The sequence below is a fragment of the Luteibacter sp. 1214 genome, assembly GCF_031455395.1.
GTDB classification, from domain to species: domain Bacteria; phylum Pseudomonadota; class Gammaproteobacteria; order Xanthomonadales; family Rhodanobacteraceae; genus Luteibacter; species Luteibacter mycovicinus.
The window spans coordinates 283416-392936 of sequence record NZ_JAVDSQ010000003.1 but is presented as its reverse complement, the minus strand read 5'-3'; the positions used below and the strand labels follow the sequence as shown (position 1 = coordinate 392936).

The 109521-nt window shown below is 65.2% G+C and carries 124 protein-coding genes and 1 tRNA gene (2 of these 125 running past the window's edge); 44 read left to right on the top strand and 81 right to left on the bottom strand.

Going from position 1 to position 109521, the window contains the following annotated elements; translation table 11 throughout:
- From J2X57_RS10270 to J2X57_RS10260, 3 genes are all read right to left on the bottom strand, one after another.
- Window positions 1-108, bottom strand: the beginning of a protein-coding gene (locus J2X57_RS10270; protein ID WP_309866656.1) for a glycine zipper 2TM domain-containing protein. 240 nt of this gene lie to the left of the window's left edge; the window shows 108 of its 348 coding nt (coding positions 1-108); its start codon is at window positions 106-108; the stop codon falls past the left edge of the window.
- Window positions 105-1052, bottom strand: coding sequence for a YihY/virulence factor BrkB family protein (locus J2X57_RS10265; protein WP_309866653.1), 948 nt, complete (start codon window positions 1050-1052; stop codon window positions 105-107). The genes J2X57_RS10270 and J2X57_RS10265 overlap by 4 nt, the downstream gene beginning before the upstream one ends.
- A gap of 96 nt (window positions 1053-1148) precedes the next feature.
- A complete protein-coding gene (locus tag J2X57_RS10260; protein WP_309866649.1) occupies window positions 1149-1859 on the bottom strand; it encodes an HAD family hydrolase in 711 nt (236 codons plus the stop codon).
- A 111-nt stretch (window positions 1860-1970) separates the two neighbouring features.
- On the opposite strand from J2X57_RS10260, the gene J2X57_RS10255 reads away from it, so the two are divergent.
- Window positions 1971-2162, top strand: a complete 192-nt coding sequence (locus J2X57_RS10255) for a CPXCG motif-containing cysteine-rich protein (RefSeq protein ID WP_036115984.1) — start codon at window positions 1971-1973, stop codon at window positions 2160-2162.
- Between the two features lie 97 nt (window positions 2163-2259).
- On the opposite strand, the gene J2X57_RS10250 is transcribed toward J2X57_RS10255, so the two are convergent.
- The 9 genes from J2X57_RS10250 to J2X57_RS10210 all read right to left on the bottom strand — a co-directional run bounded on the left by J2X57_RS10250 (window position 2260) and on the right by J2X57_RS10210 (window position 13865).
- Window positions 2260-3570: a carbohydrate porin gene (locus J2X57_RS10250; protein ID WP_309866646.1), complete on the bottom strand. Its 1311-nt coding sequence runs from the start codon at window positions 3568-3570 to the stop codon at window positions 2260-2262.
- 115 nt (window positions 3571-3685) lie between these two features.
- Window positions 3686-5209, bottom strand: a complete 1524-nt coding sequence (locus J2X57_RS10245) for a CoA-acylating methylmalonate-semialdehyde dehydrogenase (RefSeq protein ID WP_308846092.1) — start codon at window positions 5207-5209, stop codon at window positions 3686-3688.
- Between the two features lie 27 nt (window positions 5210-5236).
- The gene (gene iolB / locus J2X57_RS10240; RefSeq protein WP_043692272.1) at window positions 5237-6034 is read right to left on the bottom strand and encodes a 5-deoxy-glucuronate isomerase; all 798 of its coding nucleotides are present in this window, start codon (window positions 6032-6034) and stop codon (window positions 5237-5239) included.
- Window positions 6031-6939, bottom strand: coding sequence for a myo-inosose-2 dehydratase (gene iolE / locus J2X57_RS10235; protein WP_308846091.1), 909 nt, complete (start codon window positions 6937-6939; stop codon window positions 6031-6033). The genes iolB and iolE overlap by 4 nt, the downstream gene beginning before the upstream one ends.
- Entirely contained in the window at window positions 6936-8861 is a 1926-nt protein-coding gene (gene iolD, locus J2X57_RS10230; RefSeq protein ID WP_309866639.1) for a 3D-(3,5/4)-trihydroxycyclohexane-1,2-dione acylhydrolase (decyclizing), read from the bottom strand. The genes iolE and iolD overlap by 4 nt, the downstream gene beginning before the upstream one ends.
- The gene (iolC, locus tag J2X57_RS10225) at window positions 8858-10828 is read right to left on the bottom strand and encodes a 5-dehydro-2-deoxygluconokinase (protein WP_309866634.1); all 1971 of its coding nucleotides are present in this window, start codon (window positions 10826-10828) and stop codon (window positions 8858-8860) included. Before iolC ends, iolD begins: the two co-directional genes overlap by 4 nt.
- Before the next feature lie 15 nt (window positions 10829-10843).
- Window positions 10844-11632, bottom strand: a complete 789-nt coding sequence (locus J2X57_RS10220; RefSeq protein WP_036115970.1) for an ATP-binding cassette domain-containing protein — start codon at window positions 11630-11632, stop codon at window positions 10844-10846.
- An 11-nt stretch (window positions 11633-11643) separates the two neighbouring features.
- On the bottom strand, window positions 11644-12804 hold the full coding sequence (locus J2X57_RS10215) for an ABC transporter permease (protein WP_043692286.1): 1161 nt from the start codon (window positions 12802-12804) through the stop codon (window positions 11644-11646).
- A 17-nt stretch (window positions 12805-12821) separates the two neighbouring features.
- On the bottom strand, window positions 12822-13865 hold the full coding sequence (locus tag J2X57_RS10210) for a sugar ABC transporter substrate-binding protein (protein ID WP_052191485.1): 1044 nt from the start codon (window positions 13863-13865) through the stop codon (window positions 12822-12824).
- Between the two features lie 202 nt (window positions 13866-14067).
- Between J2X57_RS10210 and J2X57_RS10205 the strand changes: the two genes are divergently transcribed.
- The 5 genes from J2X57_RS10205 to J2X57_RS10185 all read left to right on the top strand — a co-directional run bounded on the left by J2X57_RS10205 (window position 14068) and on the right by J2X57_RS10185 (window position 18683).
- Window positions 14068-14934 (top strand): MurR/RpiR family transcriptional regulator, encoded by an 867-nt coding sequence (locus tag J2X57_RS10205; protein WP_036118388.1) that lies wholly within the window; start codon window positions 14068-14070, stop codon window positions 14932-14934.
- The gene (gene iolG / locus J2X57_RS10200) at window positions 14927-15919 is read left to right on the top strand and encodes an inositol 2-dehydrogenase (RefSeq protein ID WP_036115964.1); all 993 of its coding nucleotides are present in this window, start codon (window positions 14927-14929) and stop codon (window positions 15917-15919) included. Before J2X57_RS10205 ends, iolG begins: the two co-directional genes overlap by 8 nt.
- Window positions 15920-15921: 2 nt before the next feature.
- The gene (locus tag J2X57_RS10195; protein ID WP_079521730.1) at window positions 15922-16935 is read left to right on the top strand and encodes a Gfo/Idh/MocA family oxidoreductase; all 1014 of its coding nucleotides are present in this window, start codon (window positions 15922-15924) and stop codon (window positions 16933-16935) included.
- 92 nt (window positions 16936-17027) lie between these two features.
- Window positions 17028-18260 carry an MFS transporter gene (locus J2X57_RS10190; RefSeq protein WP_036115960.1) on the top strand — a complete coding sequence of 411 codons (1233 nt, stop codon included), beginning with the start codon at window positions 17028-17030 and terminating at the stop codon, window positions 18258-18260.
- A 30-nt stretch (window positions 18261-18290) separates the two neighbouring features.
- Window positions 18291-18683, top strand: a complete 393-nt coding sequence (locus J2X57_RS10185; RefSeq protein WP_308846088.1) for a hypothetical protein — start codon at window positions 18291-18293, stop codon at window positions 18681-18683.
- 59 nt (window positions 18684-18742) lie between these two features.
- Here J2X57_RS10185 and J2X57_RS10180 read toward each other — a convergent pair whose 3' ends face one another.
- Window positions 18743-19504 carry a dienelactone hydrolase family protein gene (locus J2X57_RS10180; RefSeq protein ID WP_043692292.1) on the bottom strand — a complete coding sequence of 254 codons (762 nt, stop codon included), beginning with the start codon at window positions 19502-19504 and terminating at the stop codon, window positions 18743-18745.
- A 152-nt stretch (window positions 19505-19656) separates the two neighbouring features.
- Window positions 19657-21078: a cardiolipin synthase gene (gene cls / locus J2X57_RS10175; RefSeq protein ID WP_308846087.1), complete on the bottom strand. Its 1422-nt coding sequence runs from the start codon at window positions 21076-21078 to the stop codon at window positions 19657-19659.
- A gap of 115 nt (window positions 21079-21193) precedes the next feature.
- On the opposite strand from cls, the gene J2X57_RS10170 reads away from it, so the two are divergent.
- The gene (locus tag J2X57_RS10170) at window positions 21194-22378 is read left to right on the top strand and encodes an MFS transporter (RefSeq protein WP_309866619.1); all 1185 of its coding nucleotides are present in this window, start codon (window positions 21194-21196) and stop codon (window positions 22376-22378) included.
- 22 nt (window positions 22379-22400) lie between these two features.
- Complete coding sequence (locus J2X57_RS10165) at window positions 22401-23414, top strand: zinc-binding alcohol dehydrogenase family protein (RefSeq protein ID WP_309866616.1); 1014 nt, start codon at window positions 22401-22403, stop codon at window positions 23412-23414.
- Window positions 23415-23574: 160 nt separating this feature from the next.
- Here J2X57_RS10165 and J2X57_RS10160 read toward each other — a convergent pair whose 3' ends face one another.
- Both J2X57_RS10160 and J2X57_RS10155 read right to left on the bottom strand, forming a co-directional pair.
- Window positions 23575-24942, bottom strand: coding sequence for an FAD/NAD(P)-binding protein (locus tag J2X57_RS10160; protein ID WP_036115948.1), 1368 nt, complete (start codon window positions 24940-24942; stop codon window positions 23575-23577).
- Between the two features lie 46 nt (window positions 24943-24988).
- Complete coding sequence (locus tag J2X57_RS10155) at window positions 24989-25567, bottom strand: cysteine dioxygenase family protein (protein WP_308846083.1); 579 nt, start codon at window positions 25565-25567, stop codon at window positions 24989-24991.
- A 163-nt stretch (window positions 25568-25730) separates the two neighbouring features.
- Between J2X57_RS10155 and J2X57_RS10150 the strand changes: the two genes are divergently transcribed.
- On the top strand, window positions 25731-26024 hold the full coding sequence (locus J2X57_RS10150) for a hypothetical protein (protein WP_036115944.1): 294 nt from the start codon (window positions 25731-25733) through the stop codon (window positions 26022-26024).
- Between the two features lie 42 nt (window positions 26025-26066).
- On the opposite strand, the gene J2X57_RS10145 is transcribed toward J2X57_RS10150, so the two are convergent.
- Both J2X57_RS10145 and J2X57_RS10140 read right to left on the bottom strand, forming a co-directional pair.
- The gene (locus tag J2X57_RS10145; protein WP_308846082.1) at window positions 26067-26735 is read right to left on the bottom strand and encodes a TonB family protein; all 669 of its coding nucleotides are present in this window, start codon (window positions 26733-26735) and stop codon (window positions 26067-26069) included.
- A 161-nt stretch (window positions 26736-26896) separates the two neighbouring features.
- Window positions 26897-27724: a universal stress protein gene (locus J2X57_RS10140; protein ID WP_051943977.1), complete on the bottom strand. Its 828-nt coding sequence runs from the start codon at window positions 27722-27724 to the stop codon at window positions 26897-26899.
- Between the two features lie 111 nt (window positions 27725-27835).
- Between J2X57_RS10140 and J2X57_RS10135 the strand changes: the two genes are divergently transcribed.
- Window positions 27836-28501: a hemolysin III family protein gene (locus J2X57_RS10135; RefSeq protein WP_036115938.1), complete on the top strand. Its 666-nt coding sequence runs from the start codon at window positions 27836-27838 to the stop codon at window positions 28499-28501.
- A 99-nt stretch (window positions 28502-28600) separates the two neighbouring features.
- On the opposite strand, the gene J2X57_RS10130 is transcribed toward J2X57_RS10135, so the two are convergent.
- From J2X57_RS10130 to J2X57_RS10120, 3 genes are all read right to left on the bottom strand, one after another.
- The gene (locus J2X57_RS10130; protein WP_309866606.1) at window positions 28601-30367 is read right to left on the bottom strand and encodes a DUF885 domain-containing protein; all 1767 of its coding nucleotides are present in this window, start codon (window positions 30365-30367) and stop codon (window positions 28601-28603) included.
- Between the two features lie 71 nt (window positions 30368-30438).
- A complete protein-coding gene (locus J2X57_RS10125; RefSeq protein WP_309866603.1) occupies window positions 30439-30921 on the bottom strand; it encodes a DUF456 domain-containing protein in 483 nt (160 codons plus the stop codon).
- A complete protein-coding gene (locus tag J2X57_RS10120; protein WP_309866600.1) occupies window positions 30921-31691 on the bottom strand; it encodes a DUF3298 domain-containing protein in 771 nt (256 codons plus the stop codon). The genes J2X57_RS10125 and J2X57_RS10120 overlap by 1 nt, the downstream gene beginning before the upstream one ends.
- Before the next feature lie 83 nt (window positions 31692-31774).
- Here J2X57_RS10120 and J2X57_RS10115 point away from each other — a divergent pair, with 83 nt between their 5' ends.
- Window positions 31775-32437 (top strand): serine/threonine protein kinase, encoded by a 663-nt coding sequence (locus J2X57_RS10115; RefSeq protein WP_309866597.1) that lies wholly within the window; start codon window positions 31775-31777, stop codon window positions 32435-32437.
- Window positions 32438-32508: 71 nt separating this feature from the next.
- Here J2X57_RS10115 and J2X57_RS10110 read toward each other — a convergent pair whose 3' ends face one another.
- Window positions 32509-33285 carry a ferredoxin--NADP reductase gene (locus J2X57_RS10110; RefSeq protein ID WP_036115929.1) on the bottom strand — a complete coding sequence of 259 codons (777 nt, stop codon included), beginning with the start codon at window positions 33283-33285 and terminating at the stop codon, window positions 32509-32511.
- Between the two features lie 256 nt (window positions 33286-33541).
- Between J2X57_RS10110 and J2X57_RS10105 the strand changes: the two genes are divergently transcribed.
- Window positions 33542-33934 (top strand): hypothetical protein, encoded by a 393-nt coding sequence (locus J2X57_RS10105; RefSeq protein WP_051974353.1) that lies wholly within the window; start codon window positions 33542-33544, stop codon window positions 33932-33934.
- Between the two features lie 98 nt (window positions 33935-34032).
- Here the strand turns inward: J2X57_RS10105 and J2X57_RS10100 are convergent, their stop codons facing one another.
- Window positions 34033-37059 carry a TonB-dependent receptor gene (locus J2X57_RS10100; protein WP_036115926.1) on the bottom strand — a complete coding sequence of 1009 codons (3027 nt, stop codon included), beginning with the start codon at window positions 37057-37059 and terminating at the stop codon, window positions 34033-34035.
- Between the two features lie 493 nt (window positions 37060-37552).
- Between J2X57_RS10100 and xth the strand changes: the two genes are divergently transcribed.
- The 5 genes from xth to J2X57_RS10075 all read left to right on the top strand — a co-directional run bounded on the left by xth (window position 37553) and on the right by J2X57_RS10075 (window position 45544).
- Window positions 37553-38458: an exodeoxyribonuclease III gene (gene xth / locus J2X57_RS10095; protein WP_309866593.1), complete on the top strand. Its 906-nt coding sequence runs from the start codon at window positions 37553-37555 to the stop codon at window positions 38456-38458.
- Between the two features lie 110 nt (window positions 38459-38568).
- Complete coding sequence (locus tag J2X57_RS10090; RefSeq protein ID WP_052191114.1) at window positions 38569-40731, top strand: ATP-binding protein; 2163 nt, start codon at window positions 38569-38571, stop codon at window positions 40729-40731.
- The gene (locus J2X57_RS10085) at window positions 40728-41585 is read left to right on the top strand and encodes an alpha/beta hydrolase (protein ID WP_309866585.1); all 858 of its coding nucleotides are present in this window, start codon (window positions 40728-40730) and stop codon (window positions 41583-41585) included. The genes J2X57_RS10090 and J2X57_RS10085 overlap by 4 nt, the downstream gene beginning before the upstream one ends.
- 81 nt (window positions 41586-41666) lie before the next feature.
- On the top strand, window positions 41667-44714 hold the full coding sequence (locus tag J2X57_RS10080) for a two-component regulator propeller domain-containing protein (protein WP_309866582.1): 3048 nt from the start codon (window positions 41667-41669) through the stop codon (window positions 44712-44714).
- Window positions 44711-45544, top strand: a complete 834-nt coding sequence (locus J2X57_RS10075) for a methyltransferase domain-containing protein (protein WP_309866579.1) — start codon at window positions 44711-44713, stop codon at window positions 45542-45544. The genes J2X57_RS10080 and J2X57_RS10075 overlap by 4 nt, the downstream gene beginning before the upstream one ends.
- Here the strand turns inward: J2X57_RS10075 and J2X57_RS10070 are convergent, their stop codons facing one another.
- Together J2X57_RS10070 and J2X57_RS10065 are read right to left on the bottom strand one after the other, a co-directional pair.
- Window positions 45545-46063, bottom strand: a complete 519-nt coding sequence (locus tag J2X57_RS10070) for a hypothetical protein (RefSeq protein ID WP_036115922.1) — start codon at window positions 46061-46063, stop codon at window positions 45545-45547.
- A 73-nt stretch (window positions 46064-46136) separates the two neighbouring features.
- Entirely contained in the window at window positions 46137-46961 is an 825-nt protein-coding gene (locus J2X57_RS10065) for a hypothetical protein (protein ID WP_036115920.1), read from the bottom strand.
- A 367-nt stretch (window positions 46962-47328) separates the two neighbouring features.
- On the opposite strand from J2X57_RS10065, the gene J2X57_RS10060 reads away from it, so the two are divergent.
- From J2X57_RS10060 to J2X57_RS10040, 5 genes are all read left to right on the top strand, one after another.
- The gene (locus J2X57_RS10060) at window positions 47329-48165 is read left to right on the top strand and encodes a DUF2167 domain-containing protein (protein WP_309866575.1); all 837 of its coding nucleotides are present in this window, start codon (window positions 47329-47331) and stop codon (window positions 48163-48165) included.
- 5 nt (window positions 48166-48170) lie between these two features.
- Window positions 48171-48884: a hypothetical protein gene (locus J2X57_RS10055; RefSeq protein ID WP_309866572.1), complete on the top strand. Its 714-nt coding sequence runs from the start codon at window positions 48171-48173 to the stop codon at window positions 48882-48884.
- The gene (locus tag J2X57_RS10050; protein ID WP_052191118.1) at window positions 48881-49216 is read left to right on the top strand and encodes a J domain-containing protein; all 336 of its coding nucleotides are present in this window, start codon (window positions 48881-48883) and stop codon (window positions 49214-49216) included. The genes J2X57_RS10055 and J2X57_RS10050 overlap by 4 nt, the downstream gene beginning before the upstream one ends.
- Window positions 49217-49330: 114 nt before the next feature.
- On the top strand, window positions 49331-49588 hold the full coding sequence (locus J2X57_RS10045; protein ID WP_308852016.1) for a hypothetical protein: 258 nt from the start codon (window positions 49331-49333) through the stop codon (window positions 49586-49588).
- Entirely contained in the window at window positions 49585-49971 is a 387-nt protein-coding gene (locus J2X57_RS10040) for a VOC family protein (protein ID WP_036115916.1), read from the top strand. The genes J2X57_RS10045 and J2X57_RS10040 overlap by 4 nt, the downstream gene beginning before the upstream one ends.
- Window positions 49972-50012: 41 nt before the next feature.
- Here the strand turns inward: J2X57_RS10040 and J2X57_RS10035 are convergent, their stop codons facing one another.
- Window positions 50013-50969 (bottom strand): beta-propeller fold lactonase family protein, encoded by a 957-nt coding sequence (locus tag J2X57_RS10035; protein WP_309866567.1) that lies wholly within the window; start codon window positions 50967-50969, stop codon window positions 50013-50015.
- A 189-nt stretch (window positions 50970-51158) separates the two neighbouring features.
- Between J2X57_RS10035 and J2X57_RS10030 the strand changes: the two genes are divergently transcribed.
- Window positions 51159-51539 carry a hypothetical protein gene (locus J2X57_RS10030; RefSeq protein WP_051943962.1) on the top strand — a complete coding sequence of 127 codons (381 nt, stop codon included), beginning with the start codon at window positions 51159-51161 and terminating at the stop codon, window positions 51537-51539.
- A gap of 29 nt (window positions 51540-51568) precedes the next feature.
- Window positions 51569-51865: a hypothetical protein gene (locus J2X57_RS10025; RefSeq protein ID WP_309866563.1), complete on the top strand. Its 297-nt coding sequence runs from the start codon at window positions 51569-51571 to the stop codon at window positions 51863-51865.
- Between the two features lie 26 nt (window positions 51866-51891).
- Here the strand turns inward: J2X57_RS10025 and J2X57_RS10020 are convergent, their stop codons facing one another.
- Window positions 51892-52299, bottom strand: a complete 408-nt coding sequence (locus J2X57_RS10020) for a helix-turn-helix domain-containing protein (RefSeq protein WP_309866561.1) — start codon at window positions 52297-52299, stop codon at window positions 51892-51894.
- A gap of 118 nt (window positions 52300-52417) precedes the next feature.
- Here J2X57_RS10020 and J2X57_RS10015 point away from each other — a divergent pair, with 118 nt between their 5' ends.
- Complete coding sequence (locus tag J2X57_RS10015; RefSeq protein WP_309866558.1) at window positions 52418-53299, top strand: NmrA family NAD(P)-binding protein; 882 nt, start codon at window positions 52418-52420, stop codon at window positions 53297-53299.
- Between the two features lie 270 nt (window positions 53300-53569).
- Here J2X57_RS10015 and J2X57_RS10010 read toward each other — a convergent pair whose 3' ends face one another.
- The 19 genes from J2X57_RS10010 to J2X57_RS09920 all read right to left on the bottom strand — a co-directional run bounded on the left by J2X57_RS10010 (window position 53570) and on the right by J2X57_RS09920 (window position 64367).
- Entirely contained in the window at window positions 53570-53827 is a 258-nt protein-coding gene (locus J2X57_RS10010) for a pyocin activator PrtN family protein (RefSeq protein WP_309866555.1), read from the bottom strand.
- Window positions 53824-54465 carry a J domain-containing protein gene (locus J2X57_RS10005; RefSeq protein ID WP_309866553.1) on the bottom strand — a complete coding sequence of 214 codons (642 nt, stop codon included), beginning with the start codon at window positions 54463-54465 and terminating at the stop codon, window positions 53824-53826. Before J2X57_RS10005 ends, J2X57_RS10010 begins: the two co-directional genes overlap by 4 nt.
- Window positions 54462-54746, bottom strand: coding sequence for a hypothetical protein (locus J2X57_RS10000; RefSeq protein WP_309866550.1), 285 nt, complete (start codon window positions 54744-54746; stop codon window positions 54462-54464). Before J2X57_RS10000 ends, J2X57_RS10005 begins: the two co-directional genes overlap by 4 nt.
- Window positions 54743-55663, bottom strand: coding sequence for a phosphoadenosine phosphosulfate reductase family protein (locus tag J2X57_RS09995; protein WP_309866547.1), 921 nt, complete (start codon window positions 55661-55663; stop codon window positions 54743-54745). Before J2X57_RS09995 ends, J2X57_RS10000 begins: the two co-directional genes overlap by 4 nt.
- Window positions 55656-56198: a hypothetical protein gene (locus J2X57_RS09990; RefSeq protein WP_309866544.1), complete on the bottom strand. Its 543-nt coding sequence runs from the start codon at window positions 56196-56198 to the stop codon at window positions 55656-55658. Before J2X57_RS09990 ends, J2X57_RS09995 begins: the two co-directional genes overlap by 8 nt.
- Window positions 56191-56499 (bottom strand): hypothetical protein, encoded by a 309-nt coding sequence (locus J2X57_RS09985; RefSeq protein ID WP_036129190.1) that lies wholly within the window; start codon window positions 56497-56499, stop codon window positions 56191-56193. Before J2X57_RS09985 ends, J2X57_RS09990 begins: the two co-directional genes overlap by 8 nt.
- Window positions 56499-57032 carry a hypothetical protein gene (locus J2X57_RS09980; protein ID WP_309866539.1) on the bottom strand — a complete coding sequence of 178 codons (534 nt, stop codon included), beginning with the start codon at window positions 57030-57032 and terminating at the stop codon, window positions 56499-56501. The genes J2X57_RS09985 and J2X57_RS09980 overlap by 1 nt, the downstream gene beginning before the upstream one ends.
- A 1-nt stretch (window position 57033) precedes the next feature.
- A complete protein-coding gene (locus J2X57_RS09975; RefSeq protein ID WP_309866537.1) occupies window positions 57034-57948 on the bottom strand; it encodes a recombination-associated protein RdgC in 915 nt (304 codons plus the stop codon).
- A 7-nt stretch (window positions 57949-57955) separates the two neighbouring features.
- The gene (locus tag J2X57_RS09970; RefSeq protein ID WP_309866534.1) at window positions 57956-58147 is read right to left on the bottom strand and encodes a hypothetical protein; all 192 of its coding nucleotides are present in this window, start codon (window positions 58145-58147) and stop codon (window positions 57956-57958) included.
- Window positions 58148-58233: 86 nt separating this feature from the next.
- On the bottom strand, window positions 58234-60933 hold the full coding sequence (locus J2X57_RS09965) for a toprim domain-containing protein (RefSeq protein WP_309866531.1): 2700 nt from the start codon (window positions 60931-60933) through the stop codon (window positions 58234-58236).
- The gene (locus tag J2X57_RS09960) at window positions 60930-61199 is read right to left on the bottom strand and encodes a hypothetical protein (protein WP_309866528.1); all 270 of its coding nucleotides are present in this window, start codon (window positions 61197-61199) and stop codon (window positions 60930-60932) included. Before J2X57_RS09960 ends, J2X57_RS09965 begins: the two co-directional genes overlap by 4 nt.
- Window positions 61196-61519, bottom strand: a complete 324-nt coding sequence (locus tag J2X57_RS09955) for a hypothetical protein (RefSeq protein ID WP_309866524.1) — start codon at window positions 61517-61519, stop codon at window positions 61196-61198. Before J2X57_RS09955 ends, J2X57_RS09960 begins: the two co-directional genes overlap by 4 nt.
- Window positions 61516-61779 carry a hypothetical protein gene (locus tag J2X57_RS09950; RefSeq protein ID WP_309866521.1) on the bottom strand — a complete coding sequence of 88 codons (264 nt, stop codon included), beginning with the start codon at window positions 61777-61779 and terminating at the stop codon, window positions 61516-61518. The genes J2X57_RS09955 and J2X57_RS09950 overlap by 4 nt, the downstream gene beginning before the upstream one ends.
- Complete coding sequence (locus tag J2X57_RS09945) at window positions 61779-62081, bottom strand: hypothetical protein (RefSeq protein WP_309866518.1); 303 nt, start codon at window positions 62079-62081, stop codon at window positions 61779-61781. Before J2X57_RS09945 ends, J2X57_RS09950 begins: the two co-directional genes overlap by 1 nt.
- Window positions 62078-62305: a hypothetical protein gene (locus J2X57_RS09940; RefSeq protein WP_309866515.1), complete on the bottom strand. Its 228-nt coding sequence runs from the start codon at window positions 62303-62305 to the stop codon at window positions 62078-62080. The genes J2X57_RS09945 and J2X57_RS09940 overlap by 4 nt, the downstream gene beginning before the upstream one ends.
- Before the next feature lie 375 nt (window positions 62306-62680).
- Entirely contained in the window at window positions 62681-63286 is a 606-nt protein-coding gene (locus J2X57_RS09935; RefSeq protein WP_309866512.1) for a hypothetical protein, read from the bottom strand.
- Window positions 63287-63378: 92 nt separating this feature from the next.
- Window positions 63379-63780 carry a hypothetical protein gene (locus tag J2X57_RS09930; protein WP_309866509.1) on the bottom strand — a complete coding sequence of 134 codons (402 nt, stop codon included), beginning with the start codon at window positions 63778-63780 and terminating at the stop codon, window positions 63379-63381.
- Between the two features lie 29 nt (window positions 63781-63809).
- On the bottom strand, window positions 63810-64145 hold the full coding sequence (locus J2X57_RS09925; protein ID WP_309866506.1) for an ogr/Delta-like zinc finger family protein: 336 nt from the start codon (window positions 64143-64145) through the stop codon (window positions 63810-63812).
- 3 nt (window positions 64146-64148) lie between these two features.
- Window positions 64149-64367 carry a hypothetical protein gene (locus J2X57_RS09920; RefSeq protein ID WP_309866503.1) on the bottom strand — a complete coding sequence of 73 codons (219 nt, stop codon included), beginning with the start codon at window positions 64365-64367 and terminating at the stop codon, window positions 64149-64151.
- On the opposite strand from J2X57_RS09920, the gene J2X57_RS09915 reads away from it, so the two are divergent.
- Both J2X57_RS09915 and J2X57_RS09910 read left to right on the top strand, forming a co-directional pair.
- Window positions 64366-65169: a LexA family transcriptional regulator gene (locus tag J2X57_RS09915; protein ID WP_309866500.1), complete on the top strand. Its 804-nt coding sequence runs from the start codon at window positions 64366-64368 to the stop codon at window positions 65167-65169. The two genes, J2X57_RS09920 and J2X57_RS09915, sit on opposite strands and share 2 nt — an antisense overlap.
- Window positions 65170-65218: 49 nt before the next feature.
- The gene (locus J2X57_RS09910; RefSeq protein WP_309866496.1) at window positions 65219-66853 is read left to right on the top strand and encodes an MASE1 domain-containing protein; all 1635 of its coding nucleotides are present in this window, start codon (window positions 65219-65221) and stop codon (window positions 66851-66853) included.
- A 64-nt stretch (window positions 66854-66917) separates the two neighbouring features.
- Here J2X57_RS09910 and J2X57_RS09905 read toward each other — a convergent pair whose 3' ends face one another.
- The 26 genes from J2X57_RS09905 to J2X57_RS09780 all read right to left on the bottom strand — a co-directional run bounded on the left by J2X57_RS09905 (window position 66918) and on the right by J2X57_RS09780 (window position 85668).
- The gene (locus tag J2X57_RS09905; protein WP_309866493.1) at window positions 66918-67352 is read right to left on the bottom strand and encodes a hypothetical protein; all 435 of its coding nucleotides are present in this window, start codon (window positions 67350-67352) and stop codon (window positions 66918-66920) included.
- A gap of 97 nt (window positions 67353-67449) precedes the next feature.
- Window positions 67450-68511, bottom strand: coding sequence for a contractile injection system protein, VgrG/Pvc8 family (locus J2X57_RS09900; RefSeq protein ID WP_309866490.1), 1062 nt, complete (start codon window positions 68509-68511; stop codon window positions 67450-67452).
- Window positions 68511-68936 (bottom strand): phage tail protein, encoded by a 426-nt coding sequence (locus J2X57_RS09895; RefSeq protein ID WP_309866487.1) that lies wholly within the window; start codon window positions 68934-68936, stop codon window positions 68511-68513. Before J2X57_RS09895 ends, J2X57_RS09900 begins: the two co-directional genes overlap by 1 nt.
- A 2-nt stretch (window positions 68937-68938) precedes the next feature.
- Entirely contained in the window at window positions 68939-71782 is a 2844-nt protein-coding gene (locus J2X57_RS09890; RefSeq protein WP_309866484.1) for a hypothetical protein, read from the bottom strand.
- A 1-nt stretch (window position 71783) separates the two neighbouring features.
- Complete coding sequence (locus J2X57_RS09885; RefSeq protein ID WP_081908603.1) at window positions 71784-71903, bottom strand: GpE family phage tail protein; 120 nt, start codon at window positions 71901-71903, stop codon at window positions 71784-71786.
- A gap of 8 nt (window positions 71904-71911) precedes the next feature.
- Window positions 71912-72208 carry a phage tail assembly protein gene (locus J2X57_RS09880; protein WP_036129232.1) on the bottom strand — a complete coding sequence of 99 codons (297 nt, stop codon included), beginning with the start codon at window positions 72206-72208 and terminating at the stop codon, window positions 71912-71914.
- Between the two features lie 87 nt (window positions 72209-72295).
- Window positions 72296-72814, bottom strand: coding sequence for a phage major tail tube protein (locus tag J2X57_RS09875; RefSeq protein ID WP_309866479.1), 519 nt, complete (start codon window positions 72812-72814; stop codon window positions 72296-72298).
- 56 nt (window positions 72815-72870) lie between these two features.
- A complete protein-coding gene (locus tag J2X57_RS09870; protein ID WP_309866476.1) occupies window positions 72871-74043 on the bottom strand; it encodes a phage tail sheath subtilisin-like domain-containing protein in 1173 nt (390 codons plus the stop codon).
- Between the two features lie 25 nt (window positions 74044-74068).
- On the bottom strand, window positions 74069-74722 hold the full coding sequence (locus tag J2X57_RS09865; protein WP_309866473.1) for a hypothetical protein: 654 nt from the start codon (window positions 74720-74722) through the stop codon (window positions 74069-74071).
- A gap of 5 nt (window positions 74723-74727) precedes the next feature.
- Window positions 74728-75096, bottom strand: a complete 369-nt coding sequence (locus J2X57_RS09860; RefSeq protein ID WP_309866470.1) for a hypothetical protein — start codon at window positions 75094-75096, stop codon at window positions 74728-74730.
- Window positions 75093-77027 carry a hypothetical protein gene (locus J2X57_RS09855; RefSeq protein WP_309866467.1) on the bottom strand — a complete coding sequence of 645 codons (1935 nt, stop codon included), beginning with the start codon at window positions 77025-77027 and terminating at the stop codon, window positions 75093-75095. The genes J2X57_RS09860 and J2X57_RS09855 overlap by 4 nt, the downstream gene beginning before the upstream one ends.
- 5 nt (window positions 77028-77032) lie before the next feature.
- Complete coding sequence (locus tag J2X57_RS09850; RefSeq protein WP_309866464.1) at window positions 77033-77587, bottom strand: phage tail protein I; 555 nt, start codon at window positions 77585-77587, stop codon at window positions 77033-77035.
- Window positions 77568-78455 carry a baseplate J/gp47 family protein gene (locus tag J2X57_RS09845; RefSeq protein ID WP_309866461.1) on the bottom strand — a complete coding sequence of 296 codons (888 nt, stop codon included), beginning with the start codon at window positions 78453-78455 and terminating at the stop codon, window positions 77568-77570. Before J2X57_RS09845 ends, J2X57_RS09850 begins: the two co-directional genes overlap by 20 nt.
- Window positions 78452-78808 carry a GPW/gp25 family protein gene (locus J2X57_RS09840; protein WP_309866459.1) on the bottom strand — a complete coding sequence of 119 codons (357 nt, stop codon included), beginning with the start codon at window positions 78806-78808 and terminating at the stop codon, window positions 78452-78454. Before J2X57_RS09840 ends, J2X57_RS09845 begins: the two co-directional genes overlap by 4 nt.
- On the bottom strand, window positions 78805-79395 hold the full coding sequence (locus J2X57_RS09835) for a phage baseplate assembly protein V (RefSeq protein WP_309866456.1): 591 nt from the start codon (window positions 79393-79395) through the stop codon (window positions 78805-78807). Before J2X57_RS09835 ends, J2X57_RS09840 begins: the two co-directional genes overlap by 4 nt.
- A gap of 74 nt (window positions 79396-79469) precedes the next feature.
- Entirely contained in the window at window positions 79470-79940 is a 471-nt protein-coding gene (locus J2X57_RS09830; protein WP_309866453.1) for a phage virion morphogenesis protein, read from the bottom strand.
- Window positions 79922-80350, bottom strand: a complete 429-nt coding sequence (locus tag J2X57_RS09825) for a phage tail protein (RefSeq protein ID WP_309866451.1) — start codon at window positions 80348-80350, stop codon at window positions 79922-79924. The genes J2X57_RS09830 and J2X57_RS09825 overlap by 19 nt, the downstream gene beginning before the upstream one ends.
- The gene (locus J2X57_RS09820; protein ID WP_309866448.1) at window positions 80347-80844 is read right to left on the bottom strand and encodes a hypothetical protein; all 498 of its coding nucleotides are present in this window, start codon (window positions 80842-80844) and stop codon (window positions 80347-80349) included. Before J2X57_RS09820 ends, J2X57_RS09825 begins: the two co-directional genes overlap by 4 nt.
- Window positions 80841-81410 (bottom strand): glycosyl hydrolase 108 family protein, encoded by a 570-nt coding sequence (locus J2X57_RS09815; protein WP_309866445.1) that lies wholly within the window; start codon window positions 81408-81410, stop codon window positions 80841-80843. Before J2X57_RS09815 ends, J2X57_RS09820 begins: the two co-directional genes overlap by 4 nt.
- The gene (locus J2X57_RS09810) at window positions 81407-81955 is read right to left on the bottom strand and encodes a phage holin family protein (protein ID WP_309866443.1); all 549 of its coding nucleotides are present in this window, start codon (window positions 81953-81955) and stop codon (window positions 81407-81409) included. The genes J2X57_RS09815 and J2X57_RS09810 overlap by 4 nt, the downstream gene beginning before the upstream one ends.
- Window positions 81956-81959: 4 nt before the next feature.
- Window positions 81960-82313: a putative holin gene (locus J2X57_RS09805; RefSeq protein ID WP_036129268.1), complete on the bottom strand. Its 354-nt coding sequence runs from the start codon at window positions 82311-82313 to the stop codon at window positions 81960-81962.
- Between the two features lie 2 nt (window positions 82314-82315).
- On the bottom strand, window positions 82316-82540 hold the full coding sequence (locus tag J2X57_RS09800; RefSeq protein ID WP_309866437.1) for a tail protein X: 225 nt from the start codon (window positions 82538-82540) through the stop codon (window positions 82316-82318).
- Entirely contained in the window at window positions 82540-83019 is a 480-nt protein-coding gene (locus tag J2X57_RS09795; RefSeq protein ID WP_309866432.1) for a head completion/stabilization protein, read from the bottom strand. Before J2X57_RS09795 ends, J2X57_RS09800 begins: the two co-directional genes overlap by 1 nt.
- A gap of 89 nt (window positions 83020-83108) precedes the next feature.
- Window positions 83109-83801 carry a phage terminase small subunit gene (gpM, locus tag J2X57_RS09790; RefSeq protein WP_309866429.1) on the bottom strand — a complete coding sequence of 231 codons (693 nt, stop codon included), beginning with the start codon at window positions 83799-83801 and terminating at the stop codon, window positions 83109-83111.
- A 1-nt stretch (window position 83802) separates the two neighbouring features.
- Window positions 83803-84816, bottom strand: coding sequence for a phage major capsid protein, P2 family (locus tag J2X57_RS09785; RefSeq protein ID WP_309866427.1), 1014 nt, complete (start codon window positions 84814-84816; stop codon window positions 83803-83805).
- Window positions 84817-84855: 39 nt separating this feature from the next.
- The gene (locus tag J2X57_RS09780) at window positions 84856-85668 is read right to left on the bottom strand and encodes a GPO family capsid scaffolding protein (protein ID WP_309866425.1); all 813 of its coding nucleotides are present in this window, start codon (window positions 85666-85668) and stop codon (window positions 84856-84858) included.
- Between the two features lie 148 nt (window positions 85669-85816).
- Between J2X57_RS09780 and J2X57_RS09775 the strand changes: the two genes are divergently transcribed.
- Genes J2X57_RS09775 through J2X57_RS09765 form a run of 3 tightly spaced genes read left to right on the top strand, consistent with a single transcriptional unit; the run spans window position 85817 to window position 89373 of the window.
- Window positions 85817-87595 (top strand): terminase family protein, encoded by a 1779-nt coding sequence (locus J2X57_RS09775; RefSeq protein WP_309866422.1) that lies wholly within the window; start codon window positions 85817-85819, stop codon window positions 87593-87595.
- On the top strand, window positions 87595-88632 hold the full coding sequence (locus J2X57_RS09770; RefSeq protein WP_309866419.1) for a phage portal protein: 1038 nt from the start codon (window positions 87595-87597) through the stop codon (window positions 88630-88632). The genes J2X57_RS09775 and J2X57_RS09770 overlap by 1 nt, the downstream gene beginning before the upstream one ends.
- Window positions 88633-88677: 45 nt before the next feature.
- On the top strand, window positions 88678-89373 hold the full coding sequence (locus J2X57_RS09765; RefSeq protein WP_309866416.1) for an SOS response-associated peptidase: 696 nt from the start codon (window positions 88678-88680) through the stop codon (window positions 89371-89373).
- Here the strand turns inward: J2X57_RS09765 and J2X57_RS09760 are convergent.
- The gene (locus J2X57_RS09760) at window positions 89370-89651 is read right to left on the bottom strand and encodes a hypothetical protein (RefSeq protein ID WP_309866413.1); all 282 of its coding nucleotides are present in this window, start codon (window positions 89649-89651) and stop codon (window positions 89370-89372) included. The two genes, J2X57_RS09765 and J2X57_RS09760, sit on opposite strands and share 4 nt — an antisense overlap.
- A 65-nt stretch (window positions 89652-89716) precedes the next feature.
- Between J2X57_RS09760 and J2X57_RS09755 the strand changes: the two genes are divergently transcribed.
- Both J2X57_RS09755 and J2X57_RS09750 read left to right on the top strand, forming a co-directional pair.
- A complete protein-coding gene (locus J2X57_RS09755; protein WP_309866408.1) occupies window positions 89717-89932 on the top strand; it encodes a hypothetical protein in 216 nt (71 codons plus the stop codon).
- A gap of 122 nt (window positions 89933-90054) precedes the next feature.
- Entirely contained in the window at window positions 90055-90345 is a 291-nt protein-coding gene (locus J2X57_RS09750) for a hypothetical protein (protein WP_309866405.1), read from the top strand.
- Window positions 90346-90747: 402 nt separating this feature from the next.
- On the opposite strand, the gene J2X57_RS09745 is transcribed toward J2X57_RS09750, so the two are convergent.
- From J2X57_RS09745 to J2X57_RS09735, 3 genes are all read right to left on the bottom strand, one after another.
- The gene (locus J2X57_RS09745; RefSeq protein WP_309866901.1) at window positions 90748-91614 is read right to left on the bottom strand and encodes a DUF4435 domain-containing protein; all 867 of its coding nucleotides are present in this window, start codon (window positions 91612-91614) and stop codon (window positions 90748-90750) included.
- On the bottom strand, window positions 91614-92942 hold the full coding sequence (locus J2X57_RS09740) for an AAA family ATPase (RefSeq protein ID WP_309866403.1): 1329 nt from the start codon (window positions 92940-92942) through the stop codon (window positions 91614-91616). The genes J2X57_RS09745 and J2X57_RS09740 overlap by 1 nt, the downstream gene beginning before the upstream one ends.
- Before the next feature lie 602 nt (window positions 92943-93544).
- Complete coding sequence (locus tag J2X57_RS09735; protein ID WP_309866399.1) at window positions 93545-94588, bottom strand: site-specific integrase; 1044 nt, start codon at window positions 94586-94588, stop codon at window positions 93545-93547.
- A 94-nt stretch (window positions 94589-94682) separates the two neighbouring features.
- On the opposite strand from J2X57_RS09735, the gene dusA reads away from it, so the two are divergent.
- The 4 genes from dusA to J2X57_RS09715 are packed head-to-tail and all read left to right on the top strand — an operon-like array spanning window position 94683 to window position 98194.
- Window positions 94683-95696 (top strand): tRNA dihydrouridine(20/20a) synthase DusA, encoded by a 1014-nt coding sequence (dusA, locus tag J2X57_RS09730; RefSeq protein ID WP_309866395.1) that lies wholly within the window; start codon window positions 94683-94685, stop codon window positions 95694-95696.
- A 34-nt stretch (window positions 95697-95730) separates the two neighbouring features.
- A complete protein-coding gene (locus J2X57_RS09725) occupies window positions 95731-96060 on the top strand; it encodes a hypothetical protein (protein ID WP_309866392.1) in 330 nt (109 codons plus the stop codon).
- Window positions 96060-96752 (top strand): response regulator transcription factor, encoded by a 693-nt coding sequence (locus J2X57_RS09720; RefSeq protein ID WP_036115892.1) that lies wholly within the window; start codon window positions 96060-96062, stop codon window positions 96750-96752. The genes J2X57_RS09725 and J2X57_RS09720 overlap by 1 nt, the downstream gene beginning before the upstream one ends.
- A gap of 56 nt (window positions 96753-96808) precedes the next feature.
- Complete coding sequence (locus J2X57_RS09715; RefSeq protein ID WP_308846066.1) at window positions 96809-98194, top strand: ATP-binding protein; 1386 nt, start codon at window positions 96809-96811, stop codon at window positions 98192-98194.
- 6 nt (window positions 98195-98200) lie between these two features.
- On the opposite strand, the gene J2X57_RS09710 is transcribed toward J2X57_RS09715, so the two are convergent.
- Both J2X57_RS09710 and J2X57_RS09705 read right to left on the bottom strand, forming a co-directional pair.
- Window positions 98201-98965, bottom strand: coding sequence for a zinc-dependent peptidase (locus J2X57_RS09710; protein ID WP_309866375.1), 765 nt, complete (start codon window positions 98963-98965; stop codon window positions 98201-98203).
- An 18-nt stretch (window positions 98966-98983) separates the two neighbouring features.
- On the bottom strand, window positions 98984-99331 hold the full coding sequence (locus J2X57_RS09705) for a hypothetical protein (RefSeq protein ID WP_036115884.1): 348 nt from the start codon (window positions 99329-99331) through the stop codon (window positions 98984-98986).
- A 200-nt stretch (window positions 99332-99531) separates the two neighbouring features.
- On the opposite strand from J2X57_RS09705, the gene J2X57_RS09700 reads away from it, so the two are divergent.
- From J2X57_RS09700 to J2X57_RS09685, 4 genes are all read left to right on the top strand, one after another.
- Window positions 99532-100512 carry a biotin--[acetyl-CoA-carboxylase] ligase gene (locus J2X57_RS09700; RefSeq protein WP_309866370.1) on the top strand — a complete coding sequence of 327 codons (981 nt, stop codon included), beginning with the start codon at window positions 99532-99534 and terminating at the stop codon, window positions 100510-100512.
- A complete protein-coding gene (locus tag J2X57_RS09695; RefSeq protein WP_309866367.1) occupies window positions 100509-101267 on the top strand; it encodes a type III pantothenate kinase in 759 nt (252 codons plus the stop codon). Before J2X57_RS09700 ends, J2X57_RS09695 begins: the two co-directional genes overlap by 4 nt.
- A 65-nt stretch (window positions 101268-101332) precedes the next feature.
- A complete protein-coding gene (locus J2X57_RS09690) occupies window positions 101333-102238 on the top strand; it encodes an SPOR domain-containing protein (RefSeq protein WP_309866364.1) in 906 nt (301 codons plus the stop codon).
- Between the two features lie 16 nt (window positions 102239-102254).
- Window positions 102255-102330 (top strand) — tRNA-Thr (locus J2X57_RS09685).
- Window positions 102331-102338: 8 nt separating this feature from the next.
- Here J2X57_RS09685 and J2X57_RS09680 read toward each other — a convergent pair.
- Complete coding sequence (locus tag J2X57_RS09680) at window positions 102339-103169, bottom strand: oxidoreductase (protein ID WP_309866361.1); 831 nt, start codon at window positions 103167-103169, stop codon at window positions 102339-102341.
- Between the two features lie 136 nt (window positions 103170-103305).
- Here J2X57_RS09680 and J2X57_RS09675 point away from each other — a divergent pair, with 136 nt between their 5' ends.
- The 4 genes from J2X57_RS09675 to J2X57_RS09660 all read left to right on the top strand — a co-directional run bounded on the left by J2X57_RS09675 (window position 103306) and on the right by J2X57_RS09660 (window position 107127).
- Window positions 103306-104238: an AraC family transcriptional regulator gene (locus J2X57_RS09675; protein ID WP_309866358.1), complete on the top strand. Its 933-nt coding sequence runs from the start codon at window positions 103306-103308 to the stop codon at window positions 104236-104238.
- A gap of 93 nt (window positions 104239-104331) precedes the next feature.
- Window positions 104332-105252 carry an arginase gene (gene rocF, locus J2X57_RS09670; protein WP_309866356.1) on the top strand — a complete coding sequence of 307 codons (921 nt, stop codon included), beginning with the start codon at window positions 104332-104334 and terminating at the stop codon, window positions 105250-105252.
- A gap of 90 nt (window positions 105253-105342) precedes the next feature.
- Entirely contained in the window at window positions 105343-106764 is a 1422-nt protein-coding gene (locus tag J2X57_RS09665) for a tryptophan--tRNA ligase (RefSeq protein ID WP_309866353.1), read from the top strand.
- A 42-nt stretch (window positions 106765-106806) separates the two neighbouring features.
- Window positions 106807-107127, top strand: a complete 321-nt coding sequence (locus tag J2X57_RS09660; RefSeq protein WP_036115867.1) for a hypothetical protein — start codon at window positions 106807-106809, stop codon at window positions 107125-107127.
- Between the two features lie 24 nt (window positions 107128-107151).
- On the opposite strand, the gene J2X57_RS09655 is transcribed toward J2X57_RS09660, so the two are convergent.
- A complete protein-coding gene (locus tag J2X57_RS09655; RefSeq protein WP_043692352.1) occupies window positions 107152-107616 on the bottom strand; it encodes a DUF1456 family protein in 465 nt (154 codons plus the stop codon).
- Window positions 107617-107698: 82 nt separating this feature from the next.
- Window positions 107699-109521, bottom strand: partial view of a putative Ig domain-containing protein gene (locus J2X57_RS09650; protein ID WP_309866346.1) — the end only. Its footprint extends 2629 nt past the window's final position; the window shows 1823 of its 4452 coding nt (coding positions 2630-4452); its start codon lies beyond the right edge, outside the window; its stop codon occupies window positions 107699-107701.

Here is a 109521-nt window from a genome sequence, read left to right as displayed (position 1 = left end):
GCAGACCTGATGCTGGCTGCGACGCGTCTGGGCATCGGCCGGCGGGGCGGAAACGGCGGCGCCCGTGGCGACAACGAACATGGCGGCGGCGAGCAAATGGTTCTTCATAACCTGTCCTCTCTCTGGGGCTGCGACAGGGATACCGCTGGCCTCGTGATGGAGGGGTCAATCCCGCCCTCCGGAACCGTTCTGGTGGACATCGCGTATGGCCGCGGTTTAATCGGCGTGCCCCGGGCCTCCGCGACCGCTTCGGTCAGTTCGGCCCCGAGCAACAGGATCAGCGCCGAGTAATAGACCCACACCAGCAACACGACGACGCTGCCGGCGGGCCCGTACGGGCCGCCCACATTGCTGCGCTCCAGGTAGATACCGATCGCGAACTTGCCGACGACGAAAAGCAGGGCGGTCAGGCTGGCGCCGATGACCGCGTCGCGCCATTCGATGATCGCGTCCGGCAGCACCTTATAGATGGCGCCGAAGATGACGACGAACACAGCCAGCGAGATCGCCGTCTCCAGCACATGCCAGCCGGTGGTGCCGCCACGGACGAAGACCGCGATCATCGCGCTGGCCGAGAAGGAGATCACCAGCAGGAAGGCCAGCGACAGCAGCAGGCCGAGCGCGTGCAGCCGGGCCCGCAGCCAGGTCAGAATCGCGTGCGAGGCTTTGCCGGGGCGTGGCTGCAGGCTCCAGACCCGGTTGAGCGCGCCCTGCAACTGGGCGAATACGGCGGAAGCGCCGATCAGCGTGACGCCAAGGCCGATCACCCCCGCCATGCTGCCGACATTGGGCTTCTGCTTGGCGTTCTCGATGACGAGCTTCACGGCATCCGAGGCGCGGGAGCCCACCAGACCGGTCAGGCTGTCGATCAGCTGCGCCTGCCACTCGGGGCGCAGTGAAGCGACCACCCAGAGCAACAGCACGAGCAGCGGCGCGAAGGACAACGCGGAGTAGAAGGCGAGGGCGGCGGCCCGCGTCATCAGCTCATCGTCACTGAACCCCTTTATGGTGGTTCGGACCACCCGCCATCCCATCTTCAACCTCGAATCCACGTGCCTGCCTCCCGTTTGTTTCACCGGGCAGCTTCGCGGCAACCACGCGAAATTGGCGTGGAATGTAGGAGCGCGCCTTGCGCGCGATGGACGTTCCTACAGGGCGTGGCCGTGCATCGTGGCGATGGCGGCCGGGATGCCTTCAGCGCCGGCGACCTCGATCACCCGGTCGCCCATGGCGAAATCGGCCACCATTTCGTGTGCCCAGGTGCTGTGATACGGCATGTAGACGCCCCAGCCGCCAAGTGCGACCACCGGGGCGATGTCGGATTTCAGCGAGTTGCCGACCATGGCGAAGCGGTCCGGCGTGAGCTCGAACTCCCGGAACAGGCGCGTATAGGTTGCCGTGTCCTTCTCCGAGACGATCTCGATCCGGTGGAAGATGTCGGCCAGCCCGCAGCGCGCCACCTTGGCCTCCTGGTGGAAAAGGTCGCCCTTGGTGATCAGCACCACGCGATGGTGGGCCGCCACGGCCTCCACGGCCTCACGGATACCCGGCAGCAAATCGACAGGATGGCTCAGCACGTCCTTGGCCAGCCGCACGATACGGTGGATATCCCGCGCCTCGATCCGGCCATCGGTCAGCTCGATGGCCGACTCGATCATCGAGAGGGCCATGCCCTTGGCGCCGTAGCCGAACAGCGCGATGTTACCGCGCTCGGTCGCCAGGAGCGACGCGCGCAGGCCATCGGCCGTCAGATCCACGTAACGACCGAGGATGCCTTCGAAGGCCGCCTGTGCGTCGTCGTAGAACTCCTGGCTGCGCCAGAGCGTGTCGTCGCCGTCGAAGCCGACCAGATCGATCATGACTACAGATCCTGTGGGAGCGCGCCTTGCGCGCGATAACCGTAAAGCGGAACCTACAAGGTTGGCGCGAAAGCGGTTCGCGCGCAAGGCGCGCTCCTACAGGGTCCCTATATGTACGAATTCACCGATATTGCCTGTCCCTATTGCGGGGAAACCATTGAGATCGCCGTCGATACGTCGGGCGGCAGCCAGACCTATATCGAGGATTGCCAGGTGTGCTGCCGGCCGATCGTGATGCGGCTGGTGGTCGACGAGGGGGATGACACTTTCGACCTGACCGCTTCGGCGGAAAACGATGGGTGAGGTCGTTCCGGTAGGAGCCAACCCTGCTGGCGATAGCCCGGATACGAAAAGGCCCGGGTTTCCCCAGGCCTTTCCGATCAACCACCGATGAGATCGCTTAGAACGCGACCGACATCTTCAGGCCGAGGATGAACGCGTCATCGTTCTGCTTGCTGCCGCCCGGATCCTTGATGTACTGCAGGTTGGGACGCAGTGCGATCGAGGGAATCGGCGAGTAGCTGTAGAACACTTCGGCAACCTTCTCGTAACCGTCGTTGACGACGGTGTCGGAGCCGGTGATCGAGTTGACCAGACGCTGGTTCTTGGCAGCGTAGCCGCTGGCGTGCGAACCACCGATGGCCGCGCCGATGAAGTCGTTCGGGCGATCGAAGATGCCCTTGTACTCCATGCCGAGCGAGATCTGGTTGTTCGTCGCCGAGGTGGCGTGGTCGGCCGAAGCGATGTTCAGGAACACCGTGGTGCCCTTACCGCCGGCTTCGCCGTTGACCTGCTGCTGGAAGGTGATCCACGCGCCCTTGCGGGAGTCGTGCTGCAGCGCGCGGCCACCGAACTCGGCGAGCGGCTGATGATCGGTGTTGAGGTACAGGTCGTCACCCTTGGAGGTGTTGTACCAGACGCCGGCGCGGTACGAACCCGGCAGGCCGTTGACCGACGGCTTCCAGCCGAATTCCAGAGGAATCAGCGCGCCGGTGGTGCCGCTCGGGAAGTTCGGCTTCAGACCGTTGTGCGACGCGTAGGAGTCGTCGACGTATTTCGGGTTGACCTGATACGCGGCGATCTGCACGAAGGTTTCCTTCGTGGTGTCGAACTTGATGACCGTCGCCCACTGGCTGGTCGGCCAGTTGACCCAGTAATCGCCGACGATGTTACCCGGCTGCGCGCCGCAGAACGTCAGGTTCTGGAAGTCGCACGAGAACTGGTTGATGTCTTCACCGACCGGCAGACGGCCGATCTTCCAGGTCAGGCGGTCGTCGAAGAACTTCTGCACCAGCGAGAAGACCGTCAGGTGCCAGGTCTGGCCACGGCCGTAGACTTCCTGGATCAGCTGGTTGTTGCCGATGTTGGCGTCGGCACCGATGTTGCGACCGTTACGGTCGGTAACGACGATGTTGAACGCGGCGCCGTTCCAGCCCCAGAGTTTCTGCAGATCGAACGAAGCGCCCAGCTTCCACTGGTCGGTATAGCGCGTGATGTTCTTGGTGCCGCCGGAGTAGTTGTGCGCGGCTTCGCCACCGTACCCGAGGTCGAACTTGACGCCGGCGTCTTCGAGACGCGTGCGCTCACCGTTCCAGTCGCCGAACAGATATTTGCTGGTCGAGAGGTCGTCGGCATGCGCCGCCGTAGCGCCCAGACCGAGGCATGCGAGAAGCACGCCCGCGATGGGGCCCTTTGCGAGTTTGTTGAGCATGTACCCTTCTCCCTGAAAAAATTATGCTTTTACGTTTATGGCTTTTGATTATCTTGGTTGCAATGCACAATGCTCCCCGCGCATTCAACCGCCGCATAATAATGTTTTTGTCAGACTAATGTGTGGGCATCGCGAATTCGGCTCCCGCGCTTTCATCGTGGTTCAGCCAACGCTGTGTAACGGCTTTCTGCCTCGTGTAGAACCGCACCGACTCGGGGCCATGCGCGTGATGATCGCCCATGAGGCTCTTTTTCCAGCCCCCGAAGCTGTGAAAAGCCATCGGTACGGGGATCGGTACATTAATTCCGATCATGCCGACCTGAACGCGATGGGCAAATTCGCGCGCCACCTGTCCATCCCGTGTGAAAATCGCCGTTCCGTTTCCGAATTCGTGATCGTCGACCAGTTTCAGCGCACTGGCGAAATCCGGCACGCGAACCACGCATAGCACCGGCCCGAAAATTTCTTCCTTATAAATGCGCATGGCCGGCGTCACGCGGTCGAACAGCGTGCCGCCGACGAAGAAACCCTGCTCGCAGCCCGCCACCTGATAACCACGTCCGTCGACCACGAGCTCCGCACCAGCCGCTTCGCCGTCGTCGATGTAGCTGGTGATGCGATCGCGATGCACGCCGGTCACGACAGGTCCCATCTCGATGGTCTCGTCCAGGCCGTTGCCGATGCGCAGGGCCTTCACGCGGGGGGCGAGCTTTGCCACCAGTGCGTCGGCGGTCGCTTCGCCGACAGCGACGGCGACCGAGATCGCCATGCAGCGCTCACCGGCGGCGCCGTAGCCGGCACCCATCAAGGCGTCGGCGGTCTTTTCAAGATCCGCGTCGGGCATGACGATCATGTGGTTCTTGGCGCCGCCCAGAGCCTGCACGCGCTTGCCCTTCGCCGAACCTTGCGCGTAGATGTATTCGGCGATCGGCGTCGAGCCGACGAAGCTGACCGCGCGAACCAGCGGGTGATCGAGCAACGCGTCCACGGCGGTCTTGTCGCCATGGACGACATTGAAGACGCCGTCGGGGAGTCCTGCCTCCTTGAGCAGCCTGGCCAGCTCGACGCCGAGCGACGGATCGCGCTCGGAGGGCTTCAGCACGAAGGTATTGCCGCAGGCGATGGCCATGGGGAACATCCACATGGGCACCATCGCGGGGAAGTTGAACGGCGTGATGCCCGCGCAGACGCCCAGTGCCTGGCGCATGGTCCAGGCGTCGATGCCATTGGCGATCTGCTCGGTGTACTCGCCCTTGAGCAATTCGGGAATGCCGCAGGCGTATTCGACGACCTCGAGGCCGCGCACGATCTCGCCCTTCGCGTCGGACAGCACCTTGCCGTGCTCCGCGACGATCACGCGCGCCAGGCGATCCATGTCGCGCTCGATCAGGTCCTTGAAGCGGAACATCACGCGCGCGCGCTTGAGTGGCGGTGTTTCCGACCAGGCGGGGAACGCGGCGTGCGCCGCGCGCACCGCGACGTCGATATCGGCGACGGAGGCGAGCTCGACCTCGGCGGCGGTCACGCCGCGCGCGGGGTCGTACACCGGGGCGGTGCCCGCGGGCGAACCACTGTACGGCTTGCCGGCGATGAAGTGGCCGATGCGGGGGAGGGACTGGGTGGACGGCTGGGCGGACATGCTCTGTTTACTCCGATGGCGGCGCGGTCAGCGCGCGATCATCCATTCGTGGGCGGGATCGTTGCGGAAATGCCATTCACGGCGCGGACCGGCCATGACGTTGAGGTAGTAGCCGCGGTAACCGTGCGGCATCACCACGGGGTGGTAGCCACGCGGCACCATCACCACATCGTGGTTGCCGACGGCCATCGACTCGTCGATGTCGCGCTCGTCGGTGTAGACGCGCTGAAACGCGAAGCCTTGCGGCGGATCGACACGGTGGTAGTAGGTTTCCTCCAGCACGCTTTCTTCAGGCAGTGCGTCCGTGTCGTGCTTGTGCGGCGGATAGCTCGACGAGTGACCGGCGGGCGTCAGCACCTCGACCACGAGCAGCGACTCGGCGTCTTCGGTTTCCGGAAGAATGTCGCAGACGTAGCGGGTGTTCGCGCCCGTACCGCGCGCCGAACGCTTCATCGACGATGGCTCGATCAGGCGCGCGGCGAACTTGCCGGTGGCCGGTGCGGAAGCGAGTGCCAGCTCGGCATCGGTCCGCGCGGTGATCGTGTACACGGATGACGGCGGTGCATATACGGCATGCGGCGAGCGATCGTCGAAGACGCTGTCGCGGCCACCGAGGTCTTCCCACGCGTGGCCGGCCACCGCGATATCGACGCGCCCGACGAGCACCACGAGACACCCCTCGCGGTCGGCGGGCAGCGCGATCTCGACGGTCGAGCCCGCTTCGATACGCCTCGCCTCGAAACCCACGTGATGCCAGCGGGCGGTTTCCGGCGTGACTTTGACGATGGCTTCGCCGGTGGGCATCGCCTTGACGAGCAGACTCATGCGACCTCCCCGACCATCTCGCGGTCGAGCAACGAGCGAAGCGTGTCGTAACCCTTTTTCGCGTAACGGTAGCTGGGCGCCACCGTCGGATCCTGCTCCGCCTCGACCACCAGCCAGCCCCGGTAACCGTGGGTTTTCAGGCGATCGATGATGGCCGCGAAGTCGATCACGCCATCGCCCGGCACGGTGAACGCGCCGTTGAGCACGGATTCCAGGAACGTCCAGTGACGATTGCGCGCCAGACGCACCACGCCGGGGCGCACGTCCTTGCAGTGAACATGGCAGATGCGGGCGATATGGCGGTCGAGCACGGCCACCGGATCGCCACCGCCGAAATACGTGTGGCCGCTGTCGAACAGCAGGCCGACTTCATCGCCGGTATGCGCCATCAGCTGGTCGACATCATCCGGGGATTCGACGTAGGCGCCCATGTGATGGTGATACGCCAGGCGAACGCCACGGGACAGCGTGAATTTCGCGAACTCGGTGATGTTCTCGCCATACCGCTTCCAGTCGTCGGCGGTGCGGAAGCGGGGCCGCTTGTAGAGCGGCACCGGCTCACCCTGGATGGCATGGGCGACTTCACCGTACACCATGACCTGGCAGCCGTTCTCGGCCAGGAGGCGCAGATGCTTCTCGACGGCAATGATCTCTTCTTTCGCGGAGCGCTCGGCGACGCGCCCGGAGTACCAGCCGGACACCACGTCGAGTCCGTAGCCGGCCATCAGGTCACGCAGCTCGACGGGATCCCTGGGAAATTTATTGCCCAGCTCGAAGCCTTCGTAACCGATCGCCTTGCCTTCGGTCAGAGCGGTCGACAAGGGGATCTCGCCGCCGAGCGAGGGAAGGTCGTCGTTGCTCCACGAAATCGGGTTGATGCCGATACGGATGGGATCGTTCTTCATACGGGCGTGTTCCTGGCCTTGCGGCCCACGATGGCGGATTCGTAGCCGCTGCGCGCCTCGCGCACGGCCTCCCGCGTGGAAACTTCGGGGATCGCCACGTCCCACCATACGCCGCCCTCGTCGGTCGTACGCGTGTGGTCGGTGTCGATGCTGATCAGGTAGGTGCGGTCGGCGGCGCGGGCTCGCTCCATGGCGGCTTCGAGGCCGGCGATATCGGCGACGTGTTCCGCGATGGCGCCCAGCGAGCGGGCGTGGGCGGCGAAATCGACCGTCGGTGCACCGTGCTTTCCCTGGACGCAGTTGTCGAACATGTTGTTGAACGGCGCGCCGCCGGTGGCCTGCTGCAGGCGGTTGATGCAGCCGTAGCCGCGATTGTCCAGCAGCACGATGATGAGCTTGGCGTCCAGCATCACCGAGGTGGCGATCTCCGAGTTCATCATCAGGTAGCTGCCGTCGCCGACCATGACGATGACTTCGCGATCCGGCCTGGCCATCTTGACGCCAAGGCCGCCGGCGATCTCGTAGCCCATGCACGAGAACCCGTATTCCATGTGGTAGCCGCCGGGCGTCTCCGTGCGCCACAGTTTCTCGAGCTCGGCGGGCAGCGTCCCGGCGGCGCAGACGACGATGTCGCTACGTGCGGAAAGCGGCGACGAACGCTGCACCGCGCCGATCACTTCGCCGTCGTAGGGCAGGCGGCCTTCCGGTGGCTGGCGCGCATCGGTGATGCGGGAAACGATGTCGACCCACTCACGGGCGACGTCCCGGGCGCGCAGCGTCCACGCTTCGGGAGCGGCCCAGTCCTCCAGGCCGAAGCTGAGGTCGTCGAGCACGCGCGCCGCATCGCCGATCACCTCCAGGCCGTTGCCCTTGAGCGCGTCGAAGGTGTTGACGTTGACCGAGAGGATCGGCACATGAGCGAACAGGGCGTTGGAGCCGGTGGTGAAGTCCTGCAGTCGCGTACCCACGGCGATGATCAGGTCCGCCTCGCGGAGCAGGGCATTCGCCGCGGTGGACCCGCAGACGCCCGCGGGGCCGAGATGCAGCGGATGATTCCAGGGCAGGGCGCCCTTGCCCGCCTGCGTTTCACAGATGGGCACACCGTGCTTGTCGGCGAAGGCGAGCAGTTCCGGTGTGGCTTTCGCGTACAACGCGCCGCCGCCGGCGACGATGACCGGGCGCTCGGCCGCCTCGATGGCATCCAGCGCGTGCATCAGCTCATCGTCGGTCGGCTGCGGGGCGCGGAACACGATCTCACGCGGTTCGAAGAAGGCGAGCGGCCAGTCGTATGCCTCGGCCTGGACGTCCTGAGGTAACGCCAGCGTCACCGGGCCGCACAGCGCGGCGTCGGTCAGCGCACGGATGGCCCGGGGCAGGGCCGTCAGCAGCTGCTCCGGACGCATGATGCGATCGAAGTAGCGGGAGACGGGACGAAAACAATCGTTGACCGACACCGTGCCGTCGGAGAAGTCCTCGAGCTGCTGAAGCACCGGATCCGGCGCACGCGACACGAAAATGTCGCCCGGCAGCAGAAGCACCGGCAGACGGTTCACATGGGCCAGCGCCGCCGCGGTCACCAGATTGGTCGCGCCCGGGCCGATCGATGTCGTCACCGCCATCATGCGTCGACGCATATGCGTTTTGGCATACGCGATCGCGGCATGCGCCATCGCCTGCTCATTATGCGCACGGTACGTCGGCAGTTCATCGCGGATGCCATACAGCGCTTCGCCCAGTCCCGCCACGTTGCCATGCCCGAAGATGGCGAACACGCCGCCGAACAACGGCGCCGACTCATCGCTGTCCGCATCGCGCCCGTGCAACGCCGCGAGATACCGTACGAGTGCCTGCGCCGTCGTGAGCCGCACGGTCACACCGGCGGTGGTGGGAGCCAGCCCGGTTGACGATTCCAGCCTGTTCATGCCGCCGCACCTTCAGTGACTCGCTCCTGCGGCACCCGCCGTCCCTCGCGCCACAACGCGATCATCCGTTCGAACGCCGCGCGCGCCTGGCTCACCAGCGCCTCATCGTCGATCGTCCCGGACAGCCACGCTTTGGCCGGCTCACTGAACAGCGTGCGCCCCACGGCGAAGCCGCGGCAGGTCACGCTCTCCAGCGCGTCGGCGAATCCGTCGGCCAGCTGTTCCACCGGCGCATTCAGGCCCAGCAGCAAGACGCCGCGGCAGTGCGGATCGCGTTCGGCGATCAGGGCGTCGATCGCCGCCCACGCCCCCCGCTGCGGCGGGCAAAGCTTCCACCAGTCCGGACGGATGCCGAGGTTGTAGATACGCTTCATGGAGCGCAGCACCAGATCGTCACGCTGCGAAGGGTCCTTGCAGCCCGGAGGAATGATTTCCAGGAGCAACTCATGGCCACTGATCTTCGCCGCGTCGTAGAGCGAGCGGATCTGCGTTTCCTGCTCCACGCGATCCATCGGCGTGGCATCCGGATCGAAGGCGACCAGGCACTTGATGACGTGCTCCGCCGGCCACGAGATCAGCTGACTGCCGATGGACCGGCCACGCTCCAGTTCCAGGGGGTTGGACCCCGGCACTTCCACGGGGCGGCCGATCCACCAGCCACGCCCGGTCGCGGCGTTCAACGCATCCTGACCGTAGCGGTCGTCGGCGAGCAGGCCAATGTGTCCGTGCAGTTGTCCGGCGCGCTCGGTCGCCGCCACCGCCTCGACCAGCAGCTCTTTCAGCCGTGGCAGGCGTGCTTCGTCACCGCCGGCGGCACGCGTCAGCTCGAAGAAGGGCGTGCGATGGTCGAAAGCGAATACATACAGCTCGTTCCACGCCTTGCGCGGCACGGCCGTGCGATGCAGATGCGAGAGCTCGGCATCGAGGTCCGGGCGACGGATGCCACCGTCGCGCGACAGGAAGGCATCGAGTTCAGCGCGACCGGGCATCGCCGGCGCACAGGCGTGGCGGGACACCACGATGGCACCGCAGGCGTTGGCGTAGGCACACGAGCGCTCGATGGATTCACCATCCAGCCACCCGGTAAGGAAGCCGGAGAGGAAGGCATCGCCGGCGCCGAGCACGTTGAGTACCTCGACCCGCGAGCCCTTGTACGTCGGCGCGTCGTCGATGTCCGAAGGGATGACCCCCTCGATGACGCTGCAGCCGACGGCACCGCGCTTCACGACCAGCGTCGCGGCACTGATGCCGCGAACCGCGCGGAGTGCCGAGAGCAGGTCCTCGCTGCCACCGGCGATGTGGAACTCTTCCTCGGTGCCGACGATGAGGTCGAACCCGGGCAGACTGGCCTGCAGATGAGCGGTGACATGCTCCGCGGCGACGAACCGGCGCTCGCCTTCGCCGCGTCCTGTCAGACCCCAGAGCACCGGCCGGTAGTCGATGTCGAGCACCGTGCGTACATCGTGCTTGCGCGCCAGTTCGATCGCGCGGGTGGCGGCGGCATGCACGCCCGGTTGCGACAGGTGTGTGCCGGTGATGGCCAGCGCACGGCAGCGCGCGATGAACGACTCGTCGATATCGTCGGGCGTCAGCGCCATGTCCGCGCAGTTCTCGCGATAGAACAGCAGCGGGAACGTCTCGCGATCCTTGATGCCGAGAATCGCCAGCGCGGTTAGCCGCTCGTGATCGGTCTTCACCTGGCTGATGTCGCAGCCTTCGGCTTCCAGTGTCTCGGTGAGGAAGCGCCCCAAATGATCGTCGCCGACGCGGGCGAGCATCGCCGAGCGCAGGCCTAGCCGAGCCGTGCCGAAAGCGACGTTGGCCGACGACCCGCCCAGATACTTGGCGAAGCTGGTGACGTCCTCGAGGCGCGCGCCGATCTGCTGGGCGTAGAGATCCACCGCGAGCCGGCCGAGGCAGGCGACATCGATGGGGCGGGAGGGGGAGCGGGGAGGGAGACTACGCATGGGGGTTATCCGTGTTCAGGCCGCGCGGCCTTCCAGTTCGTCGACCAGGCTCTGGATCTCGGTACCGCCGGCCATCATGTCGAGCACCGCTTCCTTCGTTACGTCGGTTTTGGCGAAGGTGCCCATGGACTGGCCGCGGTTGAGCAGCGTGAAGCTGTCCGCGATGGGGTAGGCGTGGTGCACGTTATGGGTGATGAAGATCACCGAGATGCCGCGCTCGCGGGCTTTGTGGATGAGTTTGAGGACGTTGCACGACTGTTTGACGCCCAGCGCCGCCGTGGGCTCGTCGAGGATCAGCACCTTCGCACCGAAGTGGATGGCGCGGGCGATGGCGAGACACTGCCGTTCGCCGCCGGACATCGTGCCGACCGGCTGGCCGGCATCGCGCACGCGGATGCCCATCTCCGCGAGTTTGTCGCGTGCGGTTTCGTTGGCGTACTGCATGTCGATGACCGGAATCACGCCGAACATCTTCTTGCGCGGCTCACGTCCGGCGAAGAAATTGCGCGCCACGCTCATCAGCGGAACGAGGGCCAGGTCCTGGTAGACCGTGGCGATACCATCGTCGAGCGCTTCGCGCGGCGAGTTGTACCTCACCGCCTTGCCTTCGACGCGATATTCGCCGCTGCTGGGCTGGTGCACGCCGGCGAGTGTCTTGATCAGGGTGGACTTGCCGGCACCGTTATCGCCGAGCAGGCAATGCACCTCGCCGCGTTTCAGGCGAAGGGTCACGCCCTGCAGCGCGATGACGGTACCGAAGAACTTGCTGACGTCGTCGAGTTCGAGAATGTAATCGTCGGCCATGGTGGCGCTCCTCACTTCGTGCTCGCAGCGCGGCTGCGGATGTAGTGGTTGAACAGCACCGCCAGCAGCAACATGCCGCCAAGGAACACGCGGTACCAGTCCGAATCGATGTTGGTATACGAGATGCCGATCTGCACGACACCGAAGATCAGCGCGCCGAAGCAGGCGCCGATCACCGAGCCGAAGCCGCCGGTGAGCAAGGTGCCGCCGATGACGACCGCGATGATGGCTTCGAACTCTTTCTGCAGGCCGCGATCGGCCGCGGCGGAGCCCACGTCGGCCACCTGCAGCACGCCGAACAGGCAGGCGCAGAACGCGGTGAGCACGAACAGGGAGATCTTCACGCGACGCACCGGCACACCGACGTTCTTGGCGGCGTTGGAGTCGCCTCCGACGGTGTAGATCCAGTTGCCGAAGCGCGTGCGGGCCAGGACGAAACCCGCTGCGACACCCATGACGAGCCACCACACCAGCACCTTGGGAATGCCGCCGACGACCGGGTCGCCGCTGGGCAGCTTCTCGATGAGGTTCATGCCGGCCAGACCGGTGAACAACCAGTGCAGGGTGGTGCCCGAGAACAGCGCGTTGATGACCGGGTCTTCGGCGAACTTGTCGCCCACGCCGCTGACGATGGTGCTGTTGGCGAAGCCGGTCGACAGCACCAGGGTCAGGCCGCGGAGGATGAACATGAAAGCGAGGGTGACGATGAAGGACGGCAGCTTCGTGCGGACCACGAGGTAGCCGTTGAGAGCGCCGAGCGCCATGCATCCGGCGAAGGCGAACAGTACCGACGCCCACAGTGGCCAGCCCATGTACATGGGCGGGATGGCGACGAGAACGCCGGCGAAACCGATCATCGAACCCATCGACAGATCGAATTCGCCGGCGATCATCAGCAGGCAGGCACCTACGGCGAGGATGCCGAGGTAGCCCGCCACCTGGGCCCAGTTGATCACGCCATCGAGCGCGAACATGCCCGATCCGCCGGCGAAGATGCCGAAGAACACGAAGACGAGCACGGTACCCGCGATCGAGCCCAGTTCGGGCCGGTCGAGCAGGATGCGCCACGGCGAGATCCGCCGTACGCGTTCGTCCGTGGAGGTCGGTGCTTCCGGCGCTGTCGCGCGGTTTTCCTGGATCATGTTGGAAACGCTCTCATTGATGGCGCTCATGGTTCACTCCCCGACGGTCAGCGGTACTGGCCGGCGTACTTCTCGACGGTGGACACGTTGTCCTTCGTGACGAAGGCGGGGCCTGAACTGACGCCCGTGGCGGTGTAGACAGGCTTGAGGTCGTACTGCTTCAGGCGGGCCTGGAACTTCGGGTTGGCCTTCAGCGCCTCGATGATCTTGGCCGGGTCCTTGGTGTTCTGGTCGTGCGCGATGACCAGCGCGGCGATGCCCATATAGCCCTGCAGGTAGGGCTGCTGGTCGATCGCGTACTGGATCGTGCCGGACTTGATGCCGTTGATGATGGCGGGCGACAGGTCGAACGTGCCGAAGTCGATCTTGCCGGCCAGGTGCATGTCGTTGACCACCTTGATGGTCGGCTCCGCGGCGTTGGGGCCAAGGGCGAGGATCGCCTGCGTCTTCGGGTTGCTGCGCAGGTAGGCACTGACCTTGCTGGCGACCACGGTCGGGTCCATGCCGCTGTCGATCATCGAGGTCTTGCGCCAGTCCTTCACGCCGATGGCCTCGGCGAAGCCCTGACAACGCTGGAACGAGGCATTGTTGGTGGCGTAATGGTTGACGCAGACGAAGCTGGTGACGCCCTTGGCCTTGGCCCGCTCGCCGGCGGCTTTGCCCGCGTCGTATTCGCCCTGGCCCACGTGCATGATGGCGCCGAGCTTCTTGCTCTCGTCCGGGGTGCCCGAGTTGATCGTGACGATGGGAATGCCCTTCGCGGAGACTTTGGCCGCGGGTGCCTTCAGCACGGCGAAGCTGGCGATATCGAAGGAGACGCCCTTGTAGTTGCGGGCGGCGGCGGACTCGAGCTGGCGGGCCATTTCGGCGAGGTCGCCATTGCCCGAGCCGCGGTAGTCGACCTCGACGCCGAAATCCTCACCGGCCTGCTTGATGGAGTTCTTGATGGTGTTCCACCACGAATCCGAATCGGCGGCGTGGGTGACGAGAACGTAGCGGTCGCCGGGAGCCGCCTGGGAGGCGGGGGCGGCGAGGCCGAGACCGAGGGCAAGAGCTGCCGCCAACGAGGCGTGGAACAGTTTGGAACGCATATGGCCTCCACAGATGACCGCCGTGCGGTCGGGTGATGGATATCGAACTGCGACGACGGCCGGGCGGCCGCTGTTTTTGCCGAAAGCGGACCGAGCATGGACCTGCTTTTCCACGGTTGCAATTTGCATTGCAGCAAAAAAATAAATGGAAAATCTGTTCCATATCGTGGTTGAATGCCGCCGGTCCCCCGTGGAGCGCCTGATGGCCAAACGCAGCGAAGCCGATGCCCTCATGCAGCGCATCGCCGATGAATTCGAGGCCCTGCCGCGCCAGCTGCAGGGTGTCGCCCGTTACCTTGAGGAACATCGCAGTTCCATCATGGTCCAGCGCGTCGGTGAGATCGCCGAAGGCTGTGGCGTGCACGCCTCGGCGGTCGTCCGCTTCGCCCAGCGCTTCGGCTACTCGGGCTTCACCGAGATGCAGGCGGTGTTCCGCAACGCGTTCACCGCGCAGACGGCGCCGCAGCGCAGCTACAAGCAGCGCATCCGCAGCGTCATCAAGGGCGGCACCGGCAGCATGCCGGCGGCGGAGATCGCCTCGCGCTTCATCGACGCCAGCCGCGCCGGTCTCGACGAACTCGCCGCCGGAATCGACGAGGTGCGTTTCCAGAAAGCGGTGGACATGCTTGCCGCTGCGGAGAATATCTACGTGATCGGCGTGCGCCGCTCATTCGCGATCGCCACATACATTGCCTACGCACTTCAGCACACGCAGAAGCGCGTGCACCTGGTCAACGGGCTGGGTGGCATGTTCCGCGAGCAGTTGCGCAGCATCGGAAAGGGTGATGCACTGATCGCGATCAGCTTTCCACCGTTCGGCAAGGAAACCCTTTACGCCATGCGCGTGGCGCAACAGCACAAGGCCGGCGTGCTCGGCATCACCGAGAGCGATCTCGGTCCGCTGGCGCGTCACTCGGATGTCCTGCTCAAGGTGAAGGAGGGCAGCGCATTCGCCTTCCGCGGTCTCACCAGCACCATGTGCCTGTGCCAGGCGCTGTTCGTCGCGCTGGCCTACAAGCTCGAACTGACTGTCGAAGAAACACTTCCCCGAGGAGAATACGATGATTGAAGTTGCCGTTTTCGGTGCCGGTCGCATTGGCAAGATCCACGCGGGCAACGTTGCCCGCCATCCCGAAGCGCGCCTGCGCTATGTGATCGACGTGCACGCGCCCTCCGCTCAGGAACTCGCCGACAAACACGGTGCGAAGGTCGCCAGCGTCGATGAAGCGCTGAACGATCCGGCGGTCGGTGCCGTGGTCATCGGCTCCAGCACGGACACGCACTCGGACCTGATTCATCGCGCGGCCGCCGCGGGCAAGGCGATCTTCTGCGAGAAGCCGGTGGACCTCGACGTGGAGCGTGCGCGTTCGTGCCAGGCCGCCGTCGAGAAAGCGGGCGTCACCTGCATGATCGCGTTCCAGCGCCGCTTCGATCCCACGTTTGCGTCACTGAAGAAGCGCCTCGATGCCGGTGAAGTGGGTACGCCTGAACTGCTGATCGTCACCAGCCGCGATCCGGGCGCGCCGCCGGTCAGCTACATCAAGAGCTCCGGTGGCATCTTCAAGGACATGCTGATCCACGATTTCGACATCTTCCGCTGGATCCTGGCCGACGAGGCCGTGAGCGTGCACGCGATGGGCAGCTGTCTGACCGACCCGGCGATCGAGGAAGCCGGCGATATCGACACCACCGCCGTCACCATCCGGACGAAGAGCGGCAAGCTCTGCCAGATCAACACGTCGCGGCGCGCCGCGTACGGCTACGATCAGCGTTTCGAAGTGCTCGGCAGCAAAGGCATGTTGCAGGCGGGCAATGTCGCGCCGACCCAGGTCGTCTCGCACACGTCGACCAGCATCGCGCATGACCTGCCGGAGCACTTCTTCCTCGAGCGCTATCGCGAAGCCTACGCGGCCGAGATTGCGCACTTCTTCGACGCGCTGGCCGCGGGCACGCCCGTTCGTACCACCATTGCCGATGGCATCAAGTCGCTGGAACTGGCGGAAGCCGCCGCGCGCTCATGGCGCGAAGGCAAGGTCGTCGAGGTGAGCATCTGACGATGGCCAACCTCCGTATCGGTCTGGCCGGCCTCGGTCGCCTGGGTCAGCGCTATGCAGAAAACCTCGCGCGCGCCGTGCCTCGCGCCGAGCTCGCGGCGGTGTGCAGCCCGGTCGAGGCGGAGCGCGCGTGGGCGCGCGACACGCTGGGCGTCGGGACCATCCACACCTCGTATGAGGAGATGCTGGCCGACCCTTCGCTGGACGCCGTGTTCCTCGTCACGCCCACCTCGCTGCACGCAACGCAGATCGAGCAGGCGCTGGACGCCGGCAAGCACGTGTTCTGCGAGAAGCCGCTGTCCCTGGAACTGGAAGACTGCCGCCGGGCTGCCGCCCACGCGGCGAAGGCCGGCAAGCGGGCGATGGTCGGCTTCGTCCGCCGCTTCGACGAAAGCTACCGCCATGCCTTCATGCACATCGAAGGCGGCGGCATCGGTCGTCCGTTTCTGGTGTACTCGCAGACGACGGATCTCGCCGACCCGAGCGGCGCCTTCCTGAAGTTCGCCCCGACCAGCGGCGGCATCTTCCTCGATTGCAGTGTGCACGATGTCGATCTGGCTCGCTGGCTGCTGGGCCGGCCGAAGGCGACCAAGGTCTATTCGACCGGTACGGTGGCGATGTATCCGCCGCTGGAGGACATCGGCGACGTGGACAACGGCATCGCCATCGTCGAGTTCGAAGGCGGCAGGATGGCCATGTTCTATGCGTCGCGTACGCAGGCCCACGGGCATGACACGCATACCGACGTGACGGGGACGGCCGGACGGGTCAGCGTCGGGCGTAACCCGCGGGCGGACCGTGTGGAGATTGCGGATGCCAATGGCGTGCGCAATACCGTGGTCCCGTCGTTCTATGAGCGTTTCGCGCCGGCGTTCGTGACTCAGGCGAAGCACTTCGTCGATGCGGTGCTCGACGACACCCCGTTCGACCTGACGATGGACGATGCGGTGGAGGCAACGCGGATCGCTGTGGCGTTGCGCGAGTCGCTGCAAAGCGGACAGCCGGTCCTCCTGTGACCGGCGACCATCGACCGCCGGCGTGACCATGAAAAACGCTTCACCCGGCGCCGTGCCGCAGTGCAGCATCGAGGCGCTATAATCGGCCCATCATGTCTCTCCCATCCCTGGTTCCCCAACGCGGGCGGCGTTTCGCCGTGACGGCGCGGATTCTTTCCGCCGTCGTCTTCACCTTCATCTGCTACCTCTGCATCGGCATTCCGCTGGCCGTGCTGCCGGGTTTTGCACACCTGACGCTGGGGTACTCCACGGTTCTCGCCGGTCTGGCGGTCAGCGCGCAGTACCTTGCGACGCTGCTGAGCCGGCCGCATGCGGGACGGATGGCGGATGCGATGGGGCCGAAGCGAACGGTGCTCGCCGGTCTGGTGGTGCTTGCCCTTGCGGGCCTGTTCCTCGCTCTGGCCGCGCTGGTGCCGAAGATTCCCGCGTTGTCGCTGGTGCTGATCCTGCTCAGTCGTCTGGGCCTGGGGTTCGCCGAGAGCTGGGTCGGCACGGGCTCCATCACCTGGGGTATCGGCGGCATCGGCGGCGAGCACACTGCGCGCGTGATCTCGTGGAACGGCATCGCTACCTACGGCGGGATCGCCCTGGGCGCGCCGCTTGGCGTGATCCTGGCCCGTGACTACGGCTTCATCGCGCTGGGCGTCATCTCCTTCGCGCTCGGTCTGGTGGCTCTCCCCATCGCCCTGGCCAAGGCGGCGGTGGCACCCAGCCACGGCGAGCGCCTGCCTTTCCGGAGCGTGCTCTCGCGGGTCATGCCTTATGGCGCCGGCCTGGCGCTGGGGTCGATCGGCTTCGGCTCGCTGTCGACCTTCGTGGCGCTTTACTACGCCAGCCGGGGCTGGGAGGGCGCCGCGGTGTCGCTGTCGGTCTTCGGCAGCTGCTTCATCGGCGTGCGCCTGGTGTTCGGCAATGCGGTGGATCGCTTCGGCGGCTACCGCGTTGCGATGGTCTCGCTGGCGGTGGAGGCGCTGGGCCTGATGGTGCTGTGGCTGGGCGTGACCCCGCACGCGGCCATGATCGGTGCGGCATTGACCGGCTCGGGCTTCGCCCTGCTGTTCCCGGCGCTGGGTGTGGAGGCGGTCAGCCGCGTCAGCACGCACAACCGGGGCGCGGCGCTCGGTGCGTATTCCGTCTTCCTCGACGTTGCCCTGGGCCTGACCGGTCCGGTCGGTGGATGGGTCGCAGGCATCTACGATTACCCGGCGATCTTCCTGCTGGCGGGTTTTGCCTCGATCGCGGCGGTGATCCTCTCGGCCTCGCTTTATCTGCGTTTTGGCCGCGATGGGAACGCACGCGGGAAACCGGCCGACGCAAGGGCATAATGAGGTCCTGACCCCTCACGAGTTCCCTCCATGCCCTACGATCGCAGCTGGACCGGCTTCGGCATCATCGGTGCCCTCGAAACCGGCGGTATCGCGCTGCTGGTCGGCCTCATCCTCTATGCGCTGGTCCGGGCGTTCGGCAAGAGCAACGGCTGGAGCCATGGCAAGGACCTCAGCGTCGCGTTCGCCCTGTCGGTATTGCTCGCCGCCGGGCAGGACCTGTGGGACCTGTTCTACTTCAACTTCGTCCCCATCCAGTCGCCGACCCTGATCCGCCTGAAGCTGGCCGCGGTGCACGACCCCGACAGCATCGGCCTGCGCGTGTCGTTCGAACTGATGGGGGCGCTGATCGGCGTCTGCCTCGGCTGGGCGATTTTCTCCGGCGGCTTCAAACAGCTGATGCACGGCATGCGCAACAGCTGACCGTCAATGTAGGAGCGCGCCCCGCGCGCGATTCAATCCGGCGACCCGCGTGAATGCCGTCAGCGCGCATGCCCAAACATCCAGCTCCACAGCTCCGGCGTCGCATACGCTTTTTCCCATGAGCCATGATTCACCCCCGGGAACTCGCTGTACTTCACCTCGGCCTTCCGCGCGAGCAGCGCCGCATTCATCTTGCGCGACTGCTCGGTCGGCACGACGTTGTCGTCGCCACCGTGGAAAATCCACACCGGCAGCTTGCCGATCTTCTGTGCGACCCACGCCGACGGATCGGTGCCCGCCGGTACGCCGTGCACGTAAAGGCGCTGGCCTTCGCCTTCCAGCGGCGTGACGCCGCCACAGATGATCGCCGCCGCGGCGAACGTCCCGGGATGATCCACCGCCAGCTGCCATGAGCCGAAGCCGCCCATCGAAAGGCCGGTCAGGTAGAGGTGCTTACGGTCGCCATGGAACTCGCTGATGCTCTTTTCCAGCGCCGCCATCGCCATGTCGGCATCGGCCTTGTCGGTCCAGGCGGTATCGTCCGGGGCCTGGGGCATCACGACCACCGCCGGAAAATCCATGTGCTGTTTCAGCCACGGCGGCAGGCCTTGCGACATCTGCTTCTGGTTGTCGCTGCCGCGCTCGCCGCTGCCATGCAGGAACAGCACGACGGCCGGGTGGGGCTTGATGTCGGCGGGGACGAAGACCTGATAACGGTAGGTCTTGCCGGCGACGTCGACGCTGCGCTCGACGAACTGCGCGGGCGCGGCGGAGGCGCCGACGGCGGTCATGGCGGTGAGGAAGGCGAGGGTGCGGAGCATGGACTGAATCCCGTCGGGTACCAATGTAGGAGCGCGCCCTGTGCGCGACATGGTCTTGCGTTGTCTCTCAAGGCTCTCGCGAAAAGGTGTCGCGCGCAAGGCGCGCTCCTACAGGCGAAGGGACACAAGGCGGTCGGTGGCATGCGTGCCCGTCAAAGCACCGGATCGAACAACCGGGCGACATGCAAGGCCACCCGCCGCAGGTACGACAGCCGCCGGTAGTCATTGGCGTTGACCTCGTCGGACTTCGCGAAATCCGCTTCCAGCATGGCTTCGACTTCTCCCGCGAACGCCTCATCGACATTCAGCGCCGCAATCTCGAAGTTCAGCCGGAAACTGCGGTTATCCAGGTTCATGCTGCCCACCACCGCCGTGTCGTCGTCGATCAGCATCACCTTCTGATGGACGAAGCCGGGCTGGTAACGAAACATGCGAATACCGGCGACGATCGCCTCGTGCGCATACAGCGTGCTCGCCATGAACACCGTGCGGTGGTCCGGCCGGCTGGGAATCAGGATGCGCACGTCCACCCCGCGGAACACGGCAAGCCGTAACGCGGCGAATACGGACGGGTCCGGCACGAAGTAAGGCGTGGTGATCCATACGCGCCGCCGCGCCGCATGAATGACCTGGGTGAAGAACAGCGAGCAGCTCTCCTGCCGGTCCGCGGGCCCGGTCGCCACGATCATCGTCGACGCACGGCCGCACCGCTCCGGCGGCGGCAGCGAAGGAGGGCGTTCCCCGGTGACCCAGTACCAGTCTTCGGCGAACACGCGCTGCAGATCGGCCACGGCGGGCCCCTCGATCTGCATATGCGTGTCGCGCCAGGGTGATAGCGGCGGGTTCGCGCCAAGGTACTCGTCACCCGCGTTGAGCCCGCCGACGAAACCACGCTCGCCATCGACCACGAGCACCTTGCGGTGATTGCGGAAGTTGAGCTGGAAGCGGTTGCGCCAGCGTCGCGTGGCGAAGCGACGGACCTCGACACCGCCCGAGCGCAGCGATTCCACATAGCGGTCGGGCAGGGCATGGCTGCCGATGCCGTCATAAAGCAGGCAGACCTGCACGCCCGCCGCGGCGCGCTCGAGCAACGCATCGCGCAGGCGACGGCCCAGAACGTCGTCGTGAATGATGAAGAACTGCACCAGCACGTAGCGCTCGGCCCGGGCGATGGCGGCGAACATGGCGGTGAAGGCGGCTTCCCCGTCGATATGCAGGGCCAGGGCGTGCCCCCCGTGCATCGCGCTGTTGATCATCCGCCCGATCGCGTCGTAGCGGTCGTCGTGTACCGGGACCGACGGCGCGAGCAGGCCGGTGTGGCCCGGATGCGCGGCTTCTTCGTGCAGCATGAAGAAGCGCGCCTGACGCTGGCGATGCAGGTCGACGTAGCCGCCGAAGTGGCTGGCGCCGAGAAACAGATAAGGCACCAGCGTGACGTAGGGAACGAGGACCAGCCCGAGCACCCACGCGAAGGCGCCCTGCGCCGTGCGGGCGTTCATGACCGCATGCATGGCGGCGAGCACGCCCGCGGCATGCAGGCATAGCGCGGCGATGGCGATGAGCGTGGCGATCATGCGCCGGGGTCTCCACTTTCCAGTTTGCGACAACAGTGTTTGTCGCGGTTGAGTGTTTTTACACGAATGGCTCGCGAGGACAATGGACGTCATCGCTTTCCATCGAGCCTGTCCCATGCATGCCTCTTCGTCCCGCCTGCCTTTGCTGGCACTTGCGGTGGCCGCGTTCGCCATCGGTACCACCGAGTTCGTGATCATGGGCCTGCTGCCCGAAGTCGCCGCCGACCTGAAAGTAGGCATCCCGGAGGCCGGCATGCTGGTCTCCGGGTACGCCCTCGGCGTGGCGGTCGGCGCCCCCCTGCTGGCCGCGCTGACGGCGAAGCTGGAACGCAAGCGCGCTCTGCTGCTGTTGATGGGCCTGTTCATCCTCGGCAACCTGCTCTGCGCCATCGCTCCGAATTACGAGGTGCTGATGGGCGCCCGCGTGGTCGCCGCGTTCTGCCACGGCTCGTTCTTCGGAATCGGCGCCATCGTGGCCGCCCACCTCGTGCCGGCCAACCAGCGGTCGCGAGCCATCGCTTTGATGTTCGCCGGCCTGACCCTGGCGAACGTGCTCGGCGTTCCCTTCGGTACCTTTCTGGGGCAGTGGGCGGGATGGCGCTCGACCTTCTGGGCGGTGACGGTGCTCGGAGTGATCGCGACGATCGCGGTGGCCCGGCTGGTCCCGGCGCTGCCCCACCTCAAGGCCCCGCACATGGCGCGCGAGCTTCGCGTACTGCGCGAACCGCAGGTACTGATCGCCCTGGCGATGACCGTGCTCGGTTTCGGCGGCGTCTTCACCGTGTTCACCTATATCGCGCCGATCCTGCAACAGGAATCGCACGTGAGCCCGCACTGGACGGGAGCGGTGCTGGTGCTGTTCGGTCTGGGCACGACGATCGGCAACATGCTCGGCGGACGCCTTGCGGACTGGAAACTGATGCCGTCGTTGATCGGCATTCTCGTGGTCCTGTCGCTGCTGCTGGCGGTGTTCGCCTGGACGATGCATTCGACCGTGGGCGCCATCGTCACCGTATTCGTCTGGGGGATCGCCGCGTTCGCCACCGTGGCGCCGCTGCAATCCCGCGTGGTGCATGTGGCGGGCGATGCGCCCAACCTCGCCTCGACGCTCAATATCGCCGCGTTCAACCTCGGTAACGCCGGCGGCGCATGGCTTGGCGGCGCGGTGCTGGCCGCCGGGTTCCCGATGCCGACGGTAAGTCTGGCCGGCGCTGCGGTTACCGTCACGGGGCTGCCTGCTACGATGGTCAGTGTCGCCCTGGAGCGCCGCGCCTCACCGGCGGTGCCCGCAGGCACCTGATACCCGTTCCCAGGAGTAACGCATGAAAGCCGTCGTCTACCGCAAGTCGCTGCCCGTCGCCGATAAGCAGAGCCTGCTCGATGTGGAACTGCCGGACCCCTCGCCCGGCGCCCGCGACCTGCTGGTCAGGGTCGAGGCCGTCTCGGTCAATCCGGTGGATACCAAGATCCGCCGCAACGTCGACCCCGCCGGTGCCGACAAGGTCCTTGGCTGGGATGTCGCCGGTACGGTGGTGGCGGTCGGCGACGAGGTCACTCGGTTCAAGGTGGGCGACAGCGTCTGGTACGCGGGCGAGCTGGAGCGTCCCGGTGGCAACAGCGCGCTGCACGTGGTCGACGAACGCATCGTCGGCCGCAAGCCGTCGACGTTTTCTATGGCCGAGGCGGCGGCACTTCCGCTCACGGCACTGACCGCGTGGGAGCTGATGTTCGATCACATGGGCATTCCACATGGCACGACGGGCCGCCCCGCGACCCTGCTGGTCGTCGGCGCCGCCGGCGGTGTGGGCTCCATCGCGGTGCAGCTGGCCCGCCGGCTCACCGGCCTGACGGTGATCGGTACCGCATCGCGCCCCGAGACGCGTGCCTGGGTCGAGTCGATGGGTGCGCATCACGTGGTGGACCACTCGAAGCCGCTGGCCGACGAAGTGCGCGCGGTCGCTCCGGAGGGCGTCAACTACGTGCTCAGCCTGACCGCCACCGAGAAGCACTATGCCGCGCTGGTCGACGTGCTCAAGCCGCAGGGCAAACTCGGCCTGATCGACGACCCGGCCGAGGCGATCGACGTACGCCTGATGAAGCGCAAGAGCCTCTCGTTGTACTGGGAGTTCATGTACGCGCGGTCGATGTATCGCACCGACGACATGGCCGAGCAGGGTCGCATCCTCGACGAGGTGGCCAATCTGGTCGACGCGGGCGTCATCCGCACGACTGTGCGAGAGAACCTGGGCACGGTGAACGCGGACAACCTGCGTCGCGCGCACGCCTTGCTCGAGAGCGGCAAGGCGATCGGAAAAATTGTCCTGGAAGGATTCTGACAACCGGCAGGAGCGCGCCCCCTCGAGCGCGCATGAGCGTGCCCCGCGCGCGCGTAGGAGCGCGCCCTGCGCGCGAAAAGCCAACAAGGCGGCGACGCAGAACACCCCCTGTTGCGCGCAGGGCACCCCCCCCTGTCGCGCGCAAGGCGCGCTCCTACATTTAGTCGATCAGCATGGTGGCGACGTTCTGCGCCTGCTTGCGGATTTCCGGGATGGCGGTGGACTCCCACAGCGTCCCGCGCAGCATGCTCCCGATGGCGAACAGGTTGGCGCGCGCCTTGCCGTTGCCATCGAGCAGGTGGCCGTCAGGTACGGCGCGGAGGCCCATGCCCAGCGGATCGGGCTGGACGAGCCCGTCGACCACCAGCTGGCGCACGAGACGATGCTCCGTGCGCTGGGTGTCGGTATTCAGGCCGACGGTCTGGATGACCAGATCGTAGGACTCCGTGGATTCGCCACCGCCTGGCAGGGCGCGCACGACATCCAGGTTGCCTTCCTGCGACAACCTCACCGCGCGCATGCGACCGCGGCCGCGCTCGAAACGGCCCTCGGCTTCGAGCTTCGCCACCGACGCGGCCACCTGCGGCGGCATGCGATGGCGTGCACGTTCCCATGCCCAGCGCGCATGACGCAGGAAGCGGGCACGCTCGGCGGCAGGTAGCTCGCGCCACAAACCCTGGGTATGCGGACGCATGCCGTCGACGACCGTGCGCCAGTCTTCCGCGCCGGCCGTGGCCTCGCGCAGGCGGCGCAGCCAGGCACGGACGTTGGGATCGTCCCGCATGGCCTCGATGAGTTCGGTGCCGTCATCCGTGGGCGCCGACGCGGCAGCCAGGTGCGGCTCGGGCAGCTTGCCGTGGCGCGACAGAGCGGTGAAGTGCGCCTTCGGCCAATGCGCCGACAGCTCCAGCAGGACGTCCACCGCGGTCAGGCCGAGGCCGATCACCAGCACGCGCAACGGACGGTCGTCGTCCTGCGCCGCGGCCATGAACGGCCAGGGATCCGTCACGTAACGACCGCTGGCGATCGCGGCGTCTTCCACGCCCGCGAGGGGGCGCGGGGGCAGGGAGCCGATCGCCAGCACCGCCGCGTCCGCGCGAGACGTTTCATCGCCGAAGCCGATGGTGACGCCTTCGGACGAGGGCACCAGTGAGTCGGCTTCGAACGGATGCACGTTGATATCGTGCCCGAACGAACGGGCATTCATGACCGCCTGCTCGACGCGCGAGCGCAGGAAATCGCCGTACAGCCTGCGCGGCAGGAAGTCGGAGCCTTTCACCTTCGGGTCGAGACCCTGGGCGTACTCGAGAAAACCGCCGGGTTTGCTGACGAACATGCCCATGGACGCCGCGCGGACGTTGAGCAGATGACGCCCGGAGGGCGTGCCGTAGGCGACACCGCGCCCGGCATCCGGCGCGCCGGCATACCAGTCCAGATGCAAGGGCTGGGGCGTACGCCGCTCCAGCAACTCACTTACCAGCGTCGCCGCTGCAGCGCCACCGCCGATGATGGCGACTTTATGAAACATGCTTTTGGTCCTTCGCCCGATGGCTGGGGTGGAGGGCCGTAGACCGTCAGGCCGTCAGGCGTCCCGCGATGATCGATTGCCTCGGTCGTGCGATCCAGTGTCCCGAAGGACCGGGCTGCTCATACGCGAGGTACTGTGCCAGATCGCCACCGTACACGTGAAGCGTGAGCGCCGTGTCATGCCGCGACAAATTGCGGCAGCGATGGGCATGGATGTCCGTCGAGTCGAACCAGGTCGCGTCGCCCGGGCCCAGCCAGGTGCGGCCGATACTGCGAAGCGAATGCCGGTCCTCGCCCTTTTCAAACGATTCGACCTCGAGTGCGCCCGAGATGGTGGCCTCGAGGCCCCACAGCCCGCCGTGATCGTGCACGGGCGTGGCGTAGCCGGGCGGCCAGACCATGATCATCACGCTAACCGCCGGCTTCGACCGCTCGGCCAGGATCCACCGCTCGAAGCCCTTCCGGCGTTCGCGCAGCGGGCCGAGCAGATCGGTCAGCGCATTACTGTGTGCGTGGAGCGCACGACCGACCTCCCGCCCCATGGAGGCGAGATCCGGGTGCCCCACATCCGACAGGTCGAACGCGATGTCGCGCAAGGCCCTGACGATGGAAAAACGCTTACCCATGTGCTGGGCCGTCCCAAGAATCGACTGGCGGGAAGTGGAGCATGGCGTCCGTTAAACCCTCGTAACCCCGCGCTTTCGACTGACGCTTTAAACCTTCGATTCCGTACGTGCATCCAAGGCCATGAACCCGCCCACCGGGCGGCCTTCCACGGAGTGCAACGCCATGATCGTCCTGACCTCGCTTGTCGTAATGGCCGCCGGCTTCTGGCTGGTATTCGCCCTCATCGGCGCGGTGCTGAAGCTGGTCTTCGGCATCATCGGCGGCGTTTTCAGCGTGTTCGCCAGTCTGATCGGTGCCGCCATCGGTGGGCTGGCCTTGCTCCTTGTCGCTCCGATGGTCGCCCTGGCCCTGATCCCGGTGCTGTTGCCGGTCGCCGCGCTGGCGCTGATCGTCTGGGCCGTCGCACGCGCCACCCGCCGTCGCCCGGACGTGGTGGTGATGCCCGCCTCGCGTTGAGCATGAAGGGGAGCGACGGGCGTCGCTCCCCTCGCCTTGACCTCAGAGATTCCTGAGGTCGAAGCTGATCGGGATGCGCGCCCAGGCCTGAACCTTCTGGCCGTTCTGCTGAGCCGGCTGGAAGCGCCACTTCGCCAGCACCTGATCGCGTGCCGCCTTGTCGAGCACGGGATGGCCGCTGCTGCTCTCGATCACCACGTCCAGCGGCTTACCGCTTTCGTCCACCAGTACGCGCAGGGTCACCGTGCCGTGCATGCGGCCTTGAATAGCGGCGCGCGGGTAGGTCGGCGCGGGCGCCGAGACATAAGCCAGCGTGGCCTCGACGGGCGCCGGCTGGACAGCGGGTGGTGAGACGGGAGCGACCTGAACGGGCGCCGGAGGCACCATGGGCGCCGTTCCCTCATCCGTCGGCACCGCCGTCTGCACGGGCGGGCTTTCGACATGCCGGGTCACGGTCGTCACCGGATGGGGCGGTCTGACCGGCAACGGCTTGAGATCGATCGGCGGCGGCGGAACCGGCGTCGGCTCCGTCAGGTGCTCGATGAGACGTATGGGTTCCTGGACGAGGGGCGCCGTGGCGATATCCGCCACCATCGGCCGCATGACGGCGATGAGCGCGGCGGCGTTGAGGGCGATCGCCGCGCTCATCGCGACGATGCGGACGGTATCCGGATGCACTCCGGCAAGGACGTGCGGACGAGCGAACGACATGAGCCACCTCCTGCGATGGGGGGAAGGAGCAGCGCGGTCGGGAACACGGCCAGCGGGGACTGGCGGGGATCGTGTTCAGGTCCGATGGCAGATTAGGCAGGCTTCGCGGGAAGTTGCAATAGCGGACGTCTGGATGGCTATACCGGTTAGCGGTGACGCAATCAGTGCGCTACCAGCATGGGCACATCCGACTGCATGAACAGATACCGGGTCGTCCCTCCCAGGACCATCTCCGACAGCCGCGACCGTCCCCAGGCCCCCATCACGATCAAATCGGCCTTTTCCGCATGCGCGGTTTCGAGCAGTGCGGGACCCGGCGATGGACGTGCACCTTCATCGAGACGCCGCACCTCGGCCTTCACCCCGTGCGTGTCGAGCCAGCCACAGATGTCGGTGTCGGGCAACGCGCAGGTCCCGAGGTCTTCATCGCGGCTGCCGTCGATGACGGTTACGCGTGCGGCCTTGCGCAGCAGGGGCAACGACGATCGCACCGCCAGTGCCGATTCGCGACTGCCGCTCCAGGCGATCAGCACGTGCTCCCCCAGCGTTTCCACCGGCGCCGCCTCGGGGACCACCAGCACGCCACGACTGGAACCGAACACCGTGCGCGAGACGATACCGAAACCCACCGGCGCATCGCCACGCATCGTCGAAGAACGCTCCATCACCAGCAGGTCGTAACCCGCCGCCGCGTGCGTAAGCAGGGTGACCGTGTCGCCGTTGCCGACGCGCCAGTTTCCCTTCAGACCGCGGGCTGCCATGAGCGTCGCCCAGTCGCCCGACACCGCTTTTGCATCGGTGGCGCGCTGGCGCACCGCGTCCAGCTGCATCGGTACGGCTTCCGGCACCGTGAAGGCGGCGGCGGGAAGGTCGACCACGTGGAGCGCGTCGAGCCGTGAACCGATTCGTGCCGCCAGACTGAGGGCCGCACGCAGGCCGGCGCCTTGCGGCGGAAGTCGGGCGATATGCACGAGCAGTTCGAGGGTCATGGCCCATGGAACAACGACGGGGGCGGTGCGGTCAATGTCCCAGTTGCGACCTTTTCTCAATAACGCCCCGGATCGGTTACCCTCGGGGTTCGACGTATTCCGGAAAAGCCCATGTCCTTCGACAGCGCAGAGCCGCGCTATCCCCTCGGTGAAGAAGTCGCCAGCAGCGTGATCCACGCGATCGGGCTCGTGCTCAGCATCGCGGGGCTTGCCGTGCTCGTGGCGTTCTCGGCCATGTACGGCGGCACGCGGGCCGTGGTGGCCAGCTCGGTATTCGGTGGCTCCCTGATCCTGCTTTACGCGGCGTCCACGCTGTATCACGCGATCCCAGGTTCGATGGCGAAGCGCGTCCTGCGCACCTGCGACCACATCGCGATTTTCCTGCTGATCGCCGGCACGTACACCCCGTTTACGTTATTGGCGCTCCCGGGTGCCTGGGGTTGGGGGCTGTTGGTGACGATCTGGAGCGTCGCGATCATCGGCAGTCTCGCCGAGCTCGGTCTGCTGAAACGCTATCGGAAGGCGGCCGTCGCGATGTACGTGGCGATGGGCTGGGTGGCCGTGGTGGCGATCGAACCCCTGCGTGCCAATGTGCCGACAGGCGGCCTTCTGCTGCTTCTGGCCGGCGGCCTCTGCTACACCGGCGGCGTGCCGTTCTACATGGCGCGGAAGATGCCGTACCACCATGCGATCTGGCATGTGTTCGTGCTCGCTGGCAGTGTGCTGCACTACCTGGCGATCCTGCTTTATGTGATTCCGGATGCCCCGGGGCATTGAACGGTCCCGGCCGCCGATCTGTAGGAGCGCGCCTCGCGCGCGACACCAAAACATCGCGCGCAAGGCGCGCTCCTACAGGTAGTTACCGCCTCGCGGCGGTCATTTTCGATTCAATACGGCCGGCACGAACCGCGTACGCACGGCGTCAGCCAGCAGGTCCGGCGGCAACAGCCCCTGCGCGATCAGGAAATCATTGAAGGCCTTGCGGTCGAACTTGTCGCCCAGCTTCGTCTGCGTCTCCGCGCGCAACTGCAGGATGCGCGTATAGCCGTAGAAATAAGCCGTCGCCTGCCCCGGTGAATTGAGCGTGTAACGATCCAGCTCCTGCCGGGCCATCGGTTCGGACAAGCCGACGTCGTGCACGAGGATGTCGTGCGCACGATCGCGCGACACCAGGCCCAGGTTGAGCATCGGATCCAGGAACGCCCGCGCCGCACGCAACAGGCGGAACTGCAGCGCGATGAACTGACCCGCCGGCGGCTCGTACGGCATCATCTCCGCTTCGGAATACAGCGCCCAGCCCTCGACGTTGACGCTGTTGAAGGCGAACATGCTGCGCGTCAGCGATACACCCTGTTCCACCATCGCGGCGAACTGCAGCTCGTGGCCTGGCCGTCCTTCATGCGCGGTGAGCGTCCATGCCGCCGCCTCGAAGGTGAAGTCGTCGTAGGTCTGCGTCGCGTCGCCGTCGGCCGGTGGGTTGCCGGTGGTCAGCACGAAGGTCCCACGCTGGCCGGTATTGCCGACAAAGGGCGGCGGATCCATGTGCGGTGCGGGCGTGCGCGCATTCTCCGCTTCGGAGGCGACGCGCATCGCCATCTGGCGCTTCGGCAATTCGACGATGCGCTGCGTGCGGATGGTGTTTTCGATCTTGCCCAGTACCTCGTGATACACCGGCTCGACCTTGTCCTTCGCCAGCTGCTTTTTCTTCAGCGCTTTCAGTACGTCGCGGTAGTCGCCATCGGGAAGACCCTCGGCTTTGGCGACGACGGGCGCCAGCATCTGCAGCGCATACGTGGTCTCCATGAATTCCAGCTGCGCGCGGCCGATCAGGTCGCGCGGGGCGATGTCGAGCCCGACCTGCCTGAGGTTGTACGCATACAGCGGCTCGGGCAGGCGGAAGTCGGTACGCGCGCGGGGCAGCACCGTCTTCTTCACCCACGCGTTGTACTGCTTCAGCTGCGCGTCGAGCTTGTTCATCGCCTCGTCGCTGCCGGCGACTTTCTTCTCCGCGAACAGCTTGCGGATGCCGTCGACATAGCGCTGCGTGTTGCCCAGCTTCTGTTCGACATCGGCCTTGACCGGACCGAGCAGGCCCTTTTCGCCCAGGCGCTCCGTGGTGCGTGCCCTGGCCTGGTCGACCAGTGGCGTGCAACCGGCCGCCATGCCGACATAGCACTTCAGCCGCCCCAGCGCGGCCTGATTCTGCTCCGGGGTGCTCTGCGCGTTCAGCAGAGAGAACTCACCGCTGAAGATCATCTGCCCGGCGTCGAACCAGGGCAGCAGATACTTGTCGTTGAGATCGATACCCTCGATATTGCCGTCGATCTGCTTGGCCAGGATCTGCAGGTCCTGGCTGACGTTGGGGTCCTTCTCCTCGGCGAGGCGTCTGGCAACCTGCTGACGCACCTCGACCAGCGCGGCACGCTGGCGCTTGTCCACGTCGGGCCCGAGATCGGCGGTCTTCTCGTCGTAGCCTTTCAGGCCGATGTCCGTGGCGGACTCGGGGCTGAAGCGGGCGGTGAGGTCCAGCAGCGGTTGGGCATCGGCGTTGCTGCGCGCGATCCAGGCCGGCGGCGCGGTTTCGGCGTGAAGGGTGCCGACCGCGAACGTGATCGCGGCCGCTAGGGTCAGTCGTCTGAACATGCGTGTCTCCCCGGTGAAGTCCGGCGAGACTAGCCTTTGCGGGTCGGGGCCGCCAATGTGCCTTTCGGCGGTCAGCTGAAGAGCAGGGCGAGGGCAGCCATTCCCAGCATCAGAAACGACAGCACGGCCTTGGCGATGATGCCCAGCAACATGCCGAACCAGGTGCTGATACCCACATGGGCCGAGCGCAGCACGCTCTTGCCCGACCACAACTCGCCCGCCACGGCGCCCAGAAAGGGGCCAAGCAGCAAGCCGGGCAGGCCGAAAAACATCCCGACGGTCGTGCCGATGCCCGCGCCCCACAAGGCGCGCGGACTGGCGCCGATTTTCTTTGCCCCCAGCGAGGCGGAGACGAAGTCCAGCGCGACCCCCACAGCGCCGACGATGCCGATCACCACCAGCCAGCCCCCGCCCAGGTGCTGGTAATCGTCCACGGCGGCGGCGAGCCAGATGCCGCCGAAGATCATGGGGATGCCAGGCAGGATCGGCAGTACCGCGCCCGCCACGCCCCCAACGATCAGGGCGGCGGCGAGCAGGTAGAGGAACAGGTCCATCAGCGGAAAGCCTCTCTGTATTCGGGTTTCAGATAGGCCGAAAACGCGTCGCTGGATACATCGATCGCCTGTGGCCCTGCCGAATACGGCGCGACCTGATACGGCGGGAAGATGAAGGTCAGCCCGTGCACCTTGTCGTCGGGCCCCGTGAGGAGGGTGAACACGCGGTAGTGATCCTTGTCCGGCGCCGTACCCGCGTCGATCTGCTGGCTGTCCGAAGACAGCGGGTCGTCCTGATCGTCCAGCGCGGTCAGCAGCTGGCGCCGGGCCTCGGTGGCGAATGCGCCCTCCGCCGCGTGCGCATCGTCGAACAGCTCGCGAATGCCCACGACGCGCCGCTTCCGCAGGTCGTAGGTGAAGCTGTCGACGATGGGCGCGGGGTGAGCGCCGCCGGTGAAGGCGGAGCCGTCGACCTGCACGTTGATGAAGCGATCGGTGCGAGCCGCGACCGCGATGTCCAGGTTGAGGTCCCAGGGCAGCTCTTTCGCCTGCTCGCGGGCACCCGGGGCATCCAGGCTGTCGAGGAAGGCGCGCTTCTGCCGCTCCACGTAGCGCTCGATCGTGGCGCGCAAGGGCGCGGCCGACGTAGGCAGCTGGGGAAGTTTCACTTCCATCGTGTAGAGGCCTTCCTGGCTGGATTGGGTATCCTTGTGCGCGGTCGCTCTGGATGGCGATGGCATCTTCCCGACGTTCGAACGGTCCGCGCCATCCTGGCAGGCGGCGAGTCCGACGGCGACAAAACACAGCGACAGGATGTGTCGCGACAACATTCGGCATTCTCTCCCTGCGAGAATCGTCATCTTAGCGTAGCTGCCGCGCAGCGCAGAGCGCGTCAACGAATCGAAGGAAGGGCGTGCATAGCGCAACGACGGAAACTGTCACCCTGCTCAAGGCTGACGAACTCGGCCGCATCGAGCGCGTGGAACGCGACGGTGTCGTTCTTATCCGCCGCGACATCGCTGCCGCACGCTGGTGGGCGCGCTGGTTCGCACGCCGCGCCGCGGCGCGCGAGGCGCGGGCGCTGCTGCGCCTGGACGGTATCGACGGGGTGCCACGGCTGCTCGCGTGGAATGGCCGGATGCTCGAGCGCAGCTACATGGCGGGACAGCCGATGCAGCTGGGCCGGCCGCTGGACCCTGCCTATTACACACGGGCCCTTCGCCTGCTGGCCGTACTGCACCGTCGCGGCATCGTCCACAACGATCTCGCCAAGGAGCCGAACTGGCTGGTGCGCGAGGACGGCACGCCCGGTCTGGTGGATTTCCAGATTGCCTGGACGCGTGGCCGGCGTGGTTCGCTGTTCCGCCTGCTGGCGCGGGAAGACCTGCGCCACCTGCTCAAACACAAGCGAACCTATGCCCCGGACCGCCTGTCAGCGCGCCAGCAGGCCATCCTGGCCCAGCCGGCACCGCATTCACGCCTGTGGCGGGCCACCGGCAAACGTCTCTACAAACTCATCGCCCGCCGCATCTTCGGCTACTGGGACAACGAAGGCCAGGGCCGTATACGCAAGTAGGAGCGCGCCCCGCGCGCGAAAAGCCAACGCAGCGAAGACGCCGCCCCCCCCCCACTCCTCGAAACGCTCCGTTACTTCTCCACAAACGCCCGCTCGATCACGTAATCCCCCGGCTCCCGCGTCCGCGGCGACGCCTGAAAGCCCTCGCCATCCAGCAACACGCAGATGTCTTCCAGCATCGAGGGACTACCGCAAAGCATCACGCGGTCTTCGGCCGGATTGATCTGCGGCAAGCCGGTCGTCCGGGCCATCTCACCATCGGCGATCGCGTCGGTGATGCGTCCCCGGTTCCGGAATGCTTCACGGGTCACCGTCGGGTAGTAGATGAGCTTCTCGCGCACCAGGTCGCCCAGGTACTCGTGCTTCGGCAGCTCGTTCTCGATGTAGTCGGAGTAGGCCAGGTCGTTGACGTGACGCACGCCGTGGGCCAGCACGATCGTGTCGAAGCGCTCGTAGGTCTCCGGATCCCGGATGATCGACATGAACGGCGCCAGGCCCGTGCCGGTGCCCAGCAGGTAGAGACGCTTGCCCGGCTTCAGATCGTTCAGCACCAGCGTGCCCGTGGGCTTGCGGCTCACGATGACCGGATCGCCGGGCTTCAGGTGCTGCAGCCGTGAGGTCAGCGGGCCGTCCTGCACCTTGATGCTGAAGAACTCCAGATGCTCTTCGTAATGCGCGCTGGCGATGGAATAGGCGCGCATCAGCGGCCGCCCGTCCACTTCCAGGCCGATCATCACGAAGTGACCGCTTTCGAAGCGGAAACCCGGGTCCCGCGTGGTGCGGAAGCTGAAAAGGGTGTCGTTCCAGTGATGCACGTCGATCACGTGCTCGGTCGCCAGTGCCACCATGGTGCGTTGAACCTCGGTAAAGACAAGAAGGGACGGAGCCTCCGCGCCGTGCGCGGGAGCCCTTGGGGGTTCTTGGCTGGGGAAGCGGCCCGCCGGGCCGCGCTGCCTCGCGCGACGCGTCGCACCCTGCATCGGCTGCGCGCTCATGGACGTAAGGATACGGCATTCCGCCACAGGCCGCTTCGGGCCGGGCCGGGCGCTGGCCTTTAAGCTTCCGCTAAGATGCTCAGTCCGTAGGCGCCCCAAGGAAACCATCGTGACGAAACCCGCCTATGCCCCCGGCCAGGCCTGGACCTACCGGACCCGTCCCGGCGAGGAAGATTCCCGTGTAGCGATTCGCAAGATCGACCACGAGCCGGAAGACGGCGAGGTTTTCCATGTTTCCATCCTCGGCGTGAAGCTGCGCAACCATCGCGTACCCGGCGGCCTGCAGCCGGCGATGAACCACGCCGCCGTGTCCCGCGCCACGCTGGACGCCAGTCTGCTCACCACCGACGGTCCCGCCGACGCCGATGAAGGCTGGCGAGACGGCTACGCCGTGTGGCGCCAGGCCTATGACAACGGCGACGCGGGCATATTCGACCTGCCGGTTCCCGAGATTCTGGGCTACATCGAGATGGTGGTGGCGGCCTCGGGCGAGGCCCGCTGAGCAAAAAAAGAGCGCCCGATCCCCGGACATCGGCCGGGGAGGTGCCGGTGTCCGGGAAGGGGCGCAAGAGTTGCACAGGGATCTGGGTTTACGCTTTCTTAGAAGTCGTAAGTGACGGCGAGACGGCCGTAACGCGGATCCTGCGTGTAGAGCGGTACGCGGTAGATCGTATTGAGCGTGTTGGCCGGGCCTTCGCTTGCCGGATAACGGAACGTCGCCCGCTGCTGGTTTAGGACATTGAACACGTTCGCAGAGAACGCGAGCTTCTGGTCGCCCCACGACGGACGGTAGGTCACGCCGAGGTCGAGCTGGAACGTCCAGGGCAAGCGGCCATGGCTACCCGGGGGAGACGGTTCCCCGTTGCAATAGCGATAGGAGCTGCCGTAGGACACCGGATCGGTGTGCCCCGCCCCGTAGTAGCCCGTGCAAACTTCCGGTGCGCCGGAAATCGCCTGGACGTTGCCCGACAGCTGCCATTCCGGTGCGAACTGCCAGTAGCCATACGCCTTGAAGACGTGGGTATGGTCATTGCCCTGCGGGCCGTTGGCGTTCTCCATGACATAGCGGTTATCCCAGTCGACGCTGCCGGCCGCACCATCCTGGCGAGTGTCGGTACGAGCCTGACCCTCGGTATTGCCGTAGCTGCGTGAGAACACGTAGTCGAACTTGCCGTACCAGACACCGTCGAAGTTGTGTTCGGTGAACAGTTCGAGGCTGTAATAGCGACGCTTCAACGCGGGGAAGCCCATTTCTTCGCGGCTGAGCGGCACCTTGACGGCGTTCCCGCCGGTATCGATCAGTGTGAAGGTGTTGGAATGACCACCGTTGATCAGGTAGCAGCTGTTCGTCGATGCGATGTCATAGCCGAGAGCCGCCGCCTTATCCGTAACGAGGCCGACATCGCAGAAGTCGTCGATCGCGGAGTTGAGCACGCGCTTGGTCAGCTTGGCACCGTAAACCCAATGGTCGCCGAAGGTTTTGTCAAAGCCGAGGATGTACTCATCCTGGTTCTCAGCCTTCAGGCCCTTGCCCGCAACCGTACGGGGATCGGGTGGGATGCCGTACGAATTGTTTGCCGAGACTGGCTGGCTGATCTGAGTCAGGCCCGTCGGCGCACCGGTCGCATCGATTCCGCTGTAGGTGTAGTACTGCTGTGTCGCCGTATAGCCTGCGGCGGCGCCAGTGGCCGGATTCAGAGGAAGGCCAAGGTAGTAACGCCCGGCGTTGCCGAAGACCTTGAAGCTGCCATCTCCATTAACGTCCCATGATGCGCCGAGTCGAGGCGCCCACTGCGGCTTCGTTTGCGTGATGAATGCCTGGCCGAACTGGTTGTAGTCGGTAAACTGGTCATTGCGGACGCCCAGCGACAGCAGCACGGTGTCCGTGACCTGCCACTTATCCTCGATGTATTGAGCCCGCTGATCCGAGCGCACATTGACCAGGTTGTTTACGACGTTGCGGCTGACGTAGTAGCCGCCCGCCCCGTTGGCATAACCGGCCGTACCCGGTACGAAGTTGATGCCCGGAGCATCGGAAATCGGCTGCGTGGGGTCCGCCTGCTGGCCGTAGTTCCAGGCGTATCCAGGACCCGGGCTAGCCGTGCCGAAGTCGTCTGCCCGCGACTTGACGTTATCGATGCCGACAGCAATCGTGTGGTCACCGAGCGTATAGGTGACATCGAAACGGAAGTTCGTCGCCTTATTGCTACGGCCCGGCTGACTGATGTCATCGACCTGATTATTGCGAATGGCGGTGCCGCCGTTCAGTGCGGGATTCTGGAATTGTGAGCTATCGACCCGGGCCAACGTCGGGTCATAGTCGCCCGGCTGGTCGTAGTTCTTCGAGCGCATCTGGCCGTACATGGCACTGAGGGTCAGGTTGTCCGTGATGTAGCTCGTGTACTTGGCGACATACAGGTCGCCGCCGGTCTTCGTGTTATCGACGGGACCGATCTTGCTGGTCCGGTTAAGATTGGCGTAGTCGTAGTTGTATCGCGTACCCGAACCTTCGCGCTTGTCGGACGCGCCGGTCAGTTCGAGGATGTTGCTATCGGTGATGTTCCAGTCGAGCTTGCTGTACCACCGCGGTGATCTATAGTCGTTGGTCGATGCCGGGGTGTTATTGCCCACGGCGTTCACGTTACGGCGGCCGGATTTTTCAAACTCACCCGCGACGAAGAAGAACAGCTTGTCCTTGATCAGCGGGCCGCCTGCATAAGCGCTGACCGTGGTCGTCCACTGGTCATTCTGGCTCTTTGGCTGGTAAAGATTGCCCGCGGGTGCGGTAGCGGGGACGCGCGCATAGTGCAGGTCGTCAGCGCTTGCGCGAGCAAAGGCGGGCTCCCAAAGGACCTGAGCACCAAAGTGCCATTCGTTCGTGCCGCGCTTACCGACCTGGCTGATGACGCCGCCGTCGGAACGCCCGTACTGTGCGCTGTAGCCGCCGGTATAGACTTCCTGCTGGTCGATGGCGCCATAGGGCAACTGCAAGCCGCCCACCGCGTTGAGTGGATCGGTCGTATTGAAGCCGTTGACGTAGTAAGCGTTTTCATTGGCCGCGGCGCCGCCGAAACTGGCGACCGAGCGGCCGGTGTCGCTCGCGAATCCGCCGCCGTTGTTGACCACGCCAGGTGCAAGGCGGGCGATCGCTTCCGCACTGCGACCCAACGGCAGCTTGGCAAGCTGCTCGGATGTGATCACGGTACGTGAATCGACCGACGTGACGTCGATATTCGGAAGGGCTGTGCCGGTGACCGTGACGCCGCTGAGTGATGTCGCATCGGACGCAGGTGCGGCGCTCGCTGCATTGAACGAGATATCGGTGCTCGCACCCACGCGCAGGCTCACGTCCTTGCGTGTATCGACCGCTGCGCCATCGCGCATGAGGGTCACGGTATACGTGCCGAGCGGAATCTGGTTAACGGCATAACGGCCGCGTGCGTCCACCGGAACTTCGCGACGGAAGCCGGTGCCGCTCTCGACCACGACGGTCTCATTGGCGCCTGCGGGCACGCTGCCGTTGATGCTACCCGTCGTCGACTGTGCGTAAACGCTCGAAACGCCACCCAGGCAGGTACAGACCGCCAGTGCGAGTGCGCTCCTGCGAGTGAGAAAATGGTTCTTCATGCCTTCCCCGGAAAGTGATGCCATTAATTGACGGCAACACGGGGCCGTAACGACAGGCCCCCGCCTGTCGCTTTGCACGGAGCCGAAAGACCCCTCCCCGCGCTCCGTCGCGACACGCCCATTTGCCTCGATCCAAATGGACTTAACGCAAGGTGTACATGAGGCGATTCGGGTTGTCCAGAGCACGCACCGCCCGGGCGGATGGCCGTCCAGCCGTCTAAACGTCTTGCTGCGCCGCAGCAAAATTAAGTGTAACTATGGGTATTTGGGGGCTTTTATGCCGGCGCGACGTCTTGCCGCAAAGGTGCCCAATGGCATATCCGCAAGGGGTGTAAATTTTTTCGAAACGCGGATTTTCAGAGTTCTCAAACCTTCACGCACCGTCTACATTTGGATCGTGGCAAAAGGCGTGCCAAAGGTCGGGCAGGCCAGAGGTGCATCAACGTGCCGCCGTCACCGGCTGTCCACCCCGGGTCGGGAAAAGTCCTGCGTCATGAAGATCGCCACTTTCAACGTCAACGGCATCCGCTCCCGGCTTCCGCACTTGCTGGAGTGGCTCGGGCGCGAGGCGCCGGACATCGTCTGCCTGCAGGAACTCAAGGCGGTGGACAAGGCGTTTCCCGTCGCGGAGATCCATGACGCAGGCTACGGTGCCCTCTGGGCCGGGCAGGCCTCCTGGAATGGCGTGGCCATCCTCGCGAAGGGTGCCGATCCCGTGGAGAGCCGCCGCGGCCTGCCGGGCGACAGAAAGGACCTCCAGAGCCGCTACCTCGAAGCGGCGGCCCATGGCGTTCTCGTCGGTTGCCTTTATCTGCCCAACGGCAATCCGTGGCCAGGTCCGAAGTTCGATTACAAGCTGGCCTGGTTCGAGCGTTTTATCCAGCATGCCGGGCAATTGCTGGATTCCGGTCATCCGGTGGTACTGGCCGGCGACTACAACGTCGTGCCGACGGACGGCGACATCTACGACCCCAAAAACTGGCGACGTGACGCCTTGCTCCAGCCCGAAAGCCGTCATGCTTACGAGCGTCTGCTGGCCCAGGGCTGGACCGACGCCCTGCGCCAGATGCATCCGGACGAAACCATCTACACCTTCTGGGACTACTTCCGGCAGCACTGGCCACGCAACCGGGGGCTGCGGATCGACCACCTGCTGTTGTCGCCGGATCTGGCGACCCGGCTAAAGAAGTCCGATGTCGACCGATGGGTACGCGATCTGCCCAAGGCCAGCGATCACGCGCCGGTGTGGGTCGAGATGGGCAAGCCGGCCCGGGCAGCGGCGACGAAAAAGACGGCGACGAAAAAGACGGCGGCAACAAAGACGGCCGCGAAAAAGACGGCCACGAAAAAGACCGCCGCAAAAAAGACCGTCCTCAGGAAATCCGGGCGGACTGCGTAAGTTCCGACGTAAACGAATTTACCAATATGAATGCGCTACCCGCACTTGCCAGCGGCGCGCAAGATCATAGACTAGGAGGTTATCGGGGGAAGTCGCGGGTTCAGGCTGGCATGAAGATCGATGGCGGTAGCGGTAAACGCGCCGAGCCAGTGATGCTCAGCGAGGTCGCGAAGCGTCTGCGCAATCCGCGCATCGACCGCATCGTGGCCAGCTTCAGCGAGTACCACGTCTCGCTGATGCGTGCGGTGATCCTCGGGTTCGTCGTCGTCTGGAGTGCCGCGTGGCTGCATGGCCCGGTGCCCATGGCCACCGAATCGCATCACGTCGTGCCGGTCGCCGTCCTGATGTTCGTCCTCAGCACCTTCTGGATGCTGTTCGTCCGTGCAGGTGCGCCGCGCGAGACGCCGGTGATCGACGCCATCGGCAACGTCACCAATTTCGTCATCGTGGCCGTGCTGCTCAAGGCCGCGTTCATGCTGGTGATCACGGTGACGGCCGTCCTTCCGTTCCTGTCCGTGGCCGTCGGGGTGAGGTACAGCCGCCGCGCGTTCGCCGCCAGCGTAGTGGCCTCGGTCGCGATCCTCGCGGTCGTGGCGCCCGATGGCTACTGGCTGGGTCGTCCCGCCTACGCCTTATACGCACTGGCTCTGGTCATCGTGTTGCCGGTGATGCTTTACCGGATGATGTATGCCTTGCGCGAAGTGTCCGCCGAGGCGATCGCGTCGCGTGAAGCACAGCACCGGTTCATCTCGATGATGAGTCACGAGATGCGTACGCCTCTGAGTACGGTCATTCATGCGGCGTCTCTGATCGACACCTCGGTGATGTCGGAAGACCAGCGCGGCCTGGTCGCGCTGCTGGCGACCAATGCCAATGCTTTGCTCCACCGGGTCAACGCCGTCCTTGATGTAGCGTCGTTTGCCGGCGGCAGTTTCAACCTGCGCCACCAGACGTTCGCGTTCGACGAAGTCCTGAGTACGGTGGGCGCGGTGTGCCGTCCTTACGCGGCCGAGAAGCGTGTCACCTTCAGCGTCTCCCGCGACGCATCGGTGGAAGGCGTCTTCAGCGGCGACCCGGGCCGTATCGAGCAGGTGCTGTCGAACCTGGCTTCCAACGCGGTGAAATTCACGCCGCCCGGCGGCTCGGTGGACGTGCGCATCGAGTTGCGCGAAAGCGTCGGCGGCCATGATCCGACCATCGCCTGTACGGTGAGCGACACCGGTATCGGCATCGCTGACGCCGACAAGCAGCGCGTGTTCGATCCCTTTCATCAGCTCAGCGGTGGCGAGAGCCGGCGCCAGGAAGGCGTCGGCCTGGGTCTCTACATCGTTCGGAACGTGTCCGAGCAGATGAGTGGCTCGCTCGAGGTGATGGACAATCCGATGGGCGGCACCATCTTTGTCTGGCGTTTTCCCTTGCGCCGCGCGGCCGCCGGTTCGCGAAGCGTGGCGGAGACGCCGCTGGTCGACCTGCTCGACGAGCATCGCGGTCGCGTCGCCCCGCAGCACTGCCTGGTGGTGGACGATAACGCGGCCAACCGCGAGATCGTCGGTCGTATCCTCGAGCGTGCGGGGCATGTGCCGACCTTCAGTGCCAGCGGTGACGAGGCGCTGGCGCGTCTGTCGACCGAGACGTTCGATCTGATCTTCATGGACCTGCACATGCCGGGCAGCTCCGGCTGGGATGTGCTGGGACGGATCGAAGTGGCGCGTCGTACCGAGGCGGTGCCGCCTATCGTCATGCTGAGCGCGGACTCCAGTCACGACGCCGTACGGATCGCATTCAAGGCCGGTGCACGCGCGTACCTTACCAAGCCGATCGCGGCGCAGCGGCTGCTCGACGTGATCGAGTCCATCGCCGACGAGCGTCGTCTCGACGACGCGGCGCGCCACTGGCATCCCGCCATTGGCCTGCCCACCGGCCGGCAGGAGAGTTCGCCGCTGGACGAAATGCGCGCGCTCAGTACGCGGGAAGACTTCAAGGCCTTCGTCGACCTGTGCTCGCGTACGGCGGACGACCATTGCGTTTCCCTTCGCTCGGCGATCCATTCGCACGATATCGCAGCCGCCTCCGAGGCCATCCATGCATTGCGCAACGTCCTGGGCAATCTGGGGGTACCAGGAGCCGACCACGTCTGCGGCGACATTGCCTTGCTGATCGATGCCGGTGCGGATGTACAGCGCGTCACCGAAGAGCTGGACACGCTCTCCCGGTCGGTACACCGTTTCGTCGACGTGCAACGGCGTTACGCCGAGGCGGCCGCCAGCGCGTGAACGATCTGGAGGCACTGGCCGAGGACGTCGCCGGGCGCGAGCGCTCGACGCCCGGCCTCAAGCCGGACAACGAGGCACGCATCGTGTTTCACCCGCAGAAACCCCGTAGCCGGCTGCCGCTCGCGGTGGTTTATCTGCACGGATTCACCGCCAGTCAGGCGGAGGGGGATCCCGCGCACCGGGCCATCGCCGAGGCGTGTGGCGCCCATCTGTTCCTCAACCGACTCAGTGACCACGGCAGCGACCAGCCCTCCGCGATGGCCGGCGCTTCGGCGGAGCGCTGGCGCGCGGACGCCGACGAGGCCCTGCGCATCGGTCTGGAACTCGGTGAGCGGGTGTTGCTCGTCGGCACCTCCATGGGCGCGTCGCTGGCGCTCGACCTCGCTGCGCGACACGCGTCTCAGATCGCGGGCGTGGTGGCCTGGTCTCCCGGCATCCGCGTTTACGATCCCGTACAACTCAACGCCGCGGTGCTCCTGCGCGGGGCGGTGGACGTGCCGGGTGAGCGCACGCCGTTTCAACGGCGGTACTGGTCGTCCGTGATTCACTCCGACGGATACCGCGCCGTCGCCGAACTCTTCCTCGGCACGATGCAGCCCGGGCACCTGCGCGATGTCGTCTGCCCGGTCCTGTTCGGTGTGTGGGACGGCGGTGCCGATGACCATGACACGCTGACGTCGGTCGCCGCCATGCGCGAGGCGTTCGACTGGCTGGGCTCGCCCGAGCCAGGCCGCCGCCTGATCGCCTACGATCACGCGGCGCACGTGCTTGCTTCCCCGCAGCGTTCCCCCGCGGCGGCCCGGGTGCTGGCCGACGCCGTCGCTTTTGTCGGCGAGCTGGGATTCGCCAGCTAAGACGTCTCACCTCCGGCCCGGGCGACGCGGGTACCTCTTAAGAGGTATCGTTGCCACCGGGTCGGAGGGGGGTGATCAGGGGTGGTTTCCGGACGCGCGCTCGCCGCGTGCATATCGCTGTTGCTCGGCGTCATGGTTGGGTGGTGGCCCACCTCGGACGCCGTCGCGAGGGACAGCCGCGACCGTCGTATCGAGCAGTTCTATCACACCGCCTGGACGGTGCGCGAAGGTGCGCCCGGACAGGTCACGGCGCTGGCGCAGACGGCCGACGGCTACCTGTGGCTGGGCACGCAGACGGGGCTGTACCGGTTCGATGGCGTGCGCTTCGAACGCTACCGCCCCCGCGAAGGCGGTGACTTCCTTGCGTCCAGTGTGGCCTCTTTGTACGCACCCCCGTCAGGCGGCTTGTGGGTGGGCTTCCGTTACGGGGTGGCCAGCTTCATCGATCACGACCGTGCCACGCACTACGCCGCGGGCTCCGGCCTGCCGACCGCGACGATCTACGCGATGGCCAGCACGCCCGATGGGCGGGTCTGGGCGGCGACCTTCAACGGGCTGGTTACGCTCGCGGGCAATCGGTGGCGGGTGATCGGTCCCGCCATGGGGCTGCCCGGGGTGCGCGCGCGTAACCTCGCGGTCGATCGCGCGGGTCGCCTCTGGGTCGCGACGGAGCAGGCGCTGGCGTGGCTGGCACCGGGTGCTCAGCGTTTCGAGGTCGCCACGCGATCGGTCGGCCGGATCAACCGCATCGCCGAGGCCCCCGACGGCAGCATCTGGGTCGCCGAGGCCGACGATGGCGTACGGCCGGCATGGAACGACGGACGCGACCCGGCGCTGTCAGGACCGAAGCTGCACATGTCGTCGGCGGGCCTCCTGTTCGATCGCGACGGCGCGCTCTGGGTGCCGACGCTCGGCGAAGGTATCCGTCGCGTTCCGCACATCGACTGGCTCGCCAGCCAGACGATCGAAGCGGACAGCGCGGCGGCCGAGCGTTTCGTTGAACGTAACGGTCTCAGCTCCGATTATTTCAGCGCGGTGATCCAGGATCGCGAGGGCAACATCTGGATGGGCGGGAGCCGCGGCCTCGACCGCTTCCGCCGTGGACGCCTGCTTCCCGCGCCGCTGTCACCCGGCGCCACCGACTTCGCGCTGGTCCCAGCGCCCGGGCATGGCGTGTGGGTAGGCACGAAGAACCGTCCGCTGACGCATGTCGACGCGACCAACATAACCGGCACGGCCTTCCCGGAAGCGATCACCGCGGCGGCCCGCGACGGCGACGCGACCTGGCTCGGTGGACCGCGCGGTCTGTGGCATATGGTGGATGGCGTCCCGCGGCCGTTCGCATCGCTCCCCGCGGACGATTACACGGGCGTCCAGGCCATCGTCGGCGACGGCCACGGCGGCGCCTGGTTGTCGATCAATCGCCCCGGCATCTACCACTACACGGGCGAGGGCTGGATTCACGACACACTGCCCAGCGTGTCCAACGACCCCTCGCCGCTGGTGTTGCTCCGTGACGCCCGGCAGCGGCTGTGGATGGGTTTCGCGCGCAACGTGCTCATCGTCCGCGACGGGGGCCGGGACAAGGTGATCGGCGCGGCCGATGGTCTGCAGGTGGGCAACGTCACCGCGCTGCTGGACGACGACGACACCGTATGGGTGGGCGGCGAGCTGGGTATCGCCGCCATTCGCGGCGGCAGCGTCCGCAGCATTCCGACGGCTGGCGAGCCGCTGCGCGGCGTGTCCGGACTGGTGCGCGACCGTCGCGGGGATTTCTGGATGAACGCCGCGCAAGGCGTCGCGCGGATCGCCTCGGCCGACATGCGCCAGGCCCTCGACGAGCCGGGCTACCGTCCGCCGGTCATGCTGTTCGATTCGCTCGATGGATTGCCAGGTACGCCGGCGCAGTTTCGTCCCTTGCCCACCGCGGTGGTGGCCGACGATGGACGGTTGTGGTTCGCGACGACCAGCGGCGTCGTGTCGATCGATCCGTCGGCCATACGGCGCAACCCGGTCGCGCCGCCGGTGATGGTCCGGGAAATTTCCACGGATGCGGGAACCTGGCCGGCCTCGTCCAGCGTCACGCTTCCGGCGAACACCGAGCGTCTGCGCATCGCCTATACCGCGACCAGCCTGTCGATGCCCGAGCGCGTGCGCTTCCGCTACCGGATGGATGGTCTGGATACGCGCTGGCGTGAAGCGGGTACGGATCGCGAAGCCGTGTACACCGATCCGCCGCCAGGCCATTACGTGTTTCGAGTGACCGCGTCCAACGAGGACGGTGTCTGGAACGAGCAGGGCACCTCGATCGCGGTCACGGTGTCGCCGGCGTTCTATCAGACGCTGTGGTTCGCGCTGGTCTGTACCGCCGCCTTGCTCCTCGCCATCTGGATCGCACTGCTGCTCAGGGGCCGGCGCGTCGCGGCGCTCGTGCGGGGGCGCCTGGACGAGCGCCATGCGGAGCGCGAACGCATCGCACGGGAACTACACGACACGCTGCTGCAGAGCATTCACGGTCTGACCATGCGCTTCCAGGCGATCGCCAATCGTGTCGCGCCGGACGATCCGGTACGCACAGCGATGGAAGGCGCGCTCGACCGGGCGGAGGAAGCGCTTGTCGAAGCGCGTGACCGCGTCCGCGACCTGCGTGCGCACGGCACGGACGACATGCCGCTGAATGACGTTCTGGAAGCGATGGCGCGCTTGTACGCGTCCGATCACACGGTGCCGGTCATCGTCAGTGTGCGGCTCGACGTGCTCGATCTGGATCCGCTGGCGCGCGACGAACTGCACGGCATCGCACGCGAAGCCGTGCACAACGCGGTGACGCATGCCGGGGCCAGTCGCATCGACGTCGTCCTCGAGGAAGATGACGGTATGCTGCTCTTTTACGTGCGCGACGACGGACGCGGTATCGAGGATGCCGTTTCCCGCGACGGTCGTGCGGGTCACTGGGGGCTGCGCGGGATACGCGAGCGCGCGCATGCGATGGGTGGCATCGCCACCATTGCGGCCTGTCTCCAGGGAGGTACCGAAGTAGCCGTGCGCGTGCCGATGGATCGGGCCTTTCCGTCGCGCATGAGCTGGCTGCGTCGATGGTGGCGCCGTTTTCCGGAGAGACATTATTGAACGAGCGACTGGTGGCCTACCTCGATGAACTCGATAAACGCACGGACTGGCACCGGCCCGATGCCTTCCTCGTAAGAGCCGATGCGGCGGACCGGCTCGACCTCGGGCAGGTCGGTCTGCGCGATGCGACGCTGACTCGTCGGGTGGTGCGTCTCCTCGACGCGCTCGATGCCGTGGATCGTCAGTTGTACGACGCGCTGCGCGAACGAATCCGCGCGGGTGAAGGCAGGCAGGCGCTCGCGCCCTGGCTCGACGTCGGAATCCCCTCGGGTCAGCATTACGATCCGCTCGACGCGCTCCTGGCCGGCGTGCTGGCCCTGGACGAGCCGCTTCCGGATGCCAGGCCGCTGCCGCCCGAGATGGTCTTCTACCAGCCCACACCCGCCCGGCATATCGTCGACGGCCTGGCCAGAGGCGGAATCACGGCAGGCGACGTCGTACTGGATCTTGGCTCGGGACTGGGTCACGTCCCCTTGCTGGTACACATCCTGACGGGCGCGCGATGCATCGGCATCGAGCGCGACGGGGGCTATGTCGATGTCGCGACGCGTGCGGCGACGTCACTTGGGCTGACGGGAGTGCGGTTCGTCGAAGGCGATGCACGCGAGGCGGATTTTTCCGGCGTCGACGTCTTCTATCTGTTCACACCGTTCATCGGCACCGTCCTGCGCGACGTCGTCGCCAGGATCGAAGCCGAGGCGGCCCGGCGTGCCGTGCGTGTGGTGGCTCTGGGCCCGTGTACGCGTACATTCGCGCGGCAGCCCTGGCTGGTCAGTAACGACCCGGACCCTGAGGCAGCGGAGCGGATCGTGCTGTTCCGCTCGGTCTGATCAGCGGATGCGGCCGCCGCCGAAGTGGCCCTGGCCGGCACCGACGGAGATGCTGACGCCGCCGGTGGGATGCTCACAGCTGCCGAAGGCCTGGCTGAGGTTGACCGCCCCGGCCTGGTAGTTGCCGCTGCCGCCATGGCTGGCGCTGACGACGCCGGTGGTGACGCTGCCATGCACCTGGGGCTTGTTGTAGGTGGCGTCGTCGCAGCGCGGCGTGCCATCGTCGGCTTCCACACCGTCCATACGGCCAGTGGTGTCGCCGTAGTAGGTACCGGGAGGATCCAGCGGGCGGGACTTCGTGACCGCGATGTTCTCGCCGCCGTTTTTGGGCGCCACCGTGGGGGCCTTGGGATCGGCGGAGACCCTGGCGTCGGCGGCCGGGGCAGGCGCGGGGGCGCTGCTGGCGGGAGCCGGCGTGTAGTCGGCGGGCAAACGCAGGTTCAGCGGCTTCGTAGCGTCCTGCGCCATCGCGGTCGAGGCGGCGAGGAACAGGGTGGCGAGGACGACGATCGGTTTCATGCGGGGCAAACTCCGGGGACTACGCCTTGGATCGCTGAGGGGCCATGCTAGTTCCCGACCCCTTGCAGCTACCTTACTCCGCCATGGCCTCATCGGCGTCCTCGGGTACGCTCTCGCCCAGACGGACCCGCAATGTCTCGATTTCGCGGCGCAGGTTCCGGTTTTCCGCTTCCAGGTCGGCGATCTGTTCGCGCAAGGCCAGCACGTCGTCACTCGGTTTCTCGCGCGGCTTGCGCTTCGACTCGCGCACCCGTTTGGCGGCCTGCTTCAGCTCGGCATCGCCGCCGGTCGCGGCCGCGCGTTGTTCTTCTTCGGGCAAGGTGGCGACCGCCGCGGCGGCGCTGATCGACAGCGTGCCCGACTTGACCGCCGCGACCACCTCCGGCGCGGCCTCCTTGCGGATCTTCTCGATCATGCCGACCTGATTGCTGCTGATCCTTGCCTCGCGGGCGATTTCCTTGCGGCTCTCGTTCGGGTTGACGCGGGCGGGCTTCGCGGCCGCTGGCTGAGCGCCTTCGGTGTCGAAGGGCACCTCGGACCTCTCTTCACCGCCGTTCGCCTCGATGCGTGCGCGTCGCTCGGCGAGGATTTCGCGCTTGCGCAGAGCCAGCACGCCGCGCTGAAAATCGGACACGCTGCGCCGGCCCAGATGCTGCTCGATCATCCACAGGTGCACGTCGTCGATCGACTGAAAGCGCTCGTTCTGCACGGTGTTGAAAGGAATATCGTGCTTACGGCAGATGCCGTAGCGGTTGTGCCCGTCCACCAGCGTGTCGCCCCAGAGCACCAGCGCATCGCGGCAACCCTCGGCGAGCAAGCTGCGCTCCAGTGCCTCGTATTCGTCCGCCGACAGCGGGTCGATGTAAGCCTTGAGTTCTTCGTTGACGACGATATGCATGGGGAGGGCAGGGCGGTGAAGGCGAGGGGGCGCATTCTAGTGGGTGCGGGGCCTCGCTGCTCGTCCCGTCGTTCACATGCGCAAAGCCGTTGATCCGGTTGACTTTGCTGGAGCGTCCGGCTGCACAGGCCGGAGGACGGTCGGAATCCGGCAAAAGGCCGGTTCCGGAACATCGCCTTGACGCTCCCGTTGCCCTGGTCGCAAACTCTCGCACGTCGTGCCGGGGGCTCGCACGACTTTCACTGGAATCATGAATTCGCGCCGGGGGCGCGAGTTTCGTCGCGCTTGCGCCTGCTCACCGGAAGGAGCTTCTCGTGGTCCGCCTCTATCTTTTACCTCGGCATTCTGAGCTCGCTGGAGAGCCCGCATGACTGGATTTGCAAGGAAGTTGGCAGTCGCGCTCGCGCTGTCCCTCGTCACCGCGCTCGCCAGCGCCGACGAATTGTCCGACCTGCCGTGGAAAGTCGGCCCGACCAAGGTGCAGCTCGGCGCGCAGGCCACGCTCGATGTACCCGACGGCTATGCCTTCCTCGATCCCGCGGGTACCAGGCGCCTGAACGAACTGATGGAAAATCCACCGGACGAGGCGGACACGTACACGCTTGCGCCGACGGATATGAAGTGGACCGCGTTCTTCGACTACGACGATGTCGGCTACGTCAAGGATGACGAGAAACTCGATCCCGACGACATTCTGGCGTCCGTGAAGCAGGGCACCGAGGAAAGCAACAAGGAGCGTCGTTCACGAGGCTGGGAAACGCTCACCCTCGTGGGCTGGCAGAACAAGCCGCAGTACGACACCCAGTTCAAGTCGCTGACCTGGTCGTTCCTCGCGCGCAGCGATAAATCGCACAGCGACGTGGTGAACTACAACGCGCGCATCCTCGGGCGCAGCGGCGTCATGAACGTCGTGCTGGTGTCCGACCCCCAGGTCCTCAACCAGGCGGTGACCGACTTCAAGGGCACGCTGGGTGGCTTCGCATTCGCGCCGGGTCAGTCGTACAGCGATTTCCACACGGGCGACCGCGTCGCCGAATACGGTCTTGCCGCACTGATTACCGGCGGTGTCGCCGCCGTCGCCGCGAAGAAAGGTTTCTTCGCCATCATCGGTACGTTCCTGGCGGCGGCGTGGAAGTTCATCCTCATCGGCTTCGCGGCGGTGGGCGGAGCGATCAAGCGTCTGTTCACGCGCAAGAGCTCCTGATCGCGATGTTGCCGAACACGGAGTGGCTTTTGCTGGGCGTCGTGGGCATGTACGTCTACGACGCCACGCTGCTGCTCTATCACAACGAAGTGGTGTTCTTCGAACGCCGCGACGGACGCTGGTCGTTTTCCGTCGGCACGGAGTTCGAACTGGCGGGGCGGCATGTTTACGTGCCGCCCCTTTTCGCACCGACCCGTGCGTTGCTCCGTCTGCGCTGGTCGTCGCAGAAGGAGCCTGGCAATCCGGCGCCGCTGCACGGACTGCGAGCGTGGCGAGCCGGTGTGACCGCCACCGCGCTTCCCTTGCTTGTCGTCGCGCTGCTGTTCGCCGCGATGCCCGCGGTACTTGCGGGCAACGTCTATGGCCTGCTCGGCTGGATGTTCGCCCTGTACGCGGCGATCGGCGCGGCGGTGTGGCGTGTCTGGCGCATGCGCAGGATCACCGGCCTCGCCGGGAAGACGTTCTCGGGTATGGCGTCCGACGCGCTGCTCTGCGCACCGTACGCACTCAACCTCGTTCGTAAACAGGGCGCGCGTGCCGCCGAGCGGTTCGACCTTTTTGCCGTCGCCCATGCGCTGCTGGACGCCGATGAGCGGAGGCGTCTCGGCGATGCCATCCGCACGCGACTGCAACGCCAGCTCGACATCGAAGAGGCGGGCAGCGATCGACAGCAACAGCTTCAGACTTACCTACAACAGATCGAAGGCGCTCTGGCATGAACGTGATGGAGATCGTCGTCGTCGGGATCTGCCTGGCGATCGGCTACAAATTCGTCTCCGCGATGATGGCGACGCCCAAAGGTGATACGCCGAATGCGCCGGATACGAAGCCGCCGCTGCAGCTCGATACCCGCCGCCCGTGGTACGACGTGCTCGGCGTGTCGCCCGAGGCCACGCGCGCGGAGATCAATGCGGCCTACCAGGCCCTGATCATCCAGTACCACCCGGACAAGTTCACCCAACACGGTGATGAGATCCGGGAGATCGCACAGAAGCGCGCCAAAGAACTGAACGCGGCGTATTACCTGGGTTGCTCGCTGCGACCGGACTGAAGAGGCACCGCGAGCCGGGGTTGAGTCGAGCGCCTGGTTGCGTGGCGCCCGATGCCTCCTTAGGCTATCTTCCGCCGACAGACATCGGATGACTGATAAGGAAGGGGTTAGGTTATGACGCCACGGCAATGGTTCGCGCTGGTTCTTCGCTACCTGGGTGCAAGCAGCATTTTGACGGCCATCAGCTATCTGCTGACGGCCTACAACGTGCATAAGGGGCTCTACGCGGGCGCCGTCTCGGAACTGGGTTCGATCAACCACACGGTGGTGGACGCTCTTCTGGGACTCGGCTTGCTGATCTGGGCCGATCGTATCTCGGCTTTCTTCGTTCCCGCGCAACGGCCTGCGGAGCCGGTCAAGGCTGAGTCGTGACGCTGGATACGGTGGAGATCAAGGCCTTCGTCCCCGCGAAGGATTTCGAGTTATCGCTGCGTTTTTACCGGGACCTGGGTTTCACCGTTGCATCGTCATCCGACGGCCTTGCGTATCTCCATGCGGGTAACTGCAGCTTTCTTCTGCAAGGCTTCTACGTCGAGGAACATGCCACGAATTTCGTGATGCACTTGCTCGTGGCCGATGTGGATACGTGGTGGCAGCATGTGGAGGCGCAGGATCTCGTCGGTCGCTACGGCGTCCGGTCAGAGCCGCCCGCGGATCGCCCATGGCGGATGCGAGACTTCACGCTGACCGATCCCAGCGGTGTCCTGTGGCGGATCGCGCAGAACATCGGAAATCCTCTCGGCCACGAGGCCTGATTCGACGATTTCTATGGCTGCAATGTGCGTCGCGCGATGGCTTACGGCTGAACCGCCACGAACGAGGGATGGTGGGCCGTGCCAACGGTTGCTATGACCGTGTTAGTCCGTGCGTCGATCACCGTGACGGTGTCGGAACCGAAGTCGCTGGTGTAGATACGACCCGTGCGGCGGTTGAAAGCGATCGCCGCGGGTGACGTGCCGACGGGTATCGTGCTGATGACGGTCTTCGTAACGGGATTGATCACGGATACGGTGTTGTCATCCGCGTTGGCGACATACAGCGGAATGCCGATCGGGCTCGTTGCCACGGCATCGGGGCCTTTACCGGCCTTCAGTACGCCTGTCACCGTATTCTTGAATGTATCGATGACGGATACGACGCTCTCGTTGTAGCTGGCGACGTATACCCTGGCTCCCAGCGGACCTACGACCAGAGAGTCCGGACTTGCCGTTACCGGCATGTTCTCCGTCACCGTGTGAGTGGCGGTGTCGATGACCGACACCGTAAGGTCACCCACGTTGCCGGTGTAGACACGCGTGCCGCTGGCATTGGCGCCGATCGTCAGGGGCAGGCTTCCTACGGCCACCGTCGCCACCGTGGTGTGGGTGGCCGTGTCGACGATCGACACGCTGCTTTCATTCGCGTTGGCAACATACAGCTCCGCGCCGTTGGGGCTGACCGCGAGCGCGTTCGGCGTGTTCCCGACGTGTATGGTCGCGGTCACCGTATTGGTCGCGGAGTCGATGACGCTTACGCTGTCGCTATTGGCGTTGGCGACGTAAACCGTCGACCCATCCGGGCTGACGGCGAGGCTGATCGGGGCTTTGCCGACGGGAATCGTGGCGGTAACCGTATGGGATGCCGCATCGATCACGGAAACCGTATCCGACGATTGACTGGCGACGTACGAGAGACGCAGCGTACGTCCCAGGGCGGTGACGCGTCGAATGAGACGTAGGTCTCGTTTGCTTGTAGGGGAAATCCTACACGGCACGTTTGCCGTGCCAATCTTTGCCTTTGCCGCCCCGACAACTTACCATCGCGTCGAAGAACGAAGCGGCCTCAGGGGGCTTTTTTTCGTTCTTCCTAAAGGGGGAGCCACTCACAGGTCAGGCACGTCGCCGACGGCCGTCTTCCCCTTTTGTCTGTCGCTTTGTCAAGACTCAAGGAGAGGTCGTTCGTCATGAAATTCAAATCACTCGTCGCGATGGTTTCGCTCGCCGTGCTCGCTGTATACGCCCCCATCTCGCTCAGCGCGGGCCGTTCCGACGACGCGGTCGAACGCATCGGCACGCCGGCGCCGGACAGCAAGTTCGCCAAGGTCCACGATGGCATGTACTCGAAAGAGATCATGGACCTGATCGGACCGCCGACCGATCAGAAGTCGTACCAGACGGGTAAGGCGTTCATTCCTTTCCATTTCGGCAGCGACAACTACCGCACCGAATTCCACTACAAGGGCGAAGGCGTGCTGACCTTCTCCGGCGGTGGCATGGGTGAGATGGGCTCGCTGAAGCTGATTCGCATCGAAGCGAATCCGGCGGAAAGCGGCTACATCCACTAACAGGGCTTGATCGGCCGCCCGGAGGACGAATGTCTCGTATCGAGCTTGTCCGCCGGGCAGCTGCATGGTTGACGGCGGCGCTGTGTCTTCTGCGTGTCGGCCTGTTCGGGATGTACAGGTATGCGCGACGGTTTGCTGCTGCCCTTTGTTTACTGGCTGCTTTCGTGCTTCCCGTGGGTTATATCAATCCCTTCAACGCGATGGATCACGGGGTCGATGCGCCCGTTAGCCATATCCTGCTGTGGATGGTGCCGGCTGAGATCGGACTGTTGGGGCTGGCCTGGGCGCTCGATCCGCCGCTAACCGGACCCACCGGCCGCCGCTAAAGCGCGGGGTATCAAACCGTTGCAAATCACGCCGCATGCTCGCCGTCGAATGAACGTCGCGCGTCACGTACCGCCCCATGATTCTTGTCGGCCCACTCGATCAGCTGGCTGATGGGCTCGAATATCGACCTTCCCAAGTCGGTCATGCTGTACTCCACCGCAGGCGGCCGTGTGGGGAACACCTCACGATGGACGTAGCCCTCGCGCTGAAGCTCTTGGAGCGTCTGCGTGAGCATGCGCTGAGAGATGTCGGGTACCAAGCGGCGTAACTCGCCGAACCGGTAGGGCCGCTCGGCAAGCGCTACAAGCAGAAGTGTGCTCCACCGTCCGTTGACGGCGTCCAGGACATCCCTGACCGGGCAGTTATGGATGTTCCCGTCGTTCTTCAGTCGCTCGTGAGTGAGTCGTTCGGTGAGCGTGCCTGTCGTCGACATGGTGGTTACCTTTTTGTGCCTATGTGCCGCGAAACTGCCTCCTTTACGGAAGCGGCTGCTACCTTGATCTTAGAGATGCTCTCAAAAAGAGAGTATCACTCGAAAGGAATAGCGGGACATGTCCGAAACCATCTTCATCACCGGTGCGTCCGGGCACCTGGGCGGCGCGGTGATCAAGCATTTGCTGGCACGCGGCGTGGCAGCTGAACGCATCGTGGCGGGAAGTCGCAACCCGGAGAAGCTGCAGCATCTGACGGAAAGTGGCGTTGCTGTCCAGCGCGCAGACTTTGACGATGCGCAGGGGCTTGTCTCGACCTTCAAGGGTGCCGATACAGTCCTGATTATTTCGACCGATGAATTGACGGCCGACGGGCGCCGGCTCCGACAGCACCGCAACGCGGTAGAGGCAGCTGTCGTCGCGGGTGTTCAGCGCATCGCCTACACCTCGCTGCCGAATCCGACGGCATCTCCGCTGAGCTTCGCACCCGATCACGCCCTGACCGAGCAGGCTATCGCCGAAACGGGATTGCCGTCGCTGGTTTTCCGGAACGGCTGGTATCACGAAAACTTGCTCATGGGACTTCCTTCCGCTTTGCAGAGCGGGCACTGGTATACGGCGTCCGAAGGGGCGAAAACGGCCTATGCCGCGCGCGATGAGATGGCCGAGGCCATCGCGGCCGCCCTTGCCAATCCACCTGCCGGCAGTAAGACCTACACGCTGACGGGATCGGAGGCACTTTCCGTGGATGCGATCGCATCGTTGGTCCGCGATGCCACCGGGCGCCCGCTGGAAGTCGTCAACCTGACCGACGAGCAGCTCGCGCAGCGCCTTGCCGCCGCCAACGTGCCGCAAGCGATCGTCAAACTGCTCGTGTCAGTCGAAGCGGCCGCGCGGTCGGGCAGTCTGGCTACGGTTACGGGCGATCTGGAGTTTCTGATCGGTCGACCGGGCAAGTCTCTCGCAGCATTTATCGAAGAAAGTGCGGCGCTGCTGAGCTAAGCGGCGTGCCAGCGCAAGGATCATCGGATGACTCCGACGGGGAGCATCGGCCGAAGCACGAAGGCGTTTGCCCGTCATGTGACATTGGCGGGCAAGCGCACTCCACCTGCGATTGCTAAAATGGCCGTATGCAACGCATTGATCCCTCAGCCTTCCGCCTCACCGTCGCTCCCATGATGGATAGGCGGCATGCTCCCTCAGAACCGTTGGGGCGCAAGGCTAAAAGCCGTGCGCCCTAACTTTCTGTTGCACTATCGTGACACTGCCTCGCTAATTTGGTCTTCCCTGTACTCGCTTCCAGTCGTCTGCCGCTTTGGCTTTGAGGCCGTCCAAGTACTCAGCTAGGTGGTTCGCATCCACGATCCACGGCGCTTTCTGTGTGCCCGCTCGATAGGCCGGCACGGGCAGCTTATGTCGATTAGCGCGCTTCGCTGCCTCGTCGGCACCTAGGCCGAAGATGTGACACACGCGCTCGAGCGGAATGTTGACCGTCTCGTATTCGGCCATGAGAGCGAACAGCGTCTTCATGTGCCCTCTCCCTGACCGGTATCGTGGCAGTACGCCAACCACGCGGCCTGCACGCCTTCGAATGAATCACGGTCGCCACCGCGGTCGGGATGGTGCTCGGCGCGCAGTCGCCGGTAGGCAGCACGTACTTCGTGATCAGGCGCTCCTGCGGCCACGCCGAGAACGGCTGGCCATGATGGCGATGTCGGTCTCGGCAGCGCGACGAAGCCGGTGAAGGCGCGATCGAGGATCGCCGCACCGCCGTGACGTTCGATCGCGCGCATGGCGTCCAGCGTCGCTGCCACGGCCGCGAGGTTGTCAGCTACGCGGTCGTATAGGTCGATGGCCATGCAGCGCATCGTCTCGTCGGAATTGCGTCTGGGACGCCAGTAAACCGCAACACCCGGATCGGCTGGCTCTGCCTGGTCTGACCGAGGAAAACCGTCGACGCGTAGCCGAAGGTTGGTGCTGATAACCAGGTCATCGTCGCCGGCGCCCATCAGCGCGAGTACGTGACGCACCCGCGCAACAGCCTCGGCGATCGTCAACCGTCGCTTTGCACCGGTGCGCTTCGTCCCAAAACTGGACGTGGCTCGACTTCCGCCGCTCGTTCGCTTCCAACCAGTTGGCCATGCGAGCGGGTGGGCCGGGATGGTCATGGTGTCGCCTCCGTGGTGGCCGCGGACAGCATGTGCTCGTACGCGGGCTTGATGGTGATGGTAATCGGGCCATGGCGCATGTCGCCCTGCATGGTTCCATGCAGCTGTTTGCGCTCCACCGCGTTCATACCGCGCCATTTGGATATGAGGTAATCACCGAAGAGAAGGCCGCGGGGCGACGGTCCCTGCATCTGGCCCACGGAAATGCCACGCTGGCGGCACCATGTCTCCGCACCCTTGCAGGCCTCGAAATCGGTTTCGCTGGCAAAGGCGATTTTCATGCTGCGCTCCTTTCGCAAAGGCCGAGGTCGGACGTGCAGCCGCCACCGGCCTGCTGTTGCATGAAGATGTCGAACTGGCGGCCGCCGCGGCCCGTGCGCGCCCACTCGATGACGTTGCGGATCGGCAAGATGTCGCCATTGATGGGTGCGAAGAACGTTGCCATGCGGTGCTTGTTCGCTGCCGCTACAACAGCCTCCCAACGCTCGAGGCGTTCGATATGTTCCGGCGTCACATCGGCGATGAGGCGCAGCTCATCTTTGCGGCAGTTCACACATGGCCAGCAACCGACACGGCCCGCGCCCATGGCGTACAACGGGTTAGGCCGGAGTGCATGGCGACGGTGTATGGCCCACACATCCTCGACCGTCCAGCTGAAAATCGGACGCCAGAGCGTGGATCCAGCTTCGTGATGATTCCACAGCGGCTGTTCGGCGCGTTTTGCACTCTCTTCGGCCCGGATGCCGAGCCACTGAAGAACGGGGCCCTGCGCAAGCATAGGCAACACCACCTGATCGATGATCGGCGTCGTCTTTAGATCGTCAGTGCAAAACTGCCCCTTACGGGATGGGAATCGTCCTTTGCTAACGCAGAGGTCAAGGAAAGGGTTTCCTGTTGGCTCGTTCAACCTTGCCGCCTCGTCAACTACGTGCTGGGGAATACCCTGAGTTGGCCATACGCGAAGGATGTACGCCCGGTGCGTGGCCAGCTGCCGCGAGAAGTCAGCCCGCACCACTTCAACCTGCGGTCCGCCAGTGCGCTCATGGAGCCTGGCCACGTATTCGTGCGTGGCCTCGTGCTCGTTGCCGGTGTCGGCCATGACGGCACGAAAGGGGCGCCCCGACTCGATCGCCCGAAGGTATACGGCCGTGCTGTCCTTTCCGCCGGACACGTTGACGACATGCTGAATGTCAGCCATGGCGCACCGCCTTGAATGCCGCGTCGAACTCGCTGCCGGTGATTTCCTCGCACGGCGCGCCAAGGGTCAATGCCGTGGCGATGTAGAGGGCGCCGTTGCTCTCGATGAGGCGATAGCCGTACAGCAGGAGGATGCCCCAATCGGTGCCGAGCGATTCCAGCACTGGGTCCAGGCTGGCCCGAGCCGTCGGCCGGTTTGCCTTGTATATCTCCTGGATGCGCCGAAGCTCAGCCATGCGCTCCGTGCGATCGCTTACGCCCTTAGCGACCAGGCGCGCGCGCGGCGATTGGGTACGACCCTCGTTTCTCATCGGCTTCGTCCAGATATCGAACGGCATTAGTGGATCGAACGAGAGACCGAAGAACGAGCGCCCACTGGTACCGCCTGAATAGACCGCCTTCGCACCCGGGAAGAGCGCGGCGAATGCCCGCGAGGCCGCCACGATGGCATCGCACTGCTCGCTATACGTCTTCCAGGCCGCCTGCGTCGCTGGCGTGCTGGCACGGTAGTAGTGCATGGTCATGTCGTTAGCCACGGGCTTTCTCCTTGTGCGCCGCGCGGCGGCGGGCAGTGGGCGGGAAGGGGATCGGTGCCGGCAGCACCATGGGGATCTGGCCGTACAACACGCCCCAATCGGCCTCGGCCTGGGTCAGGGTCGCGTGCAGGCCCGTGGATCGGCCGCACTGGCATTCCAGGGAATGCCGGATCGCCGGCACATCCGCCTGCATGGTTTCGCGCAGCGTGCGGCCGTGGTGCTCGATGTGGCGCGGCGCGTGGCCGCCCTGGCGGCAGACGGCGAAGCGGCCGGCTGGGTGGGTGATCTGAACCTGGCGCATCAGCAATCCCCCTTCGTCGCGCGGTGAAAACCCGTTACATCGCCGCCGTCGACCACGCCCGAGGCGATGAGCCGCGCGATCATGTGAGCGGCCTTGGACGGCGGCAGGTCGGCCAAGGGCAGCGGCTCGTTCATGCTCGCCCCGCCATTTCGGCGGACCGTGGCCACCAGCGCGGCGAACGCCGGATCAGCCGCGCCGGCGCGAACGCTCCCCGACCGCGGCGCCCCATCGAACAGGTCCACGGCAGCCTGTCGTACGGCGACGGCGCGCGCATCGGTCAGCGCGCCCAGTGCGACGGCCAGATGCAGTGCCCCGGTGACGTACGCCAGGTGCTTGGCCCGCACCTGGGGGTGCCCGGCCATGTCGGCGCTCAGCACGCCGGCCATGCGCAGGATCACGCCTTCGGTCTGCCCGGGCGTCAGCAGCGCCTGAGGATGCGCGGCGGGATGAGCCTGGCCCTTGTGTCGCGTCCGAACCTCCGCGCTGCGTGCAGGACCGCGGGCGGCGTTGTTGCGCTCTTGGACGTTGCCCATGTCAGACGACCTCCGGGCGCGGGATGCGGAAGAGGGTGGACAGGCGATCGAACAGGGCGCGCACCTCGAGGACGGCAAGGGCGAACCTGCTGTCGATTTCGGCGTCGACCGACTCGTGCTCGGTGATGGCCTGGTCAAGGACGACGTCCGTGGCACGCACCGATCGCATCGAGAGGTCTTCGGAAAGCACCAGGCTCATGCGGTCGTCCACCGTCAGGCCGACGGCGAAGCACTGTTTGCCGCAGCGCAGGTGCTCGCGGATTTCGTCGGTGTCCAGGTCCTGCCGGCGCACGCGCACCAGGGCACCGGCCGCCGTCGCCGGATCGCGCAGTTCGGCCTCGTCGCCCAGGGTGATGCCTTGGGGAAGCTCGAGCGTGTTCAGCCAGTGCGTCATGAGCAGCCGCGGGCTTTCTTCCGGGGACAGTCGCACGGCGGGGAACGAGCCCAGCGCGGAGCGCAATTCAGACAACACGTCTTCCGCACGCCGGCGGGTGCGGGTGTCGACCACCACCCAGCCGTTGTCCAGGTCGATCCAGCCGGTCGTGTTGCTCACCGTGACCATGGCCCGCGGCAGGAGCTCGTTCAGCACGTCCTCGCGAATCGCTTTACGTTCGCGGCCGCCGACATTGCGCCCTTCGTCCTGGGCAATCTTCTCCACGCGCTTTGCGATTTCCTCGTTCAGGGCGCTGGCCTTCAAGTCCCGCGCGCGCACCTGATAAACGAAGCCCAGCACGTTTTCGTGGCAGATGCCCAGGCGGTCGTCGGTGCGGCCGTAGGGCGAGACGAAGCCGCTGGCGGCGAACTCCATCGGACCCGGTTCGCGCACCCGGTAGTTGGCCAGCGCCTCGAGGATCTCACGCACATGCGCGCGAGGCGGAGCGCCGAAGCGGAAAGCAGTCAGATTTCTGGGAAACATGGTGGCCTCAGCGGTGGACGATGTAGGGCGCGGCAGCAAGGAAGACCACGCTGGTGAGGATCACGCCGGCGATGAAGCCGACCAGGACGGACGGGTCTTGCGTGGGTCGAGGGATGGCCAGCCCTGCGGCCAGGTGGCCGGTTGCCGTAGACTTGCGGCGGGGTTCGAGCGTTGCCGCCATGCCGATCTGCTCTTTCATGGGTACTCCTGGGTGGGTAGGGCGGCGGCGCGTGGGGAGTGTTACGAGCACTCCCCCGGGCCCCGCGGTGATGTCGGTCGCCCGACTCATTCGGTGCTGGGCTTCTTAAAAATCCAGCAGCGGACGTTTGAGGATTTCTTGCCTTCGGTGGCCGTTGTCTCGCCCTTCGCGCGGATTGGGCTGTAGACGCTCCTGTTGGCTTCCACGAACTTGTGAACCTTGCTGGTGGGCAGGTGCTCGTGGAGCTCGCTCAGCGTGGGCAAGTCGCGCCATCGCTCGCCGGCACGCTCCAGCCACTCGTTGAGGTTTACGGCGATCTGGCCTTTGTCCGCGCTGTGGTTGAGATACGGCATCAGGGCATTGGTGCCGTTGAGCTCGTAGAAGCGGTCCCAGAAGTTGCGCACGATGGGGTGGTCCGATCCGATCACCGCTTCACGCTCAACGATCATTCGTTTGATCTGCGCGTAGGTTTCTTCGCGAAACTCGGCCATGGCCGGAACGACGATTTCCATCGCTTCGGCCATCGCCATCAGCTGGCCGTGGTTCTTGGCCAGGCGGATCGACTTCACTTGCTCGATCGCCATGAGCTCGGCTTCGTAAACGGGCATGCGAGCTTCAAAGCGCTCTAGCACTTGTGCTTCGGCTTTGGCCGCGGCGACGACGAAGTAGCTCAAAACGTCCGCGCCCATAGCATTCAGCTGGTCAGACTTTTTCTTGCCATCGGGCGTGTGCCCCTCTCGGGTCATAAAGACGTGGCAGATGCGCTGCATGACCGCATCGTCGGCCTTCACCGGACGGTTCTGCTCGATGACGATCGACCCGCGGAACGGCGGCTCATGCGTTTCGTTGCCGGCGTTCTTGACGCCCGTCGTGCGAGTGGAGCGACCGTTGTAGAGCGATTTCAGTTCGTTGTAGTCGAACTTGAGTGCCTTGGCGCCTTCATCGCCGCGGTCGCCTTCCATCAGCACAACAGGCAGATTGGCGACCTGCACGAAGGTGCGTGCACGGCCAGCGGCCGTCGACTTGGACGGGTCGAAGCCTTCGTACGTCGGGCGCCCCGTGAGGCGGTTAAGGAAGGTCACCAGCGAGGTTTTGCCGGATCCGGCCTCGCCGACCATTTCGAAGAACGGAAAGCTTTCCTGCGAGGCGCGTACCTGCTCGGCGTACAGCGAGCCGAACCAGAACGCCAAGGCGACCAGCCCTTTGCCGCCATACACGTCGCGCACCAGGCGAGGCCAGTCTTGATTGAAGCTGTTGGCGTCCAGACTGATCGTGTGCGGGACGCTGCTGGTGGTTTTGACGTTGGTCTTCTTGTCGAGCTCGAAATATTCCTCGTCGTTGACCTCGAACACGCGACCATCGCGAATCGCGACATTGCCGAACACGTAGGCACGGAACTCGCGGGTGTACCCGATGAAGTCGATGGTGTCGACCTCTTTCAGTCGCTCCAGGCGGTCATCGAACGTGCGCGACAGCTTTTCCTTGCTGCCCTTCCAGCGGGCGCCTGACAGCAGCGACAGCAGTCGAATGTCGAACTGCGCCGGCGTGGCGACCTGCTCGGCGGTGAAGGCCGATTTGACCGGGCGCTTGCGCGCCATTTTGATGTTGAAGAAGTACTGTGAGTCGTCCGTGATCGCGCTGCGCTGGAAGTACAACGGCTCGGGCAAGCACGTCGCAATTTTGGCGACCGTGCATGCCTGCTTGAGCACATCCTCCGGTACGTCGTCGTCGCTATCCTCTTCGGCCTCCTTGTCGCGGAACGCCTGCTTTGCCTTTTCCAGGCGCTGCTCGTTCAGTTCGAACCAGTAAACGCAATCGCCGAAGTCGAGCGGGAACGTGTTCTGCGGGTCGCGCTTGTACATGCGGCACGCCTTATCCATCGCCGTGGGCGCGACGGCGATACGACCCTCATGCCGGTAGTCCGTGATGTGCGTGTCGGTGAGCCGCCCGCGCTGGTGAGCGTCGTTCCAGTCGACCTTCTTGGCGCCGGGCAGCTGCGGAATGATCGCGGCTGTGGCGTGCCAGCCGTCTGCATGCGACAAGCGCAGGTGCTCGTCCAGATACTCGCGGCCGCCGCGGTCGCCGTCGGGTGCCCACACCAGCTTGGGCCGCTTTGCACCCTCCGGGAACAGCTGCGCGAGCGTGTGGCGCGGGTAGTTGTGGTTCGAAATGGCGGAGATGGCTGCGATGCCGTTGAGGCACAGGGCGATGGCGTCGAAAATGCCCTCGGTGATCCAGATTTCGGCCGCCTGCAGCACGTCGATGAGCGCGGCCGGCGGAACCCAGGCATACCCGCGGTAGGACTTGCCGTACTGGAAATGCGCTTTCTGCTTGCCGAAGCGATGCGGCCGGTCGATGATCCGTTCCCAATAGCCGCGCCCGGGCAGGTCGAAGCGCACCGTTGCCGACCCAATTCCCAAGTCACGGTTGTGGTAGTAGTCCTGCGTGTAGCAGCCGTTGAGACGACCGATTTCGAACCCGCGCATGTTGACCAGGTACGCGTCAGCCGCTGCCTGCGGCGATTCGAGGGTTTGCGGATAGCGGTCCGACCACGACTGAAACAGGTCGTCGTAGAGCTCTTTGACGTAGCCTTCCCAGCCGCACTTCGACTTGCGGCCGCACCACAGCTTCCAGGGCGATTCCGCACTGGCCCACACTTCCTTCTTGCCGCACGCGGGGCACTTGCCCTCCTGCAGCCATTTCGAGCCCGGCCGCGCCTTAAAGCCAAACTCCTGCTCCAGGCGGGCGGTGATATCGCGGTGGAGCGACGCGTCCATCTCGCTCATGCGGTGCGCGTCCCCAGGTATGCGGCGGCCTGCTGGGCGCTCTCTGCCGTGAGCACGATGGCCAGGCGATCGGCGCGCAGGACGGCCATGTCGGGCTCCCACGGCCCGATCGACACTTGGTCCGGACGGCACGTGAAAATCAGCGACGGTTCTTCATCGGCGGCGAAGCGGCCGAGCAGGATGCCGACCCAGTCGCCCACGAAACCGTTGCGCAGTTCCAAGGCCTGGCCGCCTTTGGTGGTGATGATGCAGGCGTCGTTCGTCATGGGGCCTCCCCCGGCAGGTCAATGCCGAGGAACGCGGCGATCCTCTTGGCACTGGCTTCGGGCAGGTCAACGAAAAAGCCATCCAATACAAACTCGCGACCGCCGTGGTAGTCGAAACGGATGTAGGGCTTGGACTGCTTATCGGCTACGAAGGTGACGACGTTTGTGTTGTACCCAACAACCATGCCCCGACGGAGGGGACGGACCTTGAATAGCGAGATGACCAGAGCGTCGCGCCGGGTCGTATACGAGATACGCAGGGACAGGCCTGCGGCAACCTTGACCGTGAGGCTGTCACTCGGCGTCGTGGCAGCGTTCATGCGACCACCTTGGCGAGCGCCACGAAAGCGAGGATCGACGTGGCCTCGGCCGGGGTGACCGGCACAAACGCGTTGCTCGTGCCCATCATCAAGCAGTTGCCGTGCACCACGCGCACGCTGTCCGCCGCGACGATGGCGCCGAACACAATGCGCTGTTGCAGATGCTTCCGGTCGAACGCGGTCACGTCGATGCCGTTGGGCACCGCGCGCATGTGCAGGATGCCGCCGGCGGCAAGGTACAGGGTGATTTCGTGCGCCATTAGCCCACCTCGCCTGCAGTGATGTTTCGCAGGAACGCTTCGATGGATGCCGCTTCCGCGGGTGTCAGCACGATCGAGGTGTCGCCGAGCCAAAGCACCGTTTGCGTGGCACGAGAGCGGCGGAAGATGACGGCGCTCAAAGGGCACGATGTAACGATGGAACTGGTGATCTGGTCGCCGTCGAGCGAGGCGACGATAACGTTGTCGTCGGCCCGCACGTTGAGTCCGAGGTTAAGACCCATGGCCAGCGGCATGGCGAAGTCACAGGCGAGGCGCAGCATGCGCAAGGCGTCCGCGGTCATGCCTTGTCCTCCAGCCCGAGCGCGTGGCGCACGTCATACAACGCTGCGGCCAGGCGCACGTCCACCGTGTGCAGCAACTCGTAGGCATCGGCGTGGGTGATGGTGCCGTTGGCCCAGGCGGAGACGATGCCGGTGTGTGCGGCATAGGTGGCCTGAACGGCATTGGCCAGTTCTTCGTCGGCGCGAGCACGCGCGGCCAAGCTGTCGCTTTCGCGATCGCTCATGGTGGGATTCCTTTGTGCTGTGGAATCCGCCACGCCGCTGCTAAACGGGGTGGCGGACGACGCGGGGTTAGCAGACCGGGCACAAAGGAAACCGGCGAGCCGCAAGGCTCCCCCGCGTCGCCCGCCATAAACGGGGTGTCGCGGTACGCGCTGGCCCTGACGATGCGGACATGAAAAAAGCGCCGGCATCGGTCGATGGGCGCTTGCGCGCCTCTGTGCTGTCAGGCTGCTAAACCCGATCGCCGATTGTGCGGCGATGGATGGAGCATCGCGCCGTTGTGGGGCGGTTGTCAAGAATGTGATCAACATTTCGATGGGCATCGTCAGGAAGGGATGACAGGCCCCCGTGTGAGGCCGGTGCGTTCGATGGGTGGCTCAGTGGCGCGTCGGCGCCGCGGTGGGCTGGGACGCCCCCAGCACCGCGCCCAGCGTCTTGATGAGCGCCTCGCCGATGACTTCGTTGGGCGGCAGGTCGATACCACCGTCCAGTTCGATCTGGAGCATCAGGACGCGCTTCTCAGGCGTGCCGCTCGCGTCGGGCGGTGAAGTCGGTGCCGCGGGAACGCCGCGCGGGTCATCGGGGTACAGGCTGATTGCCTTGCGGACCACGTTGGCGAACTCGCGGGCGAGCTCGCGGGCGAGCTCAGTGCTGTCGCAAAGCGGAAACACGTGGATCGTCATCAGGAACACCAGGAGGCGATCCAGCGGAATGGCGGCAACGACCGCGCTTTCACTCAATGCGAAAAGCTTTCCGTTGACCTCATAGGGCGCGACGGTCAGGTTAGCGATGCCGAAAGCGTCGGTATGTCCAGACATGCGCTGCATGAGCAACGCCGGATCCGCGTGCAGTTCGGTGGCAATGGCGGCGCAGGGAAGGTAGTGCGCGCCGGCATGCTTGATGATGGCGCGTCCGCCATGGCGGGTGCGCATGTGGGCAACGACGCGGGCGACGGGGGCGCTACTGGATGAGCAGGTATGCATGGCAATCTCCGATCGACAGGCAAGGGGAGTCCGTTCCGGCCTCCTGTCGAAAGGCCGGTGGATGCAGAGCGATGGATCACGCCGCTAAGGCGTCAGTGGAGGGGGTGGCACCTTCGACGCCCCTCGTCGGGCGGCGTGGCACCGGCGCGTGTATTGGCGCGCTCCTCGGCAATACGGATGAGCTCGGCAGCGGTAAAACAGGCCACCTGGTTCGATACCGGGTTGACCACACGCACGACGTCCGACGTCGAGCAATCGATATCGATCCACGCCGGCTGCGTGCGCGACTGGTACGTTGCAAGGGCCGTGACGGCGTAGGCGTGCGCCTTATAGGTGCACTCCACCTTTTGCTCAGCCATGAGGTGAGCGGCGCACGCGGTGATGAGCTGGTCCTCGTCCAGGTGCTCGTTGTCGTGCTGCTCGATATAGCGCAGCGCGGCGTAGCGCCTGCCGGCGCTGATTACTCGTTCGTCGCGTGGATCGACGGGAATCATGGTGGACACGTTACCCCCTGTGGTCTCGGTCAGCGGTAGATGACGGGCACGGTTTTGCCGTCGATGACGGTTACGGCCGGCATGCGCGGGCTCACCTTGCGCGGAGTCGGTTTCCGAGGCGCGATGAGGATGTCGTTATCGCGGCGCGCGACGAGCGGAAGGTTGATCTCCGCGTTTGGTGTAGCGCTGGGCATCGTCATGCGCACGATCCCCAGCTGCATGACGAACTGGCATCCGCACGCCAGGTTCGTGCACTGTGCATATTGCTCGGTGACTAAGGGGCTCAACCGGCGCGACGAGTAGATCGTGGCGCGCGATTGGCAATGGGGGCAGCTATGTCCGGGTCGCTGACGGCGAGCGGTCATCGTTCAAGCCTCGTTCGGCGTGTTCGCCGGATGCTGTGCGCGGTAAAGGGGAATGCCCAACAGGTAGACTTCACGCAGCAACGCGCCACGGGTGATGCCTGCCGCCTCGGCCAGGTGCTCCGCTTCGGCCCGCTCCTGCGGATCGAGGCTGAACGCGACGCGCACGAATTTACTGTCGCCGCGTGGGGCATAACGTTTCGTACTGGATGAGGAATTGGACATGCTGGGTTACGATGTGAATGTGGCTAACAACTGCCATGCTATCCCTCAGGGGGAGGGATTGCAACATGTTACCCGTGGAAATTCCTCAATGCGCGGATCACATTCCTCGAAGAGCGGCTTTTTCGCTCCTGTCGAGTCCGGCTCGCGGCCGGCGCCGGACGCCGGCGACATCATCGACCGGATGCAGCAGGTCTTCGGTGTGGCCACCGACGTGGCTCTGGCTGAGAAGCTCGGTCTGGGTCGGAAATCGACCAACAACTGGCGCGCCCGCGACTACAAGCCGCTAGACGCCTGCCTTGAGCTTGCTGTCGAACGCGGCGTATCACTGGACTGGTTGGTCTTCGGCGAGGGTGAACCGCTGCGCGGTGCGACCGCCACGGTCTTGGACGACGGCGCCGTGGTACCGAGCGGGCACGTCACTGTCCCGCGCCTGCTCGGCTTCGATGCTTCGGGCGGCCCTGACCAGCTCGTGCTCCCTGAACTCGTCGTGCGGCGTCGCGCGATCGTTGCCGACATCGGTGCGCTGCGCTGGATGGTCAATCCCACCGACGCTCTCGCGCCGCGGCTGCCTCAAGGAAGCGTGCTGCTGGTCGATACATCAGTCACGCGTCACGAAGACCTCGTGGATGGCGAGACCTATGTGGTGCAGCTGTGGGGTCGTGTCAACGTGCGCCGCATCTTCATCATCGGGCACAACGAGTACCGCTTGCGCGGTGACAGCGAGCTTGAGCAACGTCGCGACGTCACCGGTCCCGAGTATAAGAACCTCACGATTGGCGGCCGTGTCGTAGACGCAATCTGAGGGACGTGGGTGTATATTTCCGCTTGGGGAATCTAAGCAGAAACTATCCATGATCGACCGTGCAAGGGACGCTTGGGGGACTTGGTGCGAACGCATCGGGTGGCCAGCCAAGGTCATGATCAATATCGCTGCTGCTTTTGCATACATGGCAGCGTACCTGTGCCTCCGCGAGGCATCGAACGACCAATGGTATCTGCCGGCCGGGTTGCGCTTCGCCACCCTGCTCGCGATGCCATACCGGCTGTGGCCCGCGCTCTTTGTTGGCGAGGTGGCGGCGCTGTCTACGTTCCGCGTCCGCATGGCTGCCGAGTACGGTTGGTTGTACTACGCGGCGAGCACCGTCCTGGCGTGGCCCATCGTGGCGGTGATCGTCCGCCAGGTGCGTCGCGCCACATCGTTGCCGACACTGAGCTCCGCAACTGACGCTGTGGCGCTCGTCGTCGCTGGCATCCTTTCCGCGGAATTGGTGAGCGTGGCGAACAAGGCGGTGTCGGCCTACCTGCGGGCGGGCGGCGGCGAAATGGTCTACGGCGACCTCATTGTCTACTCGCTGGGTCACCTGCAGGGCATTCTGCTCGCCGCGCTCGGCCTGCCTGTCGTCGCACGATGCATCGCAGTACGGCACCTCGCGCGTCCTTTCGCGGTGGAGTCGGCCTGCGCCGTTCTGGTGTGCGTAGCGCTGGCCAGCGCTGTGTATGTTGCTTCGCCCGATGACGTCACCGCGTTGATGGCGCTTCGCCTGTGCATGCTGCTGCCGTCAGTGGCTCTGACGTTTCGCCACGGCTGGCAGGGCGCAGCGGTCAGTTCGATCGCAGCCAACGTGGCGCTCTTCGCGACGATCCCTCATCAGGACGCCGGTCAGGTCGATGGCCCGGCGCTATTGATGCAGGAAGCCTTCGCATTCGTAGCCGCGTCGTTGTTCGTGCTGGGCGCCCGGCTTCATCCTATGTCCGTCACCATGGGTTCCATCGTTGCGGATGCGGCCGACGAGAGGCGTCTCGTCCGCGAGCACCTCGAGGCGCAGGAGCGTCGGCAGCGTGATTCGGCTCTCCGCGCGGAGGCCCTGCAGCGCCAAACGCGCGAAAGCATGCGTCCGGTGTTGAACTTGCTTCGCAAGCACGGTCAGGCCGAGGCGGCCATGAACCTGGTCGGCATGGCTCACACGCAGTCATCGCAGTTTGAGCGACAGGTCATCGACAGCATCTACCCGCTGACCTTGGAGCGCTTCGGTTTTTTTGCCGCGTTAGAGTCGGAGGCGTTTGTCGCCCATTTCGGCGCCGTGCCCTTTCACCTTGATCTGACCGGCTCGCCGTTCACCGTGGCCATGGAAACGAACCTGGCCGCGTACCGTGTCCTGGGCGAGGCGATCGATCATCTGGCATCGCTGGACCCGACGTCGGTCAGTGTACGGATTCACTGCGGGCGCAAGGCCGACGGCCGTGGTGCGGTGAGCATGGCCATTCGCGCGATCGAACCGGCTGTTACCGGCCGGTCCTCGTCACAGCGCGCTCGCCTGGCTCAGTTGCGCAACCGCGTCGCCGCATACGGCGGCTCTGTGCACACCCGTGGTTATCGCATGCGCCTCATCGTTCTGGACGAAGCGCCCGCGCCGTCGGCGGCTCTTGAGGATGTGTCGCTGCCCTCGAACGTTCGGCTCCTGCGCGAGGTCGCGACGGTGCACTGACACTGATGCGTAGTCACAAAACAGGGCCCGCAATGCGGGCCCTTTTCATTTGGACGCGCAGGCGCTATTTCACGAAGACCTGCCAGACGAGCGCGCCATCGCTCGCCACGCGACGAGCCACCGTGATTGTGCCGTCGTCGTACACAACGTCCGTCCAGGCGGGCGCGATCGCGACCTGCTGTACCGCATCCGTGCCCACCGGCAGGGCCAGTACCGAGCCACTGACGATCGTGAAGGCTGCACGCGGCACGCCAGCCGCATCGGCGACCTCGACGTAGCGCAGACCCTCGCGGGTGAACTCGAACACCTGGTACTCCGGCGACAGGCTCAGGTTGCTGCTGGCCGGGCTGGTCTTGCCCAGCTCGCTCGAGCTGGCTACGGCGGCGCGGCCCTTGGGCTTGCCGTTGTCGCCCGAAGCGCAGCAAACCGGCTCCGCGGCCCAGCTGGCGGCGACGGGTGCGAGCAATAGCAGTGCCGCGAGTGTGTGAATCGATTTCATGAACTCTCATCTCCTGGTAGTGACACGTGGTGCGCCGGCACTGTCGTTCCTGGCTCGGGTGCGGGCGAAGTCTGCCACGCCGACGCGCTTGAATTGTTTAGGTCGGGGCCTCGGTGTCGTCGGCTGCTTCGTCGTCTTCATCCTGCGCCGGGTGGTCGCTGGCCGCGGCCTTATTCTCCAGCTCGACGTGCGTGGTGTAGCCGCCTGAACCGGTTAGCCGGTGGGTTGCCTTGGCCACGATCCACTCGAACGCGCCAATGACGTCGCCCCATCCCTGCAGCGTCACGGGCATTTCCGGCACGAGGTCCGGGCGGCCGACAGCCATCTCCAGTTCGAACGTGGCCGCGCCCCTCTTAATGCGTGCCATTTCTGCGGCCGCCGCGCGCTTGGCCTCGGCCGGGCTCGCGTATTTCCCGCGCAGCACCTTGATATGTCCTTTCTCGCCCGACAGCGCGGTTTTGCCGCGTGCGGCGTCGACGTCATGCCAGCCCGCGCGTACGCCCGTGTATGCATCACGCTTGGCTTGGTGAAAGCGGTGACGGTCGCCGGTCGCGCGGGTGAGGGTGAGCGTCGGAAGCGTCGTACCGCTGACGGTGGTGGCCTTGCCGACCGGTCCGAAGATCAGATAGCCGTTCTTCACTGTCGCCACGGCATCCCACATCTCGCCCAGACGGCGCAGCATGGCGATGTCGCTCTCGGTCTGGTCGATCTGCTCGACGGTGACGCTGGCCAGCGCCGGAGACACGCGAGGCGTGAGCCCGTTCTCGCCGGCGATCACCTTCACCACGTGACCGATCGTCGTGTTGGAGAAGCTGCGTTCCTTGCGGGTGTTGATACCGCTGGCCAGCTTCGCGCTGCGACCACGTACGGTGATCATGTCGGGCGTGCCAGCGTGCTCGATCTCATCAACCACGTACGTGCCCTGCAGCTGCACGCCGGTGCCGTCGAAGCCCAGCATCACAGCCACCGTGACGCCGGTCCTGGGCAGCGCCAGGCGCCCGTCGGTGGCATCGAACGAGAGGTCCAGCTGGTCGGCATGGCCGGCGCGGCTGGTCGTGATGGTGAGCTCGGACAGCCGCGGGCGCAGGCGGTCGGTGAGGTCGGTACCGTCGATGGTGACGCGGTAGTTCGCCCGGGTGAGCGCATTGGCGTCGGCCATTACTTCGCCGCCTGCTGGCTGGTTTCGGGCTTCTCGTTCGCGGGCATGCTGTCGTCGCGCGTGAGCGTCAGGGAGAACTCGACCAGGCGCGGCGTACCGTCGGCGAAATGGCCGCGCTGCGTCGTCTGGAGGCTGTCGATGTGGTAGGTGCCGTAGACGTAGCCGGCGCCATCCACGAGCAGGTACGCCTCGCCGCCGCGACCCATGTCCTCCAGGCGTGTGATCGAGGCCAGCGTGCCGGTGACGCTCGGCGCGACGATGCCGGCAAGGTTGATCTGTTCCTCGCCGGGCCCGAGCTTCTGGTAGGCGTCGCGGTCGCCGACACGCACCGCCGCCGCGTGCTTGAACTGCATGGAGCGTTGCAGCTTGTCGTAGCCGGCCGTGGAGGTGCCGAACGGGAAGGGCCCCAGTGCAAGCATGTACATGGTCAATCCTTGTCGTGGTAACTGGAGCGCGACTCGGCGGCGCGTTTCCGGCGTTCATTGGCGAACGCGTCGTTCATGGCGCGCGTGGTTTCTTCGCGAGACAGGCCGCGCGCGTCGACGTGCACCTGGTAGGTGTCGCCGCCATTGCCGCGCGTCGGGATCGCCTGGGGTTTGACGATGTTGCCGCCGACGGCGCCGGCGCTGCCGACTGGGTTGCGGGCGATCGCATCGGTGATCTGCCGCGCGCGATCGCTGTCTCCGGGCATGATCCACTGGAGCGGCTCCGGGCTCGTGGTGGATCCACCGTTGATCTTCTGCCACATCGCATACAGCCGCTCGATCACGCCACGCACCGCCTGGATCTTCGATTCGATCCAGCCCAGCGCCGCGGCCGCGGCATCGCGCACGGACGACCACAGGCCGGCGAAGAAATCCCGCACCGGCCCCCAGCTGGTGACCACGAAGCCCGCGGCGGTACCGATCGCCTGGCCCAGCAGGACGAAGAGGCGGACGCCGAAGGTGATCGCCTGAATGACACCACCCATCACGGCGCCGATGACCTGGCCGAAACCCGCGCCATTGGCGCGCGCGGCGTCCAGCTGCTGCGTCGTGGCCTGCACGGGCTGGATCAGCTGGGTAAACCACTGCCAGGCCGATTGCAGCCAGCCGGCCAGCACGCCGAACGCATCCGCCAGCGGTGCGAGGGCGACCTTGACGCTGGCCAGCGCCGGCGACACGCCTTGAGCGATACCCTGGCCGACGCCTTCGAACCAGGCGGTAATCGGACCCCAGTATTTACGGATGGCCAGCGCCACGGCTGCCACGACGACGATCAGACCGCCGACAGTGGCGACGGTCGTCATCGAGGCGCCCGCGATGCCCATCAGCACGCCGCGCGCGGCAACACCCACCCGCGACAGCAGTCCGGCTTGTGCCGCCCCGCCTGTGGCCGTGGAGGCGGCCGCGGCGCCGGACTCCGTAGCCGCGGCCGCGCCACCCAGGATGCGGGAGAGCGCCAGGCGGATGCCGGCAGCCTTGAAGGCGAAGCGAAGCATGGCCAGCTGACTGAGCAAACCGCCCAGGGCGATCATCAGTCCGCCGGCGGCGGTCATCAGCACGCCAAAGCCGCCGGCGGTGACGGTAAAGGCCTTGGCGATGCGCGGGTGGGCCTCGGCGAACCGGTTCAGGCCCCGCACGATGGCCACGAGCTTGCTCAGGCCGGCCACGTACATGGGCAGCACCTGCGTGCCGAGCTCGCGGTAGAGATCCCGCTTCTTCGCCTCGAGGTCGATTTCCATCCCGCCGGCGGTGCCGCGTGCTTCGTCGTACAGTGCATTGACGCCGTAGGCCTTGGGCACGGCCGCCAGGTGCTTGGCGATGTTGGCCCGCTCCAGATACAGCGAGGCGAACAGGTCACCACCCTTGCGGCCGGAGAAGAGCGCATTGATCTTGCTGACGACCTGCTGGTCGGACAGCGCGCCGTGCGGATTGATCTTGGGGATGACGCGCGTCATCAGGTATTCGAACGGGTTGCTGCGGTAGAGCTCGCCTTCCTTGAGCGCGTCGGGCAAAACCTTCTTCACGTGGCCCGTGGTGCCGTAGAGCACCGAATCCTTTTTCAACAGGCCGAGCTTGTAGAGCTCTTCGGCCGACTGCTGGGTGGAGCGGCCCGCGGCCCAGTTCTGGTAGCCGGTGGCCAGACCGGTACCGGCGCGGTGACCGCCCATTTCCTGCATCGTGTGCAGCAGGCCGAAGAAGAACGAAGTGTCGTCCAGCTGCTTGGCCGCGACACCGCCGGTCTTGATCATGTTGAGCAGGTCTTCGGGCTTCACCAGGCCGCCCGAACCGACGTACGCCTGCGTGGCGAAGTCCAGCACGCGTTTCAGGCTTTCCGGGTTCTTCGCCGCGCCGCGCAGCTCGGCAACCTTGAGCAGGTCCATGAACATGGTCTCGGCGTTCTGCCCATGGCCCTCGCCATGGCCGCCCTGTGCCATCACGGCCTCGATGCCGAACTTCATGCGGGCAAGGTAGGGGGAGACCTGCTCGGCCTCGTGCATGTCGCGCAGGACGCTGTTGGCTTCCTTCACCAGCTTGAGGTTGTCCGTGGCGCTGGAGCCGATCACGTCCATGCCGCGGGCGAACTTCACCGCGTCCGCCACGGCGGCATCGCCGATACCCTGCGCGCGCAGCTGGGAGACCTGCACCTGGAAGGCCTTGGCCTCATCGATCGTCGGGCGTACGGCCGCGATGACGCCCTGGCCGGTGGCCAGTGCCGCGGCACCGCCGACGGCCAGATGGGCGCCCGTGGCCTGTCCCTGCTGCATTTGCGATCGCGCGGCGCCCATCCGGCGCTGCTGCTCGCTGATGGCGCCCAGTTTCGTTTTCTGCGTGGTAAGCGCGGCGTTGGTGCCCTCGATATCGGCGCGCAGCTGCTTCTCGAAGCTGGCCAGCTTCTTCGTGTTGATCCCGGCCGATGCCATCTGCGTGTGTACTTCGCGCAGTTTCACCGCGTGCGCGCTGTACGCGCGTTCCGCACCTTGCACCGCGGCCTTGGCCTGAACCAATGCTGCCGTCTGCTTCTTCGTCGGGTTCACGGCGGCGTTGTGAGCCGCCGTGACCGCCTTGAGATTGTCGCGCGCCGTCTTCAGCTCGCGCTGGAGCTCGGCCGTGCCGCGTTTGAGGTTCTTGAACGCGTTGACCGTGCCTTGCGTTTTCTCCAGCTCGCGCAGGCGATCGCGGGTTTCCTTGAGCGCCTTGGCCGTCTTGCCCGACTCGCCGCTGATGGATCGCAGCGGCGCGGTGACCTTCTCGACCATCGACAGCAGCACTTTGAGGCTAAGGTCCATATCACTCCTGTTTCGCACCGCTGCGTTCGACGGCGCGTTCGTGCCACACCATGAGTTCGGCAGGCCCCATGCTGTCCATGTCGCGGGGCGCCCAGTGGAAGACGACGGCGAGATCCGCCATCACGTCCTCTACGCGGTCAGGAATGAGTCCTTCGCCTGCTTCGTCAACAAAAAACCGGAGACCTCCGTGGCGATCTGTACCAGGTCGGCCGGATCCAGCGCGGCGACCTCGGGCTTGGTCAGCGTGGGCACGGTGATGCGCGGCAGGACGGTTTCCAGGGCGGCCACGTCCATGTTGAGCAGGTTGATGAGCGAGGTGCCACGCAGCTCGCCGGCAGTGGGCTTGCGGACCATGATCTGGGTCAGCTGGCCGTCGCCGCGGGCGATCGGGGTTTCGAGGGTGACGGTCTTCTGCACGATTTCCATGGGTGTTCCTTGCGAAAGGTGTGGCGCCCGGGTGCGGGCGCCGTGGAGTAGGGAGGCGCGCTATCGCTGCCGGGGCAGCGAGTCGGTTTAGACGATCCAGGAACCCATAGCCGCGCGCTGGGCAGCGAGCACGTCGATGCCGTCAACGATGAGGATGTTATTCAGCGCGTCGTACTCGATCATGACCTTGCCGTTGATGGTCTCGCGGTAGTACGCGCACGGCATGATGTATTTGAATTCGCCGACGGTCTGGGTCTTTGCATCGCCCGGATCGATTTCCTTGTAGCGACCGCGCACGTATACCTCGACCGAAGCGTATGCACCGGTGGCGTCGTTCTGGTACGCGCCGACGAAGCGCAGACCCACGGCATCGACCGTGGTGGCGGCGTACGCGCGCAGGGCGGAAATCAGGAAGCCATTGCCCGAGAACGAGCACTCCACCTTGTCCTGGCCCATGTCGATCTCGACCGGGCCGGCCATACCGCCGTTGTTCACATCCTCGGTCTTGCGGGTGAGCTTGGGGCGGGTGAACGACGAGATGAGGCCGGCCCAGTTATCGCTGTCCTGGAACACGTTGTAGTTCTTGAGCACTTGGGGGAGGCTCATGGGTGTATCTCCAATGCGAGGAAGGTGCCGGCAGGGTCAGCTGCCGGCGAGGGGGATCAGCCGACCGACACCGCGGCCGAGAGCGTGGCGAAGTAGGTGTCGGTGAAGCTCTGCTTGTTGGTGACCTGCTCGAACGGCGGCACCGGCGTGTATTCGTAGGAGATGGCGAACCGGCCGTTTTTCATGTCGTCGGTCGAATTGAGCGACGGATCGAACCAGGCCTTGCCACCCAGGAGCTGACCCGCGCGGACCATCTGGCGAATCTTGCGGTTGAAACCGTCGATGACCTCGCGGATGAGGATCGCCGAGGCCGGCTGGTCGATGTACGGGAACAGGGCCTCGGCCATCGAGTCGGCCAGGACCTGCGCGGTGCGGGTGTAGGACTCGAAGATATACGTCGCCGAATCGCACGTGCGCGAGCCCCAGAAGCGGAAGCCCTCACGGCCGATGAGCGTGGTGATGCCCTGGGCGTTCAGCAGGTCTGCGTCGGTACCGGTCTGCTGCAGGGCGAAGTACACGTCCCGGTCGATCCCCGTGACGCCGTTGACCGGCACGTTGGAGAGCGTCTTGTGGAAGCCGATGTCCTGGTCGATCTGCGCGCGCAGGCCCAGAGCGATGGCAATGGTCATGGCCTTGGCGGCCGCGGCCTTCGCCGAGTCGAAGTAGGTGAAATCCGGCCAGATGAGCGTCAGCTCGCGGGCGGCGAAACCCTTGCGGTAGAGCAGGGCATTGGCCACGCTCTCCGAGGCGCCACAGCTGGCATAGACGAAGGCGCGGAGCTTTTGCGCCACGATGACGAGCGCCGTAGTCACCTCGAGCAGGTCGTGGCCGGGCACGCCAAGAATGCGCGGGCGCACACCCAGCTTGGCTTCGGCCGTCAGCAGCGCCTGCATGCCCGTGTAGGCGCCGGACGCATCGACGCCGCCGATGATCTTGGCGCTGGTCGCCGCCTCGTCGGCGCCTTCCTCCACGCGCACCACGATCACCGGACAGGTCACCTGGTCCGCGATCGCCGACAGCGACTTGGCCAGGGTGCCGGCAACGCCGGCCTTGGCAAGCGCGGTCTTCGGCTGGGTGATGAGCACCGCTTGATTCAGCGGGAACGCGGCCGCATCGGCGTCGGACGCGGTGCACACCATGCCGATGACGGCGGTGGAGATAGTGGTGACGGAGAGCGGTGCGGCCGAGGATTCGTCGGTGCGCGAGCCGTGGTGGTATTCGGTGGCCATGAGGGGTCCTCGCTTCGTGGGGCGGTCAGTTGCCGTTGACGTTCTGGTTGGTGTAGATCGTGGTGTCCGAGCGCTTCACCCCGTCCTTGAAGAGGTGCAGGACGATGGTTGCGCTCGATGAGGCGGTGGTGCCGGTCAGCTGTGCCTGTGCGTAGGCGCGGCAGTAATGGTCTGCCGTCATCGCATAGCGATTGCCGTTGTTGGGCGAGTCACAGTCGATGCCGTTCGAGGCGTTGCCGACGGTCGATTGGTTCTGCAGCGTGTAATCGAAGCTGCAAGACCACTGCGATGCGGATGACCCGTCAGTGAGCCAGGTGCCTGATGCGACTGTCGTGATGTCGGAGGTGCTGCGCCACCGCTGCACTTGCCACGTCCCGTTCGCGGAGACCAGGAACCTGAACCCGGCTCCGCCACGCGACTGGTTGTTGTCGTTGAAGGTCTGGCCGTTGCATGACAGCGCGTAGACAGCCGTTCCCTTGGCCGCCCACTGTTTGCCGACGTCGCCGACGCCCGCGGCGTTGAAACCGCTGTAGGGACCGGGTGTGCCATACGCTGCCGACGCATACTTCGTGCCGGCGTTGCCCCCCACCTTCAGACCTGCGGCGAGATAGCCGTTGCCGACAACGTCGGGGTCATACAGGTTTTCGAGGTCGTTGCCAGCAGCCTTGTAGCCAGGCATATCGGTCAGCCCTCGCTGCCCGAGACGGCCGGCGTGGATGCCGCTACGATCGCGTAGGCTTCGTCGTAGAGCGCGGCATACGCGGCTTTGATAAGCAGCACAATGCCACCAACCGATACGTTACTGAGATCGGCGTCGGTCACCGGGTCGACAAGGCCTTCGCCAAACTTGCGCGGGGCGATCTCGTAGACCGTCTTGTCCAGGTTGTACCAGTCGCCGCCGATCGACAGCCACTTTTCGTTCTGGAACAGATGCGGGCGCGACTGAAAACGCACCGTAGCGGCCTGCGATTCCGGGTTGTAGAACAGGTAGGTGTTCTCGGCGATCATTTCGCGGACGATGCCTTCCGCAATGGTTTCAGAGCGGGGATTCATTTGAGGGCCTCCAGTGTGTCGATGCGCTTGGCGAGCTTCGCGATGTAGCTCTCCAGTTCCTTGATATGGAGCGCGTTGTCGGCGCCCATTTCCACGGCCATGCCGAGGTTGTTGACGGTCAAGCGCTTCTTGGATCGCGCGCCCTTCTTGCTCGATTTCGTTTCGGCTTCATCGACGTGGTGCGGCGCCTTCTTCTGCACCCACTGCGCGATCGCGCCTTCGCCGTACGAGCCATCGGCTTTCATCTGCCAGGATGAATAGCCCTTGGCGATGTGCAGGGACAGGCCGCGTGTGACGGCCTTGCGCTTGATGTTGAATTTCAGGCGGCGGTCGGAGTAGTTGAACCACTGCGTTACATTGATGAGGCCGTTCCAGTTGAGCACGTAGGAGCTGTTCGCGTTCTGGCGCTGAATGCTGCACAAGTCGTCGCCGGATCCGTTGTAGCCGTGCCAATACATGGCACCGTTCGTACCCATGCCCGTGAAACGAAACGGTGCCCCGTTGGTAAAGGTGTTGTCCGCCGCGTAGAACGCGGCTGCGCCTACATGATTTGTCGGGGTCTGGAAGAACCAGTTGGTACCGATATCGACGTATCCAAACGAGCTGCCGCCGTAGCCAAAGCGCATCAAGAAGCCGACGCTGTTAGTGCTCGCGCCGAAGTCAAGCCACGCCTGCGAGGACGAATCCACAAGGCGCTCCATTCGCCAAAAAACCGAGTCCCATCCGTTTGTGGGGCTCGACGTCCGCCATGCAACGGTGCGCAATGCATCGGAGTTACTGTCACTTACGGCAGTGCGCCACGTGGCAAGCCCAGAGTTAGCGGACTGCGAGAGCGATCCAGCGGTGTTCTGCACCAGGCCGGTGAAGGTGGGGTTGGCAATAGGCGCTTTCGTGTCGAGCGTCGATTGAAGATTGGTGACGTCGCCGATAACGTGCGTGTGCACTTTCGCCGCTTTGCCATCCAGCGCATCGTTCAGGCCGATCACGTCGGTCATTGCGTGCGAATGCACTTTGGCCGCCGCGCCGATATCGGCGAGCACCTGGGCCGCGGTGCGCGGCACGAGCGGATCGCCTGCTTTGGCGGGACCGGTCAGGAAGCTCCCCGCCGCCACGGCGCCCAGGCCCGTGCCGCCACGGACGAGCGGCAGGATGCCCGTGGTGATGTCGGCCGCGTCGTGGGGATGGGGCGCGGGCGGGAACGCCGCAGGCACGCCGGTGAGGTTGGCGTACGATCGGTAGTACGCGCCTTCCTTGCCGTCGAGCAGGTCGGCGTCAAGGCCGTTCCCGCTCCCGGTATCGAAGGTGGCGGCCGCCTTGAGGCCCAAGGCCAGCCGGAAGGCGTCGACCTTGGCAATCGTCAGCAGCGACTTCACAAAGTCAGTCGGGGCGCCCAGGCCAAGACGCGCGTTGAGCGCGGCCAAGAGACTCTTCGGTGTCACGGTGCGCGTGCTGTCGGCGCCGACGACGGTTTCGTCGTCGGTGGCCAGCTCGCTTACGCCCAGGCGCTCGGTGGTGGCTTGCGGATTACTGAAATTGGCGTCGCCGAAGATGATCTGCGTCGCGTTGACGTCGGCGAACTGCACGTCGACGGCCAGCAGCATGGCCGCCTGAGCCGACTTCTGGACGATCACGTCCGCCTGGCCGTACGAGGCGAACAGCGTGCCGTCGGTCAGGTAGATGCCGAAGCCACGCACGCTGTACGAGGCGCCGTCCGTGGTGTCGCTGATGGTGACGTGCATGGTATCGGCGGCGGTGGCGCCGCCGGCAATGGTGGCGATGCGTTTGATTTCGTCGGGTAGCGGGCTGCCCGGGGCGAACGCGGTCGACGTGATGCCGGCGGTGGCCACCAGCACGGCGTTGGTGCCGTTGCCGGCGGCGTTACGCAGGGCAGCGCGACCGGCCGCGGTGATTGTCAGCACGAGGGCGGCCATCAGGACTAGACTCCGTTGAACGAAAGGCGGCGATAGGACAGCGGACGCGCGGCGGCGATCAGGCCGACGCCGCCCATGGCCTGCATGCCCTGGGTAAAGGTGAAATGCGAACGCGCAGGCTTGGCACGCCTGACCTCGGCGATGATGTCGTCCACGAACTCGGCCGACGCCTGCTGGCCGCCTTGGGTCGGGACGGTGAGGATCAGCGAGAAGGTGTGCGGCACGCCCATCGGCGTGGTCTGCCACCACTCGGTGATTTCGACGTGGCCACCGAACGATTCCACGACATCGCGTACCGCCTTAGCCGTGCCCTTGCGGCGTGCAATGTCGATCGCGCTCTTGACCCGGTTGCGCTTGACGACCTCGGACCAGTAGGGCTTCCACGAGTCCACCGAAAGCGACCAGGCGAGCCACGGCAGCAGGTCGGCCGAGATGGTGTCCGGGTTCCACAAGGTGTCGATGGCCACCGGCAAATCGAGCAGTGAGAGCCCCACCTGTTCGAGGGCGCGCTCGAGCTCGGTCGCGTTGGCGGGCAGGAGGCTATTCACCGATGCCCTCATAGGTCAGCTGCTTGCCGGTGCAATACGCGGCCTGCGTATCCGAGACCACGATGGTGGCTGCCGGCGAATCGATGATGACGTTCTGGATGCCGGGCACTTGCAGGGCGGCATACAGCGCCGAAAGGGTGATATCGCGGCCCAGTCGGCGCGAAGCGGCGAGGTAGGCATCGAGGTTGGCCTCGGCCGCGGCGAGCGCCACGGCAGGATCCGGGCCGGCGAACGACCACAGTCGAGCCGCCACGGCAAAAGGCACGATTTCTGCGGACTGCGTGGTTGTGAAATCGGTCAGCGGGCGCACGTTTTCGGCGCTCACCGCGGCATTGACGGTGTTGAGCAAGGCGACGCTTGCCGTGCCGTCGCCGGTCCGGGAAAGCACCGACACGACCACATAGCCCGGCTGTGGGCTGGTCGCGCTGGCATCAAGCACGTCGCCTGACGCACTGCGCGCATGGAATTCGTATGCGGCCTCGGGACCGGCGACGGAAAACGATGCCGGCGCGAGCGTTGCGCGTTCGCGTAAGTCATCGTCTTCCTCCATCACCGGATCGGGGATGCCGTGCTCGGGATCTGCGGGCGTAATGACCAGGCGCTTGACGCCCAGGAGCGCGCATAGGTTGTCCAGGTCGCCTTTCTTTGCCTGGCCCAGCATGTTCGCCCGGGAGGCGTCGTTGACGTGCTGACGCAGGTTCATCGCCATGTAGGCGACCACCTGGAGCACCTTCGCCGGCGTGGAGGATTCGAGGTCGATGTTGAAGTCGGGCTTGAGCTCCTTGAACTTCGCCTTGGCGATGGCGTAGATGGCCTCGAAGTCCAGGCTCTCCACCACGTCCGGCGGCGGCAGCTTGCTAAGCTGGATGGCGTCGGTCATGCGTTCGCGCCCTTAGCGATCGCCAGGCGAAAGCTCTGCGCGGCGCCGGAGTCGGTCAGCACCGAATCGATGACCAGCTCGAACGCGCCCTGGAACGCGTCAGCGGCGACCAGCGCGACGCGCTTGACGGCGATGCGCGGTTCCCAGCGGCGAAGCGCCGTGGCGACGGCGGAATAGAACAGCGTGCGGTTGGCGGCGTTGGCCGGCGCGTCGATCATCGCCGGTGCCCATGAGCCGTAATCACGCCGTGCGATGCGCGTGCCGATCAGGGTCCAGACGATATCGTTGATCGACTGGCGCACGTCTTCGTACTCGGCGGTGTCCTCGCCGGTGAAGTGGTCCATACCCGTCATTGCGGCGGCGCCGTGGTGGAGCCACCGGCCTGCACGCCGGGATGCTTGTGGCCCTTGCCGCTGATACCGGCCGCGATAACGTCCGTGTCGCCTGTGACGGTCTGCTTCGAATGCACGTCGCCGTCGACGCTGACGTTCTTCGTCACCGCAAGGTTGCCGTCCAGCGTCGCGTCGCCGGTGAAGAGGAAACCGCCAGGCGCGGTGACTTCGACGCGGCCGCCGCCGGGTAGCACGCCCTGGAGCAGGTGCTTCACCTGGTCGTACAGCAGCACGGCGCCGTCGCCGAAAGCCATGACGACGTTGTCCGCCGTGGCGCCCTCGGGCGCGGGAAATGCGTCGGAGAAGATGCCGCAGAGGGCTACGCCGCTGGCCGGGTCACCGAAGGGGGAGAGAACCAGCACCTGCTCGCCAACGGCTGGGGGAGACCAGTGGCGAAGGGATTTGCCGGCGCGCGGCGCGAGCCACGGCAGCGGCGCAGTAAGGAGTCCTCCGACCTGCACGCGCACGCGTGCGGGCTTGATGGTCACGGATTGAACCGTACCGTACCGGATGAGGTTGGCCTGGGTGCGGGCGAGGTCGGAGGACATGCCCGGCAGCTTCGCCAATGGCATTTGCCCACGCACGCGGCGCGTGTTCTAAAGCGGTGTTTTAGAACAACGGATCAGGACTTGAAGTGGTCGAGGATATGGTTGCGCACCATTTCGCGGTCGGCCGACGAGAAGCCTAGCAGCTGGCGGCGTGCGTAGCGGACCTCGCGCGCACCCGAAGAGGGCTTGTCTTCGAGGCCTTCCTGGTGGACACGGGCGATGCGCGCGGCGCGACCGCCAAAGCCGACTTCGACGCCGTTGATATCTGCGTTGATCTTGAGCCAGCGCGCGGTGCGAATCTTCGCGAACATGGTGGTCTTGCCGCGGCGGATCGAGCCCCGCTTGCCACGCAGATTTTTCGACCGCGCCTTCCGCGCCGTGTAAGGCGTTCCGTCGGGTTCCTTCTGCGCCGCGATGCGTTGCGCCTGCGACTGGCGCAGGTCGCGGCCGATCAGACGGGTGAGCGCCTTGCGCCCGGAGGCCGACAGCTTGGCGAGCAGCGAGGCTGCCCAAAGCTCCAGCTGGTTCAGGTCGCCGTTTGCCACAGGACATTCTCCATCAGGTCATCAGGTGGCTCTGGCGGGTGGGTGATCGTGCCGGCGGCGTCGACGGCGATCGCTTCCTGTACGTCGAGCTCGAGCTTGAGGTCCACCAGCTCGCTCGTGATCATTTCGACCTCGAAGCGAAGGGCTTTCTCGGCGAGCTCCGGGTTGGCCAGCAGACCGGGCATCTCGGCGCGGATCCATTGGAGGGCCGCATCGGCTACCCGGTCCACGTCGCCGGCGAAGTCCTGGATGACCGCGGTCAGCTGGTAGTGGTACGCAAACCCGCGCCCGGGCGATCCGCCGGATACCACGCGGCCGCGCTCGGCGAAGATCGCCACGTTTTCCGGGTTGGTGGCAAGGTCGGGCCACGACGCCAGGAGCGCTTCGCGGAACCGCTGCATCTTCTTCATCGCGCGGGCGCCATGTCAGGATCGACGTGGCCGCGTACCCAGTCCTGCAGGGCGCTCAACTGCTCGGCCGTTTCGTGGCAGCTGCCGTAGTTGCCGACGATGATGTCGAGGGCTTGAGAGGCTGCAACGGCTTCGCTGGCCGCATCAGGATCTCCGGTGGCGTCCACCTCGGGCACACCAGCGGCCGCGGCGTCGTGCAGCCAGACAAAGCCATCAGGGAGCAGGTAACGGCGATCAGCAGTCGGCGTGACATAGCGGGGAATCTCCTGGCGAAGGGTGGCGGTGGTGTCGTGCACGACGCGCACGCGATCGACAAAGGCGGTGATGCGCACCACATCGGCACGCGCGGCGGAGGCCTCGAAGTCCGCCGCGATCGCGGCCGTCGACGCGGCGGCGAGCTGGGCCGACAGCGATGTGTTGTCGTGATGCTGCCACCACATCAGTGCGCAGCAACCGGCGAGCAGTGCGGCAAGGGCAATGGTCAGGGTCTTCATGCCGCGGGCGCTCCACGATTGATCCAGCCGTATAGGAACTGGCGCTGCGCGGGGTCCGACTCGGCCAGCGCAAGGTAAGCGGTGTCCCTGACGCCCTTGATGGCGCGCAGAAGTGCCGCGGCCCCGAGCGGGCCACGCCAGCGCAGGAAGGCGCGCAGCGCGTCGCGTGTGACGGCGCCGGCGTTCCCGTCCACTTTGAGAAGCGCGTAGCGCGTGCCGCCGACGTTGAAGCCGTTCAACCAACGCTGCAGGAAGTTCGCCGCGCGCGCCGGGCCCATGTTGACGCCGATATCCACCAGCAACGCGCCGATGTCGGGATCGATGGCGACGATCTGGTCGAAGCCGGGCACGGTGACGTACTGCTGCCGGTAGATCGCTCGTGCGGTCGCTTCCGGTAATGCCTGCATGGGGCCGGTGTAGCCGGCCAGGCGGGCCGTCCGCTCGGTGATGCCGTAACGCGTCGGCCCGCCGCGGTCGGTCGGATTATTGGTGTACGTGCCGCCGCCTTCCGCGACAAGCACGCCGTCGATGATGCGTGCGATGCGCTGCTCGGCCAGGTCGATCACGGCAGCCGCCCATGGATCAGGCGCGAGAGGCCCATCAGGGCAAGGGCGATCGAGGCGAGCACCTCACGGGCGTAGTGGGCGAGGTTGCCCTTGTGCCGATGCATCCGCCAGGCAAACCACGCGACCGCGAGGCTTTCGACCGGCCCCGGGGGCGGCTTGATGCCGAACATGAGCTTGGCCGAGGTAGCGGACAGGGCAAGGACCAGGAGCCACGACAGCCAGGCATACGCCTGCCGATGCCGAGAGTCGCCGCGGCGAAAGGTAAGCAGTCGCCCCGTAGCAAAGAGCGCGGATAGCAGCATGACGATCGACCAGACGCTGACACCCCGAAGGTGCATCCACGCCGCCGCCAGGGTCTCCAGAATCGCGTTCTGGTATGTGCTTCCCGCGGCGACAAGGCACTGCGCGCCGACGTAGCCGAGCGATGCCACACCGACCCACAGTGTGCGCCAGGGAGGCGAGCGACCGGCGAAGAGGCCGAGGTTCCAGAACAGGGTGAAGGTGGCGGCCAGGGCGAAAGCGGCCAGGAGGATCAGGATATCCATGGGATCAGGCTCCGCGCTTGAGGATGCTGGTGAAATCGAACGCCTTGACGCGATCGATGATCTGGGTGGTCACGGTGATGGCGAGCGTGGCGGCCAGGAAAGCCGCCACGCCGGTGCTATGCAGCGGTAGACGCTGGATGACCTCGGGGGCGGCGACATAGCCGGCGGCGATGCTGACCAGCAAGTAGGTCGCGCGGACTGGCAGCGACAGGTCACGGGCGCTGGTGACGAACAGCGCGCCGCCGGCGATGGCGCCGATGAGCGCATTGGCGTCCACACCAGGCACCAGGGCCGACGCCGCGGTGGCGGTGGCGGCGGTAGCCGTGAGCGCGAGGGCGGTGGTGGCGGGTTCGGTCATGGTCAATCCCACAGGTTGATAAGAGGGAGCACCGCCGGCGCGACGGTTGCGCGTGCCGGCAGCTTGACGAGGGTGCCTTCGGGAAGGATCGGGCCCAGCTGGGCAAGGCCGCGGTTGAGTTCCAGCACCTGCTCGGTGACGCCGCGTGTGGCGCCCAACTCGCGCCAACAGATGGCGTCCACGGTGTCACCCTGGCGGGCACGCACCACGTCCGCCTCGGCGGTCATCAGATGAGCTCCACGGTGCAGCGGCCCACACCCAGGATGTCGGAGATGGCCCAGCGCGCATTGCGCCGGAAATCGTCCGCCGCCACCGACTCGAAGTCGGCACGGAAGTCGCCGGCGCGGGTGTTGTCCCAGTCGCGGTAACTCTCGGCAAGGCTCGCCTGCACGGTGCTGGTCACCGCACGCTGGTACCGATGCACCAGGGCCCTGGCACCGGCGATGGTCTCGCCGATATCGGCGGCGTGCTCCCAGCCCTCGGCACGCATGCGCGCACGATAGACGGCCAGTTCCTGGTTGACGCTCAATACCGCGTCGATCGTGGCGGCACGAAGCCGTTCCGGGGTGACGTTGCCGGTCAGGCGTGATGCCGCACGCAGTTGGGCCACGTCGATATCCGGCCAGAAGCCGTCATTGCCGACGGGCGGCTCAGGTGCGGGGTTGCTGCCGGGGGCGGCGCCACCGTTGGCGATAAGGCTGGACATGCGAGGTTCCTAAAACGGCGGTGGACGGGTGGGTCACCGGGGCCTGAAAGGCTGGATCGCCACCCGTGCCGCCGTGCGCCGGGGGGAGCTCAGGTGCCGTCGGACGACGGCGGTTCGTTGGAGCCTTCGCGGCGCAGGCGCGCGGCGAGTTGCTCGATATCTTTCTTGGCGCCGACCGCCTCGTGCAGGTCGACCGCCTTGCGCAGCAGCGCAATGGCCCGCGAAGGATCGTGTTCGATCAGATGGCGGCCGGTGGCGAAGAGCAGCTTGGCGCGCACCTGGTCCGGCATGTCGCAGGTTTCGGTGAGCTCGTGGGCCGCCTCGAGTGTGGCCACCGGGAACGTCTCCTGGCGGGCGTAGGCACGCAGGGCGGCGATGGCGGTTTCCTCGGCAACGAAGGTGCCAGGGGTGCGCTTGAAGCGCTCCGCCGTGGAAAGCTTGTGCTCGATGATGTACTTCGCGATCACGAAGGCGCCGTCGAAATCACCCACATCGATGCGCCAGGTCATGATGTAGGACAGCACCTCGTCCTGCACGCCGACGCCTGAGCCGATCACTGCGTTGGCGTAATCGTCGTAGTCCGGCAGCAGTTCGCGCTTCAAAGCGATCTTCGCTTCCCGGGACTGGATGGCTTTCAATCGCCGGCGATCCTCATCCAGCTTGGCGCGGATGAGGCGGTGGGCGTCGGAGGTATGGCGGTCCACCACCTGCCCGGGCACCGCGTTAGCGGTAGCCCGGGCAGCGAGGACGCGCATCTTGTGAGCCAGCGCGGGCGAGGTCATGTCAGGCCCACTTGCCGATGACGATGTTTTCCACCAGGGCGGCGGCGCCCAGGTCCTCGACCACGTACGCGTCGTTGCTCGACTCGTAGTTGGCGATGCGATCGCGCTTGGGCTCGTCCATCACCTGGCGACGGCGGGCGCCATCCTGGTAATAGAGCGACAGGTTCTTCGGGATCGTCACCAGCACGGCGTTGTCCGGGAAGAACGGCACGACGAGGCCCGGCAGGCCACCGATCGACTTCTGGCTGACGAGCAGCTGGGAGGCGAGCTCGTCCTGAGCGCCCTGCTGACGGTTCACCACCGGGAAATACTTGTCGTGGAGCAGCTTGCGGCCCACGTGGGCGCGCAGGCCGGTGTTCTGCTGATGCCAGGGGTCGAGCATGACGATGATGTCGTACACGAGTGCGTCCAGCGTCTCGTAGTCGCCACCAGGGCCCACGCGCACTTCACCGGCCTGCTTCTTGCCCGTGGCCATGACGTTTTCGGGAGCGCCATCGCGAAGATTCTGGAGCCAACCCTTGTTGACGTCCTGCAGGAGGGGATTGGCGGCCAGGTCCGTGGCCGGGGCAATACTCTTGCCGTTCCAGCCGATCGTCAGGCGATCGAGCGCCTGGCGCTGGATGATGGCGTCGCGCAGGCGGTTCTGGAAGTCCGGGAATTTCGCCCAGGCATCGAGCAGCGCGTACGGAAAGGCCGTGTCGAAATCGGTCTTGACGCAGTTGTACAGCTGCTCGGTCAGCGAGGACACGTCACGCGGGTTGCGATCCTTCTGCGTGGTGTCGGTGCGGCTGGCGACCGGACCGGTGACGCCCAGGCCGAGTTTCGCACCCGACTTCTCGGTCACGCCGATCATGTTGATGAGGCTCAGGTAGTCGCTCGACTCCTGGATGCGGGTTTCCAGGCGCTGCTGGATCGTGGGCGATACGGCGAACTTCTCCGTTGCATGCGCCACGCTGTTGAGCGTGGCCAGCTGCGCGCAGAAGGCGGCGAAGGCAAGGCGGGTCGGATTGAGCATGGAATCCTCAGGGGGCGGGGGAGGGTGGGTGAAGCGCGATCAGCAGTCGGTGACAACCGTTGCGGGACCATCGGCACGCGGGCGCTCGACCGTCTTGCCCGGGGCGGCGTCAAACTTGGATTCGAGATCCTGGATTCGCTTGGTCAGCGCCTCGGTCTTCTCATCGACGGTCTGGAACTGCTTGGCCGTCTGCGTGCTCTGGGCCGTGCCGTGCTCGGCCACTTCGGTCACAGCCTGTTCCAGGGCGCTGAAACGCCCTTCGTCCGTGGCCGCCTTCCTCGCGAACAGATTGCGGATGCCGGCAAGGAAGCCGCTGCCATCGTTCACCACCGTCGCTTCTTCCTCGAACTCGATGATCGCTTCGACCGCGGCGCTGAAATGATTCTCGGCCTGCTGCTTGCGCTTGGTCAGGGGGCTGACGGCCGGATTGCTGGCCGAGAAGGCCAGCATCTCGGTACCGAGGCTGGCCGGGTTGTCGGTGACGGCCAGGCCCATCAGGTAAGCCTTGCCGGTCTGCGCGAACTTCGGGTTGACCTCGATCGAGGTGAAGACCTTCTGGCCCTTGGCGGTCATCGCCACCAGGTCGTCCGTCGGACTGATGACGGCGAAGAGCTCGGCCTTGCCCTCGGCGTTGTCGGCCTGGGTGAGAGCGGTGACCTGGCCGTACGCGCGGAACGGGCTGTCGGGGAGGATGCCGCGGATGTGTTCGAGGTTGACCGACGCGGTGTATTTGGCCGGGTCGTAGCTGGCCGCCATCTGCTGGATCCAGTCGCGCTCGATGGTGCGGCCGTCGACGGTTGCGCCCTCGGTAGCGATGCGGAACTTCTTCGACTTCTTGGTCTTGTCGGCCATGCTGCGGTGCCTCGAATCGTGATGGGTGTGAGTAGGCCGTCAGCATCGACACGCCCCTTTCGCGCGGCAACGAGCGCTTGTTCTAGGACCGGGCTTTAAGAACATCTCGCGCGGGATTAGGGCGTGGCCGCTGCCTACGCTGTCGGCCATGCTGCCCACCGTTCCCGACATCGATCCGCGCCGCCTGGCACGCCACCTGTTCTTCGCCGGTCACGGCGTGACGGCGATCGCCGATCGCCTGGGCGAGCCACGTTCGACGGTGGAGTCATGGAAACAACGGGAGGGTTGGGCATCGGCGACACCGCTACAGCGGACGGAGGATTGCCTCGACGCCCGCCTGTGCATGCTCATTCTGAAAGAGGACAAGTCGCCCCACGACTTCAAGGAAATCGACCTGCTCGGGCGGCAGATGGAACGTCTGGCTCGCGTGCGGCGCTATGAGGCACCTGGCGGGCACGAGGGCGACCTCAACCCTGCCGTCGCCAATCGAAACAAGGATCCGAAGCGGAAAGCCGAGCCAAACGCGTTCACGCCCGAACAGATTGCCAAGCTGCGCGAGGCTTTTTTCGAGGCCAGCTACGACTATCAGCGGCACTGGTACGAAGCCGGGCAAAACGAGCGGACGCGGATCATCCTGAAATCGCGTCAGATTGGCGCGACGTACTACTTTGCCCGCGAGGCGTTGATCGACGCGCTGGAGACGGGTCGAAACCAGATTTTCCTCTCCGCCAGCCGATCACAGGCCAACGTCTTCCGCGGTTACCAGCAGGACTTCGTGCGCGAAGTGCTGGACATGAACCTTGCCGGCGGCCGCGATCGGCCCATCAAGCTCGGCAATGGCGCGGAGCTGTACTACCTGGGCACCAACTCCCGCACCGCGCAGGGCTACCACGGCAATCTGTACTTCGATGAATTCTTCTGGGTGCACTCGTTCGAACAGCTGGAGAAGCTGGCCTCGGGCATGGCGATGCACAAGAAGTGGCGAGAAACCTACTTCTCGACGCCCTCGGCGCTCAGCCATGATGCATACCCGTTTTGGAGTGGCGCGCAATACAACGCCAGCCGCGCGAAGGCCGATCGCATCGATATCGACGTCAGCCATCGGGCCTTATCGAAGGGCATGCGCTGCGCCGATGGCATGTACCGCCAAATCGTCACGATCGAAGACGCCGTGGCCGGAGGCTGCGATCTTTTCGACCTGGACCAGCTGCGCCGCCGCTACAGCGACGAGAAGTTTCGCCAGTTGCTCATGTGCGAGTTCATTGACGACGCGGCGGCGGCATTCACCTTCGCGCTCATCAAGCGATGCATGGTGGACACCTGGGACGTCTGGGACGACGTTCGCTTTGAGGCACCCCGGATCATTGGCGACGCCCCCGTGGGCATCGGTTTCGATCCTTCCAAAGGCACCGCCGGCGGTGACCCGTCGGGATGCACGGTAACGGCGCTTCCGACGCCGGGTGATGATCGATTCCGGGTTCTGGAAAAATTTCAGTGGGCCGGGCAGGACTTCGACGCGCAGGCGACATCCATCAAGGCGCTGACCGAGCGGTACAACGTCGCCGATATCGCGATCGACACCACCGGCATGGGCATCGGCGTGTACCAGCTCGTCCGCCAATTCTTCCCCGCAGCACGAGCGATCCAGTACTCGCCTGAGGTCAAGGCGCGCATGGTCATGAAGGCGACCGATGTGATGAACAAGGGGCGCCTGGAGTGGGATGCCGGCTGGACCGACCTCGCCGCGGCGTTCATGGCGATCCGTAAAACCATGACGGCCAGCGGCCGTCACGTGACGTTTGAAGCGGGCCGCTCCGAAGCCGTCGGCCACGCCGACCTCGCCTGGGCGGTCATGCACACCCTTATCCACGAGCCGCTCGAAGGTCGATCGGCGTCCAACCAGAGCTTTATGGAGATTTACGACTGATGGCCAAGCGCAAGCGTCCCAATCCGCGATTTACGTCCGCGCTGCCATCGACCGCGCCGGCGGCCGATGGCGGCCGCTTCGAGACGTTCACCTTCGGCGAGCCGGAGATGATCGACCGGGCCAGCCTGATGGAGTACTCCGACCTGGTGAACAACGGTCGCTGGTACGAGCCGCCGATCAACCCGCGCGGGTTGGCGAACATGATGGGCGTGGCGCCACACCATGCGTCGGCGATCTACGTCAAGCGCAATCTGCTGGTGGCCTCGTACCAGGAGACCTCGTTCCTGTCGACGCACGAATTTGCGGCATTCGCGACCGATTACATGGCTTTTGCCAACGCCTACCTCGAGGAGGTGCCGGCACTGTCAGGCCGACTGCTCAAGCTCAAGCGCAGCCCGGCCATGCAGACGCGCGTGGGCGTCGATCCAGGCGCCTTCTACTTCGTGCCCGAGTCAGGCATCGAGCATGCGTTCGACGTTGGCAAGGTCGTGCACCTGCACGACACCGACGTGAAACAGGAAATCTATGGCGTGCCCGAGTACATCAGCGCGCTCCACTCGGCCCAGCTTAACCGCTCGGCGACGCTGTTCCGTCGCAAGTACTACGACAACGGGTCGCACGCCGGATTCATCCTGTATCTGACCGACGCAGCAGCAAACACACAGGATATCGACGGCCTACGCGAGGCGCTGCGCAACTCGAAGGGTCCGGGCAATTTCCGCAACCTGTTCTTCTACGCGCCAGGCGGCAAGAAGGATGGCATGCAGATGATTCCGGTGAGCGAGGTCGCGGCCAAGGACGATTTCGCCGCCATCAAGAACGTCAGCCGCGACGACATTCTGGCGGCCCACCGCGTCCCGCCCCAGCTGCTCGGCGTGGTGCCAACCAATGCGGGCGGCTTCGGCGACGTGGAGAAAGCCACGAAGGTTTTCTATGCCAATGAAATCGTGCCGATCCAGAAGCGCATGCTCGCGTTGAACGCCCAGCTGGGCGTGGAGGCCTTCAAGTTCCAGCAGCCGGTGGCGAATGTCGCCTGAGCGCCGTGGACATTCAAAACACAGGGCGGGCGCGATGCTCGCCTCATGTGCGGACGATACGCCACCTTCGGACCTGTCTCCCTGAGCCGCGAGGCCAAGGACGTGCTCGACCAGCTCGAGATCGACATCGTCAGCGAGATCAACCAGCGGGACGACCAGTTCAACATCGCGCCGACCCAGAAGGCACTGGTGGTGTCGCGCGGTGAGAAGGGCTACGAGGCCAAGGCCTTCCGCTGGGGGCTGGTCCCAAGCTGGGCGAAGGATCTGGCGATCGGTTCGAAGATGATCAATGCCCGGGCGGACTCGATCGTGCCGGCGCCGAAACCGTCGTTCCGCAACGCCTTCAAGAAACGCCGCTGCCTGGTGCCAGCGTCCGGCTACTTCGAGTGGAAGGGCGAGAAAGGCAACAAGCAGCCGTACTTCATCCACGACCCCGCCGGCGACCTGCTCATGTTCGCGGGGCTGTGGGAGGGCTGGCGGGCGTCCCAGGACGACCCGTGGACCCACACCTTCACCATCATTACCGGCGAGCCTGGCAAGGTCTCCGGAGACATCCATGACCGGCAGCCCGTGATCCTCCCGCCAGACCTATGGCAAGTCTGGGTCGAGGGCTCGCCCGACGAGGCCAGCGCAACGCTGGTGGCGGTCCCCGAGGCCGAACTCGTCTACTACCCGGTAACGAAGGCAGTCGGAAAGCCGACCAACCATGGAGCGGAGCTGGTCGAGCCCATCGCGCTTTAGGGTGACTCGTAGGTAACGGCGTCCAGCGCTTCCGCAACGCGGAGCATGCCTGCTGCGAAACCGCTACGTGGGACGCTCCCTACCGGGCCGAGCCGATCCACCACAAAGGCTCCAGCCAGCATCACGTCTCGATGCCCGGCGGCGTCTGCCTTGGCGACGACCAGCTGGGCCCGAAACCGAGCCTCGTCGTAGTCGCCGGCAAGGAATGCTTCGTTCATAGCGGCCGAGTCGCGAGCGATTTCTGCTACGGCCAAGACGGATTCTTCGACGGGGTTCATGTTCGCTTATCTTCCGATCGCGCAAGATAGGGAGTCTATCCTGCCGTCGCTGAGAGGAGACGAATATGGCGCAGCGTGGTTACACGGCCAATATCGACGTCCACGCGGTGTCAGATGGCGGCTTCAGGTCAGCGTTTGAGATCGTGGATGTAAGCGGAGCCGTTGTCGAAAGCGAGACAGCTGGGCCGATCCATAAGACCGCCGCTCTCGCATTCTCCCACGCCCGCAGCCGGGCTGATGCGGCTATCAAGGTGGTGATTGAGTCAGTGCCGGTCGTTTGAGTGCGGTGGTTTGCCGTCAACTCCTAAGAAACCACTGCAAGCCCGTCCACAAATCTGAGATTCGGCCCGCGTATCTTCCGCGGCCTATGACCACCGTGATATGGCTCGAACGAGACAATGTGATGGGCGCGCCACTGCCGCAGCAGTACGGCGCGACCGAGCACGGTCAGCGGTTCGTGTTAGTGCGGGAGCACGCCAACTGGAAGGGCACCTGGCGGGTCAGTCTGTTCCCGCATGGCGATCCCGATACGGCGATCGAGGCAGTAGCAGGGTCGGAGCGGCAGGCGAAGCGGTGGGTCGAGCGGTGGGCGGCGAAGCGGACGATCAGTTATCCGGTCCCTGAGCGAAAGCGCATGCCCCACGAGGGCGAGCTCAAGCCTCGGAAGCCGAAGGGGGCTGAGGATCGCTCGTGAGCGAGGGGTCGCGGGCCCACCGCAGGACGGTGTATTGCCCCAACGAACGTCTGACCCGACCGGAAGCGCATCCATAGCCCCACAGGGCGACCTCAGTTCGACGCTGGCCTGAGGCCCTCGCCGGCGCTCGGCGGGCCGCGACGCGACGCCTGGGGGCCGCTGCGCGCGTGGCGGCGGGCGGGCGGCGCAGGGGGCCGGCAGGCCCAGGTCGAGGCGTGTGTGACCCCAGCGCGCGCGGTCGTCCCCCCTCCTCGCCTGCGCGCTTCTCCCTCTGGTTTTGATGCGGCAGATGCAAGCAGGCGATGCAGCCTGTGCCAACGCTCTCAATGGCATTACGGCACTCGCAAAGCTGATGCATTTTGATGCACCCGCTGTTGTTTTCATCGCCCTGGATGACGAGGGCTAGGCGGAAACTGAGGCAAACGCGACATCGAGGGCGTCGAGCAGGTCTCGAGCTTCAACCTGCTCCGCCAGATTGATCTTCATGAGGTCATTCCCCCTCGTGTACCGCGCTACGCTCCCCATGCGCGTGCGCAGGAGTCGAAGCAGATAGTGCTTTGCCGACACGAACTGGAGTAAGAAATCCCTATTGCTCTTCGCAGCGTGGCGCTGCTCGATATCCGCAAAAACGCGGTCGAAATAGCCGGCTCCGAATTCAGCGTCGCAAGCCTGCCGCAGTTCCGTGATCCGGTTTTCCGTCAAAAGAGGGTCAACCACTCCACTGCTTCCCGGTCGGACGAGCCGATCTACAGGGTAGGAGATCGTGCGCTCGGCGCAAGCTAATTGGTGGCAAGTCGCATACGCCGTGAAGAGTCGACGTAAAGGCAGAGAATTTTCTTGCATCCAGGCATCAAATTGAATAGCAAGAGACACGGCAGCCTCGTCCATTTCGGCTGATTCATATGCGAGTACTTTGGCGACTGCGCGTTCATCGAGCAAGTAATTTTCGATGCAATAGCGTGGCAAGCGATATAAGCGCTTGAGACCTGATGCGGGACGTTGAAGGCAAAGGTCAATGTCGCCATCGATGATATAGACGCGCGGGCGCCCACCGGGGGCTTGGTCTTCAGCGCACTTTTTCTCCACCACGGTTCGCGAGCCCAAGGGAAATACTGTATCGATTCGGACATTGTCGGGCGATATCCCAGACAACAATCGGGCGAAAAGTTTTCTCGTTCCTTTGGTATCGTCCTCAACGAAGATGTCGATATCGTTGAAAGCGCGGTACATTGCAGCTTTCGCTTTCTTTGCGGCCGGTGCACGCTCCATCACGGGTTGATCTCCACACAGTTGTCGTCGTTAGCTCCGACGATGTCAGGGGAGTGGGTCGCAAAGATTAGCTGCGTATTTGGTGATGCCGCCCGCACCTTCTCGACAAGATTTTCCTGCCAGCGGACATGCAGAGAAAGTTCCGGTTCGTCAATCACGATAATTCGACTGCGCGAGCCATACTTGTTGAAAAAGATATGGGAAAACATGACGATTATCTGTTTTTCGCCGGACGATAACTTTGGGAGAGCGACAGGCTTAGAATCTGGTCTTGCAATGCCGATGCGCCCAACCTGGTCTATCGCGATTTTCTTACGGGAATCAGCAAAAAACCAATTAAGCGATTCCTGGAACTGGTCAAGTCGCCCAAAAATTCGCTTAGATCTGTCGTTGAAATCTTGAACTACGTCAATGACGTTTTTCATGCGCGAGAGAGTCGCGCGATTCATTAAAAACTCGATCACCGGCGGGTTTTTGCTATCGGCAGCCATGCGGCCAAATAGGTCTTGAACGTTATCTGTGAATTCCTGTCGCTTTTCCTCAACTCGCCTGGAAGGGAGGCCGATGTCAATGAGCGCTTTTGATATAGCGTCGGCCGATACGCGCAATGCATCGGCTTCGCCGAAGGTCGCGATGCTGCTTTCAGCGATCCCCGCGTCGATGTATTCGAAAATGGATAGCAGCACCTCTGTGCGGAGCTGCTCCTGGGCGCTATCGAGCTTCCTCCGAGCGTCGCGATACGCGTCTCGGATGAGGAGGTGAGACTCACGCAGTCCGTCAATGATTTGACCCCGCGTGTAACGGTGCTGGACGGAGTAATCACGAACACCGCGAGTAGTCAGGTCGTCCATAGTGCTCGAATCAATGTCGGGTCTTGTACGTAGCTGACGATCAATGCCCAAGAAAACGGGCGCCGGGATATCAGCGATCGCTTTAAGTACTGCTCCACCCTCGCCGCTATCCAGCGCGAAAGTGGTTAGATAATCAGCCGCAGAGCGCGGGTCGTCGGCTGAGAAATCTCGGATCTGCGACACGTTAGGTATATGGAAGCGAGCATCGACCCAGCTCGCGCTGATCGACAGTGATTCTCCAGACCGGTAAACGTCGATTCGCTTGTCGCCCGAGTGCTCAAATTCCAACGTGGCACCCTCTAATGACGTTGAAATTATGTCCTGTAGTGAGGGCGTGATCAGAGCCTCTATCAAACGAAGGGCGCTGGATTTTCCGCACCCGTTTGGTCCGACCAGAAAGCTCAGCGAGTCATTGAATTTGATGTCGAAGTGCAGGTATCCGTGCACGCCGCGAGCGCGCAGAGCTTTCAGTTTCATTCCATTCCCCTAGTCCATGAAAACGGTGTCGACCATGCAAGAGGCCGACGGTGCCAAGTTGCGACGATAGCCGTGAACAACCCAGGCGAGCTGGCCCAAACTTGGCGGCATCCTAGTGCAGCGTGTCGGCAGCACGAAAATTTTATTGAGAAAGACTCTCAACAAAATTCTGCCGAAAGCTTACCAAGCGCGCACTTGAGCGGCCACAACGGTGATCGTAGATCCGCGCTAATGGGCGGTGCAAAGTCCTGGGGTTCGGCTGAAGTGATTTCGGTTATGCCCGGCATACGAACCAAGGAAAAGAGCTATGGAACAATTGGTTACGATAGATCGTCCAAAGTTATTTCCAAGTGATGTCGAGAGTGATGTTTCTCTAACGCGCTGATTTAAAACAACAATATTTGATAGCTACATAACTTCAAGAAAAGTTATCCAATCACCTTAAAATAACTCGTAAATAACTTTCGAAATATGCGAAAAAAACGAGTCTAAGCAATAGGTTGCGAGTCAAACGATTGTTACATAACTTAAATAACTTTGTTCCGAGGGCCACGACTTTGAAAGGCCCTATTTAGCGCGCGGAAGTGGGATGGTGAATGTCATCACCGCTCAGGCAGGTCTTCCGGCCGCAGTTGGGCGTACCGCCGGAGTGTCTGCCACGACTGATGCAGCGTGAACTGCGCCACCTCGTGGATCTGGTACCCGCGTTCGAACAGGCGGCTGGTCGCCTCGTGCCGGAGGTCGTGGAAATGCAGGTTCTCGATTCCGAGGACCTTGCACGCGCGCCTGAACGCGGCGCCGATCGACCGACCGTCATAGGGGAACACCAACTCGCCGCGCGGTTGACGCTCAACAATCGCCCAAGCGCCCTGCAGCATGCGGAACGCCTTTCGGTTGCCCTTTTTGCGCGTGGGATGCTTTACGTCATTAAGCCAGCCGATGCCCTTCTCGCGCTCCAGGTCGTCCCAGCGCAGGCGGGTGATTTCTTCCTGCCGGCGAGCGGTGGCTAGCGCGAACTGGTATATGTCGAGCATTGGGATGGACGCCCGCACGTCGGGCGTACTGAAATGCGCGATCAGCTTCTTGTCCTCGTCAGCGGTCAGCCGTCGATCGCGCCAGGCGCTCTTGACGACAACCTTGCGCGCACTGAGCTCGTGCCGCGCCGCAGAGAGCGGCTCGAGGCTGATTGGAATGTTTCGTGAGTGGCCAGCTGACCGCAACACCTGGCCAAACCAGACTAGATCATTGCCGGCGGTGGCCGCGGCCGCACCCTCGACGCGCCGAGACATCACATGGTCTACGAAGTCCTGAGACGTCAGCGCGACGGCGGGGCGATTGGCGATCGGGTAGCGCTGGATGCGCTCCAGGTCTGCTGCCTTGGTGCGTCCCCAGCCGGCCGTGGGTCCGATCGTGTCGCGGTACCACCGTACCAGGTCGCCCAGCGTATCCTTCGCACTGCCCAGCTGGCCTCGGGCGCGCATCTTGTCCAGTTCGGCTTCGCGTCGACGCATCCATTCCTGTGCGTGTTGCTTGCGGTCGAAAGTCTCCGTTTCGGAGTGGACAATGACCCCTTTTTCTTTCAATCGGATCGAGGCGGTGTAGCCTGTTGTGCCGTCCTTGCGCCGGCGCGTCTGGATCGTTCCCATAGCGGTGCAACATTCCTTCCCATGTTGCACCGAATGTTACACCGCCGGCCCGAAAACGCCCCAGATTGCTCCAAAACACCCGAGAAAGTGCAACATGAAAAATGCCCGCCAGCCCGCGTTGGACAGCCAAAATCCCCGTGTTTCGGGACCATGGGCTTTGTCGGTTGCGCCGATGATGGACTGGACGGACCGTCATTGCCGGTACTTTCATCGTCTGCTGTCTCCCCATGCCCGCCTGTACACCGAGATGGTCACCAGCGCGGCCCTGGTGCGCGGCAATCAGCTACGTCTCCTGGAGCACAGTCACGAAGAGCACCCCGTGGCGCTCCAGCTCGGCGGCAGCGACCCGGTCGAACTGGCTAAAGCAGCGATCCTGGGCGCCCAGGCCGGCTACGACGAGATCAACCTCAACGTCGGTTGCCCCTCGGATCGGGTCCAGTCCGGCAAGTTCGGGGCGTGCCTCATGCGCGAGCCGCTCCTGGTCGGCGAATGCGTCCGGGCCATGGCGGACGTCGTGGATGTCCCGGTCACCGTCAAATGCCGCATCGGCGTGGACGACCAGGACGAATACGCCGACCTTCAGCGTTTCACCACCACGATGATCGAGGCTGGCGTGGGCATTCTCGTGGTGCACGCGCGCAAGGCCTGGCTGGAAGGCCTGAGCCCGAAGGAAAACCGGGAAATTCCGCCGCTGGACTACGAGCGGGTCTACCGGCTGAAGCGCGAATTCCCCGACCTGACCATCGTCATCAACGGTGGCATCACCACGGTCGAGGCGGTGCGTGAGCATCTTGCCCATGTGGACGGGGTGATGCTTGGCCGTGCCGCCTACCATGATCCGTTCGTGCTCGCCCGGCTGGAGTCGGACCTCTACGGCGCGGCGCTGCCGGACCGGGCGGATGTGCTCGATCGCATGCGCATCTATATAGAGGCGGAACTGGCCCGTGGCACCCAGCTCAAGCACATCACCCGGCACATCCTCGGCCTGTTCCAGGGGGAGCCGGGCGCGCGCGGATTCCGTCGCCAGCTGAGCGAGGGCTCGCACCTGCCGGGAGCCGACTGGGGCCTCATCGAGTCCGCGATGGCACCCTTGCGGCAAGCCGCCTAAGTTTCGTTCAGCTTCAGGCGGGGCGCCCCTCGGCATGATCGGTCGACTACTGCCCGTCGTGCTGCCCGCGCCAGACATGAAAATCACGTTTCGTCCGCTACTTTTCGCCGCGCTCTGCATTAGTTTGCCCATGGCCGCCCAGGCGGACCAGTCGCTGACGCTGGAGCAGGCCGTGAGCAAGGTCCAGAAGGACACCGGGGGAAAAGTGCTGTCGGCGGATACGCGACTCGTCGAGCGCGGCCGGATCACCGAATACCGGGTCAAGGTCCTTACGCTGGACGGTCACGTCCGCGTGGTGCCCGTCCGAACCGAAACCGCCAAGCCCCTGGACGTCAGTGCCGGGGACAACAAGGAGAAACATTGATGCGCATCCTGCTCGTTGAGGACGAGGCCCCGCTTCGCGAGACCCTCGCCGCGCGGCTGAAACGTGACGGCTTCGCCGTCGATGCCGCCCAGGACGGCGAAGAGGGCCTGTACCTCGGTCGCGAGGTCCCCTTCGACCTGGCCATCATCGATCTGGGTCTGCCCAAGCTGTCGGGCATGGATCTGGTCAAAGCCCTGCGCGAGCACGGCCAGCGCTATCCCATCCTCATCCTCACGGCGCGTGGCAGCTGGCAGGACAAGGTCGAAGGCCTCAAGCACGGCGCCGACGACTATCTGGTCAAGCCCTTCCACGTCGAGGAACTGCTGGCCCGTATCAATGCGCTGGTTCGTCGTGCGAGCGGGTGGTCCAAGCCGGTCCTCGCCTGCGGCCCGATCAAGCTCGACACCACGGCGCAGACGGTCACCGTCGAAGGCCGTCAGGTCGACCTGACCAGCTACGAGTACAAGGTGCTCGAATACCTGATGCTGCATGCGGGCGAGCTGGTCTCCAAGGCCGACCTGACCGAGCACATCTACCAGCAGGATTTCGACCGCGACTCCAACGTGCTGGAGGTCTTCATCGGCCGCCTGCGCCGTAAGCTGGATCCCGAAAGTGCGCTCAAGCCGATCGAGACCGTCCGCGGTCGCGGCTATCGTTTCGCGATTCCGCGTAACGAAGCAGACGAAGACTGAGCGAACCGTGGACGGTGCAGCAAAGTCGCTGCGCCGTCCCGAGGTAAGCTGGACGCATGGATAACGCTCCACCGACCAAACGCCGGCCGCTGTCGCTGGCCGCGCGCGCGGCGTTGGCGACGGGCTTCGCGCTGGCTGCCTTTCTGGGCCTGACGGGCCTGGCGCAGAACAAGGCCAACTACGCGTCCGAGCTGTCGGCCATGCACGACCGGCTGCACAACTACGCCATCGCCTATATCACCGGCACCGACATCACCCGCGCCGGCAAGGTCACCACGCCCGACAGCCAGCCTCATCCCGATTTCTCACGGCCGGGCTCGGGCCTGTACGCGATCATCGTCGGCAACGACGGTTTCCGCTGGGAGTCGTCCTCCGCGCTGGGCCGCGACTTCGACTTCGTGCGCATGCTCTCGCCCGGCGAAACAGCCTTCGAGCCGGTGGAGACGCGCAGCGGCAAGCTCTACGTTTTCAGTTACGGCGTGTCGCTGGACAGCACCGACAAGCGCAGCGTGCCGCTGACGTTCGCCATGGCGCAGACGGAAGATCAGTTCGAGCGGCAGGTGGCGACCTACCGTCGGACGCAGTTCCTCTGGCTGGCCATGCTCGGCATGATGCTCATGCTGCTGCAGCTGTTCCTGCTGCGCTGGAGCCTGCTGCCGTTGCGCCGTGTATCGAGCGATCTCGCGCATATCGAGCGCGGCACGCGCGACCACCTCGACGGCCCGTATCCGATGGAGCTGACGGTGCTCACCAAGCGCCTCAATGCCTTCATCGACAGCGAGCGCGAGCAGCGTACGCGTTATCGCGACACCCTGGCCGATCTGGCGCACAGCCTGAAAACCCCGCTGGCCGTCGTGCGCTCGCAACTGGAAAACGAAGCCGACGCACGTTCGCTGCGTGGCGACATCCTCGAGCAGGTGCGCAAGATGGACGAGCTGGTCGCTTACCAGCTGTCCCGCGCGGCCACCTCCGGTCGTCGCACCATCGCCTCGGTCGAGCCGATCGCCGGTCATGCGGAAGATCTGGTGCAGAGCCTGGAAAAGGTCTACGCCGCAAAGAACGTGCTGTGCGAGTTCGAGATCGAAGACGGCGTCTCGTTCCCGGGCGAGCAGGGCGACCTGCTGGAACTGATGGGCAACCTGGTCGAGAACGCCTTCAAGTGGGCCTCGCATCGCGTCCTGCTCACCGCGCGTTCCGTGGCGAAGGTGCGCGGGCGCGCGGGCCTCGAACTCATTGTCGAAGACGACGGCCCGGGCATTCCGGACGAAAAGATCGAGAAGATCCTGCAACGTGGTGTGCGCGGCGATGAGCGCGTGCAGGGCCACGGTATCGGGCTGTCGATCGTGCAGGACATCGTCAAGGCGTACCAGGGCGAGCTGCACGTCGATCACTCGGAAGAGCTCGGTGGCGCACGTTTCAGCGTGCGTATTCCGCCCGCCTGAGGATCGTCAGTCGGCGGGCGATGGTCCGTAATAGGCATCGAGCAGGCGCGCCACGTCCGGCTCCGCCTCACGCAGCAAGGCGGGCCGCGAGAAATGCATTTCGCTTGTCACCGCGAAATATTCCTCGGGCGCTTCCGCCGCATAGGGATCGATCGCCGTCTTGCGTCGACGACCCACCGCCTTCGACAGTCGTTCGAAGCCCTGTTGCATGCTGCCGATCCATTCGCGCCGGTTGATGCCGCCTGGTAGCGGCGGCACGCCATTGGCGGGGCCGGCGAGCATGTCCAGCTTATGGGCCATTTCGTGGATCACCACGTTGACGCCATCCCACGGTGCTTCGAGATCCAGCGCTACGTCAGCCAGCGAAAGGATCATCGGGCCGCGCTCCCACGCTTCGCCGATCAGCGTGTCGTCGCTCTCGGTGATCACGCCGGTGGGTGCGTCATGGTGACTGCGACGGACGTTGAATTCGCCGGGGTAGACCAGGATATTGGTCCAGCCTTTGAAGACCTTCGGGCCGTGCGGCAGGGCAGGGAGGCTGGCTTGCATGGCGATAGCCAGACGCCAGAAATCATCCAGCGAGGCGTCGCCCAGCGCGTGGAATCGCTTGGTGTGGAGAAAAGACGCCGCGAGTTGGCGCAGGTAGTGGGCTCGCGGCGCGTCCAGCGCGTTCGCCAGCGGAACGCGGGTCAGCGCGTGTGCCCAGAGTGTGTCGTCGATGGGCGGGACGGGGGCGCGAAAACGCGCGAGCAACGACTGGAAAACGCTCACACGACGGCCGGCGGATTCTTAGAAGATCGACCCGGGAAGCATGGACTGCCAGGTCGGCCCCGCGCCGTGACCGCTCGAAGAGCCATCATGCATATCGGCGTCGGCCTCGACGGGGGGTGGCATGGGCGCCTGACCCGGGCTGGCCTGCGCGTTATTGACCTGCCTCGCGGTGGTCACGTCGCCACTGCCGCTGTCGCGGCTGCTCTGGCTGGAACTGGAGCGCGAGGTGGATCCGGCATCGAACGACGACGACACCGACCGGCCCAGCGAAAGCAGGCTGTTGGTCACGCTGACGTCGGAAGCGGCGGCGGTGCCGATGGCACCGACGAGGCACAGACATCCGAAGATGTAGGGTCTGGCGTTCATCGGTATACCCCGTGGGCCCCGGACGTGCCGGGGGACCGACCGATCCTCTCAGATATTTCGAAACGGTGCCAGTGCTGGAGGTGTGTCATCGGGCTCTGCGGCGCCATGCGGGCGAAATCCTCGCGGCTGCCCTAGAATTACCCGATGCCCCGGCTCTCCCTCCCCCTGACACCGGCCGCCTGACGGCCTCACGGCAGCCCATGCTCGCACGCGACCTCCTGGAAGCCCTTGCCGGCGGCGATGCCGTGTCCGGCGCCACTCTGGCCCGTCAGGCCGGTGTGACCCGTGCCGCCGTCTGGAAACAGATCGAGTCGCTACGTCTGAAAGGCGTGCCCGTCGAAGCGAAGGTGGGCGGCGGCTACCGGCTTCCGTGGGCGACCGAACTGCTTGACGGTCAGCGCATCCGCACGGCGCTCGAGCCTGCGCTTTCGTCGCACGTGGGCATGCTCGAGGTGCACTGGGATATCGACTCCACGTCCAGCGAGCTGGCGCGGCGTATTCCTACGCTGGACGACCTGGCTTTCGTCATGGCCGAAGCCCAGTCGGCAGGGCGCGGGCGGCGTGGCCGGACCTGGCTCTCGCCGCCGGGCATGAATCTCTACCTGTCGGTGCTGAAGCGTTTCGACTCGGGGTTCGCGTCGTTGTCGGGCCTCTCGCTGGCCGTGGGTGTCATGCTGATCCGCGCGCTGGACGACCTCGGCGTCCGCACCGCCGGGCTCAAGTGGCCCAACGATGTGCTCGCGGGCCAGGCCAAACTGGCCGGCATCCTGGTGGAGCTGTCCGGCGAGTACTCCGGTCCCTGCGCGGCGATCATCGGCGTCGGTCTCAACATCCGCCTCCCGGACACCCTGCACGAGCGTGCGGGACAACCGATCACCGACCTGGCGGAACTCACTGGCGGCCAGCCGCCGGGACGGAATCGCGTCGCCACGGCGGTCGTGTCCGCGCTTGCGGAGGGGCTGCTTGCCTTCGAGCGACATGGCTTCGCGGCCTTCGCCGACGAATACGCGGCCAACGACCTGTTGCGCGACCAGCCACTGCGCGTCATCGATCCTCGCGGCGAGTACAGCGCCACCGGAGAGGGTGTCGACGAGCGCGGTGCCTTGCGTGTGCGTCGTGCCGACGGCCAGTCCGTGACCGTCGATAGTGCGGATGTCTCCGTCCGCAGGAGTGGCGCGTGATTCTTCTGCTCGACCTCGGCAACACGCGACTGAAATTCGCTCTGCTCGATGGCGCCGAATTCAGTCATCGCGGGGCCTTTGGCTGGGATGCGGATATCGCGCACGAACTGGCGACGTTGTGGGCGTCCTGGCCGGCGCCGGTTCGGGTCGTCGGTGCGTCGGTAGTGGATCCCGCCCGTGAGACCGCGGTCGCCGTGGCGGCGCAGAAGGCGTTCGGCCTTTCGCCGGTCTGGGTCCGTACGCCCGCGCAAGCCTGCGGCGTCACCAATGCGTATGCCGAACCTCATCGTCTCGGCGTGGATCGCTTCCTCGCCCTCGTCGATGCGCATGCGGCGGGTCGCTCGCCCTGCGTCCTTGCCAGCGTCGGCACGGCCCTGACGCTCGATGCGCTGGATGCCGATGGCAGGCACCTCGGCGGATGGATCGCGCCGGGGCCGTTGCTGATGCAGCAATCCGTACTGGGCGCGACCGTGCAGGTGCGCCCCGGTGGCGCAGGTGCGATACGCGACCTTGCCGATAACACCGCCGATGGCCTGGCCTCGGGTTGCTGGCAGGCCTGCGCCGCGTTGGTCGACCGCTTTGTCGAGCGTTCGGCACCCCTGCTTGGCGGCCACCCCACGGTGACCCTCGGTGGCGGCGATGCGGCTGTACTGGCGCCATTGCTCGAGCGCGAGGTGCTGCTCGTGCCCGACACCGTCCTTCGGGGTCTGGCCGTCTGGGCCAAAGCACACACCGAGACCGCCAAGATCGCCTAGAATCCGGACGCCGCCGGTTCTTACAGGGGAACGCGAGCAGGCCCCACCGTAAGCCCAAGGCCACCATGCTGCTGCGTTTGTTCTTCGTCTTGCTGATCGCCCTCAATATCGCGGTAGCCGCGTGGCTGCTGCTGGGCGATACCGGTAAGCACGCGGTGGATCCCACCGACAGCGGCGTGCCCCGACTGAAATTGCTGGCCGAAGTGCCCGCGGCCGCGAGCACGGCGCCCGCGACCGCTGCCGGGCGCCCGGTTGCGGCCGGCACGACCACGTCCAGCATGGCGGCACCAGCACCGGCACCGGCACCGGCACCGGCCGCTGCTGCAGCGCCAGCGCCACCGGCGACGGCTGCAAAGAGCACGCCGGGCATATCAGCCCCCGCGACGCCGGTCTCCGGCAGCTCGGCGACAGCGGCGCTGGCTGCCGCCGCGGCGAAACCGGCACCCACGGCGCCCAGGGCAGCGGCGGATACCCCGCCGACGCAGCCCGACGCGCCGACCAGTTCCCGCCGCAGCTACAAATGCCTGGCCATCGGTCCCTTCGCCAATCAGGTCGACCTGCGCACAGCGCGTACGGCCATCGCGCCGCGCACGGTCCGCAGCCGCCAGCGCCAGGAGACGACCAGCGAATCCCGCGGCTGGCGCGTCTTCCTTCCTTCGCAGTCGACACGCGAACTGGCGCTGGCCCAGGCCCGTCGGCTCGAAGCGAAGGGCATCAAGGATTATTTCGTCGTGACGGCCCAGGGGGAGTTGCAGAACTCGGTCGCCCTGGGCCTGTTTCATGATCCCGCCAACGCACGCAAGCGCCGCGACGAAGTCGTTGCCGCCGGGTTCCCCGCGCGGATGAGTGAGCGTACGGAGACGACGCCGGTCTGGTGGCTGGACGTCGTGGTCCCCGACGACGGTGGCGCGGACCTTCGCCGCAACCTGCGCAATCCGGCGGTGAGTGCTCGACCGACGGGCTGCTTCTGATAAACTTCGCGACTTCGCCGGCATAGCTCAGTTGGTAGAGCAACCGCCTTGTAAGCGGTAGGTCCCCAGTTCGAATCCGGGTGTCGGCACCATCGGATGATCAACCATCCGTCGAGCGCGTGAGCGTTTCCCACCTCGTCATGTCGTCCGCCATCGCCTTGAGCTTGTCGCGGACCAGAGCCAATGCATCGCTGCCGAGCAGGAGATGCGCTGGCGGGGCGGGCAACTCGACAAGGGCGAGCATCGCCTTCGCCGCCTTTGCGGGATCGCCGAGCTGCTTGCCGCTTTTCTCCTGGCGTGCCTGCCTGATCGGATCGAACGTCGCGTCGTAGTCCGGAATGCTGCGCGGTGAACGCTGCATCGACCGGCCCGCCCAGTCGGTACGGAAGCTGCCGGGTGCCACGGCGGTGACATGGACGCCGAAGGGGCTCAGTTCCTTGCCCAGCACCTCACTGATGCCTTCCAGAGCGAACTTGCTGCCGCAGTAGTAGGCGATGCCCGGCATCGTGATGAAGCCGCCCATCGAGGTGATGTTCACGATGTGGCCGCGGCGACGTTCGCGAAACCGTGGCACGAAGGCCTGCGTGACCGCCACGGCACCGAACACGTTGACCTCGAACTGTCGGCGCATCTCATCGAGCGGCGATTCTTCGAAGATCCCTTCGTGCCCGTAACCGGCATTGTTGACGAGAACATCGACCGGTCCGAAGCGCGCTTCCGCGTCGGATACGACAGCGGGAATCGCGTCGATATCGGTGACGTCGAGAAGCATGCCGTGGGCGCGCGTCTCGTCGAGCCCTTCGAACGCGCGGCGCGCCTCGTCGTTGCGCACGGTGCCGATCACGCGATGGCCGGCAGCGAGGGCCTCGCGGGCAAGGGCCTCGCCGAAACCGCTGCTGACACCCGTGATGAAAAAGGTCTTGGTGGACATGAATGGTCTCCTGGTCAGGTACGGGGCCCATGCTAGGCTCGATCCCCCTTGCCTCCCATGGCCTGGGATATTGCGTGCTTGCCTGATCCTATGAGTGGCGATTGCCGGGACAGGCGATAAGGCGGACCATGTCGGCATGGATTCCCACCTCCGACGCCGCATGATCGACCTGCTTCGCGAGCTCGCACCCGCGGAGGGTTACACCCTGACGCCACTGGCCGACGTGCGTCTCCTGCGGTCCGACCGGCCGCTGAGTCGTACGCCCGTGCTCTACGAACCCGGCATCGTCGTGGTGGTGCAGGGGCGCAAGCGGGGGCTGCTCGGTGACGAGGTCTTCGTCTACGACGCCGAGCATTACCTCGTGGTTTCGGTGCCCGTGCCCTTCACGATGGAGACCGATGCGTCCGCCGACGAGCCGTTGCTGGCGATCTACTTTCGCCTCGATCACGGGATGGCGGCCGACCTGTGCATGCGGATCGACGAACGACAGGGATCGTCCATCGCGTCTCCGCGAGGGCTGTACGCCTCGCCGATGGAGGACGCGCTCGCGGTATCCGTGCTTCGCCTGCTCGAAGCGTTGGCCAGGCCACCGGAAGCCGACGTTCTGGGCCCGGCGCTTGTACGCGAAATCTACTACCGGATACTGTCCGGTGCGCAGGGCGGGTCGCTGCGCGCCGCGCTGGCACAGCACGGCAAGTTCGGCATGGTGGCGAGAGCGATACGGATGATCCACAGCCGCTACCGCGATGCGCTGAGCGTCGATGAACTGGCTGACGAAGCGGCCATGAGCGCGCCGACGTTTCATGCCCACTTCCGCGCGATGACCGGGACGTCGCCCATGCGCTACGTGCAGTCCACACGGCTGCATCGGGCACGTCTGCTCATGCTTCGCGAGCACGCGACAGCAGCGGCGGCGGCAACGGCGGTAGGTTATGAAAGCGCGTCGCAGTTCAGTCGCGAGTTCAAGCGCCTGTTCGGCAGGCCACCGGTCGAAGAGGTCGAGCGCATGAAGCGGAACTTCGCGCTGCCCGTGGCCATGACGCCGTCGCCCTACGTCTCATCGCACTGACCGGAGGCCTGTCGGTCTTCACATGCCCTGACGCGCTGCAACGTGGGTGTTTTAAAGGCCCGTGTAAACTTGCCGGATGCTGAGTACATCCCGATGAGTCCCACCACCCGTTCGGTTGCCCTCGTGGGCGCCCCCACCGATATCGGCGCCGGCCACCGCGGCAGCTCCATGGGCCCCGAGGCCCTGCGCGTCGCCCGTCTGGCCGAGCGCTTGGCCAGGCGCGGCATGCATGTCGTCGATCGCGGCAATCTGGTCGGCCCCCTGAATCCGTGGGAGCCCCCGGTGGACGGTTATCGCCACCTCGATGCCGTCGTGGCCTGGAACACCGCGGTGCACGACGCGATCCATGCCGCGCTCACCGAGGGGCACCTGCCGATCATGCTCGGCGGTGACCATTGCCTGGCGATCGGCTCGATTTCCGCCGTGGCGCGTCACTGCCGTGACACGGGCAAGAAGCTTCGCGTGCTCTGGCTCGACGCCCACGCGGACTTCAACACCAGCCAGATCACCCCGTCCGGCAACATCCACGGCATGCCCGTGGCCTGCCTGTGCGGCTACGGCCCAGACGTCCTGACCCATATCGGCGGCACGGTGCCGGCCACCTCGCCGGACGTCTTCCGCCAGATCGGCATCCGCTCCGTGGACGAGGGCGAAAAGCGTTTCGTCCACGAGGTGGGCATCGACATCTACGACATGCGTTACATCGACGAGATCGGTATCAAGGCCGCGATGGAAGAGGCCCTGTCGGGCGTCGACGAAGACACCCATCTGCACGTGAGCTTCGACGTCGACTTCCTCGATCCGTCGATCGCCCCGGGAGTAGGAACGACGGTCCGCGGAGGACCCAACTACCGCGAAGCCCAGCTGGTGATGGAAATGATCGCCGACACCGGCCGGGTAGGCCCTCTGGACATCGTCGAACTGAACCCGGCCTTCGACAAGCGCAACCAGACCGCAAAGCTGGCGGTGGACCTGGTGGAATCGCTGTTCGGTAAATCCACCCTGATGCGCTGATCGCGGCGACGCGTCGCAGGCCCGGGTCGCCCCCGGGCCGCCTCGCGGGCTACACTCGGACGGTTATCGTCTGTAGCTCATAAGGTTCCTATGCACACCCGCGTCCTCACCGGCATCACCACCACTGGCACGCCGCATCTCGGCAACTTCGTCGGTGCGATCCGCCCGGCCGTTCTGGCCAGCAAGGATCCGAACGTCGATGCGTTCTACTTCATGGCCGACTACCACGCTTTGATCAAGAGCGACGACGCCAACCGCGTCGAGGCGTCCCGTCTGCAGATTGCCGCGTCGTTCCTGGCCGCGGGTCTGGATCCGGATGTCGCCACGTTCTACCGGCAGTCCGATATTCCTGAAGTTCCGGAGCTGATGTGGCTGCTGACCTGCGTGACGAGCAAGGGTCTGCTCAACCGTGCGCATGCCTATAAGGCCGCCGTGGACCGCAACATCGAGCAGCAGGAAGACGCGGACGCCGGCGTCACCGCGGGTCTCTACATGTACCCCGTGCTGATGGCGGCGGACATCCTCGCGTTCAACGCGAACAAGGTGCCGGTCGGCCGCGATCAGATCCAGCACATCGAAATGGCGCGCGACATCGCGCAGCGCTTCAACCATACCTACGGGCGCGAGTTTTTCGTGATGCCCGAGGCGCACATCGAAGAGCAGGTGGCGACCCTACCGGGCCTCGATGGTCGCAAGATGTCCAAGAGCTACGACAACACCATTCCGCTGTTCGAGGGCGGCACGAAGGGCATGCGCGAGGCGATCATGAAAATCGTCACCGATTCGCGTGCGCCGGGCGAGCCGAAGGACAGCGCCAACTCCGCGCTGTTCACCATCTTCAAGGCGTTCGCCACACCGGCGGAGACGCAGGCCTTCGAAGAAGCCCTGCACGGCGGTATCGGCTGGGGCGAGGCCAAGACGGTGCTGTTCGAGCGCGTCGAGGCCGACGTCGCGCCGATGCGCGCGCGTTATGAAGACCTGATGGCCCGCCCCGACGACATGGAGGACATCCTTCTTGCCGGTGCGGCCAAGGCACGCGCCATCGCCGGTCCGCTGGTGGAGACGCTGCGCGAGGCCGTCGGCCTGCGTAACGCGCGGCATCGTCGGAAGGTGGCTGACGAGCCCACCGCTGCGGCTGCGCCGGCCGCCGCGCCGAAAGCGAAGCCGCCGCGTTTCGCCAGCTTCCGGGAGGATGACGGCAGCTTCCGTTTCCGCCTGTTCGGCGCGGACGGCGAAGAGCTGTTGTTGTCACGGTCCTTCGCCGATCCCAAAGCCGCGGGGACGCTGCGCCAGACGCTCGCTACGCTGGGTGGCGCTCAGGCCGCGCTCGAGTCGCAGGGCGACCGTATCGTTCTGCTGGTCGACGGCGCGGTCGTCGCCGAAGGCCAGTCGTATCCGGATGAGACGGCTCGCGCCGCCCTTGTCCTTCGCCTGCGTACGGCACTCGACGTGCTTGCCGCCGTGACGGCGGACGAAGCGGCGGCTAAAGCCGCGAACAAGGCGGCGGGCTGAGGCATGGTCCGTCCCGGCGACATCGGGCAAGGCGCCTGACGCATGCGCTATCTCGCGCTCATGCTGCTGGCGCCCTGGCTGATCGTCCTGGGCTGGGCGTACTGGCGCTATCCGAAGTCGCTGCTGACCAACGGCACGCGGCGCAGCTTCGATGTGCTGGCGTTGCTAGCCGCCGTGACCGCGGCGATCCAGTCGGCGTTGATCGCCTTCGACGCGGTGCAATTGCCCGCGGCCGATCAGTTCGGTCCGAAGAGCGGCGCCATCTGGCAGCAGGTGGTGCCGGCGCTCTGGGCGTACGGAGCGTTCGTCGCCGTGCTGGTCGTGGCGCTCATCGTGCGGCAGCTGGTATGGCGGCGGCGCTGAGGCGCTCGCTGCCATGCGTCCCTCTCACGCCCCACGTACCTGCGCCGTCAGGCCTTTGAGAAAATTCCGCAGGAACTGATCGCCGCACAGACGAAAATTGCTGTGCTTCGGCTGGCGGAACAGCGCATTGATCTCGCCGCGCGACACGCGGAAACCCACGTTCGCCATCAGCGCCAGAATGTCGTCCTCCTTCAGTTCGAAGGCGACGCGCAGCTTCTTCAGCACGAGGTTGTTGTTGATGCGCGCCTCGACCGGGCGGGGAGGCTGGCTCTCGTCGCGGCCGCGGCGATGAATGATCAGGCCGTCGAGAAAGTGCGCCAGCGCGATGTCCGGCATTTCGACGAAGTCGGGCTCGTCTTCCTTGCGCAGCCAGGGAGCGACCTGTTCGCGGGTGGCATCGAAGCCGGTGAGCTTGAGGATCTCGACCACATGGACCTCGCCGAGGTCGAGCATGTAGCGGATGCTGCGGAGGGTGTCGTTATTGAGCATCGGCCTAGGGTACACCGGCGGATCTGCCGCAGGAACCGAAGCGGAATCCACGCATCATGACGATGCGTGGATCCGCGGCCGGTCAGAACGCCTTCTCGATGCCCAGCAGGATCGACTGGTTGGCATGCGTGCCCGAGTCGAACAACGCCTGGTATTCCGCGCGGAGCGTCAGCCCGCTGTCGAACTGTGCCTGGACGCCGAGGCCCAGCAACGTGTGGTTGCGTGCGGTATCGCCGACGTTGGCCCGGTAAAGCGGCCCGGCCAGCAGGTCCGCGTAGGACATCTTCGCGTTGCTGGCGCCCTGGAAGTCACGCTGATACTCCACGCGCACACGCGGTACCAGCGTCCCGAAATCGCGTTTCAGGCGGAACTCCGCACGCAGGCCGAGGGCGCCCGTGGAGGTGCGCACCGTCTGTCCGCGGTAATCGAGGGCATAGGTGGCATCACCACGCTCGGTGTAGCCGTCGAGCTGCGCGCGGGCCACGTCAAGTCGCCCGTAGGGCGTCAGCCGCGTGGTGCCATCGTCGTGCTCGTAGCCGAAGGCCACCGAGGCGAAGGCCTGCCTGCCGTTGCGGCTGCCGGTAACGCGGCCGCCATCCGCCGTGACATAGCGCCGGGCATCGAAGTCCAGCCACTGGTAACCCAAGAGGGTATCGACATACGTGCTGTCGCTCGGCCGAAGGCTCGCGTACAGCGCCATGTTGTAAGCCGTGGTGGTGCTGCGGCTGCCCATCTTGCCGATGTCGCTGGCGTCGTGGCCGTAACCCACGCCGAGGCCCAGGGTGAGCGCGTTGGAGAGGCGTTTGTCCGCACCCACGCTGACACCCGACGTGGTGAAGTCGACACCGTTGCTCGCCGTGCCGCGGTCGGTCGCGCCGAAGTTCACGGCACCGCCGGTCCAGAACGACACGTCGTCCGGCGACGCCTGCCCACCGCTCTGGGTCGGCGCCGGGCGCGCGTCGGATTGCAGGAAAGCGGGCGCGTCGGGATCGTTCATGGACTCGGCCACACCCTTGCCCGGACGCTCGCTTTGCACGGCATTGCGTCCGCCGCCGGAGCTGAAGCTCAGACCGTTGCTGAAGCGCGACGACGCGGCGCCGTGCAGCGATTCCAGGCGTTGCTGGAAGTTGCTGATCTGGCCGGTCGCCATGCGACGCGTCGCGTCCACCTGCGCACCGAGGATGCCGGTGACTTCCGGATCGCGTGACGGATCCGGCCGCGCGGTCACCGTGATCGTCACCGTGGCCGGCTGCGAGACGGCATACGCGTTGGACAGCGTGTAGACGAGCTGCGCCTGCCCGGAGAACGCCGCGGCGGCGGCGAAGTCCAGGCGATAGCCCGTGGCCGTCTTGACGATGGTGGCCGCGCCCGACTGCGCGGGTGAGAGCGAGACCACGGCGGCATCGGTGAACGGGCCACCGCGCGCGGCGCCGGTCAGGTCCACCTGCACGGACTGGCCGGCACCGACCGTGGCGGTCAGCGCCACCGCCACCGGTCGCGGCTGCACCGTCACGGTGACCGTAGCGGGCTGCGAGACGCCGAACACGTTGGTGAGCGTATAGGTAAAACGCTGCGTACCGCTGGCATCCGCCGGGGCAGTGTAGGAGATCGTGGTGCCGTTCACCGTGGCCGTTCCCGCCGCCGGTGGCGTGACGAGGGTCACCGCGGTGAACGGACCGCCGCTGGCGCCCTGTGTCGCTTTGACGTTGATCGCCTGACCGGCGACACCCGTCACCGCCTGGTCGGGCACCACGGGTAGCGCACCCGCTTGCACGTTGACCGTCACCGTCGCGGCATTGGAGCGACCGCCCGGACCGATGGCCGTGTAGGTGAAGGTGTCGGTACCGAAGAAGTCGGTCGCCGGTGTGTAGCGCACCGACGTGCCGTCGGCCACGGCGGTGCCGT

Coding starts and splice junctions, on each gene's coding strand:
- J2X57_RS10260 (WP_309866649.1), bottom strand. CDS start 1,859: ATGATCGATCTGGTCGGCTTCGACGGCGACGACACGCTCTGGCGCAGC.
- J2X57_RS10255 (WP_036115984.1), top strand. CDS start 1,971: ATGTACGAATTCACCGATATTGCCTGTCCCTATTGCGGGGAAACCATT.
- J2X57_RS10250 (WP_309866646.1), bottom strand. CDS start 3,570: ATGCTCAACAAACTCGCAAAGGGCCCCATCGCGGGCGTGCTTCTCGCA.
- J2X57_RS10245 (WP_308846092.1), bottom strand. CDS start 5,209: ATGTCCGCCCAGCCGTCCACCCAGTCCCTCCCCCGCATCGGCCACTTC.
- iolB (WP_043692272.1), bottom strand. CDS start 6,034: ATGAGTCTGCTCGTCAAGGCGATGCCCACCGGCGAAGCCATCGTCAAA.
- iolE (WP_308846091.1), bottom strand. CDS start 6,939: ATGAAGAACGATCCCATCCGTATCGGCATCAACCCGATTTCGTGGAGC.
- iolD (WP_309866639.1), bottom strand. CDS start 8,861: ATGAACAGGCTGGAATCGTCAACCGGGCTGGCTCCCACCACCGCCGGT.
- iolC (WP_309866634.1), bottom strand. CDS start 10,828: ATGCGTAGTCTCCCTCCCCGCTCCCCCTCCCGCCCCATCGATGTCGCC.
- J2X57_RS10220 (WP_036115970.1), bottom strand. CDS start 11,632: ATGGCCGACGATTACATTCTCGAACTCGACGACGTCAGCAAGTTCTTC.
- J2X57_RS10215 (WP_043692286.1), bottom strand. CDS start 12,804: ATGAGCGCCATCAATGAGAGCGTTTCCAACATGATCCAGGAAAACCGC.
- J2X57_RS10210 (WP_052191485.1), bottom strand. CDS start 13,865: ATGCGTTCCAAACTGTTCCACGCCTCGTTGGCGGCAGCTCTTGCCCTC.
- J2X57_RS10205 (WP_036118388.1), top strand. CDS start 14,068: ATGGCCAAACGCAGCGAAGCCGATGCCCTCATGCAGCGCATCGCCGAT.
- iolG (WP_036115964.1), top strand. CDS start 14,927: ATGATTGAAGTTGCCGTTTTCGGTGCCGGTCGCATTGGCAAGATCCAC.
- J2X57_RS10195 (WP_079521730.1), top strand. CDS start 15,922: ATGGCCAACCTCCGTATCGGTCTGGCCGGCCTCGGTCGCCTGGGTCAG.
- J2X57_RS10190 (WP_036115960.1), top strand. CDS start 17,028: ATGTCTCTCCCATCCCTGGTTCCCCAACGCGGGCGGCGTTTCGCCGTG.
- J2X57_RS10185 (WP_308846088.1), top strand. CDS start 18,291: ATGCCCTACGATCGCAGCTGGACCGGCTTCGGCATCATCGGTGCCCTC.
- J2X57_RS10180 (WP_043692292.1), bottom strand. CDS start 19,504: ATGCTCCGCACCCTCGCCTTCCTCACCGCCATGACCGCCGTCGGCGCC.
- cls (WP_308846087.1), bottom strand. CDS start 21,078: ATGATCGCCACGCTCATCGCCATCGCCGCGCTATGCCTGCATGCCGCG.
- J2X57_RS10170 (WP_309866619.1), top strand. CDS start 21,194: ATGCATGCCTCTTCGTCCCGCCTGCCTTTGCTGGCACTTGCGGTGGCC.
- J2X57_RS10165 (WP_309866616.1), top strand. CDS start 22,401: ATGAAAGCCGTCGTCTACCGCAAGTCGCTGCCCGTCGCCGATAAGCAG.
- J2X57_RS10160 (WP_036115948.1), bottom strand. CDS start 24,942: ATGTTTCATAAAGTCGCCATCATCGGCGGTGGCGCTGCAGCGGCGACG.
- J2X57_RS10155 (WP_308846083.1), bottom strand. CDS start 25,567: ATGGGTAAGCGTTTTTCCATCGTCAGGGCCTTGCGCGACATCGCGTTC.
- J2X57_RS10150 (WP_036115944.1), top strand. CDS start 25,731: ATGATCGTCCTGACCTCGCTTGTCGTAATGGCCGCCGGCTTCTGGCTG.
- J2X57_RS10145 (WP_308846082.1), bottom strand. CDS start 26,735: ATGTCGTTCGCTCGTCCGCACGTCCTTGCCGGAGTGCATCCGGATACC.
- J2X57_RS10140 (WP_051943977.1), bottom strand. CDS start 27,724: ATGACCCTCGAACTGCTCGTGCATATCGCCCGACTTCCGCCGCAAGGC.
- J2X57_RS10135 (WP_036115938.1), top strand. CDS start 27,836: ATGTCCTTCGACAGCGCAGAGCCGCGCTATCCCCTCGGTGAAGAAGTC.
- J2X57_RS10130 (WP_309866606.1), bottom strand. CDS start 30,367: ATGTTCAGACGACTGACCCTAGCGGCCGCGATCACGTTCGCGGTCGGC.
- J2X57_RS10125 (WP_309866603.1), bottom strand. CDS start 30,921: ATGGACCTGTTCCTCTACCTGCTCGCCGCCGCCCTGATCGTTGGGGGC.
- J2X57_RS10120 (WP_309866600.1), bottom strand. CDS start 31,691: ATGTTGTCGCGACACATCCTGTCGCTGTGTTTTGTCGCCGTCGGACTC.
- J2X57_RS10110 (WP_036115929.1), bottom strand. CDS start 33,285: ATGGTGGCACTGGCGACCGAGCACGTGATCGACGTGCATCACTGGAAC.
- J2X57_RS10100 (WP_036115926.1), bottom strand. CDS start 37,059: ATGAAGAACCATTTTCTCACTCGCAGGAGCGCACTCGCACTGGCGGTC.
- xth (WP_309866593.1), top strand. CDS start 37,553: ATGAAGATCGCCACTTTCAACGTCAACGGCATCCGCTCCCGGCTTCCG.
- J2X57_RS10090 (WP_052191114.1), top strand. CDS start 38,569: ATGAAGATCGATGGCGGTAGCGGTAAACGCGCCGAGCCAGTGATGCTC.
- J2X57_RS10070 (WP_036115922.1), bottom strand. CDS start 46,063: ATGAAACCGATCGTCGTCCTCGCCACCCTGTTCCTCGCCGCCTCGACC.
- J2X57_RS10065 (WP_036115920.1), bottom strand. CDS start 46,961: ATGCATATCGTCGTCAACGAAGAACTCAAGGCTTACATCGACCCGCTG.
- J2X57_RS10060 (WP_309866575.1), top strand. CDS start 47,329: ATGACTGGATTTGCAAGGAAGTTGGCAGTCGCGCTCGCGCTGTCCCTC.
- J2X57_RS10055 (WP_309866572.1), top strand. CDS start 48,171: ATGTTGCCGAACACGGAGTGGCTTTTGCTGGGCGTCGTGGGCATGTAC.
- J2X57_RS10050 (WP_052191118.1), top strand. CDS start 48,881: ATGAACGTGATGGAGATCGTCGTCGTCGGGATCTGCCTGGCGATCGGC.
- J2X57_RS10045 (WP_308852016.1), top strand. CDS start 49,331: ATGACGCCACGGCAATGGTTCGCGCTGGTTCTTCGCTACCTGGGTGCA.
- J2X57_RS10030 (WP_051943962.1), top strand. CDS start 51,159: ATGAAATTCAAATCACTCGTCGCGATGGTTTCGCTCGCCGTGCTCGCT.
- J2X57_RS10025 (WP_309866563.1), top strand. CDS start 51,569: ATGTCTCGTATCGAGCTTGTCCGCCGGGCAGCTGCATGGTTGACGGCG.
- J2X57_RS10020 (WP_309866561.1), bottom strand. CDS start 52,299: ATGTCGACGACAGGCACGCTCACCGAACGACTCACTCACGAGCGACTG.
- J2X57_RS10015 (WP_309866558.1), top strand. CDS start 52,418: ATGTCCGAAACCATCTTCATCACCGGTGCGTCCGGGCACCTGGGCGGC.
- J2X57_RS10010 (WP_309866555.1), bottom strand. CDS start 53,827: ATGAAGACGCTGTTCGCTCTCATGGCCGAATACGAGACGGTCAACATT.
- J2X57_RS10005 (WP_309866553.1), bottom strand. CDS start 54,465: ATGACCATCCCGGCCCACCCGCTCGCATGGCCAACTGGTTGGAAGCGA.
- J2X57_RS10000 (WP_309866550.1), bottom strand. CDS start 54,746: ATGAAAATCGCCTTTGCCAGCGAAACCGATTTCGAGGCCTGCAAGGGT.
- J2X57_RS09995 (WP_309866547.1), bottom strand. CDS start 55,663: ATGGCTGACATTCAGCATGTCGTCAACGTGTCCGGCGGAAAGGACAGC.
- J2X57_RS09985 (WP_036129190.1), bottom strand. CDS start 56,499: ATGCGCCAGGTTCAGATCACCCACCCAGCCGGCCGCTTCGCCGTCTGC.
- J2X57_RS09980 (WP_309866539.1), bottom strand. CDS start 57,032: ATGGGCAACGTCCAAGAGCGCAACAACGCCGCCCGCGGTCCTGCACGC.
- J2X57_RS09975 (WP_309866537.1), bottom strand. CDS start 57,948: ATGTTTCCCAGAAATCTGACTGCTTTCCGCTTCGGCGCTCCGCCTCGC.
- J2X57_RS09970 (WP_309866534.1), bottom strand. CDS start 58,147: ATGAAAGAGCAGATCGGCATGGCGGCAACGCTCGAACCCCGCCGCAAG.
- J2X57_RS09965 (WP_309866531.1), bottom strand. CDS start 60,933: ATGAGCGAGATGGACGCGTCGCTCCACCGCGATATCACCGCCCGCCTG.
- J2X57_RS09960 (WP_309866528.1), bottom strand. CDS start 61,199: ATGACGAACGACGCCTGCATCATCACCACCAAAGGCGGCCAGGCCTTG.
- J2X57_RS09955 (WP_309866524.1), bottom strand. CDS start 61,519: ATGAACGCTGCCACGACGCCGAGTGACAGCCTCACGGTCAAGGTTGCC.
- J2X57_RS09950 (WP_309866521.1), bottom strand. CDS start 61,779: ATGGCGCACGAAATCACCCTGTACCTTGCCGCCGGCGGCATCCTGCAC.
- J2X57_RS09945 (WP_309866518.1), bottom strand. CDS start 62,081: ATGACCGCGGACGCCTTGCGCATGCTGCGCCTCGCCTGTGACTTCGCC.
- J2X57_RS09940 (WP_309866515.1), bottom strand. CDS start 62,305: ATGAGCGATCGCGAAAGCGACAGCTTGGCCGCGCGTGCTCGCGCCGAC.
- J2X57_RS09935 (WP_309866512.1), bottom strand. CDS start 63,286: ATGCATACCTGCTCATCCAGTAGCGCCCCCGTCGCCCGCGTCGTTGCC.
- J2X57_RS09930 (WP_309866509.1), bottom strand. CDS start 63,780: ATGATTCCCGTCGATCCACGCGACGAACGAGTAATCAGCGCCGGCAGG.
- J2X57_RS09925 (WP_309866506.1), bottom strand. CDS start 64,145: ATGACCGCTCGCCGTCAGCGACCCGGACATAGCTGCCCCCATTGCCAA.
- J2X57_RS09915 (WP_309866500.1), top strand. CDS start 64,366: ATGCTGGGTTACGATGTGAATGTGGCTAACAACTGCCATGCTATCCCT.
- J2X57_RS09920 (WP_309866503.1), bottom strand. CDS start 64,367: ATGTCCAATTCCTCATCCAGTACGAAACGTTATGCCCCACGCGGCGAC.
- J2X57_RS09910 (WP_309866496.1), top strand. CDS start 65,219: ATGATCGACCGTGCAAGGGACGCTTGGGGGACTTGGTGCGAACGCATC.
- J2X57_RS09905 (WP_309866493.1), bottom strand. CDS start 67,352: ATGAAATCGATTCACACACTCGCGGCACTGCTATTGCTCGCACCCGTC.
- J2X57_RS09900 (WP_309866490.1), bottom strand. CDS start 68,511: ATGGCCGACGCCAATGCGCTCACCCGGGCGAACTACCGCGTCACCATC.
- J2X57_RS09895 (WP_309866487.1), bottom strand. CDS start 68,936: ATGTACATGCTTGCACTGGGGCCCTTCCCGTTCGGCACCTCCACGGCC.
- J2X57_RS09890 (WP_309866484.1), bottom strand. CDS start 71,782: ATGGACCTTAGCCTCAAAGTGCTGCTGTCGATGGTCGAGAAGGTCACC.
- J2X57_RS09885 (WP_081908603.1), bottom strand. CDS start 71,903: ATGGCGGATCTCGCCGTCGTCTTCCACTGGGCGCCCCGCGACATGGAC.
- J2X57_RS09880 (WP_036129232.1), bottom strand. CDS start 72,208: ATGGAAATCGTGCAGAAGACCGTCACCCTCGAAACCCCGATCGCCCGC.
- J2X57_RS09875 (WP_309866479.1), bottom strand. CDS start 72,814: ATGAGCCTCCCCCAAGTGCTCAAGAACTACAACGTGTTCCAGGACAGC.
- J2X57_RS09870 (WP_309866476.1), bottom strand. CDS start 74,043: ATGGCCACCGAATACCACCACGGCTCGCGCACCGACGAATCCTCGGCC.
- J2X57_RS09865 (WP_309866473.1), bottom strand. CDS start 74,722: ATGCCTGGCTACAAGGCTGCTGGCAACGACCTCGAAAACCTGTATGAC.
- J2X57_RS09860 (WP_309866470.1), bottom strand. CDS start 75,096: ATGAATCCCCGCTCTGAAACCATTGCGGAAGGCATCGTCCGCGAAATG.
- J2X57_RS09855 (WP_309866467.1), bottom strand. CDS start 77,027: ATGGCCGCCCTCGTGCTGACAATCACCGCGGCCGGTCGCGCTGCCCTG.
- J2X57_RS09850 (WP_309866464.1), bottom strand. CDS start 77,587: ATGAGGGCATCGGTGAATAGCCTCCTGCCCGCCAACGCGACCGAGCTC.
- J2X57_RS09845 (WP_309866461.1), bottom strand. CDS start 78,455: ATGACCGACGCCATCCAGCTTAGCAAGCTGCCGCCGCCGGACGTGGTG.
- J2X57_RS09840 (WP_309866459.1), bottom strand. CDS start 78,808: ATGACGGGTATGGACCACTTCACCGGCGAGGACACCGCCGAGTACGAA.
- J2X57_RS09835 (WP_309866456.1), bottom strand. CDS start 79,395: ATGTCCTCCGACCTCGCCCGCACCCAGGCCAACCTCATCCGGTACGGT.
- J2X57_RS09825 (WP_309866451.1), bottom strand. CDS start 80,350: ATGAAGAAGATGCAGCGGTTCCGCGAAGCGCTCCTGGCGTCGTGGCCC.
- J2X57_RS09820 (WP_309866448.1), bottom strand. CDS start 80,844: ATGAAGACCCTGACCATTGCCCTTGCCGCACTGCTCGCCGGTTGCTGC.
- J2X57_RS09810 (WP_309866443.1), bottom strand. CDS start 81,955: ATGGATATCCTGATCCTCCTGGCCGCTTTCGCCCTGGCCGCCACCTTC.
- J2X57_RS09805 (WP_036129268.1), bottom strand. CDS start 82,313: ATGACCGAACCCGCCACCACCGCCCTCGCGCTCACGGCTACCGCCGCC.
- J2X57_RS09800 (WP_309866437.1), bottom strand. CDS start 82,540: ATGACCGCCGAGGCGGACGTGGTGCGTGCCCGCCAGGGTGACACCGTG.
- J2X57_RS09795 (WP_309866432.1), bottom strand. CDS start 83,019: ATGTCCAGCCTTATCGCCAACGGTGGCGCCGCCCCCGGCAGCAACCCC.
- gpM (WP_309866429.1), bottom strand. CDS start 83,801: ATGACCTCGCCCGCGCTGGCTCACAAGATGCGCGTCCTCGCTGCCCGG.
- J2X57_RS09785 (WP_309866427.1), bottom strand. CDS start 84,816: ATGCTCAATCCGACCCGCCTTGCCTTCGCCGCCTTCTGCGCGCAGCTG.
- J2X57_RS09780 (WP_309866425.1), bottom strand. CDS start 85,668: ATGGCCGACAAGACCAAGAAGTCGAAGAAGTTCCGCATCGCTACCGAG.
- J2X57_RS09775 (WP_309866422.1), top strand. CDS start 85,817: ATGCTGCCCACCGTTCCCGACATCGATCCGCGCCGCCTGGCACGCCAC.
- J2X57_RS09770 (WP_309866419.1), top strand. CDS start 87,595: ATGGCCAAGCGCAAGCGTCCCAATCCGCGATTTACGTCCGCGCTGCCA.
- J2X57_RS09765 (WP_309866416.1), top strand. CDS start 88,678: ATGTGCGGACGATACGCCACCTTCGGACCTGTCTCCCTGAGCCGCGAG.
- J2X57_RS09760 (WP_309866413.1), bottom strand. CDS start 89,651: ATGAACCCCGTCGAAGAATCCGTCTTGGCCGTAGCAGAAATCGCTCGC.
- J2X57_RS09755 (WP_309866408.1), top strand. CDS start 89,717: ATGGCGCAGCGTGGTTACACGGCCAATATCGACGTCCACGCGGTGTCA.
- J2X57_RS09750 (WP_309866405.1), top strand. CDS start 90,055: ATGGGCGCGCCACTGCCGCAGCAGTACGGCGCGACCGAGCACGGTCAG.
- J2X57_RS09745 (WP_309866901.1), bottom strand. CDS start 91,614: ATGGAGCGTGCACCGGCCGCAAAGAAAGCGAAAGCTGCAATGTACCGC.
- J2X57_RS09740 (WP_309866403.1), bottom strand. CDS start 92,942: ATGAAACTGAAAGCTCTGCGCGCTCGCGGCGTGCACGGATACCTGCAC.
- J2X57_RS09735 (WP_309866399.1), bottom strand. CDS start 94,588: ATGGGAACGATCCAGACGCGCCGGCGCAAGGACGGCACAACAGGCTAC.
- dusA (WP_309866395.1), top strand. CDS start 94,683: ATGAAAAATGCCCGCCAGCCCGCGTTGGACAGCCAAAATCCCCGTGTT.
- J2X57_RS09725 (WP_309866392.1), top strand. CDS start 95,731: ATGATCGGTCGACTACTGCCCGTCGTGCTGCCCGCGCCAGACATGAAA.
- J2X57_RS09720 (WP_036115892.1), top strand. CDS start 96,060: ATGCGCATCCTGCTCGTTGAGGACGAGGCCCCGCTTCGCGAGACCCTC.
- J2X57_RS09715 (WP_308846066.1), top strand. CDS start 96,809: ATGGATAACGCTCCACCGACCAAACGCCGGCCGCTGTCGCTGGCCGCG.
- J2X57_RS09705 (WP_036115884.1), bottom strand. CDS start 99,331: ATGAACGCCAGACCCTACATCTTCGGATGTCTGTGCCTCGTCGGTGCC.
- J2X57_RS09700 (WP_309866370.1), top strand. CDS start 99,532: ATGCTCGCACGCGACCTCCTGGAAGCCCTTGCCGGCGGCGATGCCGTG.
- J2X57_RS09690 (WP_309866364.1), top strand. CDS start 101,333: ATGCTGCTGCGTTTGTTCTTCGTCTTGCTGATCGCCCTCAATATCGCG.
- J2X57_RS09680 (WP_309866361.1), bottom strand. CDS start 103,169: ATGTCCACCAAGACCTTTTTCATCACGGGTGTCAGCAGCGGTTTCGGC.
- J2X57_RS09675 (WP_309866358.1), top strand. CDS start 103,306: ATGGATTCCCACCTCCGACGCCGCATGATCGACCTGCTTCGCGAGCTC.
- rocF (WP_309866356.1), top strand. CDS start 104,332: ATGAGTCCCACCACCCGTTCGGTTGCCCTCGTGGGCGCCCCCACCGAT.
- J2X57_RS09665 (WP_309866353.1), top strand. CDS start 105,343: ATGCACACCCGCGTCCTCACCGGCATCACCACCACTGGCACGCCGCAT.
- J2X57_RS09660 (WP_036115867.1), top strand. CDS start 106,807: ATGCGCTATCTCGCGCTCATGCTGCTGGCGCCCTGGCTGATCGTCCTG.
- J2X57_RS09655 (WP_043692352.1), bottom strand. CDS start 107,616: ATGCTCAATAACGACACCCTCCGCAGCATCCGCTACATGCTCGACCTC.